The organism is Roseburia intestinalis L1-82, assembly GCF_900537995.1.
In the GTDB taxonomy this organism is placed as follows: domain Bacteria; phylum Bacillota; class Clostridia; order Lachnospirales; family Lachnospiraceae; genus Roseburia; species Roseburia intestinalis.
This window is the reverse complement of the sequence record NZ_LR027880.1, coordinates 205,001-320,343: the sequence shown is the minus strand read 5'-3', so window position 1 is coordinate 320,343 and position 115,343 is coordinate 205,001. Positions and strand designations below refer to the sequence as shown.

Genomic DNA, 115,343 nt, shown 5'->3' with positions numbered 1-115,343 from the left:
CCCTCCATAGGCGCAGACAAGAAATGCCCTCTGTGTCAATACAGACAGTTTATCCCCTACATTCTTTTACTTGACATTCCCTTTTTATTAAGGTGGTGATACTTATGATGAAGTTAAAATACTCCATCTGCTGTGGACTTGATGTCCACAAAAATGTTATCGTTGCAACCATCGTAACTACCAATAAAGACGGAATATCTGAATATAAGCAAAAATCCTTTTCAACTATCAATTCGGATATTCAAAAGTTTCACATCTGGCTTATCGAGAATAATTGCTATCATGTTTGTATGGAATCCACCGGAAAGTATTGGATTCCTATTTTTAATTATCTCGAAAATGACATTGATGTCTGCCTTACACATCCGAAGTATGTCAAAGCCATTAAAGGCAAGAAAACGGACAAAAAGGATTCTAAATGGATTGCTGACCTCTGCAAATTTGATCTTGTCAGATGTTCCTTTATTCCTCCAAAAGATTTTCGTCAGCTTAGGGAACTTTCCAGATACCGTTTCAAGCTGGTCTGCATGAAGTCTTCCGAGAAGAATCGCATCCAGAACTGTATGACCATTTCCAATGTCGGCATTGCCAGTGTTCTTTCTGATCCTTTTGGCAAGACAGCAACTGAAATCATCTCTTATCTATTGGAGCATACTGCCGATTCCATGGATGAAAAAGCTGTTCGCAAACTCATAAAGAAAGGGGCTAAATCCAAGTCTGATGAAATCATCGAAGCCATCAAAGGCTACACTATTGATACAGATCAGGTTAAAAAACTAGAGCTTCTCTTGCCATAATAATAGGCCTCCTATGATTTAGATTTTATCATAGAAGACCTATCAGCTAATACCTATTTACAGAAAAAGTTTCACAGACTCGCAGCATAAGTCAAAATAAATATTCTACAACTTTTCATAATTTTATTTTTCAATGATTATATAAAGCATTCAGTTTATTTATCCATTCATCAATACAAAACTTATTTTCTTCCAAATGATTAGGATAGCTTGTTAACTCTTCAAAATTTATTTTATCCAGATTTTTCCACCATTTAGGCAGACGGCACAAAGCATGTGCAAAATGATAGCATTTACCGCACCATACCCACATACTTCCTTTTTCATCTCCATCTCTATTTCTGTGAAAATATAGATGTCCATCCTTTTCCCCACAAATAGGGCAAACTACTGGAAAGCATCCTTTATTTTGAGTTTCAATACTATCCAAAATCCCCATAATTTTATCATCATTATCTTTCCACATTTATCTTCCTCCCATAATGTAATCTGATAATGCATTACCAGAACTATATGCTGAAGATTCAGGCGCAATGCCACCTCTTATAAAATCACGCGCATGGTTTAATTCATGTGCAATTGTATTTGCAAGTTCTTCTTCACTCACCAAAGCATCTGATCCAATCTCTATAACATATGGATTGGCAGCTGTTGTTCTTCCATATATGCCTGGCCTTAGATCTGCATTATATTTGATAGTTATGCTCTGACCTGATCCTCTCAAATTTATTCCGTATTTTTCTGCTATGGTATTTGCATATGTTTCAGGATCCAATGCCATATCTAAAGTTTTTTCCGTCGCCAAAACTGGTCTTCCTTGTCTATTTCTTACATCTGTACCACCCTTACTACCACTCTTACTATTCTCCGCAGCCGATTTAGTGGTCACACATGAATTAAGGTTCCCCTGATTCTTATGATATTTATACCCACTCGGATCCGCATACATTACCGGATTACTGCTACAGTACGCATACAGATTCAGTCCCTCATTATAGATTACATCTTCCTGCGTGAACCGTCCGATACCTGTATTGTAATATCGCGCACGCAGATAGTAAAGTCCCGTCAAGTCATCCTCGATCTGTGCATTATACCTTAGACGGTTCGGGATGTTTTCCTGTCCTGCGACACATTGACCAAACGCATCATACTGGTAATCATTCTGTACGTTTCCGTCTGCATCCAGTACATATGGCGTTTGAATACTGCCATTCTGAATAAAATCCCGAAACAGATTACCGCTTTTTAGACTTTCTTATAATACCGTTTATCTACCAGATTGCCTTTCTTGTCAGCACCGATGGAATAAGTCTCACGATACACCAGCTTGGCATCTCCCACACGAGCCATAACTTCTTTATTTGTCAGTTCTTCCACTACTGGCTTTTTCATTCCTCGACTGGAAGAATACAGATTCATACCTCTAGGGTAATATTTCAGTCTCTCATCTTTTATAAATTGCTTCGTTACACCATCTACCAATTTTTCCACTGTAGCTGGTTTATCAGTTTTATCTTCATCTTCAGCATTATCATCTTCGTACTCGATGTCACTTAAATGAAAAGTCTAATCCCCCAGCTATGCTGGGGAGAATGGAATAGTTGGAAACGGTGAGGATAAAAAAGAAAAACCTCCTGTGGTATATTGAGAATGGTGTCGCAAGCCATGAAAACCATATTCCCACCCATCATCAGGATACAAATCAGGTGGTTCCATTTCCATCACTTTTTTTCTATCATCTTCGAGCAGCTGATTGATTTTTCTTTCCTTTTCCTTATCTCTGCTTCCAACCATCTGCAGATATACAAGCTTGTCCACGTCGTAATATTCATCTTCATACGTATAAGTCGTTTCCTCAAACTGAAAGGAGAGATCCGAACTTTTCCGCTCCCATCTCACAAAACAGAATATGCAAACTATCACCGACACTGCCATCACTGCGGCTGTTATGCACCAACCCTTCTTCGCTACTTTTTTCATGTCTCTCTCCACAGATAAATTCGATCTCTTTCTGCACCGAATCCACTCTTATATTCTATCAGACCTTTCCCCTTTTCCCAAACAAACCTCTCATAATATCCTGTTTCTGTAAGATCATTATAACTGCGATAGGTACACACTGTTCCCTCTACCATAATCTCCTCGTGCCACCCCTTTTCTTCCTTCAGTGAATCCTCTTTCCCCATCTCCTGACAGACTACCGTCCCTCTTGCGATGAAATCCTCCTCATTTTTTATATTGACTTCCTCCATCTTATTCTCATCTATTCGGTAAATTTTATCTTCCGATACATAAAAATATCCAAGAAAAAATCTATCCCTGCCGTAAAAATATCTGCTGTCATCCTCTGTATCACTCTCTATCATCATTGTATACAAAATACCGTTTTCCCACTGCTCCACCTGTTCCACTTGTATCTGTACTTGTTCATACTCTCCAAAAGGGGTGCTTGCGAACTCCGCCTCAAACGCTACCGTCTCAGTTCCATAATCAAAGAAAAACGATGTCTGATCTATCATCTCACTCTTTTTTTTAGACCATTCCTCGCACAAGATAACTGTAATTAACAGAATAAAAGCTATGGTACTATTAAATATTAGTTTATTCCTTTTCATCAATTGCCTCTTCATCTAACGATACTATTAACAAATTAATATTTCATAGATTTTTCATTCCCCTCTCTGCTATCCGTCTCCAATCAAGCTTATCTCATCCATAAATCCGCCAAAATAAATATTCTTTCCTTTGAATCTCCATACCGTACCAAACTCCTGGTACAATTGTTCCATATACCAACGGTGAATCTCCTCTTTCTCTGCTGCAATCAAACGGAAAAACTCTCTTTCCAGTGCCTGATCCAGCTCCACGAAATCCTTTTCTACATTTCCCAGCAAAGGTTTGACACTAATAAAACCATGCTTTATTTCTTCTACAAAAGGTTCTCCCTTATAGACGCCCACATAAAACTCATGGGTTTCTGTGATGTAACTTGCGCGCAGGTAAGATATCACAATAATCTCCTGCTCTGCCTCTGACGTGATCGCCCCTAGAACACTCTCAAACTGCTTTCGCACATTTCCGACATTGCTTTCAAATTTTTCCCTGATCTCTTTTAACCGTTCCCTTTTCAACCCGTTTATTTTTTCAGACAAAAAATCTTTCATAAGTCCAGACCGCTCCAGTACATTTTGTTCCATCGACCTGCTCTCCCCTGTCATGACATCCACCCTTCCCGTCGTGCAAAGAAAATCCTTCCCCGATCTTCTATGAGCATCATATCATCGTTCAAAAGCGTACATTTTTTCTCCAGCTCCTCATGTCCCCATAGCCGGTGTCTGACCTGCAAGAGCAATGTCTCCTCTTCATCATAATCCTCCATGTTATTGATTTTAATTCCTTCCTCCTCAATCAGTTGTTCGAGATACGGCTGAAGGATTCCCCAATGATTAAACTCCGACAGCGTTATATATTTTATGGCGTAATGTGGGTCTTCAGCTGTCCGTTCCTGCAATACAGGGTTATAAGGATAGCGGGAAGTTGGTTCTCCCTCACGGTAATATTCTCCGGTATACTCCAGTTCATATCCGATAAAGTCTGTGGTAACGAACATCGCTTCTTCTAAAGGCATTCCCGATGTTAATTCCGGAGTCAGCTCCGGAATGATTACCTCTCTTTCAATACGCCATGTCCCAAAAAACGGAATTTTCCTTTCTCCGCCAAATGCTGCCATAAGAATGATACATACGGCTACACATAAGATCAGAACTGCCACCGCCTTTGTGTGTTTTCTTATTTTGCACCTAATCATTTATAAATACCTCCCTCCTAAAAGCCATATTTTAGACTGCTTTTACAACGGTTACGCAACTCTCCGCGCCAAAAGCGTCTTTCCCCAAAATTCTACGAGCATAGTGTCCTCATTCAAAAGTGTAAAGAGTGTTCCCACCGGAATAAAATCATACGTTTCATAAAACACCGTTTCCTCAAAATCTATATGAACCCGTAAATGCAGTTCCATGCCGTCTCTTTGACCGTAATATTTATCATCATGCCAGTCAATCCCCTCTTCCTCCATAAAATCACACACATGTGGCCAAAATCTGCCCCCATCGTTCACAGTAAAAATGTCTTCAAAAAACATACCGTATTCAGGATCCGTGTATGTATTTTCCCCTATCCGGAAATAATCTGCAGTATACTCCAGCTCATATCCGACAAAATCTTCGGAATCATATAAATCCTCTTCCGCCACTCCATCTTTGGTTGTTCCTGTATACATTTCTGAAATGACCGCCACCTTTTCAATGTACCATGTCCCAAAAAATGGTAATTCTGCTGCACCTCTTTCTCTCCCGCATCCTGATATGCCGACCGTACATATGGTCAAAAACGCTATCACCTTTGCATATCTTCTCATCCTACTGATAGCCATTGATAAACACCTCTGCTTCTTTTGCCCTTCGTTCATCATAATCATGTTGTGCAAACACTTCCCGTACTTCTTACAGAGTTAATGAAACAATTTATATGGATACCCATAATCTTCTTTCTGCTGTTTTTTCAAGTCTGTTCCAAATTCCACATGCATGTTTTTTTGACCATTTCCATGCATATAATAAACAATTCCTTTTCCCTTTTCCCAAACCATCAATAAATAATCTTTTGAACCGTAAAAATAATCATTATAATAACGAAAGATCCTTTTTTCTCCATCTGCTTCTACAAATGCATGATATCCGGCATCATCCACTACATCAGCCGTTCCGTTTTCACAGCAGACAATCGTCCACTCTTTTAAAAATAAATCCTCATCTGATTCCAGACCGGAAATTATGATCTCATTTTTCTCCTCCGTATACCCACCAGTGTCTGACGGCATATAATAAATATCCTCAGACGTAACATAGTAATATCCCAGATATTCTCTCCCCAACGCGAATTGATCGAACGGATCTGTCACATTCAGCTGATCCAGTTCTAAAGCATATAAGCTGCCATTTTGAAAGGATTTCAGTTCTTTTATATGCAAACTGATATCCTGCCAAATATCCCGATAGCTATATGGATAAAAATATCCTTCATATTCTACTTCTTTCTGTGTCGGCATATAAAACCATGTATTTTGAGGCTCATGTCTGCTTTCTTCTTTATCATTTTCACTGCACAAAATCACAAGAAGGATCAAAAACAAGCTTACTACAATGGATGAAAGAAAATTTTTTATCATATTATTTTCCTCCCAGGATCTATGCAAAACGCCGTTTAGTCATCAAGGCTTGGATAATACGACGAATTTCTCCACTCCTCTAATGTATACACTTCAAACTCACTGTCTGCCAGTCCTACCATATCCTTCCATAAAACCTTATCAAAATTGACACTCACATAAAACGTGCTCCAGCTCACACTGTGATCCTCCCACATCTCGCTCACATGAACGGAATAATACTCTCCCAAATATTCACTTCCCGCCCCATCTTTGTATACTTCCTCTGTTTCAAGATCATATGTTTGATATAAATACGCCTGCCCATCACTCTTCAGATCTACATAAGCAGCCCAGTCATCAATCTCCGGCACCTGTTCCGAAAGGCAGTCTGATATTTTAACAATCGTATCTTCCCGTGTTTTGGCATTCTGCGTACACTCCTCTGCTTCTCCGAAGGCTAATGCTGTGGAAATTTCACTGTCATCACCCCACACACGGCTGCCACATGCTGTCAGCAGACCTGCCATAGCCAGTACCACAAAACTTATTTTCCTTCCCTCCATAGGATATACTCCTCCCAATCTTTTTCCTCGTCATCCCACATAAAATAATCGTGCATTATAGATGCCGCCGTATCGCCATAGTCACTTCCAGGTCCTATGATAGATACATAAATAAATGGATTGTCCTTATATTCCCATGCTTCCGCATACCTCTCATCCAATAAAATATCTGAATGGTCAACTATACTTTCTTTGTAAGATTCATAACGGCGAGGACCAGGATGAGGAAGTTTCTCACTATATATATTACCACATTTACAAGTACCAAATGAATAGATATTCTTATTAACTTCACAATCGTTGCATGTCATAAGCGGTTTCCCGTTTTCAGCAAGTATTCCATGATCTTCATAAGCATCTAATTTTACATCTTTACTTCCTTTATCACAATGAATAACAGCCTCTCTTGTGACATACTCCTCTTCTTTTACAATACCTACTTTACTTAACTCTTCGTAAAAAGCATAGTGTTTCACCATCATATCACACGCAATATCTTGGTATTGTTTTTTAAAAATTCCTTTCAAAAACTTTCGAAGGCAATTTCCTTCCAGTTCAAAAGTAAAATCTCCTGCTATAATGGCATCTCCATTTTTCTGTACCCTCTCTTCCGGCATAAAACTTTCTCCCTATATAAAAATTCCGTTATATTTCTTCCGTATTTTCAATCAGAATTGCGAACTTGTTTCGCAATTACCTATAAATAGTTTCCACTATTTAACTGCTTTTTTATACTCTTCATTATACAACCACTCACACTCTATATCACTCCATTCCCGTTCCCGAAACACTTCGCCCGTCTCCCTGTTAACAGCATAACTTGTAAGATAATGATAATGAGTAAAAACAGGTTCATAACCATGAGTATAATAGTCTGTATAATCTGCAAAAATATAATATTCCTGATCTTCCGTCATACCTCTACATGAAAAATTTCTTACACAAGGAAACTCCTGATCTTCTGGAAACTGATATACATATACCGACTGTTCCTGTTTATATGTTCTTACAACTATTGAATCATAATCCCCCTCATCCGAATACATATAATAAAAAAGAGCTCTTGCAGCTTGTTCCTCCAGCATCTTTCCATCTGAAACATCCTCATTAAAATATAACTGATTAACCGCCTTTTCATATGCTTCACTATAAAGCAATTTATAACCTGCATCAGTCTCTATCCATTGAGACTCCCGAAGAACTTCGCCTGTCTTCCTATTAACTGCGTAATCCGTGTGATATTCATCATAGAAGCCCTGCGAAAGGGCATCTGTTACATAACGTGTATCGTGTGCAAAGACATAATATTGCCCATCTTCTGTCCTATCTTTGCTCTGTAACATTTCATACTGCAAGTCACTTTTTTCCTGCGTTTGGTATAAATATACCATTTCTCCCTGCTGCATAGTAGAAATAACCTTTGCGTCATAATCATAGTCACAATCTGAATATATGTAATCAAAAACAGCCTTTGCCGCTTCTTCCTCTGTCATTTCAAAATTTTGCATATATCCGCTAAAAAAATATAATAAAATTACCAATCCTATTACAACCAAAGTTGAGCTTATTTTATAAAACACCTTTTTCATATCTTTTTCCCCTTCAAATTAATACTTATCAGGTATAACTCCTATTATTGTGTATTCATTATTTAATTTTCTCTGACTATCTCTTCCGTTTTTACTTTCTTTAAACTCTACATCTGTTGTTACTTGTATGCCTTCTTTTCTTGCATTTTTTTCAAAAGTATCCTTTTCTAATCCTTTAACATATTCTGTATACTTTGCAGCTGCATCATCATAAGCAAATTCACTATATATCTTTCGCACACCAGAATTCCAACTATTATCATCTGCATAAACTCCAGATATGAATGTCTTAGAAATAAATGACAATCGTGGTGTTTCCCAATTTAAATAATGTAAGATATCATCATAATCTTTAATACCTGCACGTCTATTGTCGTATGCTTCAGCCCTTGCTTTGGAAAAGGCTCCATGAAATGTTACATATGCAATAATTTTCCCACCTAATAAATCAACTGCTTTTTCGCAATCGACCTCAAAATTAGCTTCAGGACCATTTCCTCCGTCTCCCGCCTTATTATCAGAACTCGTATTAAAACTGCCCGTCCCCTCTTCTACAATAATAGCCAACAATAGCCGTGGATCAACTTGTACTCCATAATCCTCGTAAAATTCTTCACATTTTTTCCATATTACATTTATTTTATTTTGATTCCATTTCAAATCATCGTTAGGGATACATCCATTCATACTATCAATTCTTTTTTTTAAATTATTTTCTGCCTCCGTTTTCCCTGTCAACTGCAATATATTGGATGGTATCCAAAGAAGTTCTTCTGGCTCTGGTTTTTCCCCCTCTTTTATCCCTATTATCGTTATTTTTCCTCCATATATGCACGTTAAAAAAGCTCCTGAACGTAGTGCCTCAACAAAATTTTCACCCTCTGCTATAAGTAAATTTCCTGTTACCTGTTTCCAATTTCCACATAAAACAGGTATACATTTATACCTTACCTTTCCGTTCCAGAATCACTTCGCCCGTCTCCCTGTTGACAGCATAACTCATGCTATACTGATTGCAAATGAACATCCTCACTGCCTCATCCGAATTTCCAGACAATGTTTCTTTTCCAATAAAATCTTTACCGAAAGCTCGACCGCCTAAAAGGTGGAGGATCGAACCTTGCGCTTGGAAATTCAACATATTTCCTCTTTCCACTTGTAATTTGCTCATATATTATTACATTCCCAAATTAACAACCTCTCCTTCTATCAATACAAACTCTTTTTCAGGCAATAACGCATATGTAGCAATATGCGTCACCTTATCCTCATCAAGTTTTATAATATTCAACAAATAACTATAGTCTGATACATGATAAACCCTAAAAGTATAAATACTATCTTCAAATTCCTTCACCCATAACTGCATCAATCTTATTCCCGGTTCATACTCTTCCATACTCAAATTTTCCATCTTTACAAATACATCCTCTTCCGGATTAAAATAATAAAACCTAATTTTTAAATATTCCGCCGTGCTCATATTAGATGGCTCATATTCCGACTTACTCATATATATCGGTAATCCGCAATTTGCAATATCAGCCATGTAAACAGCTTCTCCTGTCTCTAAAACCTTCTCTGCTTTTTCTTCATCACCATAATATTCATCAACTGTTCCTTTCCCATAATCAAGGTATTGAGCTGTCATAAACTCTGCTCCTGTTTTCTCTAAATAGTCTTCTATACTCTCTCCTATTTCTGACGTCGCATTTGCATTGAAATACAACTGTCTCCGTGTATATTCTTTCGGAAGATATCTTATCAATAAGTTTTGTGTCTCTGGCTGGGAATCTAATTTATGCAATCGTACTCCATCGTACTCTTTCAAATTATAATTACAGGAAAGATATGTATAATAATATGAGTTTTCATATTTTATAACTCTCCCCATTCCCTCGTTTTGTGTTTCAAACTTACTTACCAAAACAAATTCACCATCAATATAATCGTTCACAGAAACACAAACTCCCCCATTCGAACCACCTGTACCATATTCAAAGATATATTGTTCTTGCCCATTTGACCCTGATATACGAAAAATATTAATAAGGTGCTGTGGCACTAAATAAATTTCCGGCAACATTCTATATACATCTTCCAAATTTGCAGGCTGTTCTTCTACATCCAACAATTTTGGAAATAACAGATAAAGTTCTTCGATATTCATGGAATATTTTACCGCCCCAAATGTATTTGCCAACTTTTCATATGCCTTTTCCAGTTCCTCCCTATCACCATTACAAGAATCATGTAAAAGTATTTCTGTCATTGTAACCAATTCTTCTGGAAAATCATTGGTTACGTCTGCACCTGAGATTGTAAATGTTCCTTCACTGCTTGTATATCTGCTCAAATATTCATTCATCCCAAGTTCTAATAATTCGATCCCTCCAACTTCCAGAAACTCTCTATCTAACAAATCTGTGTCCAAAGTCTGATATTTTGAATCAGTAGTATCCTGTTCCGTTTTGTCAATTTCTGTACTTATTATGTTCTCTTTAAATATATTACAGCCATTACACATCAACAATGCACTAATTAATATTAGAAAAAAAATCCTTTTCATCTTCTTTTACTCCTAAAATAATTCAAAAGCCTAATTCATCTCTATGTGGTTTCAACGCCTCATCCGCACCATCAATGAATTTGTACCCTTTAAAAAATAAGTATAATTGATTTATTCTGCGTCTATTCCCCTCATTACCAAATTTTTTTACTGCACCGACTGCCCCTTGCAAATCTTTTCTTAAATAATAATATATAATTTTGTCGGGATTATCTATAGATGAACTGTATGTATAACCGGTATCTGCCGTCGCAGATAATCCTGTATTAAACGAATAATCAAACATTGCTTCTAATTCACGTTGTGAATAAATAACTTCTTCATCTGCTTCATCTCTATACGCCTCAATTGCTCTATTAACATCTGGTATATATATCTCTTGGGCTAATACATTAAGTATCTGTTTTGCATTTTGGAGTGTAATAGCATATTTAGAATCTTCCGAATACTTTACCCCCCTATCATATAAATCTGTAATTATCGTATTTATATCATCTTCCGTCCAACCTAAATACGTCTCTAAGATATCCCAATTTCTTGTAGTACTATCGAAAGTAATTCCCGGTCCCAGTGTAACATTTTTTCTTGATTTAGCTTCATCATTATCCTTCTCATCTATATAGGGATACAATTTGGTTCCCTCTGCTTTTATCAGCCATTCTATATATTCAGTACTTAGTTGTTCTAACAAATTACCTTTATTTTCATCATCCTCATTCCCACTTAGCACATCCACTATTGTAATTATTCCCCCATACTGGCAAACCAAAACTGCATTACTCAATAACACCGAAGCATCTCTATGTGCATTTGCTTCCACCAGTAAATCCTTCTTTACTTGTCTCCAACCATTTTCTTCATCGACAAGTGGAATACAAATATGTGGGAACTCATTATAAATTGCCTTTATTGCTGTTTTTCCATCTACAGTATTTGCCACCGTCATAGGCAGCCGATTACGATAATTTGCTTCCGGACACAGGCATGAACCAAAATTATGTATATTTTCGGGTCTGCAATCCAATGTCGTCAGTAATGGCCATATACCTCTGTATATTCCATAATCTTCAAAGCAATCTAGCTGCACAAATTCAGTTCCATACTGACATCTAAGTTTTGAACCTCTTGGTACATATTGAGGTTCCGCAACTATTCCACGATAATGCTGATACATACTCATCAATTCACATAATTGCTCTTGACGCTTCTTCTCTTCTTCTGCCTCTTCTTCACTGCTTAAAGAACCATCATTTAAATATACAAAATTTCCATACCTATCAAAAACTGACATTTTGCTCTCCTATATTATTTTTTACTATCTCTTGACAAGATTACTGACAACCTGTTTAACAAATTGTTGTATTTCCATATTTTTATTCATTTTATTTTGTTTCTGACTGGAATGCAGATAAGATCCAGTAGTCATCTGCAATTTTACTAGATAATCTTTCTAAAACTTTAAAAAATAGTTTCCAGTCATCCAAAAGAATTCTCTGTTTTAAATATAACAGTTCATACTCTTCTATCCTGATATATTTCTGTTCCAGTTTCTTTCTGACATTTTCCATGTCACTATTTATATTTTCATATATTAAATTCGATTTCCAATATACACAGGACATATACTCGTCCAAATATAGCATGGAATTACTCAATCCCATAGATATTTCATAAGTTCCTGTATAACCACTGGTTCGTAAACGTTGAAAAATAATATATCTTATTTTATCCTGTTCCTTATCATTTTGTTCACCACACCAGTTTTTTATTAATATATCTAAGTTCTCCACGAAAGCCGGAAATAACATACTATAATGCTTGTCTAGATATTCCCATTTAATCTTTCTTCTCTCAGAACAATATTCTTGTATGTACTCTTCAAGCTCTTTACAACGCATCATAGATTTCTCTTCCCCTTTCTCAATGCACCAAATCGCTTATACTGTTAAATCCGTCCATTCAATTTCGTTTTTTATCCTTTCTATCCCATCTTCATCTATATACAAGAATCTTTCGGTTAATTTTTCCCAAATATCTTTCGTCACCTCTACATTGTCAAATACATACTCATCACCTTCGTCATATTCTCCATTAAAATTTTTATCATACTTCGTAAATCCAATACTAAAGGTTTCATTTCCATATGTATCAAAAATATAATAGCGATACTCATCAGACAAAGGTCCCGCCCCAAAATCATGACTAATGAATGCACCATTCTTCAAAGCATAGTAATGCGGATAAGGTGATAGATTTTTATATAACTGCAAAGCACCATTTTTATACTGGAATATGTAATAATATCTTGCTGACTGCACATGAAGTTCCGCCTCTCCATTGCCATCGCAATCAAAAACAGCATATTGGGTATCATACCTCTTATCTGGCTCCCCTTTAGGCGTCGTAATAAAATCAATGTCTATGCCATCACATTCTATTCTTCCTTCTAAAAATTTTTCATACACTAACATTGCCTGTTCTGCGAAATCTTCTGAAGAAATTTTCCCGCCTTCCTCCTCATATATTGAAAAATCTCTCATGCTCATCACAACTATAAAAAATAAGAAAAGTAATAGAACTACCAGATTCCTTTTCATACTGTGGTACCCCTTTTCAACGCATTTATATTCTAATTTATTGCAAATCATTGCCACTCTTTTGTAGACAGCTTTAATAATTTACACCCCATCATAAACTATAAGCTCTATTAATTTATAATTATTAGTTACATTTACACTAGTATACTGTATCATTGAAATTTAGCATATCTGCCACTTTAATTAAAAAGTGACAGATGATAGTGTCGGATACAGTGATATCAGTTTTTCCCGTGCATCCCCTGTTTGGAAATGCCACTGTATCTTAGCTGTATCCCGATTACGTTCCATTTCCCATGCTGATAACTCACATTTAAGTTTGTCAAGGGTGGATATTCGACGCGAAAGACATTGGCGTGTCATTACATTAAGCTCAATTTCTGCCATGTCAAGCCAACTTCCATGTTTAGGCGTATAGTGGATTTCCAGTCGTTTTATGATCCTTCTTGCTTCTGATGGTGGAAATGCTTTATAAAGTGAAGCAGCTTTATGGGTGTTTAGATTGTCCATTACCAGTATGATTTTCTTTGCATCTGGAAACATTTCATCTGACAGCTATTTGATTCCCATTGCCCAGTCAATTGCAGTACGGTGTTCATGGACACTCACATGGTGTCTGCCGCCAAGTGGTTCAACAAAAGCAAATATGCTGCAGGTGCCATTCCTCTTATATTCGGAATCCGTTTTCTGGTTGTCACCCGGACGAACAGGCAGTGGCTGCCTTACATCATCCAAAAGCTGGTATGGCTTTTCATCCATACAGACAACAGGGTACATCGGGTCATATGGGAGTTCATAAACATCAAGGACATCTTCCATGCAGGCTACAAAATCAGCATCTTCTTTTGACGGAATACATCAGTAATCATTCATGTGAGGTCGAAGTTTATTTTTTTTAAAGCCCTGCCGATGGTATCTTTACTGACTGGAACATCAAGTACAATTTTTGCCTGTTCTTCCAGCAGACGGAGTGTCCAGCGGGAATGTCCTTCCGGTGCAGGACTGCACGCAATTTCAATAATACGAGCCTCAGCACGCCCATCAAATTTTCTGCGTGCATTATCAGAATTGACATTCCGGTTCATTGTACGGATACCCTGGATGCCTTTTTCGGAATAAAGCTTTACAGTATTCATGATAGTAGCCATACATACACAATTTGTTTTGGCAGACTGTGCATGGGTAAGAACTTTACCGTGTGCCTCATCTAGATCAATGATAATCTGGCATCTGTTTCGAACAGTTTTGGTTGTTTGCTTTTTACGCATAACAGATTTTAGTTCCTTGAGTTCGTCATCCGTTAATGAAATATTATATTTTTTTGGTCTTGCCATCTAAAATCACCGCCGTTTCTTTTTAGTATATCATGAAACGGTTTGTCAGACCATAAAATTAATTAAATATCAATGATACAGTATACTAGGCGTCAGATTGACTTCATCGAGTGCAATCGGCTTAAGCTGAAATGCTTTTAAGATATCTTCTCCAAGTGTTTCTAAAGCAGCTTCATATGGCGTTTTCCCACCAAGACTCTCTCGTGGAGTGGAATTGATATGATTTACAATGAGATTCACATCCCATTGCGTCAAAAACTCAAAAGAAGTACCTTTAGGCAAAATCATACGAAGCATTGTATGTGCTTGTTCTAAGGCTCCTTTTTGTCCACTGCGCATCAACTACTCTTTTTCAGATGATACAGTCAAAAGTATTCATTTCTGATTGTGGAGAATTCTTTGATACAATCGCAACTTTTATACAGACCATTGCTGGCTGTGTTGTAATGATAGGAAAGACCGTGGCACAGATTAGTAATGGAATATCCAATCCTGTCGTTGCCGAAATTATATACTGGTTGATAAGAATACTGGTTTGTGGTGGATGGCTGGTGGGTGCGGGAATACTTTTGGCATTTATCGGAATAAAGATTGCAGGGGTATATAAGAAGTGCTGTTGGGATATGATTACCCTATTGGTAACAATTATAAGCATGGAAATAGCAATCTACTTTGGAGATTGGATAAAGACAAGAACACCGATTAATCTGCTATTTTTCTTATTATTCGTGCAACTGGTATATGTTGCAATCAGGTGGTATATGAAAGGCTGGCGGGATACAAGGAGTTATTATTAAAATTGCAAACAGATAGATAAAATATATAAATCTATCCATTTGCATATAGAATACTTTTATCTTTTGAACATTGTAAATATGATGCATAAATAGTATATTGTCAGCATAATTGATACAGATAATATAACGAAAAACAACATCATCTCCAAATATTGTATGATTACAGAAAGTAGAAATTAAGAAATTTCCTCTGTTTTCCTCTTTCTGTATTCATTTGGACTCATATGATAATATTGTCTAAACTTCCGGCAGAAATAGCCGGAACTTGTAAATCCGGTTTCTTCTGCAATGGAAGAAACCGATTTTTGAGTGATATAAAGTTGTTCAGCAGCCTGTGCTAGTCTGTATTGAATTAGATATGCTACCGGAGAACAGTGGATGCCAGTTTGAAAAATGTGTAAAGCTCCACTTTTGCTAATAGATGCCGATGCCGCAATCGTCTCCAATGTAATCTCTTCCATGTAGTGATCATGAATATACTGCATCATAGCTTGTAATCTTGCTTGTTTGTGATTTAATCGATGAATACTGTTAGAATCAGAAGTCCAGTCCATATTTTTTTGCAATATGTTCCAAAGCTGAAATAAAAGTTGTATAGTACATAATTCATTATCCGGCTTAGTTTCCTGAATAGTACAAATTTGCGACAAAAGTTGTAGCACCTGTTTTCCAAATGTGTTGGATGGACTGAAAACTTGATATGGAACAGACGAGCTTATCACAGGAAGAATATATTTTTCGTAAATGAGGCTGTTTTCGGGTGCTAATAGGGTTGGCGAAAAAACAATATTAGGTGCAAATGTACTGCTTTGTGCTTCAAAACGATGCAGGACACCGCTATTGATAAATATGCCGCAACCTTTATGTAGTTCTATTTTACTTGTACCTATAAGGCAGAGCGCAGTACCTTCAGCAGTATAAAGAAATTCTAATTCATGATGCCAATGCCAGTCAATGCGATGGAAGTCAAATTTCCAAATATTATCAGGATAGTATGCAAATGGATAACGATTGTTGCCATGCTGGATGGTTTCTCGTAGTGTTTCATCTGTAGTTATCTTAAAAGTCTCCATGCTATATTTCCTCATAAATAATAAAATTTGTTATATTGTACCATAAATATATGATTTTATACAATGACTAGATATAAAGTTTACGATATAATCACATTTATTAGAGGAGGACAAAATGAAAAGCCAATATAATAAGACAATTACAGCCTGTTTTGTAGGTTATATTGTACAAGCTATCGTTAATAATTTTACACCACTGCTTTTTTTGTTTTTTCAGAAATGCTATCATATTCCAATTTCCCAAATTACATTGTTAGTGACTTTTAATTTTGGGATACAACTACTGGTTGATTTTCTTTCTGTCAGATTTGTTGATAAAATAGGATATCGGATATCAATGATTATAGCTCATGTTCTAGCAGCGGCAGGATTATTCCTTCTTACAGTTTTACCAGAGATTTTACCAGTTTCCTTTATTGGAATTTTGATTGCTGTAATGATCTATGCGGTAGGTGGTGGACTTTTGGAAGTCCTAGTCAGTCCAGTTGTTGAGGCTTGCCCATCCGACAATAAGGAAAAAGCAATGAGCCTGTTGCATTCTTTTTATTGCTGGGGACATGCCGGAGTTGTACTCATATCAACAGTGTTCTTTTATGTAGTCGGTATAGATAACTGGAAAATATTAGCCATTATTTGGGCGGTTATTCCAATTGGAAATGCTTTTGTTTTTTCAAAGGTTCCCATTGCACCATTGCTTGAGGATGGAGATACCGGACTTGGATTAAAGGAATTGTTTCGGATGAAAATTTTTTGGATTTTGTTGATTATGATGATATGTGCAGGAGCAAGTGAGCAAGCAGTAAGTCAATGGGCCTCTGCTTTTGCAGAAAAAGGTCTTGGAATTTCAAAGGCAGCCGGCGACTTAGCAGGGCCGATGGCATTTGCGGTTCTAATGGGAATATCAAGATTGTTTTATGGTAAGTATGGTGACCGTATCAATTTGGAACACTTTATGATTTATAGTAGTTTTTTATGTATTTTATCCTATTTAGGGATTTCATTATTCCCGATTCCGCTATTAAATCTGATTGCCTGCGCTGTCTGTGGGCTTTCAGTGGGAATCATGTGGCCTGGAACTTTCAGCAAGGCATCAGCAGCTTTGCCCAAAGGGGGAACAGCCATGTTTGCATTGCTGGCATTAGGTGGAGATATAGGTTGTTCAGGAGGTCCTACATTGGTTGGAATGGTATCAGGAGCTTTTGGGGATAACCTAAAGATGGGAATTTTAGCAGGAATTATTTTTCCAGTGTTGCTACTTATAGGAGTCATTCTTTGCAGAAGACAAAAGAAAATTACTAATTATAATACAGTAAAAAGCAGGCACTAAATATAGCTGCTTATTAAAATAAAAAAGAAAGTGAGAAAAAAGATGGAATTTTTGAAAAACAATCCTAAATGGATACGTCAACCAAAGCAGGTACAAATTAGTGAGGATAAAGTTGTAATTCTTACAGAAAGGGGTACCGACTTATGGGCACGCACTTATTATGGTTTTCAAAATGATAATGCTCCAGTATTTCAAGTTGAAACAACGGACAAGTACTTTTCTTTTATTGTTAAAACAGAATTCGAGAGTACCTGTCGTTTTGACCAGTGTGGTGTGGCTATGTATTTAAATAGTGATAATTGGTTTAAGGCATCTATAGAATATGAGAATGAAAAAATACAGCGATTGGGAAGCGTTGTAACCAATCATGGATATTCTGACTGGGCAACAACAGACATATCCTCTGATATTAAAAGTATGTGGTATCGTTTTTCACGAAGGGACAGTGACTACTGTATTGAATGCAGTGAGGATGGCATAAATTTCAGACAAATGCGTATTTTCCATATGTGGGAAGGTGCAGAAAAAATTACTTATGGAATATATGCATGCAGCCCGACAGAAGGCTCATATAAGGCAACATTTTCAAATATGCAGATTACGGAATGTAAATGGGAATCAGATGCAGACTGGCGTGATTGATGATATGATTTCTAAAGATAAATCTCATATGAGAATCATTATCAGTTAAATTGAATAATAAATATAAGCCAAAAATAATCCCCGAAAAATTTTAGAATTTTTGGGGATTATTTAACATTATAAATAAAGAGTGTCCTCTGCATCCACCCATATTTGCATCGTTCCATCAAGATATAATTTTACATATTCAAGTGGTTCATCAATGGCAAGTGCGTTTAATGAACAGACTGATCCGGGTGTGGTTTATAAATCCTTCTCAGCTTCCCAACAGTCAATACGGAGCATATAGCCAGCACTGGTATACACATCAATGCTGTTGCGTTGTGGATTGTATTCTGCAAATATTGTTCTCATCGTAACTTATCTCTTCTTATCGTTGAATCAATTATTCGTTACAAAAATCAGAAGCATTTCAATCAGTTCACCATGTCACATTTATTTTGTGTTATATAATTTTCTTGCCCTTGTATTTACCCTTATCAGAGTTCGTAAATTCATATGGGAAGATATAACATAAGGGAAAGGCTAAGGGAAAGCTAACATGCGATAAACTTAGTGTTTTCAAGGGTTTGAGAGATATTTGATAACAAAATATAATAGTTATTAAATCCCTTGGAATAGATAAAATCTCAATTCAAGTTTGCCAGATTCATATCTAACAGGTAGAACAGATTTTTTTATAGATAAGATGATGCTGGGGCGAATAAAGTTTTTTATCGTTCTATCATTGATAGTACCTTGAAAAATTGCACAAAGATCGGACTTTTTTTGTGACTTTGGGAGAAAATCAGAAAATCTTAGTATGCCTGTTAATTTAAAAAATTCTGAATAATAACTTTCTCTGCTTCTTCCTCTGTAAGTCCAAGTGTACGAAGTTTCAGAAGCTGTTCATCTATAATGGCTTACCGCCAATGTTTGTTAGTGATTTCCCGCACAGCCATGCTTATCCTCGCCACAATGATGCTCTCCGCATGAATGACCATCCTCATGATCGTGGTGTGTACAGTGAACATCCGGATTGTATGTCAGATTGCCTTCAAGATATGCTTTTACAGCTTCGTCTGCATCACCTGATACTCCACCGAACAGTTTTATTCCCGCAGCAGCAAGTGCAGCCTGTGCTCCTCCACCGATGCCACCACAGATCAGAACATCTATATCTGCTGAATTAAGAAATCCTGCAAGTGCACCATGTCCCTGTCCGTTTGTGTCCACAACCTGTGTGTTAACAATTTTGTTGTCCTCAAGATCGTACACTTTAAACTGCTCTGTGTGTCCGAAATGCTGAAAAATCTGTCCGTTTTCGTATGTCACTGCTATTCTCATTTTATCCTGTCTCCTTTATGATTTCTGTTTTACTGCTTGTTATTATAGTTACATATCACAATCCTATCTGTGATAGTCACATTTCTGGCACTGTTTCATCTCATTTTCCACATCTTCCTTATAGAAAATATCTGACCACCGGCAGATACTCTGCAATATCGGAACAACCGAATTTCCTTTTCCTGTAAGTGAATACTCAACTCTCGGCGGTATCTCATCATATGATTTCCGGTCGACAATACCATCGGCTATGAGATCTTTTAACGTTGCTGCTAAAACTGCGTCTGTGATGTTATACATTTCTTTCCGTATCTCGCTGTAACGCAGTTTTTTGCTGGCGGAAAGCACGCATATAATACGCGATTTCCATTTGCCACCAAAGACCGTATTCAAGCGGACAACGGATATCAGCCTCTAATTTTTTTCTATATTTTGCCATAAAAAACACCATTTTTCGCATATCAAGTTTATGCGTAAGCACAAATCTTGCGTGTGAAAAATGTTATTTTTCACACTAATCACCTTCAGGTTTTTGGTAACTGCTCAAAATCTCTGAGCCAATTACATATATTATAACCTGAAAGTAATCTTTTTTGAAGACCAGCTATGAAAAGTCAACCATAAATTAGCAAAAAATTTCTTTTTCATATCGGTGGTAAAAAAGGGTAACTTTAATAGAGCTCCCTTAGGGTGCTTTTTCAAAATCTATCGATATTGGTATACAGACCTCTTATTCGAGGTTGAATTCTACTTCGCCAGTGAGCATCTTCCAGATGACTCTGACAAGCTTGCCGGCACAGTGCCCAAGTGCATTGTAGTGAGACCGGCCTTCAGCCCTCTTGGCATCATAATAAGCCTTGAAGGTTGCGTTGTTTCTGACAACGTTCCAAGCTGCATTTACAAGGGCATATCGTAAAACACGAGAGCCACGTTTGGACATCCTTGTTGTCTTAGCCTGAAAGTTACCAGACTGATAAACAGAAGGATCCAAACCGGCAAAAGCAAGCAGCTTGTTAGGATTGGAGAAACGGTGAATATCACCTATTTCACCAAGAATCATTCCACCATTGATATAACCGATACCAGGAATGGTCATGATGACAGAATCGTTGAATTTCATGATATCCGTCATCTCAGCTTCAATCTTTTCTAATTGGCTATCCAGTAACTCGATTTGTTGAATGGTTTGAGTTATCTGAATAGATATAGCGCTGTCGTTAGCACCGACAGACTTCTGTGCGAGAACTCTTAATTCTTTGGCCTGTTCTTTGGTAAAGTGTCCGTGTGAGTTCACTTTGAGCAGATTTGCCAGATGAGTCATATGCATGGAAGCAATCTCTTTTGGAGAAGGTGTTTCTTTTAATAAAGCATAGACAGCGTGTTGATGCAGACCGGATTTGAAAAAGTATTGAATCTCCGGAAAGACCTGATCAACATAGGTTGTCAGTTGAATTTTCAATCGGGTACGTTGCTTTATGGTTTTCTGACGGAAACGTCCCAATGCCTTAAGATCCATCATATCGAGATCGAAGAAGCTGACGAATCTGAGGTTGTCCTGCATCATAAGAGTTTTAGCAATCACGTAAGTGTCGACCTTATCTGTCTTAGTTTTGCGAACGTTATTTTTTCGCATTTGACAGGTTTTGATGGGGTTCAACACACACACTTGGTAAAGCTCAGTAACAAGGTATCGAACAAGGTTGTCACCGTAGTGTGCCGTTGACTCAAGACCGATGATGAGGCTGTTCTTATCGAATGATTCGAGTTTAGAGACCAGCAGTTGGAAGCCATCAGCGTCATTTGTGAATTTGAACGGCTCAATGATTATTTCACCGTCGGAAGAAATCGCAGCGGCGAAATGATTAAGTTTGGCAATATCAATGCCTACGTAAATTTTCATGAGGTTGTACCTCCCTTTCCTAAAGTCTGATACCATGATGTCCACCAACGATTATCATCGTAGACTTGATAGAAATAAGTACTCTGAGTGAAAAACACTCCGGCAACATCCAGCTAATAAACAATTCAGATAAATGTAGTGGCAATACACTCCAGTTGAGTAGTCAAGCTACAGAAAACAAATCAAAAGTCCATAGTATCTGAATTGTATTGAACCACGATATTAAAAGAAAGGAAATATGTGATAATTAACTTCCTAATTATCATACAAGTAACTATGAAATTTATTAGCAGGTTTTAAATTTCTTTTTTATTATCTGCTCCCGTTGTTGTTAAATGAAAACCACCCCATTGCGCATTTCCCCTGTCTGTGATACCATAATGAGCAAATTTTCCATCATTTTTTAACCAATACAAAAGACTTTTGCAGGAAGGAATCCCCTATGAAAAAGCACAAAAGCATTACCATCCTTCTGATGTGTATGTTACTTCTCGTGTCTGTCTGCGCAGGCATTTTATTTGGAAGCGTGAATATTGCATTCAAAGATATCTTAAATTGTCTGACCGGGGCAGACCGCAGTTCTACTTCTTATATTTTAATCACTACCGTGCGCATTCCGCGCTTGCTCGGCGGACTTTTTGCCGGGATCGGGCTGTCCTGTTCGGGTGTGATCTTACAGGGCGTAATGAACAATTCGCTGGCAAGCCCAAGCACGATCGGTGTCAATTCCGGCTCCGGTTTTGCGGTCATGCTCGCCATGATCTTTTTCCCGGCAAACTCATTTACACTTCCGGTCTTTGCGTTTTGCGGCGCCCTGATCACCACACTGCTGATCTTTTTTCTGGCTGCGCTCTCAGACAGTTCAAGGACTACGATCATTCTTGCCGGAATTACAGTCTCAAGTTTTTTAAGTGCAGGCATCAATACGATCAAACTTTTAAATACGGATATCACGGTGAATCTGACGTCTTTTCTGATCGGTTCCCTCTCCGGGCTTACCCTAAGCAGGCTGATCCTGCCGTGCCTCTGTATTGCTATTGCATTCTTTGTTTCCTTGTTCTCGCACAGCCATTAAATATGCTCGGGCTTGGGGATGACATCGCGCGCTCCCTCGGACTGCGCGTTTCACTCACCCGCTTTTTGCTTCTGTCCCTCGCAAGCATCCTTGCCGGATGTGTCGTCAGTTTCGCCGGTCTGCTCGGCTTTATCGGACTGATCATCCCGCATATCTGCAGGCGGCTTTTTGGCAATGATGCACGTTTTCTTTTGCCGTGCTCCGCACTTTTGGGCGGCAGTTTTGTACTGTTATGTGACCTGCTCGGACGAATACTCTTCTCTCCGTTTGAGCTGCCCGCCGGGATTATCATGTCGTTCGTCGGCGGACCGTTTTTCCTGTATCTGTTACTGAAAAAGAAAGGAGGGCGCAGAGTCCATGCTTGAATTTCGCAATGTTTCCGTTTCCTGTCAGCACACGCCGATCTTAAACGACATCTCATTAACTTTCCGTGACGGGGAGATCACCACGATCCTTGGCCCGAACGGCTGCGGCAAGACTACCCTGGTCCAGTGCTTAAACGGTGCTTCCACGGTGACCGCCGGACAGATATTCTTAAACGGACAGGATTTTCTTAAAATTTCCCCGAAAGAACGTGCAAGAGAAATTTCCCTGCTCCCACAGGTCCGCACGATCATTCCTGCTATTCCGGTTAAAATGCTTGTGGAACACGGGCGCTTTCCTTATCTTGGATTTTCCCGCCGGAAATCAAAGGAGGACACTGAAATTGTAAACCGTGCCATGGAATTTACCCACATCAGCCAGTATGCGACCAGTATGTCGACACGCTCTCCGGCGGTATCAGACAGCGCGTGTTTTTTGCCATGGTGTTAGCGCAGGATTGTGATTACATCGTGTTGGACGAGCCGACCACCTATCTCGACCTGACCGGGCAGCGCGAATTTTACGCCATGATAAAGGAATTAAAAAACAGGGAAAAACGATTATTCTGATCTTACATGATCTGAGTCAGGCGGTGCGCATCTCAGATACGCTGGTTGTCATGAACCGCGCCGGTTCCAGATCTCTTGATAAAGCAGCGCATGCCGGTACAGACTCTGATGTTAAAGCAACTGATTTTCCCGGCAGCATCGCCATGGTTAGCACGCCCCAGGAGTGTCTGCAGTCGCATGTGATCGAGGATGTGTTTCAGACAAGCTGGAAAAGGTTTACGGATGAAGATGGGAGTATTACTTTTTTGAGTAATACTCTTTTTTGTATGAATTTTTCTTGACATATGGATTAAAATTATGTATTTTTATTTTGCATTTGATTGTGCACAATTTAATTGTTTTAAATCTTTTATTTTGAAAGGAAACTTTTACTATGAATTTTATGATTATGAAGCAGAGGATGCAGGATTTGAGATTTTTACATTATAAATAAAGAGTGTCCTCTGCATCCACCCATATTTGCATCGTTCCATCAAGATATAATTTTACATATTCAAGTGGTTCATCAATGGCAAGTGCGTTTAATGAACAGACTGATCCGGGTGTGGTTTATAAATCCTTCTCAGCTTCCCAACAGTCAATACGGAGCATATAGCCAGCACTGGTATACACATCAATGCTGTTGCGTTGTGGATTGTATTCTGCAAATATTGTTCTCATCGTAACTTATCTCTTCTTATCGTTGAATCAATTATTCGTTACAAAAATCAGAAGCATTTCAATCAGTTCACCATGTCACATTTATTTTGTGTATATAATTTTCTTGCCCTTGTATTTACCCTTATCAGAGTTCGTAAATTCATATGGGAAGATATAACATAGGGAAAGGCTAAGGGAAAGCTAACATGCGATAAACTTAGTGTTTTCAAGGTTTGAGAGATATTTGATAACAAAATATAATAGTTATTAAATCCCTTGGAATAGATAAAATCTCAATTCAAGTTTGCCAGATTCATATCTAACAGGTAGAACAGATTTTTTTATAGATAAGATGATGCTGGGGCGAATAAAGTTTTTTATCGTTCTATCATTGATAGTACCTTGAAAAATTGCACAAAGATCGGACTTTTTTTGTGACTTTGGGAGAAAATCAGAAAATCTTAGTATGCCTGTTAATTTAAAAAATTCTGAATAATAACTTTCTCTGCTTCTTCTCCTCTGTAAGTCCAAGTGTACGAAGTTTCAGAAGCTGTTCATCTATAATGGCTTACCGCCAATGTTTGTTAGTGATTTCCCGCACAGCCATGCTTATCCTCGCCACAATGATGCTCTCCGCATGAATGACCATCCTCATGATCGTGGTGTGTACAGTGAACATCCGGATTGTATGTCAGATTGCCTTCAAGATATGCTTTTACAGCTTCGTCTGCATCACCTGATACTCCACCGAACAGTTTTATTCCCGCAGCAGCAAGTGCAGCCTGTGCTCCTCCACCGATGCCACCACAGATCAGAACATCTATATCTGCTGAATTAAGAAATCCTGCAAGTGCACCATGTCCCTGTCCGTTTGTGTCCACAACCTGTGTGTTAACAATTTTGTTGTCCTCAAGATCGTACACTTTAAACTGCTCTGTGTGTCCGAAATGCTGAAAAATCTGTCCGTTTTCGTATGTCACTGCTATTCTCATTTTATCCTGTCTCCTTTATGATTTCTGTTTTACTGCTTGTTATTATAGTTACATATCACAATCCTATCTGTGATAGTCACATTTCTGGCACTGTTTCATCTCATTTTCCACATCTTCCTTATAGAAAATATCTGACCACCGGCAGATACTCTGCAATATCGGAACAACCGAATTTCCTTTTCCTGTAAGTGAATACTCAACTCTCGGCGGTATCTCATCATATGATTTCCGGTCGACAATACCATCGGCTATGAGATCTTTTAACGTTGCTGCTAAAACTGCGTCTGTGATGTTATACATTTCTTTCCGTATCTCGCTGTAACGCAGTTTTTTTGCTGGCGGAAAGCACGCATATAATACGCGATTTCCATTTGCCACCAAAGACCGTATTCAAGCGGACAACGGATATCAGCCTCTAATTTTTTTCTATATTTTGCCATAAAAAACACCATTTTTCGCATATCAAGTTTATGCGTAAGCACAAATCTTGCGTGTGAAAATGTTATTTTTCACACTAATCACCTTCAGGTTTTTGGTAACTGCTCAAAATCTCTGAGCCAATTACATATATTATAACCTGAAAGTAATCTTTTTTGAAGACCAGCTATGAAAAGTCAACCATAAATTAGCAAAAAATTTCTTTTTCATATCGGTGGTAAAAAAGGGTAACTTTAATAGAGCTCCCTTAGGGTGCTTTTTCAAAATCTATCGATATTGGTATACAGACCTCTTATTCGAGGTTGAATTCTACTTCGCCAGTGAGCATCTTCCAGATGACTCTGACAAGCTTGCCGGCACAGTGCCCAAGTGCATTGTAGTGAGACCGGCCTTCAGCCCTCTTGGCATCATAATAAGCCTTGAAGGTTGCGTTGTTTCTGACAACGTTCCAAGCTGCATTTACAAGGGCATATCGTAAAACACGAGAGCCACGTTTGGACATCCTTGTTGTCTTAGCCTGAAAGTTACCAGACTGATAAACAGAAGGATCCAAACCGGCAAAAGCAAGCAGCTTGTTAGGATTGGAGAAACGGTGAATATCACCTATTTCACCAAGAATCATTCCACCATTGATATAACCGATACCAGGAATGGTCATGATGACAGAATCGTTGAATTTCATGATATCCGTCATCTCAGCTTCAATCTTTTCTAATTGGCTATCCAGTAACTCGATTTGTTGAATGGTTTGAGTTATCTGAATAGATATAGCGCTGTCGTTAGCACCGACAGACTTCTGTGCGAGAACTCTTAATTCTTTGGCCTGTTCTTTGGTAAAGTGTCCGTGTGAGTTCACTTTGAGCAGATTTGCCAGATGAGTCATATGCATGGAAGCAATCTCTTTTGGAGAAGGTGTTTCTTTTAATAAAGCATAGACAGCGTGTTGATGCAGACCGGATTTGAAAAAGTATTGAATCTCCGGAAAGACCTGATCAACATAGGTTGTCAGTTGAATTTTCAATCGGGTACGTTGCTTTATGGTTTTCTGACGGAAACGTCCCAATGCCTTAAGATCCATCATATCGAGATCGAAGAAGCTGACGAATCTGAGGTTGTCCTGCATCATAAGAGTTTTAGCAATCACGTAAGTGTCGACCTTATCTGTCTTAGTTTTGCGAACGTTATTTTTTCGCATTTGACAGGTTTTGATGGGGTTCAACACACACACTTGGTAAAGCTCAGTAACAAGGTATCGAACAAGGTTGTCACCGTAGTGTGCCGTTGACTCAAGACCGATGATGAGGCTGTTCTTATCGAATGATTCGAGTTTAGAGACCAGCAGTTGGAAGCCATCAGCGTCATTTGTGAATTTGAACGGCTCAATGATTATTTCACCGTCGGAAGAAATCGCAGCGGCGAAATGATTAAGTTTGGCAATATCAATGCCTACGTAAATTTTCATGAGGTTGTACCTCCCTTTCCTAAAGTCTGATACCATGATGTCCACCAACGATTATCATCGTAGACTTGATAGAAATAAGTACTCTGAGTGAAAAACACTCCGGCAACATCCAGCTAATAAACAATTCAGATAAATGTAGTGGCAATACACTCCAGTTGAGTAGTCAAGCTACAGAAAACAAATCAAAAGTCCATAGTATCTGAATTGTATTGAACCACGATATTAAAAGAAAGGAAATATGTGATAATTAACTTCCTAATTATCATACAAGTAACTATGAAATTTATTAGCAGGTTTTAAATTTCTTTTTTATTATCTGCTCCGTTGTTGTTAAATGAAAACCACCCCATTGCGCATTTCCCCTGTCTGTGATACCATAATGAGCAAATTTTCCATCATTTTTTAACCAATACAAAAGACTTTTGCAGGAAGGAATCCCCTATGAAAAAGCACAAAAGCATTACCATCCTTCTGATGTGTATGTTACTTCTCGTGTCTGTCTGCGCAGGCATTTTATTTGGAAGCGTGAATATTGCATTCAAAGATATCTTAAATTGTCTGACCGGGGCAGACCGCAGTTCTACTTCTTATATTTTAATCACTACCGTGCGCATTCCGCGCTTGCTCGGCGGACTTTTTGCCGGGATCGGGCTGTCCTGTTCGGGTGTGATCTTACAGGGCGTAATGAACAATTCGCTGGCAAGCCCAAGCACGATCGGTGTCAATTCCGGCTCCGGTTTTGCGGTCATGCTCGCCATGATCTTTTTCCCGGCAAACTCATTTACACTTCCGGTCTTTGCGTTTTGCGGCGCCCTGATCACCACACTGCTGATCTTTTTTCTGGCTGCGCTCTCAGACAGTTCAAGGACTACGATCATTCTTGCCGGAATTACAGTCTCAAGTTTTTTAAGTGCAGGCATCAATACGATCAAACTTTTAAATACGGATATCACGGTGAATCTGACGTCTTTTCTGATCGGTTCCCTCTCCGGGCTTACCCTAAGCAGGCTGATCCTGCCGTGCCTCTGTATTGCTATTGCATTCTTTGTTTCCTTGTTTCTCGCACAGCCATTAAATATGCTCGGGCTTGGGGATGACATCGCGCGCTCCCTCGGACTGCGCGTTTCACTCACCCGCTTTTTGCTTCTGTCCCTCGCAAGCATCCTTGCCGGATGTGTCGTCAGTTTCGCCGGTCTGCTCGGCTTTATCGGACTGATCATCCCGCATATCTGCAGGCGGCTTTTTGGCAATGATGCACGTTTTCTTTTGCCGTGCTCCGCACTTTTGGGCGGCAGTTTTGTACTGTTATGTGACCTGCTCGGACGAATACTCTTCTCTCCGTTTGAGCTGCCCGCCGGGATTATCATGTCGTTCGTCGGCGGACCGTTTTTCCTGTATCTGTTACTGAAAAAGAAAGGAGGGCGCAGAGTCCATGCTTGAATTTCGCAATGTTTCCGTTTCCTGTCAGCACACGCCGATCTTAAACGACATCTCATTAACTTTCCGTGACGGGGAGATCACCACGATCCTTGGCCCGAACGGCTGCGGCAAGACTACCCTGGTCCAGTGCTTAAACGGTGCTTCCACGGTGACCGCCGGACAGATATTCTTAAACGGACAGGATTTTCTTAAAATTTCCCCGAAAGAACGTGCAAGAGAAATTTCCCTGCTCCCACAGGTCCGCACGATCATTCCTGCTATTCCGGTTAAAATGCTTGTGGAACACGGGCGCTTTCCTTATCTTGGATTTTCCCGCCGGAAATCAAAGGAGGACACTGAAATTGTAAACCGTGCCATGGAATTTACCCACATCAGCCAGTATGCCGACCAGTATGTCGACACGCTCTCCGGCGGTATCAGACAGCGCGTGTTTTTTGCCATGGTGTTAGCGCAGGATTGTGATTACATCGTGTTGGACGAGCCGACCACCTATCTCGACCTGACCGGGCAGCGCGAATTTTACGCCATGATAAAGGAATTAAAAAAACAGGGAAAAACGATTATTCTGATCTTACATGATCTGAGTCAGGCGGTGCGCATCTCAGATACGCTGGTTGTCATGAACCGCGCCGGTTCCAGATCTCTTGATAAAGCAGCGCATGCCGGTACAGACTCTGATGTTAAAGCAACTGATTTTCCCGGCAGCATCGCCATGGTTAGCACGCCCCAGGAGTGTCTGCAGTCGCATGTGATCGAGGATGTGTTTCAGACAAGCTGGAAAAGGTTTACGGATGAAGATGGGGAGTATTACTTTTTTGAGTAATACTCTTTTTTGTATGAATTTTTCTTGACATATGGATTAAAATTATGTATTTTTATTTTGCATTTGATTGTGCACAATTTAATTGTTTTAAATCTTTTATTTTGAAAGGAAACTTTTACTATGAATTTTTATGATTATGAAGCAGAGGATGCAGGATTTGAGATTCTTGATTTCCCATGTAATCAGTTTGGAAACCAGGCACTTGGAACAACCGAGGAGATCGCATCTTTCTGCGACGCAAAATTTGGAATTACCTTTAAACTTTTTTCCAAAATTGAAGTAAATGGAGAAAATACGCATCCGCTGTACAAATATCTGAAAGAACAAAAAGGTTTCGGAGGATTTGATCCAAACCACCCTCTCACCCCGCTGCTCGAAAGCGGATTATACCGCACCCAGCCGGATTTCCGTAACACCCCTGATATCAAGTGGAACTTTACGAAGTTTCTGATCGACCGGGATGGAAATGTGGTAGAACGGTTTGAGCCTACCACCTTTTAGCATTTCTATCCATGTATCATCTGAAATCAATTCTGCTTTATAGGATGTTTTGAGCACTTCACGCGGCGAACCCGCAATAAAACCCGTCATTGCATAATATTCTACCAGTATATCCTTCATAACTTTCCATGCCAGATCAAATGTGATGCTAAATTTTGCACTGGTTCCACTCAATACAAAAGAATCCGAAAGATCCCGCTGTTTTGCTTCTGCAAGTGCATCAAAATCCTTCACACCGGACACGGCAACATCAATGTCACTTCTCTCCAGTGCTGTTCCTTTCGCTCTAGAGCCAAATAAGATCACCTCCACCGCCGAAAAATGTCTGCAAAGTTCTGCAACCGCCTGTATTACTTCTTCTGCCCTCACAAATACTACCTGCCTTTTTCACATATTGAAATCATTTTAGCAGACGTTGCCGGTAATAGCAACGATTGCCTTTGACGTGTATTTATGTTTTAATATGAACACTTAAAGAATTTTCGCCAGCAGAACGGAGCGTACAGGTCTTTATTGACAGTTATTTTCTGAATGAAACAGGTCTGATCAGTGTGCATCCAAATGAAAATACGGCTACCGTATTGTTAAAAACAAAAGATTTGTTACAGATCATAAAAGAACACGGAAACGCCGTTGATGTTGTTTCCATCTAATCAGATAATATACAAAAAGGAAGCACACTCTGCTTTAAATGTGATCCATTCACTGCAGTATGCTTCCTCTTTTTTTTAATTACAACTCCATCTCTGCCGTCTCCCCGATCACAATAACCGCCGGAGACTGCATCCCGGATTCTTTTACTTTTTCTGCAATATCAAAAAGTGTTCCTCGCACACTTACCGTTTTTCCATCAAAATTTCCCTGCACCACTGCTGCCGGTGTTTCCGGAGATTTTCCATACTCCATCAGCCGTCCGGCCAGTTTTGAAAGCTGGTGCATTCCCATCAGAAATACAAGCGTGCCCTCCACTGCCACAAGTTCTTTTAGTCCTTCCGGCAGACTGTCCGCAGTGCCTTTCGTATGTGCCGTCACCACATGAAAACTGCGGCTTTTTCCACGGTGTGTTACCGGGATTCCTGCTGCCGCCGGAACCGCAATGGCAGATGTGATTCCCGGCACTTCTGTCACCGGGATTTCTTTCGCCTTTAACGCTTCCATTTCCTCACTGCCTCTGCCGAAAACAAACGGATCTCCGCCTTTTAAGCGCACCACGCGTTTGCCTTTCTTCGCATGTTCGATCAGGATCGCATTGATTTCTTCCTGTTCCCTGCTATGTACACCGATCCGTTTCCCGACATAAATTTTTTCACAGCTCTCCGAAGCGTGATCTAACAGACGCGCATCGATCAGATCGTCATAGACAAGCACCTCGGCTCTCCGTATTGCATTTAAACCGCGCAGTGTGATCAGGTCATATGCACCGCAGCCCGCACCGACGAGCGTTACCATGCCTGTACTGACGATTTTCCCTAATCCAGTCTGTTCCGCACTCTGGCAATAATCTCTGATCCGCTGCCTCGTCTCTTCCTCATCCGGCACGCGGTTTTCATCCATGCAAAGCTGTGCTGTCTCTTTCAAAAATCTGGCTCTGATCCTGTCATCTGCAATCATTTTTTTTGCAGGTTCCCGGATTGATTCTAAATAATCAAGGATCTCTTCCATCTGATTTGGAAGTTCCCTCGCCATGCGGCTTCTTAATTCTGCCGCGATCTGCGGACTGGCTCCTGCGGTGGAGATTCCCGCGGTCAGTTTTCCTTCTTTCACAAGAGACGGAAATAGAAAACCGCAGTAATCTTTGTCATCCACCACATTGACTAAAATTCCTTTTTCCTGACACAGTGCGCTGATCCTGTGGTTTAATTCCCTATCATCGGTTGCCGCAATGACAAATGCACAGCCCTCGATATCCTCCGGCACAAAGGGACGCTCCTCACACATAAATGCCGGATCCTGTTTTAATTTGTCCATAATATCCGGTGCTATTATGGTAATCTTTGCACCGAACGGCTTCACCTTTTCTGCCTTGTGTGCTGCAATCCTGCCGCCACCCACGATCAGGCCTTTTTTATTTTCTATATCAATAAAAAACGGAAAATATGCCATTTTCAAACCAAACCTTTCTCACTCCGCCTCCGGGTACAGAATATCTGCCAGCTGCTTATAAGCCTCTCCCCATTTTGCATTCGGTTTTAAGTTGAATAAGCGCTTATCAAGGATATAATAATGATCATTTTTCACAGCGGTCAGGGATGCCCATGCCGGGTTTGATGTCAGAAGATCTTCCACATTTTTCATGGCGGCATCGCTGTCATTTCCCTGAATCGTCACAAAAATATACTGTGGATCAGCCGCAATGATCGCCTCCATGCTGAGGTCATCTAACAGGCTCTCGTCGCTGTCTGCGATATTCACACATCCAAGGTCTGCCAACATTTCCCCGCAGACATTTCCGTCACTGCCCTTGGCCTTTACATTGCTTGATGCTGCCCGAAGGAATAATACAGTCGGATTACTGCCGTCCGCTCTCTGCTTCATTGCCTCTACTTCTTTCTGCACATCAAGACCATTTTTCTGATAGAGATCATCTCTGCCGGTGATCTGTGTACAGATGGAAAGCATATTTAAATAATCATCAAAATTTGCAACGTCAAAATAGGCAACGGTAATTCCTGCCTGTGTCAGTGTTTCCTCCATTGCAACGTCTGCATCCGTATTTGCACTCGCGATCACAAAATCAGGCTCCGCTGCAATGAGCTGCTCGACATCCGGCTCCAAAATGCTGCCAAGATTTACCACGCTCTCATCAAGGTCTAAACCAAGGCTCTCCCAGGAATCATTTGCTGCTGCAACAACATTTCCGCCTGCTAACATCCATACATCCGTAAAACTTCCGATCAGCGTTGCCACACGATCAGCAGATTTCACTGTCACCTCACGTCCGAGATCATCGGTAAAAGTATAACCCTGTGTCTGTGTTTCGGTATTTGTTTCCAATGTCTCAGTCCCGGCTTCTGATGATCCAGCGTCTACTTCCAGTGTCTCAGACAGTTCCATATCTGCTTTACTGTCCGTTTTCTGCTCAGCCACAGCCGGCACATTCCCTGCTGTTTCATCTGCAGAAGTCTCCTTTGCTCCCCCGCAGCCTGCAGAAAGAAGCAGCGCTGCAAGCACGCCTGTCAGTGCCAGTTTCTGATAAATTTTTTTCATGTTTTTCATCCTCCGTAAGTTGTTTCTACATTTTTGACATTATATTTTTTGTTGCTTTTTTTGTCAACTATACAGGTCTCGCAGAGGGATTAAAATTTCAAGGCATAAATTTGACTTTTTCGTCATTAATTGCTATAGTGGGAAACGTTCCATACAAATGCTAGGGGTGCTGTTTATACCATATGGTATTGACAACGTGCTGAGAGATGATTTCATCGACCCTTATTACTTGACCCGGATAATACCGGCGTAAGGAAGCGTTTTCTTTTACTTTATTCTGGTAAGAAACAATCCCCCGTGTTTGTAGACAATAAAATGTACGCTCCGCGAACATTCTATTATCATGAATTAGGATTCTGGTGTCAAAAGGTGGCTCACAACTTAGCGATTGTCAAATTGCACAAAGTTGGGACTCGTTTTGTGACTTTGGGAGAAAATTAGAAAATCTTAGTATGCCTGTTAATGCATAGTGTTTTGCTGCCATGGATGGCAGCAAAAGTCTTAACGTCCCATGGACGGGACGTTTAAGACGTACACGTCACTCCTGGAAAATCTAAATCAGGCATACTTAGTTTTTCTTATTTTCGGACAGCGGAACAAAATAGATCCGACTTTGTGCAACTTGACAGTCAAAAATTGAAAACCACCTTTTGATACCAGAATCAAATCAGGAAAACAAGGAGGAAAATCCTCTGCTCCTGCAATGGCAGTCGCATTTTCCTTCGGAAAACAAGGAGGATTTATGAATAACTTTTTTGCTACACCGGAAGGAGCCTGGGGAGACGGCTCCGTACATCTTACGATCACGGGAATCGTGATCGTCGTCGTTATCATCGCATTACTGCTCATCGTAGCAGCTTTTGTGCGTCAGAAGAATGCAAGCCGCAAGGCAGCACTGACCACCAAACAGCTCGTCTACTCTGCAGTTGCCATCGCACTTGCCGTGGTATGTTCCATGATCAAATTGTTTGAGATGCCGATGGGTGGTTCCGTCACATTACTTTCCATGCTTTTTATTGTTTTAATCGCATACTGGTATGGCCCTTATGTCGGCATCATGACAGCTGTTGCATATGGTCTGGTTCAGTTTGTAACAGAACCGATTTTCTACACGATCCCACAGATGCTGCTTGACTATCCGCTCGCATTCGGTGCACTCGGTCTTGCCGGATTTTTCAATAAGAAAAAATGGGGACTTCAGATTGGATATGTAATCGGCGTTTTCGGACGTTTCATCTTTTCCACGATCTCTGGCATTGTATTTTTCGCATCCTATGCACCGGAAGGCATGAACCCGATCCTTTATTCTTTAGGATATCAGGCCTCCTATCTGGTACCGGAAGCAGTCATTACACTGATCATTATCAGCATACCGCCGGTTGCCAAAGCACTGGCACACGTAAAACAGAATGCAGTAGAAGCATAAAATCAAAAAAACAGCCATACCGTTTTTATTTCAAAGCGGTACGACTGTTTTTTTAGTTTTTTTAGTTTTTTTAGTTCTTTTATGTATTAATCCAACAGCATCTGTACGCATCCATACATTCCGGCATCATTTCCAAGTCCTGCAGGCACAAACTTTGTGTTGCGGCAGGCATGGAAGGATGTCTCCACAAAATGCTTCTGGATGCTCTCGATCAGGATACTTCCTGCTTTGGAAACACCACCACCGATGACAACAACTTCCGGGTCAACCACACATGCAATATTAGATAAGGTAGATCCTAAGATTCCGCAGACTTCATCCACTAAACCAAGTGCCACTGCATCTCCGCTCTTTGCCTCATCAAACACATCTTTTGCGGTCAGTTCCGGGAAGTTTCTAAGGCTTGTCTCATCGTTGGTCTTAGCAAGTTTTCTCTTTGCCACACGAACGATACCGGTTGCGGAAGTGTACTGCTCTAAGCATCCGTACTGTCCACAGTTACATGCCTCGATCTCATCATGATTTACGGTAATATGTCCGATCTCACCGCCTGCTCCGTTAAATCCTGCAACGACCTTTCCATCTACGATGATACCGCCGCCGACACCGGTTCCAAGTGTTACCATGATAACGTCTTTACAGCCTTTTGCTGCCCCCTGCCACATCTCTCCGAGAGCTGCAACGTTGGCATCATTTCCTGCTTTGACCTTAAGACCTGTCAGATTTCCGAGTTCTTCCTCTACATTCACGATTCCCCAGCCTAAGTTTACACAGCGGTTTACAACACCGTTGCTCTTAACTGGACCTGGAACACCGATTCCAACACCCTGTACATCATCTTTGCTGATGCCTTCCTGTGCCAGTTTATTATCAACTGCCTGTGCGATATCAGACAGGATTGCTGCTCCGTTATTTTCCGTGTTGGTCTTGATCTCCCATTTATCGATCAACTTGCCGTTTGTTTCAAAAAAACCGATCTTACAGGTAGTTCCCCCGACATCAATTCCAAATGCATACTTTTTCATTTTCGATCCTCCAGTATTCTTCGCAGCAACATACCTGCCACGCGTTTTTTTGCTCATATTAAGGTAATGATAACGTTTCCAAATTTGTATGTCAAGCCTTCATCAGTGCTTTCTGCATTCCAAATCTGCTCTGTTGTTTCTGTGTTCTGCTGCTCACTGCTGTCGTTCGCCTTGTTGTTATTGCTGCGGTTAGTCTTACTGCTGTTGGTCTTGTTGCTGTTGGTCCTGCTGCTGATCTTGTTGCTGTTGTTGTTCCTGCTGTTGTTGCTGTTGCTGCTCCTGCTGCTGATCTTGTTGCTGTTGTTGGTCCTGCTGTTGATCTTGTTGCTGTTGTTGGTCCTGCTGTTGTTGCTGTTGCTGTTGGTCCTGCTGCTGATCTTGTTGCTGTTGTTGTTCCTGCTGTTGTTGCTGTTGCTGCTCCTGCTGCTGATCTTGTTGCTGTTGGTCCTGCTGCTGATCTTGTTGCTGTTGGTCCTGCTGCTGATCTTGTTGCTGTTGTTGGTCCTGCTGTTGTTGCTGTTGCTGCTCCTGCTGCTGTTGCTGCTGTTCCTGTGGTTGCTGCTGATCCTGTTGCTGCTGGTTCTGTGGTTGCTGCTGATCCTGTTGCTGCTGATTCTGATCCTGCTGCCCGGCATTTTCATCCGCATTCTGATCCGGATTCTCCTCCGTATCTTCCTGATGGAATGTATGAACCTCATCCGATACCTGCGCATACGGTAAAAATTCCATCGGAGAACGTCCTTCATGTGCCTTTAACATAAACTTCTGCCAGATCGTGCCCGGATAAGTAGATCCCATCAGTTTATCCATTTTTTTCGGCATATCATAACCAACCCAGACACTCGTCGTGTAATATCTCGTATATCCCACAAACCATCCGTCCTTCTGGTCGTTGGATGTACCTGTCTTTCCGGCTGCAGGCATACTGCCAAGACCAAGTCCGTGTGCCGTTCCGCTCGTGATAACACCTTTTAAAATATCTGTCATCATACGCGCCGCATTCTGCTTATACACAGCCTCTTCCGTCTGTGCAGATGCATAGATTTCATTGCCATCCGCATCTAATATCTTAACAATACAGGTCGGTGCCCGGTAATTTCCATCGTTTTCGATCGCTGCATACCCGGACGCCATCTCAAGCGCAGACACACCGTTTGTAAAACCTCCAAGTGCCGTTGCCGGTCTGTAGTCATTGGCATCCAGTTTTGCAAAATTCATTTTTTCAAGATAAGAAAGACCGACTTCCGGAGTCAGCTCCTCATATAATTTCCATGCGATCGTATTGACAGACTTCTCCACAGCCGTCCGGACTGTGATCTGACCGGAATAGGAACCATTTGCATTCCTTGGTCCATCCTCGATCGGCTCGTCTGTCACCACAGAGTCCGGCGTATAATTGCGCTCAAAAGATGGTGTATATACGATCAGCGGCTTAATGGCACTGCCCGGCTGACGGTAACTCTGAAATGCACGGTTTAACGTATAACCGGAGAAATCCTGGCTTCTTCCGCCCACGATCGCCCTGACATAGCCATTGTCATTGTCAATACAGACTGCTGCCGACTGCAAGGCATACACGCCCTCATCATTGACCTCCGTGTAACCGGCGAGTGCCTCGTTTACCGTATCCTGCAGTTCCTGCTGTAAGTTCAGGTCAAATGACGTATAGATCCGGTAGCCCGCAGTATACAGCTTTTTCTGACACTCACTGTACAGCGTCTCATAAGCTTCGTCATATTTGTTTTTTTCATCTTCCGAGGAAAACTGATATTTAAACTGGAAATCCTCCGTTTCCATCAATGCCCTGGCTGCACAATAATAGGTATAGGTCTCCACATAATCATTTTTTGCCAGTGTTTCCGGCCGGTCTAACGCCATCACCTCACCCAGTGCATTTTCGTATGCTGTTTTGGAAATTTTCCCATCATCGAGCATATTTTTCAAAATACGGTTTCTTCTCTTGTATGTGTTCGTGATATTCGTAAGTGGATCATAGAGCGTCGGATTATTTGGTATCGCACACAAAAATGCCTGCTCCGACAGATCAAGATCCTGCACATCCCGGTTAAAATACCCACGGCTTGCCGACTGGATCCCATAGTATCCGTTTCCAAAATAAATATTATTAAGATAGAATTCAAGAATCTCATCTTTGGTGTACTTCTTTTCGAGTTCCCGCGCGATATACATTTCCTCAACCTTTCTCTGCCATGTCTTTTCCTGGCTCAAAAAAATATTTCGCGCAAGCTGCATTGTGATCGTACTGCCGCCCTGTGTTGCCTCTCCATTTTCAATCATTGCCTTTACCGCACGCAAAAGCGCCCGGTAGTCAATTCCGTTATGCCGGAAAAACTTTTTATCCTCTATACTGACGATAGCACACTCTACATTACTCGGCATATCTGTAATCGAAAGATAATAAGAATCTTTTCCGCCTTTTAATGTGGAGATTACACTTTCATCCGAAGCATAGACGATACTGGTCTGATTTGCCTTAAATGTTTCCTTGCTGGAATGGCGCACCAGCTCTATTGCCTGCGTCTTTAAGTCTTTTACTTCTTCCGCGTAACCGCCAAAATAATACCAGCATGCCCCTGCAATGACTGCAAGCAGCAGCACCAGCTGCATCTTTGCGAAAAACCAGAACATACGGTATTTCTTTTTTTTCTTTTTTCTGGCTGCCATGATTGCATCTCCTCTATTCCAAAACAATTTTATGATATGTAATCCCTGACTGTTCAAGTAATTCCATCTCACGCTTCTGGCAGGTAAAGATCAGTATCTGTCTTCCCTGCTCTTTTCTGATCTGACAATCAAGTGCACGAAGTGTCTGCATCAGACGTTTTTCATCATACATACCGAATGCCTCATCAAAAATAACCGGCATGGGTTCTTCTTTTGTCACAATCTCTCCGACCGCAAGACGGAATGCCAGATAGATCTGTTCTAACGTTCCATGACTCAGTGCCTCAGGAAGAATCTCTTTTCCATCTGCCAAAATCAAAAGCTTTCCGTCTTCCTTTACAATCGCATGATCATATTTCCCTGCAGTAAGCTGTGACATCCACTTTGAAACGGCACTCCCAAGTCCATCTAAACTGTCCTCATAATACTCTTTTGCAAGACGGTCGATCTCTGCCGCTGCAAGTTCTAATGCACGGATATCTTCTAACAGTTCTTTTTCCTGTCCTCCCGGCTGTTTTGCAGCCTCAAGATCCTGCATGATATTGTAACGTCTGGTCTCTTTTTCAGACAGCGACTCTTTTAAACTGAGAAGCATCCGTTCCGCCTGCCGCAGTCCTGCATCCGCATAAGTTTCCTGTGTCACTGCCTTCATCTCATTCTTTTGTGCTGATAAATAAGCTTCCTTTTTTGCCTTCTCTATCACATGGCTGATCCCCACATAAAGTCCGCATAGAATCATCCCTGCAAAAAAGACTGCCTGCAAAATAAAAAACAGGCGTGACGGATACGAAGTGACGTGGTGTACCGCTGTATTGACAAGCAGCGCAGAAGCACAAAGTCCGATCCCCGCCATGCGGTCAGGCTGTTCTTTTTCCCATTCTGATTTTCCGGCTTTCTCTGCCCCTGTTCTCTCCGGCGCAGCATCCTGCCTCTCCATACGGACTGTCTGATGTCTTTCCTGTTCGGATAATCTCTTTCGTTTTTCACCGATCTCTTCCACACGCACACGCTTTAACTGGTCGATCTCTCTCCCGGCATCCGCAATATTGGCATGTAATCCACGACTGTCACGTTCTAAGAGATCTTTTTCCACAATCAGCTGGCGGATATCCTCATTTTTCCGTTCATGAATCGTCTTTACTTCCTGCGTCAGTTCCCGCTTTCTTGCTGCAAGTGCTGCTTTTGCCCTCTGAACCTGGATATTTGCGCCACCGCCCTCCGCAGCATTTGAGAGATATTCAGCCAGGATATCTGCAAGTTCTTTTCCTGTCACTGCCCCGGTCTGCGGTATATCATAAGTGTTTCCAAACGTTTCTTTATCTATTCCACCGAGCAGCATGGCCAGATCGCCGTAAGCAACCGACAGTTCTTCCCCGTCTGCCTCGTTCTTTAAAATATCTTTTTTGTCTTTATAGTAAAAATTACGCTCTAAATAAAATGGTTTTCCATCCACCAAAAATCGCACGGCACCACTGTAATAGGAAGGTGCATGCCAAGGCTCATGCTTTTGGTACATGCTGTTTAGCGTGCCTCTTCCACGCCCCTTTTCCATTCCGAAAAACATTCCCGGCAAAAAGTCATGCAGCGTTGTTTTTCCCGCCTCATTCTCCCCATAAATCACGTTGATCCCAGGTTCAAATGAGATGTTCCTGTTCTGCAATTTTCCAAACTGACCAATGATTGCTTCTTTTATCTGCATATTTTATATCCTAATAACGCATTGACTCCATATTCCAATGCCTTTTTTGTGACCACATCCTGCGGCCGCCTTTCCATTTCCTCTATGTAATTCCCAAGAAGGGTATCTTTATAGTTTTCTTTTAATTTTTCGTAGTCATAATCCGGCGAAAGCTGTTCCGTCACATCGACAACCCTGTCAAATTCCTCTAACTTTGCCGTATCAAATCCGGTATCCGGCGAAACTTTCCCCCGCAGAAACAGACGGAAATACTGATACCCCGGTCTTTCTGCCAGCAGTGTTTTTGCCCACTCACATAGTTCGAAATTTGTCGTTTTCCCTGTAACCGGATAAACTTCATGACAGTATTCGCATTTTTTGACCGGATGAAAATGAATATCGGTATGCTCTTTATCGATCGTTCCCAGCCAGTATCCATGTGATCCGACATCATTTTTATCCGTCGGCTCTAAACTTCCCGCCATCACTGCACGCCCCGGTATCTGCTGTCCGCCTTTGTGAATATGTCCGGCAGCAATATAATCAAACCCATTTTCCAGAATATGCTTCGGATGGTATGGAATATGCTGCAGATCTCCGCCATGTACCAAAAGAATGTTGATCTTCGACCGATCCTCCGGAATGATTGAATCGTAAACCGGTTCTCCAATCTCCCTGTGCCAGTAACTTAACCCGTAAATACTGACATTTTCCTCCTCAAAATCAAAATGTCCCGGCTCCTCCTGACGGAAAAAATAAACATTCTCCTCCCACTCCATCGTCAGATAATACGATTTTGTACGAAGATAATCGTGATTGCCCGCCATCAGGATAATTTTCGTCTGGGGTATTCTGCTGAAAAGATAATTGACTTCCCGAAGTTCTTTTTTTAACGGCTGCGCATGAAACAAATCCCCCGATATCAGCAAAAAATCCGGTTTTAACTCCACTGCCGCCCCGATCACTTCTGCAAAAGAATCCCAGATATCCTGCGCTCTTTTTTCACTCCAGGGTTTTCCCTCATCCGGTTTTATTCCAAGATGTACATCCGAAACATGTATGAATTTCATAAGCTGCTCCATTTCTGTCTCATTTACAGTGTCTATTGTATATGATTTTTTTTGTTTTTCCAATAGTATATTAAAAGCGGGAAAATCTTTGCTTTTTTGATTTTCCCGCCTCTTCTCATCTCTGAGTTTATTTTACTGTTCCATCTGCCGTCCCAAAAATGATGCTGCCGCCGCAGCAAGTTTTCCTTCGGTATCATTCATTTTCTTTTTCTCATCCTTATTGCAGATGATCACTGCACCGATCGCATCTCCCTCACAGATGATCGTGCTGAATGCCTGTTCTGTATATTCCCCGGCATCATCTAACGTCACTTTCATAAATTCCGCATCTCCCGCGGATGCCTGATAGTTCTTTCTTTCACTGATTGCTTCCTCTAACTGTCTGCTGACCGGTTTTTCCTCAAATTCTTTTTTCCCGCTTCCGGATGCTGCGATCACATGGTCACAGTCTGTCACAAGAACAAGATATCCCGTAGTCTGTGCCAGGCTTTCAGCATATTCCCCGGCAAATTGTCCAAGTTCACCGATTGGCGAATATTTTTTCAGGATGATCTCCCCCTCGCGGTCTGTAAATATCTCAAGCGGGTCGCCCTCGCGGATCCTTAAAGTTCTTCTGATCTCTTTTGGTACCACGATGCGTCCTAAGTCATCTATCCGGCGAACAATTCCTGTTGCTTTCACGTTGTTATCCTCCAATGCTATATTTTGATAAAGCAGCTCTTTCTTATATATCAGCTTTGGAGTTAGTATGTGGAAAATATTGAGATTTATTCTTGTATCCTCTCATTTGCTTATGATTCCGGCAGCAGACAATATGCTATATCATAAATTTCCCGTGAAAAGTCCTGATGATTAATCAGTTATCACCTGATAGAATTTATACTTTTTTATCATTTTCTGCGCATCCAGTCTGCATACCAGAACACGATCTCTGCAATATGATGCAGATCGCCTTCTTTGCTGGTGGCTCTCCAGTTTTCTTTATAAGCCATAAACCAGCATTCTAACTTTTCTGCCAGTTCCAGACCTTTCTGCATATCAAAACTTCCCGTTTTTTCCATGCTTTCTGTCAGGAGTCCTACGGCATTCCAGATACCGATCCCCTGCAATGTCACGGATAAAAGCTGCATCTGTTTTTTCGTTTCCGGCATCGCCTGCGTGCTCTCCAAAAGTTTTTTGTATATATCACGCAGGGCATCTGCTGCAGCATCTACACCCGCCTGATCCACACCGCGGAACAGATCTTCGCCCTCTTCGAGTTCATGCTTTAAGCACCGGTTCTCATAATACATGACAGCTTCTCTCCACTGAAATACCGACTGTCCGCAGATTTCTGCCAGATGGGAAACATAATTTCCGGTAGTATCCCCATACTCGATCCGTGAGATCATACGGTTTAACTCTGCAAATGGTATCTTCTCCCCATTCCAGGAAAATACAGCACCGTAGATCATCCCCGGAACAGAAAATGCCGGATCATTAACGTGTCCAAAATCTCCCCAGTCTGTGTTCAACACACCGATGCCATGATATTTTGCCGCATAACCGCACATTCTTGTAATATTTTTATAAGAATTTTCTATTAAGTTTGCCCACTGGTTCCAGCCGCATACACCCGGACACAGATACTGCACTGCACCCGTCTGTGCGATCGCCCTCGTCTCATCTTCCCTCTGTTCCGGTGCGTATCCCCAGTTCAGGCAGATCATGCTCTCCGGCAGTTCCTTCATCAGTTCCGGCGAATTCCAGATGATATCGCCCCAGAACATCGGGATTTTTCCATTTTCCACCAGAAATTGTGCAAGCTCTTTGACATAGTCAATATAAAGCCGATGGACGCCACGCTCTTCGGCAAGTTTTTTCGATTTATATTTGCCAAGGCAGAATGTCTCATCCGCACAGATATTAAATTTGTTGGAAGAAAACAACTGCATATATTCTGCGATCATCTTTTTGATCAGAGGAAGGGAACGCTCATCGGAGACATTGATCGTATGATACCGCATCCGGTTCCAGAAGGAAAACGGCTCCTTCCAGGAATCCTCCATCTCGCAGAGATCCCCATATGTTTTTGTGGAGAGCAGTGTGCACAGATGTCCAAAACTTGCCAGCGACGGAACCAGTTCAATATGACGTTCCCGGCAATAACTGTCAAGTTCTAAGATTTCCTCTGCCGTAAGCGGAGTCTGATCCCTCCACATTTCCGAAAAGTCACGGAACAGATAGGTATGTTCCACATAAAGCTGAAGCTGGTTTAATTTATAGCGGCACATCCTGTCTGCAATTTTTTTGAGTTCTTCCAGTTTTAACACACGTCCCCTTGTCTGGTCAAAATAATAACCACGGTTTGGCATATCTGGGGCATCCTGAATCTGTACACAGGGCAGTATCCCGCCACACTGCTGTACGATCTGGCAGAAGGTCTCCACACCATAAAGCACGCCAGCCCCGTCGCCGCCTGAAATCTGTCCGCCTTTTTCGTCGATCGTGATCTCATATGTCTGCTCTGGTAATGTTTTTGCGATCCCAAGAGAGAGATCCCCCTCCCTTACTTCCCCTACGGAAAACGGCAGGATAAGCCCCGTTTCCTGCCTGATCGCCTCCTGCAGTCTTTTTGCTGCATGCATCTCTGTCTCTGCCACCTCTTTTGTCATCACAATATGTGTGCTGTGGCAAAGCAGCATCTGTCCGTCCTGTTCTTTAATTGTTTTTGGCTTTGGTAATAAATACATAATTTTCTTGTATGATAATTAGGAAGTTAATTATCACATATTTCCTTTCTTTTAATATCGTGGTTCAATACAATTCAGATACTATGGACTTTTGATTTGTTTTCTGTAGCTTGACTACTCAACTGGAGTGTATTGCCACTACATTTATCTGAATTGTTTATTAGCTGGATGTTGCCGGAGTGTTTTTCACTCAGAGTACTTATTTCTATCAAGTCTACGATGATAATCGTTGGTGGACATCATGGTATCAGACTTTAGGAAAGGGAGGTACAACCTCATGAAAATTTACGTAGGCATTGATATTGCCAAACTTAATCATTTCGCCGCTGCGATTTCTTCCGACGGTGAAATAATCATTGAGCCGTTCAAATTCACAAATGACGCTGATGGCTTCCAACTGCTGGTCTCTAAACTCGAATCATTCGATAAGAACAGCCTCATCATCGGTCTTGAGTCAACGGCACACTACGGTGACAACCTTGTTCGATACCTTGTTACTGAGCTTTACCAAGTGTGTGTGTTGAACCCCATCAAAACCTGTCAAATGCGAAAAAATAACGTTCGCAAAACTAAGACAGATAAGGTCGACACTTACGTGATTGCTAAAACTCTTATGATGCAGGACAACCTCAGATTCGTCAGCTTCTTCGATCTCGATATGATGGATCTTAAGGCATTGGGACGTTTCCGTCAGAAAACCATAAAGCAACGTACCCGATTGAAAATTCAACTGACAACCTATGTTGATCAGGTCTTTCCGGAGATTCAATACTTTTTCAAATCCGGTCTGCATCAACACGCTGTCTATGCTTTATTAAAAGAAACACCTTCTCCAAAAGAGATTGCTTCCATGCATATGACTCATCTGGCAAATCTGCTCAAAGTGAACTCACACGGACACTTTACCAAAGAACAGGCCAAAGAATTAAGAGTTCTCGCACAGAAGTCTGTCGGTGCTAACGACAGCGCTATATCTATTCAGATAACTCAAACCATTCAACAAATCGAGTTACTGGATAGCCAATTAGAAAAGATTGAAGCTGAGATGACGGATATCATGAAATTCAACGATTCTGTCATCATGACCATTCCTGGTATCGGTTATATCAATGGTGGAATGATTCTTGGTGAAATAGGTGATATTCACCGTTTCTCCAATCCTAACAAGCTGCTTGCTTTTGCCGGTTTGGATCCTTCTGTTTATCAGTCTGGTAACTTTCAGGCTAAGACAACAAGGATGTCCAAACGTGGCTCTCGTGTTTTACGATATGCCCTTGTAAATGCAGCTTGGAACGTTGTCAGAAACAACGCAACCTTCAAGGCTTATTATGATGCCAAGAGGGCTGAAGGCCGGTCTCACTACAATGCACTTGGGCACTGTGCCGGCAAGCTTGTCAGAGTCATCTGGAAGATGCTCACTGGCGAAGTAGAATTCAACCTCGAATAAGAGGTCTGTATACCAATATCGATAGATTTTGAAAAAGCACCCTAAGGGAGCTCTATTAAAGTTACCCTTTTTTACCACCGATATGAAAAAGAAATTTTTTGCTAATTTATGGTTGACTTTTCATAGCTGGTCTCCTCCTGCTGTCAGAATTTCTTCCTATTCTTCAAAAATTATTTTTCCACTATCCATTAAAAGTATTTTACTCTTATAAATCTTTGCACCACTCTCATTAAAATACCGGAATTTATCCGCATCCATAGCGATTTCAAATGCCTTCTGACTTCCTTTTTCCACTTTTATTCTGGAAAATGCAACCAGTTCCCGCTCTCTTGGCACAAGCTCACCGGACAACACTTTCCGGTAGCATTGCAGCACTGCCGTATCATCTATATTTCCTTTATTCTTTACAATTCCTGAAATAATCCACACATCCTGCTGCTTTTTAAGACAGATATCCACATACTCCATGTGGGAATATCCCATTCCTTCCCCAAATGTATACAAAACTCCCTGTTCCATATCACAATAGTGCATTGCCGGATAGGACACCGTATGGTTATAGTACACCGGAAGCTGTCCGCAGTTTCGCGGAAGGGACACCGGCAGCCTGCCGGACGGTGCATATTTTCCAGACAACAACTCCGCGATTGCTTTTCCTCCCATCGGTCCCGGATAAAAAACATATAACAGTGCATCTGAATCCTGTGCAATTTCAGGGATTGCATAAGGCCGCCCGGCAATGACTACGGAGATCACCGGTTTTTTCAGCGCACAGACAGCCGTAAACAGTTCATTCTGGTTCCCGGGGAGCTGTAATCTGGCGGTATCCATGCCCTCCCCACAGTCCATCTCAAGTACTCCCTGTACTTTTGCCGCACCGTTTTCATCGAACAGCGCCCCTTTAAAACGACTCGATGATCCGCCTAATGCCAGCACGATAATATCCGCATTTTCCGCAAGAGAAACAGCCGTCCCGACCTCATGTCCATTATAACAGCGAACCCGGTCTGCACCAAATTCTTTTTCCATGCCGCTCTTTAACGTCTCATATCCTGCCCTGTCCATTGGAGGTGAATAATCACCGATCTGCCGGTAAATATCATCCGCATTTGGACCGATCAGAGCTATTTTTTCTGCTCTCCCAATCGGCAGTACATTTTCATTCTTCAACAACACTACCGACTCGCGCGCCAGTTTTTCCGACTCCTGATATGCCTCTGTCGGAAATGAAACAGCACCATTTTCGCTGTAAGAGGCGGTACGGTTCCCGTTTTCATCAATATAAGGTTTATCCATCAGTCCCTGCTCAAATTTCAAAGTGAGCACTCGAAGGACCGCCTGATCGAGTTCCTTTTCCGTGATAAATCCCTGTTTTAACGCCTCCTCTAACTTTGTATAACCTTCATCCCACAGACTGATATCCACACCTGCTTTCAGTGCAAGTGCTGCCGACCTGATATTATCCCCCGTCATAATGTCTAACTGGTCGATGGCGATGCCATCCGCCATCACGACCCCGTCAAACCCCAATTGTTCCCGCAGAATATCCTGCAGCAGATGTCTGTTGGCATGGCAGAATTTTCCATCGATCTCGTTGTATGCAGCCATAATGCCTTTTACGCCCGCCTCACAACATGCCTTCGCCGCCTGTAAATGGATCTCCCACAGTTCCCTCTCTCCGATCCGCGCTGCGCTGGCATTGACCCCTCCGGTCGTCTCCCCCTGTGCACAAAAGTGTTTTGCAACCACTGCAACGCCCTCTTTCTGGATTCCTGTTACGATCGCCCGCGCGAGCTCTGCCGATAAATATGGATCCTCCCCATAACACTCCTCACTGCGCCCCCATCTTGGGTCTCTTAAAATATCCAGTGCCGAAACCAGTGCAAAATCCACGCCCATCTGCTTTAACTGCCTGCCGCACACCTGCCCTGCCCGCTCATACAATGCCGGGTCAAACGATGCACCTACTGCCAGATTGACCGGGAGCAGATATCCGTCTAACGCCTGATGTCCATGTGGACATTCACTGCTCAGTAAAAATGGAATTCCAAGGCGGCTGTGTTCGATCACATATTTCTGTAACTGATTATATGCCTGCATGGAAAGTCCCCCGGCAAGCCCTGTCTCATAATTTTTTTCCGACCATGGATCTGCACGGTAAAGACCATAGATCGTGCCGATCCCGCCCCACTTTTTTACTTCATCCTTTAATTCCTGCGTAAAAATAATTTTTCCATCTTCTACATGGTAGATCCGAAAACCATATAAATGCTGGTTTAACTGTCCCACTTTTTCTGTTGCGGTCATCTGCGCAAGCAGCGCCTCTGCCCGCTTTCTGCTATCTCTCTCCATATCTGTCCTGTCATTTCTCCTTTATTTTTCGGCTGTATAATGCACTTGCAATAATTCCGAATGCAGACAAAATAAACACCATCTGTATGTTATCTACCGGAATGTTTAAAATCCTGATATCCTTTGCTAATGCCACAAATGTCGAGCCGAGCATGGATGAAAAAAATCCTACAAACCCAACCATTGTTGAGCAGAAGCTGACATAGCTGACACGGTGTTCTAACGGTGCAAAGGCAAACTGCATCCGAAAAGTCGCAATATTGATGCCGCCCCAGGCAACCCCGCTCACAGCCTGTACGACCGGAAGCCAGTAGATACAGTTTTCTTTCGTCAGCAGTCCCCAGCCGATATATGCAACTCCCAGCATAAAAATGGACCCCAGCGTGACAAGCCTCCACGAATAACTGTCTGCTGCCTTCCCCCACAGATTTGCAGCCGCGATCCGCGCCACCGATGCAACCATATTCATGACGGTGATATAAAAATAGGACAGCCCCAGATTCTCTAACATATAAATAGAAAAAAACGGACTGGCAAAATTAGACGCCACACTCCACAGCAGGAAGAAAATCAATATATTGCGGTAATTCTGGTCTGTGAGCGGCATCTGTATTGCTTTCCTTATGTTCAGTGGCTCCACATGTTTCACATTTTCCGGTTCCCGGATCAGCGTGAGACAGGTAATGTCGACCACGCAGATACCGATACATAAAATGCCGATGATCCGGAATCCCAGAATCTCCTGATCCGCGAAACGGTAGGCATCTAAAATTTTACTTAAGATCAGGGAACCGCCTGTGGACGCAACTAAAGTCATTGAATCCTTCAGTCCGAGATATCTTCCCAACCGTTCTTTTTTCACCAGGCTGATCAGCCAGTTATTTGCCCCGGTGTTGATAAATGCCCCACAGAAATGTGCACAGGAATACAGCACCGCGATCACTGCCACCGAGATTCTCGCTCCTAACATCAATGTCGGAACAAACAGCATCATGAGCAGGCATAAGCGCTGGATGAGTGCAAACTCTACCGTGATCCGTTTGCTGCCTGCGCGGTTCTCATAGACGACAGAGGAAAAAATCTGGATGGTATTCATCAGCGTCGGCAGTGCAGCTATGATCCCGGTCAGTGCCGTCCCCGCACCCACAAGATAGGCAAGTCCCGATAAAAATGCGCCGGAAGTAACCGTAAAAATCTGTGTGGAAGCGCATCCATCGAGGATAAAAAGTGCCCTGCTGGTCCGATACTGTTTTTCCGTAATATGATCGGAACACTCAAAAATATGGCTTAATTTATTGGTCATAACGTAAATCTCCCTATAAAAAGAGAGGCATCCCACCGAACTCTCTTCGGAATCTGAATGCCTCTATATGATTTTAAACGAGTTTTACAGTAACAACTTCATACGGTTTCAGTTGTACACAAACCACTCCGTCTTTCAACTCTAATTCTGCTTCTTCCTCCTCGAGCAGATTGCAGACAAACGCTTTGTTGTAGTTCCCCTCAACTACAAGATTTGTCTTTGTGAGTGCATTTTCGCTCTCATACATACGGATAATGATGCCATGACCGGACTCTGCACACTTGATCGTCTCTAATACAACGTTGGACCTGTCCACAGATGCTTTTGACAACAGGCTTCCCGGCTTTCCTCCTGCCACTGCAATAGCCGGCTGGTTCAGGTCATATGCCTGCTCCACGGTCTTTGCTTCCTGCCATTTTTCCGCATGCGGATAGATTGCATAGGTAAAATAGTGCTCTTCCTGATCTGCCACCGGATTCGGTTCGATGCCGGATTTAATCAGTGTCAGTGCCATATCAGAATCCTTCACGGAATGTCCATATTTGCAGTCATTTAACATGCTGACTCCGTAGTGACCTTCCGAGAGATCGATCCATTTCTGTCCGCAGCTCTCAAAACGTGCTTTATCCCAGCTCGTATTGGTATGCACTTTGCGTGTCAGATTACCAAACTGTACATCAAATGTTGCTTCATCGGTATGTACATTGACCGGGAAATGTACCTTTAACAATGTCTGATGCTCTTTCCAGTCCACATAAGTCTCAAATTCGATCCTTCTGCTGTCTGCATAGAAATGGATCTTCTGGTGGATCACAGAATTGCTTTCTTTCCGCTCCATCTCTAACGTTGCACGCACCGGACCGCACTCTGTCCATTCCATAGAAATCACATCATTGACATCCCAGTACTTTTCGGTATAGTAAATATCCACATCCCAGTTATCAAAGCACATCGGCTTATCCTCGTACATGCGGAACTGATTGCCTTTTTTGCCATCCTGCAGTACTTCCCTGTCGTTTTCCTTATCGTAGATGCGGTCAAAACGTCCCTCCGCATCCAGATGGATCGTATAAAACGGTGTCTCAAGCGTATGGTCATCCACAAGGACAAACGGTGTTTTCTGCTCAATTTCACTGGATACAGCTGCAAATGTCTTATATCCTTTTGACGGCAGATGCTCTACATAGACCACTGCACCTTCTGCAGTCTTCTGTACCGGATAGATCACGCCCTCTGCATCCTTTAACGCTTCCGCATGGATCTCCCCAAGTTCTACGATATCACTGCGGTCGTGTCCGGTTGTATTGAAAATAGTGATGCCTTCGTCATCTCCCACGAGTGCATGGAGACGTTCCTCTTCCAGTGCTTTGATCTCTTTCTGAAGTGCAGCGTATTCTTCCTTTGTCACCTCATATACTTCATGGATCGCAGATCCAGGCAGAATATCATGGAACTGGTTGATCAGGACTTTTTTCCACATGCGGTCGAGTTCTTCTGCCGGATACGCTGCCTGTGCCTGTGCTAAAACGGACAACAGTTCCAGATCCATCAGACCAAGTTCTGCCTTACGGTTGCTACGTTTATTTCTCGCCATGGAGGTATAAGTTCCGCGATGGTACTCAAAGTAAAATTCACCTTCCCATACCGGCAGGCGTCTGTCACCTTTCACGCGCTCCTCAAGTTCTTCAAAATAGGTGCGTGAAAATTCCTGGCGTACTTTCGGAATCCCTTTGATTCCCTTTTCCATGCGGATCGAAGTCTCAAGCATTTCCCTGGTCGGACCGCCGCCGCCATCGCCGTAACCGTAGGAGACTAAGATATCGTTATTGATGTCCTTATTCTGGTAACGCATCCATCCTCCCATGATCGCATCCGGGTGCAGCATGCCATTATAGGTCGTAAAGTAATCTTTGATCGGCTGGCTCACGCCAAGGGTCGTGATCAGGTGTGTCAGCACCTCTGTTCCATCGATTCCGCGCCACATCATCGTATCGTAAGGTACTTTATTGAACTGGTTCCATGCCAGTTTGGTTGTCATAAAATAATCGATTCCGCATTTTTTCATGATCTGCGGCAGTGCCCCGGAATAACCGAACACATCCGGCAGCCAGAGGATACGGTTGTCCACGCCAAATTCCTCTTTAAAAAAGCGTTTGCCATGCATAAACTGACGGACGAGGGATTCTCCCGATGTCAGGTTGCAATCTGCCTCGACCCACATACCGCCTTCCGGCTCCCAGCGTTTCTCTTTGATGCGCTGTTTTGCTTTCTCGTACAATTCCGGATAGCGCTCCTTTAAAAATGCATATAACTGCGGCTGGCTGGACATGAACTTATAATTCGGGTACTCGTCCATCAGCTTTAACACAGTTGCAAAGCTGCGTCCGACTTTTTCCCTGGTCTGTGCCACAGTCCACCACCACGCAACATCGATATGCGTATGTCCGATACAGGTTGCGATCACATCCTCATACCCTGCCATATCCTCATAAAGTGCTTTCTGGATATAAGCAGATGCTTCCCGCACACTCCGGTAAAAGCCTTCGGAATACGGGGTCCTTAGATCCAGCAGATTGATCGTCTCATTGAGCACATACTCAATATCCTTGCGGTTTTTATCATCTGCTTCCATACGGGAAAATGCTGCAAGCGGAACCCACAGGTCATAATAGAGTTTTTCGATCTCTGCATCGATCTCCTCGATCTGTGTGCGGAGCGCAAATTCCTCATGCATGATCCCGGTATATGCCTGCAGATCGATGGTCAGTGTCTCTCCTGCCTTTCCGCTTCTTGTGATCAGGCACTCCCTGTGGTTCATATCGATTCCCTGATAAACCTCCCCGTTCACAAACACGATAAACTGCGGATTTCTTCCGTCATCCCACTCGTCGATCTGGGAGGAAACGCGGATCCATATGCTTTTGCCATCCAGCTCCTCCGGAACGGTATAGGTCGTGCGAAACCAGTAATGACGGTCCTTGCCATACCAGTGCATGGTCTTGCAGTCAAAGTTTTCCCAGGCTGCCTCGTCCTTTAATGCATCCTCCGGGTGAATAAAGTTTCCTTCCTTGTACTCCCACTGTGTCAGTGGAAATACCTGTTTTACTTTTAATTTCTTAAGTTCGTTGCAAATTACACCGACTCTTTTGTCTAAGAAATCCATATTTTCCTCCTTGTCTTGTTTTCTTTCTATATTAAGATCGTTTCCAATCTTTATATAAGTTCCATGATGCAGCCCATTAAATTATCTGGCAGCTGCATTAGCATCATGATTCATACTTTAATTTCCCTGTAATATGTACTTTTTCGTTGTTGCTTCTGTAGGATAACAAAACCGTTCTGCTTTTCTCATCCCATACAGACTGCAGTTCCATGTTTTTCCCGCTTTCTGTATGTGCACATAAATCTTCCGGTTTCCCTGGCAGGCGGATCCTCATATTCACCTGAATGTGATCAATTGCCTTCGCCTCAATACTAAGCTGTCCGTTTTCACATGCCATATTTTCAATACGCGCTGCCGTTGCGATAATCCTTACATCTTCTTTTATCTTTTCAAGATCAAACAGCAGCTTTTCCTGCCCGGGTTCTACCAAAACCCGCTCCACGACCGGATATTTATCTTCATACAGATCCACAAACAGACCCTCTTTTGTATAAACCGATCCCGTATCCGATTCCTGCATGGACGCTATCACAATATACGGATCCCTTCTTACCGACAGATAATTGCACATATTCCAGTGATATCCGCCCATCTTAAGTCCTTCCCGGATCCAGTTGCGGTATTTATCTGCGATCGCTTCATTCACGCTTAACAGCGCAGGAACTTCATTCCATACGAGAACATTTCCCTCTCCGATCCGGTAACATCCATTGGCTGGTTCCTTATCCATTCCAAACTCTGCAAAAAGATGTTGTGCAGGCGTGTCGCAGGAAAATTTCTGCCACCATTCCTGTAAATAATTATATGGATCAAAGTCTTTTCCAATATAAAAAAGTGTGCCTCCCTGTTTTACCCATTCCACCAGTTTGTGATGAAATTCTTCACTTTCCGGTTTCATAAATTCATAACTTAAGATCAGATACCGATATTTTCTCAGATATTCCTCATAGCGGACCATGTGATCAAAATAGACCGGCTGTATCGGTAAACCATATTTTAATAATGGCAGTGTCAGACCAAACCAGTCCGGGAATGCGCAGCATTCTTTATACGCATATTCCATTTTTTCCATGGATAAAAGAAGCTGACGTTCTTCTTCCTTTTGAAAAATAAGACGGTTCATCCAATCTTCCATCCCCGACAGATTGATCTTCTGCCCATGATGTTCCACTTGATCCGGGTATGTCCGCTGGTACATACAGCTATCTGCTAAAAATACACCAACCGCATCTTTTTCTGTTTCGCTCTCCTCTTTGGTCATATCTCCCAGTGTCTGTATCATACCTGCCAGAAATGTCGCGTAGGTATCCGGGATATTTTTTGCACCTTCCATATCCTCCGTCGGGATCATTCCCTCCGCAAGACCGACTTTTCTGGGATATCTTCCTTTAAACACCCTGTTTGGCCACGGACACACCTCGTAGTGATCCACATCCGGCCAGAATAAAGCTGCTGTCAGGGTCTTTTTGTATTTATCTGCATACTCTTCCCAGCCATGTTCCGGGTTATCTTCCACCGGATCCTGTAAAAACCATACTTCCTTATCTGTCCCTTTAACCAGTTCCTGCATGATGCCATACTCTAAATACGCCGTCTCAAATGTTCTGCTCTTATAATGGCCCTCATATACGTTTCCTGTGCCGCTCGTCCCCGTCCATACCTGTGCGATAAAACCATCCACCTCATCAACATCCAAAAGACGGCTTTCCGGACTCATGATCTTCCATTGTGCATAATTTACCAGACTGTGCGTCGCCACATAAAAATGGATCTCTTTCCCCGTTTTTCTTCCATACTCTTTGATATTTCTGCTGAGATGTCTGACAAGCCTTCCATATAAATATGCTTTTAATCTGGAACTGCGGTACTTCGCATTGATATTTGTATGGGGCGGCTCCCAATCCACGCCATAATATGCCAGATATTCTTTTTTAAATGCCTCCGAATATCCTCCCGCTTCCCAGAATTCGGGTTCTTCCATATAAATTTCTGTGATCCCTTTATCTATGAGAGCGCATAAGTGTTCCGTCAGATATTGGATAAAGGACCGTGTCGGCACCATATATGGCGTATCGACCCCGTGCAGGATCGGGTTTCCGTTCCGGTCTGTCTGACATTCATCCCAGTGTTCCTTTCCGTCCCACCTGCCGCACAGATATTCTTTATAATTTCCCCAGGCGCACCCAAGCATTAAATGTACCTTATAACCCCGCTCTCTATATTGCTGCATCCGGGATTCTAAAGATTCATTCAGACCATAGACCATTACAAAATCCGTCTGAAGGTCAATCTCTGATGACCACGGTTCTATCTCCTGAAACCCCGTTTTGATTTCTTCTTTTTCTCTTATAAAAGCCATACTTTCACCTGCTCTTTATTCACGCTCGATCCATACCGCGGAATGTGGCAATAACACGGTATCATTCACTGGATTTGTAAATTTCCGGTTTCCTTTTAAATTTCCAATCTCATACGGTGTTGACCGATGATTTACCAAAACCATTCCCGTCTCAAACACACCTGCTTCAATGCCTCTTTCACAGATTCCTGAAACAGGTTTTCCACATACCCCTAACAGATCTTCCAACAATGTACTTCTTGCCTGAATGATCGGATACATTTCTTTATTTCTCTGTTCATATGGTACATGTGGTATATTCTTTGCCACATAAGAAGCACCTAACTGTACTCCGCAGGAAATAACCTTTCCTTTTTCAATTTCCTGCATAACAATACATTTGCCCGCATCGTCTGCATATGCACTAATACATCTGCCTGTCTCATATCTCTGAAATTCACAGCCCTGTGGAATGACAGGCTTTTGATATATGTACGGTGTTTTTTCACATGGGATGCCCTGGATGCCAAAACAGTTTTTACTTAAACCACAGTCTGGTCCATGTAGCACAACTCCTCCATTTGTCACCCATTCCCGGATCATTTTTTCCATGTCTGTGTGTTCTTCTGCAAAATAACAGTCATTGGATGGAACAATCAGCATTTTATAGTCGTTTAATTTATTCTCTAAAATGTCATGATAGCTGATGACATCGGTCTGATACCCAAGATCACAGCATATTTCATACCACCCCAGCATATCCAGCCGGCGGATCTCATTATTTTCCACATCAAACGGTTCATAATCTGACATCTCGGATGGAAAAAGGATTGCGATCTCTTTAAATTTACTTTTTCCCCTTTTTGGAATCACTTCTGCACACCAGGTATTTCCCCTTCTCAGTGAATCTAAAAAGTCATCTTCCATGCGATTTAGCACACCGCCATCATCAAGTCCGTTCATCCCATAGGAAGTGTAGCCATCTACCCCGCACGCGGTCATGGTACCCACAATTTCTTCCGGTGTTAAAAATGCATACAGATCCCGGTAAATATAACGTCCCCAATAGATACCGCCGATACATTCTTTTCCTTCATTCATCACGCGCATCATACTGTGCTGGCAGGAAGTGACATAGGCATCCGGACTCGCATCCGGTCTTGCCGGAACTGTTATGAAATGGCAGGAATCCACATATGGACTGATCGCATACATATCGATCCCCCGCATTGCAGTATCCCACAATTCACTGTAATCCGGATTGTCACTGTCACATTGTTTCTGGCTGTACACATTTAAAAAATATCCCCACTGCGACAGATCCGGACAAAGGAATAATTCCGGGTGGTCTTTTTTGAGGCGTGTCTGCATATCTTTAAAGTACAGCCGCAGTTCTTCTATTTTCCAGGACATGTTATCTTTCCATATCCAGAACTTCTTTGTTCTTTTTCTGATATCCTCTCCGGTATAACAGCTTCCCTCTCCATAAATCACAGAATACCAGTAATCCTCTGGTTTTAACTGCTTAAAATCATCGATATCCAGATCGTACCTCTCATTGAATAACGATATATTGTTTTTATATTTCTCTTTTAAAAATTTCTGATAGCGTTCTATTCCATCCTGGTCAAAACTTGGCGCTGCAATCGGATCCCACATCGTACATGTTGGAAGGACCTGTTTTTGTCCCAACCGGCAGGTGGTACAGCCCTCCCCGTACATTTGAAGGATCTGGTCTACATGCTCTGCCATCGTTTCTCTCGCAGTATCTGACCAGTACTTGTACCATTTTCCACCTTTTTGATCTATTGTCACGACCTCTTCCCCAAATACAGGTGGACTGAAACGGATATGCGGGTACAAATTATCGCCATTTAAATATAACACCAGGAAATTATACGTTAATCCATGTTTCAATGCAGACTGCCCCATATATTCCTGCATTTTTACATATTGGCTCCGTTCTCCGGTTTTATAGCGTTCCCTGAAATCTTCCCAGTCTTTTGTGTCAAACATAACGCTGTTATAACCAAGATTTTTGATCAGTTCCATCGTCTCATCCACAAAATCCGGATCGTCATATCCCGGACTGTAAAAATTTCCAAATATTACATTCATATATGGTTTTCCCGAATTTTTCTCTATCATTCTTTTCTTGTATGATAATTAGGAAGTTAATTATCACATATTTCCTTTCTTTTAATATCGTGGTTCAATACAATTCAGATACTATGGACTTTTGATTTGTTTTCTGTAGCTTGACTACTCAACTGGAGTGTATTGCCACTACCTTTATCTGAATTGTTTATTAGCTGGATGTTGCCGGAGTGTTTTTCACTCAGAGTACTTATTTCTATCAAGTCTACGATGATAATCGTTGGTGGACATCATGGTATCAGACTTTAGGAAAGGGAGGTACAACCTCATGAAAATTTACGTAGGCATTGATATTGCCAAACTTAATCATTTCGCCGCTGCGATTTCTTCCGACGGTGAAATAATCATTGAGCCGTTCAAATTCTCAAATGACGCTGATGGCTTCCAACTGCTGGTCTCTAAACTCGAATCATTCGATAAGAACAGCCTCATCATCGGTCTTGAGTCAACGGCACACTACGGTGACAACCTTGTTCGATACCTTGTTACTGAGCTTTACCAAGTGTGTGTGTTGAACCCCATCAAAACCTGTCAAATGCGAAAAAATAACGTTCGCAAAACTAAGACAGATAAGGTCGACACTTACGTGATTGCTAAAACTCTTATGATGCAGGACAACCTCAGATTCGTCAGCTTCTTCGATCTCGATATGATGGATCTTAAGGCATTGGGACGTTTCCGTCAGAAAACCATAAAGCAACGTACCCGATTGAAAATTCAACTGACAACCTATGTTGATCAGGTCTTTCCGGAGATTCAATACTTTTTCAAATCCGGTCTGCATCAACACGCTGTCTATGCTTTATTAAAAGAAGCACCTTCTCCAAAAGAGATTGCTTCCATGCATATGACTCATCTGGCTAATCTGCTCAAAGTGAACTCACACGGACACTTTACCAAAGAACAGGCCAAAGAATTAAGAGTTCTCGCACAGAAGTCTGTCGGTGCTAACGACAGCGCTATATCTATTCAGATAACTCAAACCATTCAACAAATCGAGTTACTGGATAGCCAATTAGAAAAGATTGAAGCTGAGATGACGGATATCATGAAATTCAACGATTCTGTCATCATGACCATTCCTGGTATCGGTTATATCAATGGTGGAATGATTCTTGGTGAAATAGGTGATATTCACCGTTTCTCCAATCCTAACAAGCTGCTTGCTTTTGCCGGTTTGGATCCTTCTGTTTATCAGTCTGGTAACTTTCAGGCTAAGACAACAAGGATGTCCAAACGTGGCTCTCGTGTTTTACGATATGCCCTTGTAAATGCAGCTTGGAACGTTGTCAGAAACAACGCAACCTTCAAGGCTTATTATGATGCCAAGAGGGCTGAAGGCCGGTCTCACTACAATGCACTTGGGCACTGTGCCGGCAAGCTTGTCAGAGTCATCTGGAAGATGCTCACTGGCGAAGTAGAATTCAACCTCGAATAAGAGGCCTGTATACCAATATCGATAGATTTTGAAAAAGCACCCTAAGGGAGCTCTATTAAAGTTACCCTTTTTTACCACCGATATGAAAAAGAAATTTTTTGCTAATTTATGGTTGACTTTTCATAGCTGGTCTCCCACTGTTGTTTCCAGAAATTTTTTGCAAAAACAGAGCTGTCACAAATAATATTATTATTATTTTGTAACAACTCCGTTTTTTATTACATACTTTCCATGCTTTCCATTAATTCATTTACTGTCGTAAACGCAAGTCCTGTAACTGTATCTGCACAGCCATAGTAAATTGCAATTCTTCCTGTTTCTGCGTCCGTAAGCGCAGCACACGGAAATACGACATTCGGAACATCTCCCATACACTCATAAATTTCATGTGGTGCCAGAATATAATTTTTTGTCCGCTTTAAGACTTTCCATGGTTGTTCGAGATCTAACAGTGCACAGCCCATACGGTATACAAAACCGTTACAGGTGTTGATAACACCGTGGTAGATCACAAGCCATCCTTCTTCTGTCTCGATCGGGATACAGCCTGCACCAATTTTGGTTGACTGCCATGCTGACTCGTCCCCTTTGATGGTTCCCATCACATATCTGTGAACCCCCCAGTGTTTCATGTCAGGACTTTCACTGACGAAGATATCTCCAAACGGCGTATGCCCATTATCACTTGGACGGCTTAGCATATAGTAGTTTCCATTGATCTTTCTCGGAAAAAGAACTCCATTTCTGTTAAATGGCAAAAATGCATTTTCCAACTGATAAAATGTTTTAAAATCAAATGTATAACCTACGCCGATCGTTGGATATCCATGATATCCATTACACCAGGTGATATAATAGCGGTCCTCTATAAAACATACTCTCGGATCATATCTGTAATCTCTTTTTCCAATCTCTTCATCATCACAGTGGAATACGATCGGATCATCCGAAATATCCCAATGGATCCCGTCTTTACTAAACCCTGCAAAGATATCCATACTGATCGATCTGCTGTCGCAGCGGAATATTCCTGCATATCCATCTTCAAACGGAACGACCGCACTGTTAAAAATGCTGTTTGAATTTCTGGTCGCAAAGCGATCAATGATTGGATTTGCTTTATATCTCCATACAGGAAGTTTATCGTTTTCGTCCTTGTCTTGCCATGGCATATCCGGCAATGCTTTTCCTACTATTTTACTCATATTTACTGTTCTTCCTACTGTTTATTTGCTAAAAATTCATCAATCTGTGACTGTGCCTCATCTAAGACATCCTGGAATCCTGCATTCATTAATTCCTCTTTGATCTCCGGAACTGCTTCCTTCGGATCTCTTACACCTGTGAGGACTTCACTCTTGTAACGTAACCATACTTCTGTACAGTTTGATAACTGATCCTCAACGTTTGATGTATCAAATGTAAATCCTAACAGAACAGATGGTACTGCATTTTCATTTAACTCTTTCACTTCATCCCACTGATTTACAGTGTCTGTATCCTGCTGTGTAACGGTAAAGAATGTTCCCTGTGTATAACCTGCCATTGTCCAGTCTTCATTGAGTTTGTGAACTTTATTGTCATCTGTGTACTCAAAGTTTACTCCCTCTTCTCCATAGTAGAACATATCCCTAAGAGTCGTATCTGTATTTACAAGATCTAAGAACTGTAAACATTTCTCAGGATATTTTGTATTTGCAGAGATCATGTTAATAGAACCGCGAACTGTATCATTCGATAAGATCGTATCGCCAATTTTTGCAACCTCAACATCTTTTCCCATCTGTGGACCCCAGGATGTCTGTGCTGCGGTAGACCATCCCTGTGCCACTCTCCAGACATTATATACACGGCCTTCGGAAAGTGTAGATGCATCCGGATTGATAATACCGTCCTGATACCACTCATGAATGGTCTCTAACTCTGAATAAATATCATCCTGTTCCAGTGTATAGCATACTTTCGCATCTTTATCATTGTACTTTACACCAAGTGCCTGGCATCCGGCACCTAACTGATCATAAGTATCAAAGATATAATACAGACCATCATTCTTTACATAGACCGGATAATCATTGGTATCACTTTTGATCTGCTTAAAGGTATCTGTCAGGGAAGATATGTCTGTCATAGATTCAATATCAAGATTATACTTGTCTACGATCTCCTTATCCCAGATCGCATAATTGGATAATGAGCTGTCTTTGTAGGTGGGAACTGCATAAATCTTTCCATCGATCGCTACTGCATCCCAATAGTCACTTGGCATAAGTTCCTTCAAGCCCGGCATGTTATCATCGATCAGATCTGTAATGTCATAATAAGCTCCGAGTTTTGTATCAGATGTATAAACATTTCCGTTGCCGAAAATAATGTCATAATCTTCATTGGTACTGATAATGATATTTCTACGGTTATCCCAGTCTCCCCAGGCAACTACTTCCATATCAATATTTACACCTATTTTTTCGCCGACATAATCATTCACTTTCTTTACCCAGGAATCATAGTTATCCGGCATTCCACTTCCAATTGTGACCCACTTCAAAGTAACGATATCATCGCTTTTACTGCCTGAAGCGGTGGAGTCCCCCTGGCTTTCAGAACTATTTCCACACCCTGCGAATAATCCTGCGGTCATCATTGCTGCAAGCCCCAATGACACAATTCTCTTTTTCATCATAAAATTTTCCTCCTAAATCTGATATCTCTTATTTTGTTTACACGGTATCATCCTTTTACAGAGCCGATGGTCAGACCTGAAATAAAATACTTCTGGAAAAATGGATATACACATGCAATAGGAACCACGATAATAATAGCGATCGCCATTCTCACACTCTCTGTCGGCATACTTGCTTTATACTGCTGCAATGAAAGCCCGCCATATGGATTGTTCGCTATATACTCAATATTGTTCTGGATATTATTCAGCATAGACTGTAATGTCTGTAAATTCTTGTCTGAAATATATAAGGATGCCTGAAACCAGTCATTCCAATATCCAAATGCCGCGAACAGTGCGATTGTTGCAATGATCGGCTTTGAAATCGGTAAAATGATCTGTGCAAAAATTCGAAGCTGTCCTGCGCCATCAATTTTTGCCGATTCCACGATGGAATCAGGAATCGTCGTTTTAAAAAAGGTTTTACAGATTACAATATTAAATGGCGATACCGCAAGCGGCAGGATCAATGCCCAGATAGAATTTCTCAAATGCAGGATATTTGTATTAACAACGTATCCGGCGAGCATACCACCGTTGAAAATCATCGGGATAAAAATCACCCAGGTATAAAAACTTTTCAGTTTATAAGTATTTCTTGAAACAACATATCCCATCGTCGTTGTCAGCAGTACTGACAAAATAATACCAAGCGCGGTAACCAGAATGGAAATGAATGTTGCATGTAAAATAGTTCCTCTTTCATTCCACAGAAACTGATATGCCGCTGCCGAAAGTTCCTGTGGTATTAACTGATATCCATTTTTCTGTATTGATGTCTCACTCGAAATAGAGATAGAAAACACAAATACGATTGGAAAAATACACAACGCTGATAATATAATAAAAATGATATTAAAAAACACATTCGTGCTTTTTTTAATCTGATTAAGTTCTTTTTCTTTTCTTAATTTGTTGCGTGCCATATTGCTATCCCCCTATATAATCGCGCTGTCTTCATCAACTTTTTTTACCAGCCAGTTTGTAAGCAAAATAGTTGCACAACAGCATACAGACTGGAAGAATGAAGCCGCTGCTGTCTTTCCAATTGGTGCGCTCGACTGGATTGCTTTGTAAATATATGTATCAAATGTAGATGCAACGTTGTACAGGGACGCCGGTATTCCACCCGTTGCCTGATAAAACAGACCAAAATCAGAATAAAAGATTTTTCCTGCATCCAGGATCAGCATCATGATCAGAACGGGTTTGATGCATGGCATTGTGATATGTTTTGTCTGCTGCCATTTGGTTGCACCGTCCATAACTGCCGCTTCATACAGAGACGGATCAATTCCGGTGATCGTTGCCAGGTAGATGACCATTCCATATCCCATGCCTTTCCAGATCCTTAAAAAGGTAAGGATAAACGGCCAGTATTTCGGTTCCTGATACCACATGATCTTTGTTCCACCAAGTGCAACAATGATATTATTTAAATAACCTTTTTCCGGCGTTAATACTGCATAAACAATATAACTGATCACAACCCATGACATAAAATACGGGAAAAACATCATCGTCTGATATGCTTTTGATGCCAATTTATTCCGCAAATTGCTCAGCATCAGCGCAAATCCTACTGCAACGGCCGCTCCCAGTGCAATAAACACAAGATTGTAAACGATCGTATTTCTCAATAACATCCAAAAGGCATTTGATTTAAAGAAATATGTGAAATTAGACCAGCCCACCCAGTCACTGTGAAGCAGATTATAGATAAATCCATGCCCCGGGCTCAATTTATAATCTTTAAATGCAATGATAATTCCAAACATTGGAAGGTAAGAAAACAATACAAACCATATAAAAGTTGGAAGAGAAATCAGTGTTAAATCCGTATCATCTCTTGTCCAACGTCTTTTTCCCTTCTTTTTCTTTATCTCTTTCATCAGTCTCCTCCTTTACTTTTGTTTCCCTGTTTATGAACAAATATTAACTTTTATTTTATATTTTGTCAATAATTTTATTAACTTTTTTATCCATTTGTCGTCACTTTTGTTGTTCTTAATATATTTTTATATAGCATTTTGTGCATTTCAACTATTTTTCAGTTGTTTTTTATTAATCGAACCGCCTCTTGTTAACATTTGTTAATTTTTTTGTTGCAAACATCATCTCTTTAATGCTATACTGTACTTATAATTTCAAACTACATACCTGTCTTTTATTGACTGCAACTACACATTTTTCTATTTGTACTATAAATCTAAAAAGGAGTATTTCTACTATGAGTAAAGTAACTATGCAAGACATTGCAGATGAATTGGGGATCTCACGCGTTACGGTATGGAAAGTATTTAACAATCATTCAGGCGTTTCAGAAGCAGTTCGTGAAAGCGTACTTCAAAAGGCAAAAGAATTAGGATATTCCAAATTCATGCAGGAGCCCGCCGCAATCCCTAACGACCCGCAAGAGGATAAAACAGTCTCTTTAATCGTATCCCGCCCGGACTCCTCTACATTCTGGACAAACATTATCCATAGATTAGCGCAGGAACTGGCAACCCATAATATTAACCTTCTTTATACTTATGTGCCATCCTCCTATACACCTTCTTACTCCTTTCCCTCTGCCCTGACCAACGGAACTGTCTCTGGGGCAATTATTCTGAATGTATATGACACGAAAATGGTTGAATTAATTAATAACACTTTAAACATCCCTAAAGTGTTCCTTGATACGGTACCCGAAGTCGGCAACCGTGCTTTACATGGCGACCTGCTGCTGATCGAGGGCTATAATACCATGTATGAAATCACACAATCCATACTGGAAAGAGGCATTACGAACATAGGCTTTATTGGCGATATCCATTACGCGATCACGAACAAAGACCGGTATATTGGTTTCTGCCATTGCCTGAAAGATCATAATATTCCCTTAAATCCAGCCATCTGTCACACGGATCCCATTGGTATTTTCTCATATCATAATGATCTGTATGCCTTTTTGGATTCTATCCCGGAACTTCCACAGGCTTTCATTTGCGCAAGTGACTATATTGCCCATTTTCTTCACCTGTACCTGACAGAACATCCGGAGCGTATTCCAAACGGTATTATCCTCACCGGATTTGACGGAAGCAATGAATATACGAACATCAACGGACTTCTCACAACCGCTTACGTTCACACCAGCCTTCTGGGAAAAAGACTTTCTTTACAGATCATCTATCGAATGGATCATCCTGATGCGCCCTTCGAGCTGACATATATCAGCCCTGAAATTGTGTACCGGGATTCTATCGTAGACTGACCTTTCAAATTCTGTTCATCATCTTTCATAGCAATGTTATCAAAAGTTAACAGAGTTGTTTGTTATGTTTAAATAAATTAAGCAGATAGCTCAAAAATTTAAACTTATATTTGTGAACTATAGAGAAAAAGCACAAAATACAACATAAAAAGTTGACATTGATAACAAAAACGGATAACTTTATGATAACATATTATTAACAAATGATAAGGCGAGTTAAAAAATATGTTTAAGAAGTAACACTATGAAAAGACGGTGGGAGAAAAAAGAAAGGAAATGTTTTATGAAAAACAAAGTTTTAGGAAGAAGATGCATTGCCATTTCTCTGGCAGCAGCATTATCTGCAGGCTTAACAGCCTGTGGCAGCACAGGGGGTGACACACAAGCTGCCACGACGGAAACAACTCAAATAACAGAAACAGCTCAGACGGCGGAGAGAATTTATTCTCTTACGGAAGAGAATGAAAATCAGGAGCTTACGATGGCGCGTCAGCCGGAATCCTCTTACTGGTTTCCATCTGAACTTTTAAGCTGGGATGCAAAAACAGATGAAGATTTGCGTTTCAATGTAAGTACCGTCCCCCTTTCAGAGCGCGCCGCAAGAGAACATTTGCAGACAGTAAACTCAACTCAGAACAAAGAAACAAATATCATGGCAATTTCCATTATGAACAGCAGTACCAGTGGAAACCCGCCTCATGGTCTGAATAAAGTGAATGCAAATACTTTCACCTACTGGCAGTATGTGGATACGCTGGTTTACTGGGGTGGTTCTTCCGGAGAAGGTCTCATTGTACCGCCAAGCCCTGACGTTGTAGATGCAGCACATAAAAATGGCGTAAGAGTTCTTGGAACTGTTTTCATGCCTCAGACCGCACATGGCGGTAAAATGGAGTGGTTAGAAGACCTGCTTGTAAAAAATGAAGATGGCTCTTATCCGGTAGCAGACAAACTCATTGAAGTTGCGCAGACTTATGGTTTTGAGGGCTGGTTCATGAACCAGGAAACCGAAGGAACCGATGAAGAACCGCTGACTGCAGACCATGCGGCGCGCATGCAGCAATTTATCCAATATTTCAAAGAGCAGGCACCGGACCTGGATCTGGTCTACTATGATTCCATGACCGTGGACGGCAAAATGGATTGGCAGAATGCATTGACAGAAGAAAACCTGGCTTATCTTGTGTCTGAAGACGGAGACCCCGTCGCCGATGCAATGTTTTTAAATTTCTGGTGGACTTCAGACACCCTTGCCGATCAGGAACTTCTGAAGAAGTCTGCCGCGCTTGCTTCCGAAAACGGTATTAACCCTTATGATCTCTATGCGGGTGTAGATATCCAGAGCGAGGGCTATAATACGGAAATTAAATGGGATTTATTCGAAAATGAAGAAGGCGGGACCTATACTTCACTGGGACTTTACTGTCCAAGCTGGGCTTATACTTCTGCTGATACGATCCAGAATTTCTGGAAACAGGAAAATAAACTCTGGGTCAACTCCATGGGTGATCCATCCGCAGATGTCAAAAAACTCAGTAACACACAGTGGAAAGGCATTTCTTCTTATATAGTAGAGCGTACACCTTTGACATCTCTTCCGTTTGTAACAAATTTCTCTACAGGGAATGGTTACAGTTTCTTTAAGAACGGCAGCCAGATAAGCTTACTTGACTGGAACAACCGCAGCATCGCAGATATTATGCCAACCTACCGTTATATTATTGAAAACGGTAACGGCAATAAATTAAGTGCTGATCTGGATGTAGCAGATGCTTACTATGGTGGAACAAGCCTCATTTTAAGAGGCAATATGGCAAAGGATACCTCTTCCACAATTAAGTTATATGCTGCAGAACTTACCGCTGCAGACAATATGATCTATACGACTGCTGCAAAGGCAAAGGGAACAGAAATTACTTTAAATGCGGTACTTGAATTAGAAGATGGTTCTGTTGTGACATTAGAGGGTGACCAGAACGTCGGTGAGGAATGGACCGTTGTCTCTTATGATACTTCTTCTATCATAGGAAAGACGATCAAATCCATCTCTTATGAGATAACTTCTGCTGAAGATGTGAGCGGACTGCAGTTACGTTTCGGTAACATCACAATGATGGAGGCAGATTCCGAAGAAAATGCAGCCGTAAGCAATCTGGAAGTATTAGATTCCGAGTTTGATGAAGATGGAATGTATGCAGGTGTACGTCTTGCGTGGAGTTCAGATATAGCTGCTGATTATTATGAAGTTTACCGTGTGAATCAGGATAATTCCAGATCCCTGCTTGGCGTATCCAACACAACCAGTTTCTATATCAACACACTTCCCCGTACAGATGATACCAACAAGTCTGCCTTTGAGGTCGTTCCAGTCAATGCAGCCTTAGAAGAGGGAAACAGTGCACAGGTCGTTATGGATTGGCCAGACAACAGTCTGCCGAAAGCAGATTTTGCAGCAGATGTAACACTGGCTGCACCAGGTACGAAGATTACTTTTGAAAGTTTATGCTCTGCAAATACAGAAACCGTAAACTGGACATTTGCAGGAGCAGATATCGAAACAGCAGAAGGCGAGAGCGTATCGGTATCTTATCCAGAAGAGGGCATCTACAGTGTTAAGGTAACAGCGGTGAATAAGGCTGGAAGCATTGAGAAAGAAAAAGAAGGCTATATTGTTATCACCTCAGATGCAGCAGATGGTCTTGTACTTCTTTCCCAGGGAGCAGGAACCGAAGCAGACGCATATGTAAATGAAAACGAAGCGCCGGAGTTTGCGGTAGATGGCGATGTTTCGACGAAATGGTGTGCAACAGGAGCTGCACCTCATGAAATTACCCTTGATTTAGGCGAAGTGAATACCGTAAGTGCAGTTGACATTTTCCATGCAGAAGCAGGTGGCGAGAGTGCAGACATGAACACGAAATCTTATACCATTCTTGTCAGCCAGGATGGAAATAGTTTTGAAGAAGTATACAGCGTGACAAAAAATACAAATGGCACGACGCACAATGCATTTACACCAAAAGACGCACGGTATGTGAAACTCGTAGTAAATAAACCTACACAGGGAAGCGACAGTGCTGCGCGTATTTATGAGATTGAAGTTTATGGAATAAAATAATTTAAACTCTGTAAACACAAAAGGACTGGCATTGCTGAATTTTTATCAGCTTACTGCCAGTCCTTTTTTGTGCGTCATCTCTGTTTATGCTCTCCATCCGATCGTCCGGATCTCATGTTTTCCTAATACGATTTCATTCTCTTCTTTCTGTAGCTGGTCTTTTTCCAACAGATCATAGGTATAAACTTCAGGCTGTGAGACAGAAACCGTCGTCTCTTCATCCGAAAGATTGCAGAAGCGCAAAATCACATCCCCGGTCAGCATACTGTGTTTTAATGCTGTCGGAACTGCCTGTAAATGTTTCATTTCTACAAACCGGTAAGTCTGTGGCAGGGTTCCCGCCTGTCTTTCCATTCCCGCGGTCTGCCAGTCTGTCTGGAACTGGTATGCCTCCTCGTAGGAATGATAAAGTTCCTCCCCTGCGCCATGCGGGATGATCTCATATTCCGTGGTCTTTTCGCCCAGGCACTGTGCTTCCGGTGTTAAAAATACACCCCAGTCTCCCAGCTCGCGCACACCACGGTGAAGTGTTACTGCGATCGTATTTTTTCCGTCACGCAAAATCTCATACTCTGCAAGACCTTTATTGGCGATGGTGAGTCCATATGCATCCTCATGCACATTGACAAAGCACTGCTGATGCTGGGCATTGCAAGGATTTTCCCACGTATCTGCCGGTACGTTCGGGCGCTTTGCCACCTCAAATACAGAATCTGCGTAATGGAAATCTGTATGTAATCCCGTCTCAAAAAGGACGCGCAGACGGTGGTCTTTGATCTGGTTATTGAAAGTGGTCTTTACTTTCAGTGCTTTTCCGTGCTTCTCTAAGGTATACTCTGTCACGATCTCAAATGGAACCAGATGACTGCCGCGGGATGCCTTGCGGTGTTTAAACTCTACAAGATCCTCGATCTCTCCTGCCAGCGTCTCATCGGCTGCATCCGGGAGCATCATCGTATGTTTCACACTGACCACGGCGCGGCATGCGTTATCTTCTGCCACTGTGATCTCTGCTTTCGTCCCTTTTGTCGTCACCGGTACGTCATTTACCGGGGCAAAGAAAATATATTCGTTTCCGATATCCCCGCAGTCCTCAAAGATACCAAGTCCCCTGTATACATGGTCTGTCTTTTTATCGGTCAGTTCCACAGAACCGTCCGGTTCAAAGTGTGCCTTTAAAAACTCATTTTCCAGTGTATTTTCTGCTGTGATCAATGACTCCACAGTATTGATACATTCTGCACTTGCATGTTCTGCACTCTGATGTCCCGCTGCCTCTGCCAGCACATAAGTGTCCCATCCAAATGCCGGCACATCGGCTGCTTCCATGGTGATCTTTACGCGTTTTGCAATATATGGCTGGCGGAATTTATCTTTTGGCAGGTCATAATTAAAATGATTTGCAATTTCAGTGACAACCGCCGGGATCTCTCTCCCGTCTTTGTCAAGTACGCGGTATTCCGGGAGTTTCTTTTCATGCATGCGTGCTATCACTTCGGCTAACGGTGCCTCACTGAAATACATGCGATCGGTTTCTAACTCCATCTCCACAACACCTGTGCGGTCCCAGCCGGTCGTATTGACCACGACAAATGGAATGTTTCCTTCCTTCACTGCACTGGTATTGATCTTTCCTTTCAGATAGTCCATACACATGGAAATAATGTGCAGTGCCACCTGTTCTGTCTTTTCAAAACGGGTTATCATCTCACGATGTACATCATCCACGCTGCATCCGCAGATACTGTCGTGCGGATGATTCTGCATCAGAAGTTTCCATCCATAAGTAAACAGATCCTGCGGATATTCCATCCCCTCTTTTGCCGCAATCGCAGCGAGCGGTTCTGCCACTTTCTCAAACAGCATCTCACAGCGGACATTCCACTGTTTGATATAAATGCGGGAGGATGCTGTGTTCGCTAACGTATACCATCCATCCGTCTTCTGGCTGCGCAGTTCGCCCGTGATCATGTTCAGATCGTCCGGCAGTTCCTTTTTTATCTGCTCCACATAACCGGTGAAATCAGAATGTACGAAATCCACATCCGGGTACAGCGCATTTGCCGTGCGGATGGCAGCTGACAGATCCGTCTGTACCGGCTGATGATCACAGCCATTCATGAATAAAAGCTGGTCCGTACCGGCATAACGCACAGCATCTGCAAGTTTTTTATCCCAGTACACTTTTGACTTTTCTTCTTCCACCGGCACTTCTGCGCCGTTGTTGTACCAGTTTGCAAATAAAATGCCAAGCACCGCAGAACCGTCTGCTGACTGCCAGTTCATCTCAGAATAGGCAGACTCATAGGCGTCGGCCGTCTGATTATTAAATCCGGTCGGTTTTACACCTCTTCCGAATACTGCCGTGTCAATGCCCGCCTTCTTTAAAAGCTGCGGTGCCTGCCCCACATTTCCAAAGGAATCCGGAAAGTATCCTGTTTTTGTCCACTTTCCGCCAAATTCCTGTGCAAGTTTATAACCCATCTGTAAGTTTCTGACATTCGACTCACTGCTTGTCAGAAATTCATCCTGCAATACATACCATGGACCAATTGCAATCCTGCCATCCCCGATCAATTTCTGCAGACGTGCACGGTTTTCGGGGCGTACCTGAAGATAATCTTCCAGCATGATGGTCTGTCCATCCAGATGAAAATATTTATATTCTTGATCTTTCTCCATAGTATCGATCAGTGTATCCATCATTTCAATATAAAGCATATGATGTTTTTCATATGGAAGATACCATTCTCTGTCCCAGTGTGTATGAGAAATAATATGCGCCTTTTTCATAGTGCTCTCCATTCCTGCCCATTTAGGACATTATAAAAATCTCTGCTTCTGCCTGTTTCCATTGATATCCCATATTTATGCACAGGCACAGATATCTTTTTAAATCAAAGGGTTACTTTCTGTCCGCAATAGTCCAGTATCAGTTCACAAAATACGGAATTTGCCCATGAAAACCACGGACGTGTAAATTCTTCCGGGTGATCCACATGAAATGACTCATGTACCAGATTGGTCTCCGCATCACAGTCTGCGATCATCTCAAGCATTTTTAATTTTTCCTCCTTGGAATCAGAGGTAAGTCCCTGCATTGCCAGTGCCATTGGCCAGATGAAACGCGTGTATGTGTGTGGGCTTCCGATTCCCTCCGCGCACTCTCCGCTGAAATAATATGGGTTCTGGTCACTTAAGATCACTTTTCTGGTGTTCTGGTATCTCTCATTTTTATTGTCGCAATAGCCATAGTATGGCATCGCAAGAAGGCTTGGCAGATTTGCATCATCCATTACAAGATACTGGCCGAAACCATCTACCTCATATGCGTAGTATTCCGTTTTCTGTGCCGGAAGGATAGCAAGTGTCTCGATCGCACTTCTCACTTCCTTTGAAAAAGCATCTGCCTCTTCTGCCAGTTTCTCATCATGGTAGATTTCACGGGCAATCTCTGCTATATTTCCAAGGATGACGGAAGCTAACATATTTGACGGGATCAGATATCCATATACACAGGCATCATCACTCGGACGGAACCCCGACCAGATCAGTCCGACGTTGCTTTTTACCAGAGCACCTTTTCCGTCCCTTGAGAGAGTATCGGTAAAACTGCAGTTTTCTCTTTCAAATGTATATGGGGAAGCATTTTCATGATCCTGTTCCGTTCGGAATACGCGGATCACGGCTTTTGCGGCTTCTAACCATTCTCCGGTAAACTGCTCCGTACATCCTGTATTCTTCCAGAGCAGATAGGAAAGCTGTACCGGATAGCATAAGGAATCGATCTCATATTTCCGTTCCCACAGCTCCGGTTTCATATCCGTCTTGTCATGATCCCAGCACTGTCCGTCGCCATTTTCATTAAATGCATTGGCATATGGATCTAAAAGAATGCACTGCATTTGTTTTTTGATCAGCCCGCATACCAGTTCCACAAGTTCCGGTTCTTCCTTTGCAAACAATAAAAACGGGCGGAGCTGACATGCCGAATCACGCAGCCACATAGCAGGAATATCCCCCGTGATCACAAATACTGTATCATTTTCTTTTATTTTAATCGTTGTCTGAAGCGTATTCGAAATGCACTTTTCAAACATGACCGCGATCTTGCTGTCTGCACCAAATTTTTCTTTTACAAGAGCAACCGTACGCTCGATCGCTGCATAATTCTCTTTTATTTTCATCTTAATCTCCCTTCTTGTACTGTCTTTTTCACACGAATCTCCTGCTTTATAGAATCCCCGATATCTGATAGGGAATTATAATATCCTCGTTCTGTTTCTTTCCGGTTGTAATTTCCTCCAAAAGTGTGACTGCCTGCTGTCCCATCGCAAATTCATTCTGCCGCACATGGATAAAATCATCCTGCTCATAGATCTCATCAATGCCATCAAATACAGCAATCTTTTTTGAAATCCCATGCTCTTTTAAATATTTCGAAAAAAGCACCCCGATCCGGTATTCAGCGGCAATATATGCCGTACATTCCCTGTTTTTTTCCAGGATCTCTGCAATCTGCGCATAATCAAATTCCCGACATTCTTTTTCAATATCCTCTGGAATGTGGTTATATTTTTCAAGTTTTGCAAATGTCCCATTGGCATCTTCATATTTGAGCATACAATGAGCAAATCCTTCGTAGCGCTCATGGATCGTTGTCGTCGTAACGGACGCATGCGTCAGAAAACAGATTTTTTTATGCCCCATTGCGATAAGTATTTTGGTAACTTCGTTCGCCGCTTCATAATTATCTGTTCTGACACACGGGATTGAAATGCCCTGCATCCTCCGGTCCATAAGCACCAGCGGATACCCGTTCAGTGCCAGTTCTAACACCTTACTGTTATAATTATCCCCCTGTGCGCAAAGAAGCAGAATACCTTTTACTCCCGCACGGATTGCTGCGTCGATCGCCTGTTTTTCCTTTTCGATACTTCCATAAGTACACTTAAACAAAAGATCTGACTGTCTCCTGTCACATTCGCTCTCAATCCCCTGCAAAAGCCGTGTGCCAAAATCGCTTCCAAACCCATCGAATATTACACCGATCCGCTGATTGGCAGTCCCCCGGCTCTCCTTTTTCATCTCCACAGCAGCAGCCGGACTGCACACAAAAGAACCTCTTCCCGGCTCTCTGCTGATCTTTTTTTCCTTTGCCAGCATATCCATCGCCTTTTTCGCTGTAATACGGCTTACCCCATAAAGCTCTGCTGACTCTTTCTCCGATGGCAGCCGGTCTCCCGGCTGGTAATCTCCATTCTGTATTTTTGCAAGCAGATCCGCATAGATCCGCTCATACATAATTGTTTTTCCCATTGCCGCCTCCGTTAATCTTTCTGTGACACTGCGCATTGCAATTTTACACTACCAGATTTGCTGCTCCAATGATCCCAGCATCATTTCCAAGTGCAGAGGTCACGATGTCGGCAATATATCCATGACTGCCACCGAAACACATATCTTTCACCAGATCCTTAAGCGGTGCGGTCAGATTTTCTTTCTGCGCAGCAACTCCTCCGCCAAGGATCACCTTTTCCGGCCGGAACGTATTGATCACATTTGCAATTCCGCATGCGAGGTAACCCTCATATTCTTTTATAACTTCCATGCCAGCTTCATCTCCGGCTTTTGCGGCGTCAAACGGAATCTTACCATTCATCTGTTCCAGGTCATTTTTACACATCTCATTCATGACAGATTCCGGGTGCTCTGCTGCCTTTTCCCGTGCGATCCGAAGAAGTGCAGACGCAGAGGCATATGCTTCCAGGCAGCCTTTTCTTCCACAGGTACAGCGAACGCCATCATGGTGTATAGACAAATGTCCTAACTCACAGCCTCCCGGCATCCCACCGCGAAAAATCTTTTTATCCAGGATCACTCCACTGCCCACACCCGTTCCAAGTGTCAGAAGAACTGCATTTTCTGCACCTTCTGCCGCACCGGCATATACTTCTCCCAGTGCCGCAGCGTCCGCATCATTGGCAATTTCAATTCCCACATCCAGATGTTTTTTCAGTTCTTCTACGATTGGTACATTTTCCCAGCCAAAATTATTAGAATACAGGATTACTCCCCGCTTTGCGTCGATCGTTCCCGGACTTCCAATTCCGATCCCCTCACACTGTTCCAATGTCATGCCTGCATTTTCAAGCATCTGTTGTACGGCATCTGCCATGCGTTCCACCAGCATCTGATACGGCACCGTCAGATCGGTTGGAATTGTGATTCTCCCAATAATCTCATTTTCCTCATTTACCAGCCCCATTTTGATGGACATACCGCCCATATCGATCCCCAGTTTCATTTTTTCCTCCTTTTTATATGTCATTTATATATCATTTACATATTATTTATATTTATTAATATATCATATCCAAATCGAATATATCATTTTGTTGTGTATTTGTAAAGACAAGACTTACACGCAACGGAAAATTACTGCTCACCATGTTCCCAACGAAAAAAAACATCTGCTTTCTCCGTTTGATGCGGAAAAATCAGATGCACTTCTGTCAGAAGCAGGTACTATTTCCCTGCCTCTTCCAATATCTGTTTCTGTACTTTTTTGCTGAAACCGTGCAGTACGGTATCATACGCAAAATCTATCATATTATAAAGTTCCTTCTCCGGGAAATCATCCAGATAGATCGTATTCCAGTAAGGTTTCTGAACCTTCGAACAATGATATCCTTCCATGATCTTATCCGGGTAGACCATCCGGTAAAACTGTGCTGTATCCGCTGTACATTTCATTTGCTTATGATTCCTGCAGCAGCCAATCTCAAAGGCCGATCTCGTTACCTTAAAAACAATTAATAACGAGAGCGGCCGCATATTTTAGTGTATTTGTAAACCCTTTTATAAAAAAAATGATATGACTATATTTTACGTTTCTTGCACAGTTGTTTATTTTCGTACATATAAACATCCGCCTTATCCAATAACATCTGCATGGTATACGCACCATCTTCGTCCGGGAATGCCCAGCCGCATGCATAGTCGATCTGTATTTGATTTTCATTACTATTTAATCTGTCTTTCTCTCTGTATAAACTTTTTAACAGTTCCTCAACTTCTGTTTTGCTTGTGTGATAAATAACTGCCATAAACTCATCTCCGCCATATCTTCCAACAAAATTTTTTTCCGGTATCACACTGCGTAAAAGCTGGGCGAAATCCATGATCAAACGGTCTCCTGCCGAATGTCCCATTGTATCATTCACAATCTTCAGATTATTTAGATCAAACATCATGCAGGCTGTAGACTCTTTCACTTTCTCTGGGGTATTAAGAAGCAGCTCGCAGGCATCTTTATTAGGTAATCCGGTATGGGCATCCGTATATGCCTTCTGTTCTAACAGTTTATTATTCATTGCCATTTTCATTGCTGTCAGCGTCTGCATAATGATCAAAATCACCAGACAAAACATATCAAGTGCGGACAGAAACTCTATCGTGCGGATCTTTATAGCAATCTTTTCTGAATAATTTTCTGCAGCAAATACCGTTTCATCTGCCATCTCAAAATAGATTTCACTCATATTTACAATATCTGTATTTTGGTAGCCTTTACTTCTCACTTCCCCAATTTCTGTTTTTAATTTTTCCCAATATTCACTCTGAATCCGCAGCTTATCCTGATATTCTTTGTCATGGATCTTTACCAGATCATATTGTCCTTCCTGATATCTTAAGCCACTCAGAATATTATCCAGATATTTTATCAATTCATCCTTCTGGTTTCCTGTGATTTCTAATTTTACCTCACGCTGTGTCGCTCCACGTACCAGACCCGCATAATTTATTACACGTGCAGTCCCTTGTAACCTGTTAATCTGTATTATCATAAAAACAATGAGAAATATTAATATCAATATCAGACAGCTTTGTATGATGCCTATTATATTTTTTATTCTCTTATCCGACCGTATTTCTTTGTTCATCACCATCCCTCTCGTATTTACCCATAATAACATTTTTTCAAAAGAAAGTCTATCTGATATATTCCGAACTTCTGAATCATAAGTATTTACAATATTCCATACCCACTCTGATCCGTTTATCCTCTCCATCCGATCGTACGTATCTCATGTTTTCCTAACACGATTTCATTCTCTTCTTTCTGTAACCGGTCTTTTTCTAACAGATCATAGGTAAAAATCTCAGGCTGAGAGACAGTCACCGTCGTCTCTTCATCTGAAAGGTTGCAGAAACGTAGAATGACATCCCCCGTAAGCATACTGTGTTTCAGTGCGGTCGGAACTGTCAGAAGCAGTTACTATTTCCCTGCCTCTTCCAATATCTGTTTCTGTACTTTTTTGCTGAAACCGTGCAGTACGGTATCATACGCAAAATCTATCATATTATAAAGTTCCTTCTCCGGGAAATCATCCAGATAGATCGTGTTCCAGTAAGGTTTCTGAACCTTCGAACAATGATATCCTTCCATGATCTTATCCGGGTAGACCATCCGGTAAAACTGTGCGGCATCCGCTGTGCATTTTAATGTAATTTTATAGTTTCCCTCATCCGGATATAACTGCGCAAATATTTTATCATTCAGTTTGTAGCAGACCGGCACTTTCCCAAACGGGTATGCTTCACATGCCTTATGCTTACTGAGACAATATGCTTTGATATCTTCTGCCGTCATGATTTTCGCCTCTTACTTCTGTTTTTCTCTTATCTTTCATTACTTGAGATATTCGATCAATTCCTCACAGCGTGTCATGGTAAGTTCTGCTGACTTATCATAATAAGCTGCTGTTCCAGCACTTCCATCCCCATACTCATCCGAAGCAGCCTTTGCTTTTGCTTCTTTATCTGCGATCCAGGTCCGCTGTTCTTCAAGTATTTTCTGATACGCGTTCTCATCCGTATCATTCTTTATGAGATTCCAGATATAATTCAGACACTCATCCATGACCTCATATCTTTTTTGGGAATCATCGTTTATCTCACTCTGTGACTCCGCTTTATCGATCTCATCCGTCCAGTATTCATAACTTGACGTATAACTCTCAAAAGTTGTCTGTGCATCCTCTAATGGGGACAGTTTCTTATAAGAATAGATTCCCTCTTCCTGTCCCTCATTTACAAGTGCCACCATCGTAAGCTCTGTATCACTTTTGTTTGCCATGGAAAGCCAGGAATATGCCTCTTCCGAAATTTCGCTGACCGGTGTCCCCTCCAGGTAAACCAGAAAAGTATCTGTACCGGTCAGACCATATGCATCTGAATAAACGTACTTTGTTCCATCTTTGATCTCTTCCCTGCCAAATTCATTTTCCTGATAGGAAATATCCGCAAGTGTCATCCGGTAACAATGGTCGTTTACCTGTGTCAGATCTTTAAAATGTCCATTGAATACGCTTGTATACACGGTTCCGTTTTCATAATCGTCCCCGGCATCTCCAAAATCTGAATCACGATACTCACCGCTGAAATGCCCGTCGGAATCAATGGTAAAATCCGTAGACCATCCACCTGCACCACTGCAAAACTTGAACTGATATTCTGCAAGATCCGCAAATGTAAGCCCCTCGGTGTTTTCTGTTCCTGTGCCGTTTTGGGCACTCTCCTCTGTGTCTGTATTACTGTCTGCATTATTCTCTGTGGATGCATCTTCCGTATCTGCATTTTCCTCTGTAGCTGATGTTTTCCGGGTACTGTTTTCCGCAGCGTCAGACTGCTGTAATGCACTGTTTTCATTCGATGCCGCTGCACCTGAACTGTTTATATTTCCATTTCCACATGCTGCCACACCGATCAGAAATGCTGCAGTTATAATAGATAATGCCGCTTTTCTCTTCAACTGAATTGCCCCTTTATCTACTTTTCTTTTCTAATTCCCATTGTAATTCCTGCTTACATATTCTTTGATCGGCTCGCTATCCTCCGGCATTCTGCACCCAACGATGAATTCACCTTCATTGTTGGAGCTTCGGATCACGCAGCCGGTCAGCGGCTTATTTCCAATTACTGCAAAATCTTTCACATCCAGCTGGACATTTCTGCCTGTCTGGCTTGCAAAAACATTGTCACGCACAGAAAATGCAAAACCGTTTGCACTGATATTTACCATTTTTCCGGAATATGTTTTATCTGTTCCCTCTAAGCGGATGGTACATGCATTAGAGATCGGCATACGAGGATATTTTCTTCGGTTATATACCTTCGGATTGGATTCAATATGCAGTTTATACTGACCTTTTTCACCCTGTCTGACCGGATGGATCTCAATGTCATCCCAGTAATACAAGACATTGTCAACTACAATATGCAGTTTACATAACTCATGTTTATTCTTCTTGTCAACAAAGTCTTTCACTCCACTTTCTGCGGTTACAAAGAGATCTTTGCCACTGCAGTCCGCAACTTCGCCTGCATACTCTTTTTTACTGCTGTCATCATTTAATGCAATCGTGATCTTCATGCCAGGTTTTACATCCTGTACCCCCATGAATCCGCCGACGCCCAGCTCCTCCATAAGTTTGCCGACAACACTCTCAATATCCAGTGCACTCTTGGCACTTGCCTCGTATTTGCTCAGCATCGTCCTGGTTGTCAGTTCCGCACCATTGATGCTCTGTGTCATGACTTCCATGACTTCGCCGACCTGCTGCATATTGTCCGTCAGTGTCTGGTTGGATGTCTCCACTTCTTTGACTGCGCTGTCTACGACCTTGATGTTTTCGCCAAGGCTTGTCGCATCGTTTGTAATATTTGTCACACTCTGGTTGACATTCGATACTTTTTCAATATTGACCTGGATCAGTTCCACGGTCTCTGAGATGGACTTCATCATCTTCTCGGAAATTGCTTCGAGTCTTGACAATGCTTCCATAATACTGTTGGAGGAAGCCTGTGTTCCACTGCTCAGCTCGCGAATCTCATTGGCAACTACCGCAAATCCCTTGCCGGCTTCTCCGGCTCTCGCTGCCTCGATGGATGCATTTAAAGCAAGTAAATTTGTCTTTGAAGTGATACCTTCAATCGTACTGGTCTCTTCTTTTACATTCTTAAACTCAGCCTTAAAGTCCTCAAGCACCTGCTCTACTTCTTTGGAAAGTGTCGCCATCTTATTGGTGATCTCCACCACCTCAACCAGCTCTTCCGCGCTGATATTGGCATGATCCACCGATGCCCCGATGAGCTGTACCACCTGCTCCATGAGACCGGCAACATTTTTTACCTGCGTATCGATCACATTGGTCATCTCAACAGAGGAAAGTGTTTTATCATTGAGCACTCCATTGTTATCCGCAAGATTTTTCATATCATTCATGACATCATTAGCGCCGGTGCGGTTCTCATCTGCAAGTTCCCTCACAACCGTTACACCGTCCACGATCTCATTGCTCGCCTCTTTGACCTGCTCCACAGTCTGTACGACGCGCGCCAGATTAGATTTGATAGAAGCCGTCAATGCACCATCCGATTGTACCAGATGGGCGATTGCCATATTGGTACATCCATAACAGCAGATCACAATTGCAAACTGCAGGACACATTCCTCGCTTGCGACGAAATCCATCATTCCTTTTGCCAGACCTTTATACAGATTACTCGAAATCAGTACAAATAACGTGATACCCATCATTGTCCGGATAAACTTCGGATCTTTATAAAGGATCAGAATGCATACTAACGGTAAAATAAATACATAAGAAACTTCATCTAAAGATGTCCACGCAATTACCGCATAAAATATCAGGTAGCCAAGTCCTACCACCCATTTATACCGCAGACTGTCAGCATGCTTAAATCTCAGTAAGATCCTGCCGCCAAGATACGACAGCCAGCCTGCAACAAAAAAGCCTGCAAAATACGCTTCCTTTAACTGTCCCCTGCCGACTTTTATTCCGTAAAACACGGACGCTATCAGCAAAAGTACAAACCACGTGATACTCGCCCTCTTGTTTGCTTTCGCAATAAAAAAACTCTCATCATAATCCTGCATAGCTTTTTATCCTCTCTGTAAAAATTCACGATACACTCTTGTTCCAGTGTATCACAAATAAAGGGGAATAGCTAGAAATTATGCTGGAAATCTGTCCAGATCAATTTTAACAACACTTCAACCCGGCTTTCTTACACGCATCATAAAAAATAAACAGCTCTGTCTTTTCAAAATCCAAATGAGCCTCATACTCCTGCTGCGTGGTCTCAAATTCAAGATTACTCCTGCCATGACATTTTATTTTCATCCTGTAACAGCCTTTTTTATCATGCATACGATCAATGACCATCATTTTACGGACTTCCGTGATCTCATCATGCTTTACGATATAGTCCTTCCCATTCGCTGAGATTTTAACAGAATCCTCCCGAAAGCTGATCCCCAGTTTCATAACACCATTGGTTCGTTTTTCTCTGATAAAATAATACATGCATGTCACAAAAACCGTAACCGCCAAAGCAATTTCCGGCATATATTCTTCCATGTCATGGTTATGGATTATTCCCATATGGTCAAACAGACTATACACCACAAACTGCAGCGCAAAACAGCCTGTAAACAGGATTACCGCATGCAGTTCCCAGCGCTTTGTACGAAAGACACTGTCGTTTACTGTGATATGATATTCGTTTTCCATCATTTTGTACTTCTCCGTATATTCCCCTCTCTGCTCCTGCTCATATCAATAAAGATATGCAGCACCTCCTGCTCCCTGCCATCATCAAATATGATTTTCTGCCGGGTTACATTCAGCCAGGGATATTTATGCTCAAACTTTTTTATATAATAGGGAGCTTCATCAAAAGCCAGACACTCTATGCCGGCTATCCCCTGATCAGCAAAATCTCCGCCCGCTCCATTCTCTATATAATCGCTATATTTCTTCCACGCCTCTAAAGATTTATATAAATTTCCAAATACAAGCATAAATGATAACGGTTCATGTCTTGTATTGTTTCCCATGATTTTTCCCATATGGTCTTTAAACACAGCTTTTGACGTATTATCATTCAATACAAATGCTTCCCCTATTTCATGTTGTCCTTCATCATAATAAAATGTTAAATCAATCTCTGATGGTGAAAAAACACCGCCATACTCATATCCAGTGTTTCCCATTTTCTGCTGGTCATGGACACATATTTTTATGTTGTCCCCAAATAAATGATTAAATATTTCCCGGAATAATATTGTTACATTGTCCTCATACAATTTATATTTTACATTTTTTTGATCCAAACTATTTTTAGAATCTGGTTTGTCATCTTTCAGACCTTTTTCATCATTTTTAATGATATGTACTAATTGTGGTCCAAAATTATATAGAACATCACAGGTCGTTAATACGGCATCAACCAATAATGTTTGTCCTGGTTTTTCTATTTCCGTAATTCCTTTTGCCAGGTAATACGAGCCTGCCTTTTTTTCAAATGTCTGTGCCCAGAACACCCGGATTGCATCTGAAATATCCTGATAATCATGATTCAAACGCATCCCGGATGTTATCTGTTCCACCTTACTTTGATCCGTATCCATAACCTCATCCACAGACATTGCCAACTCATATTTACTTTTATTGGAATAAAATGAAAGAAGATAATCTTCCCCCATACGTTTCTTTTGCCGGACGACAAACCATACATAATTTTCCCGCTGCTTTTGCCCCCAGCATTGGATTTTTTCATCTTCTATGATTCTGCAGACCCACTCAAACTGATGATTCACATATTCTATATGTTCTTTTTCCCCCTCTTCACCAGAAGATAATTCCCTGTCCAAAAGATACAGGTAATTTAAATAAACTGATGCAAACTGCTCATCTTTATCCTTTGACTCTATCATGCTCCTCCAGATCTGATCTGCTTTCGTAAAATCCTTATATCCCTCGATTTCTGTATAAACGATTGCCTGAAAAAATTTATTATTCCCCTTGTATGATAATTAGGAAGTTAATTATCACATATTTCCTTTCTTTTAATATCGTGGTTCAATACAATTCAGATACTATGGACTTTTGATTTGTTTTCTGTAGCTTGACTACTCAACTGGAGTGTATTGCCACTACCTTTATCTGAATTGTTTATTAGCTGGATGTTGCCGGAGTGTTTTTCACTCAGAGTACTTATTTCTATCAAGTCTACGATGATAATCGTTGGTGGACATCATGGTATCAGACTTTAGGAAAGGGAGGTACAACCTCATGAAAATTTACGTAGGCATTGATATTGCCAAACTTAATCATTTCGCCGCTGCGATTTCTTCCGACGGTGAAATAATCATTGAGCCGTTCAAATTCACAAATGACGCTGATGGCTTCCAACTGCTGGTCTCTAAACTCGAATCATTCGATAAGAACAGCCTCATCATCGGTCTTGAGTCAACGGCACACTACGGTGACAACCTTGTTCGATACCTTGTTACTGAGCTTTACCAAGTGTGTGTGTTGAACCCCATCAAAACCTGTCAAATGCGAAAAAATAACGTTCGCAAAACTAAGACAGATAAGGTCGACACTTACGTGATTGCTAAAACTCTTATGATGCAGGACAACCTCAGATTCGTCAGCTTCTTCGATCTCGATATGATGGATCTTAAGGCATTGGGACGTTTCCGTCAGAAAACCATAAAGCAACGTACCCGATTGAAAATTCAACTGACAACCTATGTTGATCAGGTCTTTCCGGAGATTCAATACTTTTTCAAATCCGGTCTGCATCAACACGCTGTCTATGCTTTATTAAAAGAAGCACCTTCTCCAAAAGAGATTGCTTCCATGCATATGACTCATCTGGCAAATCTGCTCAAAGTGAACTCACACGGACACTTTACCAAAGAACAGGCCAAAGAATTAAGAGTTCTCGCACAGAAGTCTGTCGGTGCTAACGACAGCGCTATATCTATTCAGATAACTCAAACCATTCAACAAATCGAGTTACTGGATAGCCAATTAGAAAAGATTGAAGCTGAGATGACGGATATCATGAAATTCAACGATTCTGTCATCATGACCATTCCTGGTATCGGTTATATCAATGGTGGAATGATTCTTGGTGAAATAGGTGATATTCACCGTTTCTCCAATCCTAACAAGCTGCTTGCTTTTGCCGGTTTGGATCCTTCTGTTTATCAGTCTGGTAACTTTCAGGCTAAGACAACAAGGATGTCCAAACGTGGCTCTCGTGTTTTACGATATGCCCTTGTAAATGCAGCTTGGAACGTTGTCAGAAACAACGCAACCTTCAAGGCTTATTATGATGCCAAGAGGGCTGAAGGCCGGTCTCACTACAATGCACTTGGGCACTGTGCCGGCAAGCTTGTCAGAGTCATCTGGAAGATGCTCACTGGCGAAGTAGAATTCAACCTCGAATAAGAGGTCTGTATACCAATATCGATAGATTTTGAAAAAGCACCCTAAGGGAGCTCTATTAAAGTTACCCTTTTTTACCACCGATATGAAAAAGAAATTTTTTGCTAATTTATGGTTGACTTTTCATAGCTGGTCTCCAGAATCGACTTATACTCGCCACGGATGTACTTTAATCTCCATTTCTGATGTAATGCATATCTTACAACATCACTTTTTTCCGGCAGATTATTTTTCTTCCATCCGGCTAATTTCTTTTCTATAAGGTCTTGTACTGCTGGATATAAACTGGCTATTTTGTTATCTAAAACAATATCGATTGCTCTTTCATCATGAAAAACATTCAGGGAATCTATTGCAGCTTTTTCATTGATCTTATCTATCAGTTTCGTTTTAAATTCCTCATCTGCCGCTGCTTCAAAATAGACTAATAAATCCGGGATGTCTCTCTCTAACAGTTGTTCCATTATATACTTTTCTGAGTTATTTGTACTTGACAACGTTTTTATACATTTCGCTATTATATCCTCGGCGGAATATATCTGCATATATGAATACTCAAAGTACGCTCTGTTCTTTTTGCCTTCCGCTGCCTGCTCCTTCAACAATGCCTGCTCTAAAACCTCAATGAAAACTGACTTGACGACCTCATCTTTTTCTTCCTGCATGTCCAGGATATTATAGAGAATTTCCAGCAATTTTTTGAAATAATAATATGGTATCGTATCTTCTGCATTATCCAGATCAATTCTTGCAAAAAGCCGCTTCCTTTTCTCAGAACTGTTATTTTTTTGAATATACTTTTCGTATAAACTATTACATATCTCCGGCTCCAAATAGGATACATCCAAAAATTTTATATGTTCTCCCCTGTTAAATACAATCTGATATCCCTCCCAGACCACTTCGAGAAAATCATCAAAGTAACCACATTCCTGACGATCTGGCTTCATGTAGAACCATCTTTTGATACAAATCAGGATCAGATGGTATGCGTTTACCCACTCCACAGTATTTTCCAGCTTAAAAAGTTCCTGAAAATAGGAATGCATATCTTTCCATATAACCTCAAAATAAGTCTTCGTCCCAACAAGATCAATGATTTTTACCAATAAAGAATCCTCATGATATTTCTTCTGCGTCTTTATGTACATTAAGTCCAGCAGACACATTCCTATTTGCTGACCATTTAAAAAGTTTTTTCTTTTGCAGCCCTCCTCAAATATTTTTTGTACGATTTCAACTACCGTATGCTCAAAAATCTCCTCACTTAACAAAGAATTCCTCTGACAGCGGACCAGTTCCCGGAATGCCATATAAAAAGTCCCTTTTGTAACAAACATTTCATATAATAAAGACGGACTATAATGATAAAACATATAAAACTGACAAATTTCATCATACTTTTCGAGTTGACCACAAAAACTTTTGCTGTCGCCATCTGTTCCCCATTCCATATATAAAAGCATTGGATACAGGATCAGCATGCTGTCATATTCATGTACATCCTCGTTTCTATAGTATTCGAATCCATATTGATTATAATTCTTCCGATCCAGTACACGGTTGCCACACCATAACCCTACATGGTTATATTTATCTGGATTTTTTAAATATCCGGCTGATTCAAACAGTCTTTTTTTTCTATAAAATTCATTTGTCTGTTCCCAGTTCGGAATATCCATCTTATAGAAAAATTCATCTTGTATATAAAGAAATAAATTCCTTCTCTCCCCGTAGTCCAAATATTTGAAAATGTCATATGTTCCATGTAATGCCCTCGCAAGTTTCATCCATTCTGCAGACTTTTCCTCTTTCCACTCCAGCCATAACCCAGCTAATGCCTGATCTATCTCATTCCAATATGTGTATGCACGATACGCATAATAATTATTGTTTTCCATCACTAAATAATGCTGCTGCACAAACCAGTCCACATCCGGCAGGTCACGGTATAATCCTCTCCACTTTTCCAGCTTATTTTCCGGATCGGAAATTTTTATATTATATTTCTTTCTGGCTTTTTTCCCAAGCCACACAAGAAAACGGATAATTTTCTCGTCTTTATATTCATTGTCAATTACGATTTTTTCCCAAATTGACAAACTTTTTAAAGATGAACTCCACCGATCATACATTACAAGAATCCAGCCATCCTGTTGTAACTGTTCAACGGTAATACCGATATGTTCCTGTTTCTCATTGTATTCATCATAAAGAAGTTTCAGATTTTCCTTAGAGTAAAAGTCCCCACATATTTCTGCATCTCTATAAAAATCTTTTAATATATCTGGCAGCGGAAAATCAGTTGTTTTCTTCCTCTCTATTTTCTGCCCCTTTTCCAATGTACATAATGAAATCTTATCTAATATATGCTCACTATCCCATATTGATAATTTATCCATGGTTTTATCCCCCAACGCTTTGTGGCCCCTCAAATATTCCTTATTATACACTCTTTTCACACTTTCATGAGCCACTTTTTCTATGATTTTACATTTTTATGTGGGACTTTTTCATTATTTATCACATTTTTATGAGCCACTTTCTCTGGCTAAAGCATTATTTTTAATTAAATCACATCACTTTCTGCACGATCTGCTCATCCTCATTTTGAATTTCATTTGTATTATCTGCCTTCCCATGCTTGATAAATAATGTCCGAAATATCAGTATAAATATATAAAGGAGATTTAGGCTTGACAGAATAGGAAGGAATATCAAATGGAATACACAACATTAAATAACGGCGTAAAAATGCCAATGTTAGGTTACGGAGTTTATCAGACACCGCCGGAAGATACGGAGCGCTGCGTCTTAGATGCGATCTCGATTGGCTACCGCAGCATTGATACGGCACAGGCATACGGCAACGAGGAAGGTGTCGGCAATGCGCTCGAGAAATGCGGGTTGCCGCGCGAAGAGCTTTTTATCACGACAAAAATATGGATCAGCAATGCCGGCTATGAGAAGGCAAAAGCATCCATCGAGGAATCCTTAAAGAAGTTAAAAACAGACTATGTCGATCTTCTGCTGATCCACCAGCCATTTGGCGATTATTATGGAACTTACCGTGCGATGGAAGAGGCATATAAAGCAGGGAACCTTACATGGAACGATGTGAAGATATCCGTCACACGATAGGCGTGAAAGAATTATATGACCAACGGAAAGAAACGATAGAACGGATATTTGGAACAGCAAAAGAGAACCATGGATTTCGTTATACGCAGATGAAAGGAAAAGCTCGAATGGAATTAAAAGTCGGGCTTACATTTACGTGCATGAATCTGAAAAAGCTGGCAGAAATGCTCCACAAGAGAGCACTCAAAAAACACTGTTTTTGCATACTTTTCAAAAATATGTGTGATAACAGGACAAGTTACAGAAAAGCAGCACTCGAGTGTTAAATCAAGTGCTGCTTTGTCTACAGTCTGAAAAGAGTCGCTTGCGACTCTTTCGCGCTCGAGCGGTGCTGTTTACAGCAAACTTCTTCTCCGCGAGGTGCGCATCCCGCCCGGAGGGCTTTTTCATTCATAGGACGTAATTTCCTATGAAGATTCGGGTGTCAAAAGGTGGCTCACAACTTAGCGGCTGGCAAATTGCACAAAGCCGAGGCTGTTTTTGTGACTTTGGGAGAAAAAATGAAAAAAAGCATGTCTGCCCCAGAATATTTATTCTGAAACAAACATGCTTTTTATTCATAAGATTCAAATGTCCGCCAAGCGTCCATCCTTTGATTGAACCAAATCTACAAACTATTTTGATTTAATGAAACGATCAGTCCGAAATCCGGTTCAGCGTGAAATCATCCACTGTTCCCCAGCTGCCCACGTTACACTGGAACCGTACCCCAATCTTAACCGTTCCATCCGTAACCTTAATCTCCTTAATCGTCGGATTCTGCCAGTCATTGTAGGTGGTCAGCATAAACGGAGCCGTCTGCCCGCCATCTGCTGTCACTGCATACAGTTCCATGGACGCATCCGATGACATATCACCGCCCTGTGAAAATACAGACAACTGATACGTCCCATTCTCCAGACCGGTCACTTCCTGCTCAATGGAAAATTCCATATCCGAATCCCCGGACCAGAAGTGAAATGCGGTCTCACCGGAATGTGCATCATCCGCTTTTACCTGATAATCAGTCGGATCGGCTTCCCCTTCATAAGAGACTTTCCACATTGAACGGTTTTTATCTTCAAAACCTGGATTGACCGCATAATTTACCATTTCCACTTCCACATGCGCGGTAACAGTGGTTCCCTCTTCCAATGCCCCTTCGATCTCATAACTGCCGGCTTTCGTGGTATCGATTGCCTTCATCTGTGTCTCATTCCAGCTTACAGATTGTTTTTTATTCTGTGAACGGTCATTGTATACAACATCAATACTCTCCGGCAGAACCAGATCTTCGCCTACATTGCAGGAGACGTAAACATCCGGGATATAGTCAACTGCAAGCGGCGCTGTTGCGCCATATTTTAAATACTTAAATACATTCAAAGAAGCCAGTGGGTGTCCGGTAAAATCAAACATTGCCTGATTGTCCCAGGAACAGCCTCCATAGTATAACCCTGCATCATCCGGGTCATACTCAGCCGAATAACTGCTTGCCCAACCGCTTCCGTATTTCTCCCACAGAGCGGAATTATCCGCATCGGCTGATCCGACAGGGATCCATGTGCCTTCCCAGTAAAAGACACCTTCCACTCCGGCCTCATTTGCGGCTGCACAGATATCACGGATCACTGTTGCCTGACTCTGTACCGTTGCACCGTAACCGTCTGTCAGGTCATCGGTTCCTTTCAGGCTGTTGCTAAAACCGTCTCCATCCTCAGATGTATAACAGTAAGAAGTCTCTGCAATATATACTTCTTTTCCGTACTTATCCTCGATCAGTTTTGCTACGTTCTGCATATTTTCATTGGTTCCGTCCCAGAACGGATAAAAGGAAAGACCAAACATATCATAGTCCACACCGGCATCTTTTAAATTTGCTGCCATCGTATCGATCTGGTCATTATCCTCAATGTTCGTATAATGTACGGCAACTTTAATGTCTTTTCCATAAGACTCTGCCACTTCTCTCACTGCCTTACTTCCGGAATTTAAAAGCTGCATCACGGCATCCACATCTGTTTCCCCGGACATACCGTTATTGATCTCATTTCCGATCTGCACCATCCCGACATCCACACCGGCATCTAACAGCTTTCCAAGGCTCTCTGTCGTATAATCATAGAGTGCATCACTCTTTTCATCGACTGTCATACCTTCCCATGCCTTCGGTGCATGCTGTCTTTTCGGATCTGCCCAGAAATCTGAATAGTGAAAATCAATGCAGACCTTCATTCCGTATCTGGCTGCACGCACGCCAAGTTTCATGGCAGTCGTCAGATCATTGTTTCCGCCGCCATAGCCATTACCGTTCTCGTCATACGGATCATTCCATACACGCAGGCGGATATAATTGACTCCGGACTGTGCAAGTGTCTCAAACACATCCTGCTCTTTTCCATCGTAGCCATAATACACAGCCCCGCTGTTTTCCACAGAAAGAACTGCGGATGCATCCATGCCTCGGATAAAGTCATCCGAAATATCAGCAACCGGTTGCACAAAAATATCAGACTCCTCCGGTCCGTCCGGCAGCGTGAATGTTGTAACTTCTCCCACCGGCTCAATCACATCTTCCGATGTATCGTTCTCCTGTACTTCTGTCTGTGTTTCTGATTCCTGCTGTGCCTCTGATACATCCGCTGTCCGGGCTTCATTCTGTGCTTCTGTTGTTAAAGAAACGTCTTCTGTCTTTGTCCCTGTCGTTCCGGCAGAATCCCCACATCCTGCCAGAAGAACAGTTCCAAGACTTACGCTGACACATGCCGCCAGTAGTTTTCTGTAAACCTGTTTTTTCATAATGTTCACCTTTTCTGTGTGTGAAAAAATTTTTTCACACTCCCCTCCATTAATTTGCTCTTTTTTCCACGATTTCTCTATATTCTTAAGGTACCTGCGGCTGACTGCTTCAGCAACATTCTTTCTCTCCAATATAGCGCAATCGGTTGCGCTTTTTATTTTATAACTTTGCTGTCTTAACGTCAACCTGAGCATGAATTTTTGTGACATTTTTCCCATATTATGGTATAATTTTTGTTCGGCTAAATTACTTTTAATCTGATTACAGGGGAATGAAATTATGAATCTGCAACCAAAAATATTATCCAACGCTTTTTTGATCAACGGGTACACTCCCGCTGTAGATATGATTCTCGTGATCTTATGTATATTACTTTTACTGCTTCTCCGGGAGACATTTATCCGCCGCAGCAGACTTTTTCTGCTTTTTCGCACCTGCATCGCGCTTTTGCTGATTGCAGCCTTCAGCAATTCCTGCTTTTACTATACTGTACTGTATTTCGACAGTGATACCACTTTATGTATTCTGCGTGCAATATATCATTCAAGCCTGCTGCTCATTTTTTGTCTGTATGCGGCTTATTTAAAGATTTTGATTGGTATTCCGGGAAAAACAGGACATATCATGAATATTTTCCTATATTCCTTATATATCATTTTTGCCGTTGTGGATGCACTGTCACCTGTATTGGGTTACAGTTTCTACCGGGACAGCTCAGGTGCATGGCATGATAACCTTTATTTAAAACCGTTTACGATTGCTTACGGGATTTATATGGCGTTTATTTTTTTCCTGTTACTTTACTATCATAAACGCATTCCAACAAGTTTATTCCATATGCTCGTGATCGTACAGTTCATCTGTGTTTTTCTCGTCTGTGCAGAAAACTATTTTGGCAGCAATACCTTCCTTGCCATCACCTTTCTCCTGCCGATCATGGTAATCCTTTATATGGTACATGGAAGTTCTTACAGTATCAAGACAGGGGCCCTGAATGCAGATTCCCTAAACGAATATTTAAACCAGCAGGCGTCAATTCAAAATTCTACTTATTATATGTGTCTCCGTTTCGACACTGATTCCGAATATGTGATGCCGGATGAGCTTGGCAAACTTTTTTTCAACTTCTGGAACGGCTACTTTAAAAACGGACTCCTCTTCCACCCATCTACAGATTTTTTTGTTCTTGCAATTGATGTCAGTGACATCCGGAATGCAGATAAAATCGCGCAGGATATGATCCAGAATGACTTTAAACGCCATTTTGAAACTTATAAACTGCCTTATAAGATCGTTATGTTCAATCATCTGGATTTCTGTGAAAACTTAGAGCAGTTTTACGAACTTTTTAACTTCTTTGCAGAACCGATGGAACTAAATAATTTCCGCTCCTGCGACACCGCCGATTATAAAAGTTTTCATGATATGAAATATCTCTCGGCGCAGTTAAAAGATATTGCAGAAAACGGTTCCCTTGATGACAAAAGAGTTCTTGTATACTGCCAGCCGGTCCGCAACGTAAATGCCGGCAATTATGACACCGCAGAAGCACTGATGCGTCTGAACCTAAAGGACACCGGCATGGTATATCCAAACCGGTTTATTCCGCTCGCTGAAAAGAATGGCTATATCCATAAATTAAGCATGATCATTTTAAATAAGACCTGCCGTGCGATCCGGGAATTTCAGGATGAAGGTTACCAGCTCTCCCGTGTTTCCGTAAATTTTTCCATTTCAGAGCTCTCCAACAAAAATTTTATGGAAGAGTTCCGGCAGATCGTAGAAAGAAACGGTGTTGATTTTCATACCATCGCAGTGGAACTGACCGAGAGCCGCAACGATACCGAATACGAACTCGTTCTTGACCGTGTAATGCAGTTTAAATCCCTCGGTGTATGTACTTACCTCGACGATTTTGGAACCGGATATTCTAATTTTGACCGGATTCTTAGCTTAAAACTGGATGTTGTAAAATTTGACCGCAGCCTTCTTCTGATGGCAAATAAGGATGAAAATTCCCAGTTTATCCTGAACTACTTTTCCACTGCTTTTAAAAAACTCGGGTACAAAGTACTCTATGAGGGTGTAGAAACCGATGAGCAGGAGACCATCTGTGTGAACAGTCACGCGGACTATCTGCAGGGATTCAAATTTTCAAAACCAATCCCGATTGAAGAACTGAAAAACTTTCTTTCTCCGATACAGGAATAACTTCATTTCTCCTGTATAGCAAGGTTGTTACCGTATTTTTTTACAAACCAAAATGTTTTCTTTGCAAATCACTTGACATCATTATCTGATAAAAGTATAATCTTTTCTAAATCATATCAGAATAGTATGAATTAAGAAAACAAGATGGAGATTATGAAAAAAGGAAAGGGACAAGTTTTATGAAGAAAAAAGTGATTTCAATTTTACTGACAGCCGTTTTAGCAACAGGAATGGCAGCATGCGGTTCTAACAGCAATACAGCAAGTAATTCTGCAAATAATACAGCTGACAATGCACAGAACACAGCTGAAACTTCAACAGAATCCACAGGTTCTGCTGATTCTGCTGAAAAACCTGTATTAACTGTCGGCATGGAGGGAACTTATGCTCCATACACCTACCACGATGAAAATGGTACTTTAACCGGTTTTGAGGTTGATATGGCAAATGCAATCGGTGAAAAGATGGGCTATGATGTCCAGTTTGTTGAGACAGAGTGGGATTCCATCACTGCTGCACTTGATGCCGGCAACTTTGACGTTGTCATGAACCAGGTTACGATCACAGATGAGAGAAAAGAAAAATTCGATTTTTCCACCCCTTACATTTATTCCAAACCAGTGCTGATCGTAGCTGCTGACAATACTGATATCAATTCCTTCGAAGACATCAATGGTAAAAAAGCTGCAGAAGGTCTTACCTCAAACTTCAGCGATATTGCAAGAAGCTACGGCGCAGAGATCGTCGGACAGGATAAATTTGCACTTGCCATGGAATGTGTATTAAGTGGGGAAGCCGATTGTGCGATCAACGACGAATTAACTTACGCATACTGGAAACAGCAGAAAGGCGGCGAGGACTCCACCAAGATCGTTGCTGAATCTGATAATGTCAATTCCAGTGCCATTATGGTGAAAAAAGGCAATGACGAGCTGATTGAAAAACTCAATTCTGCCATTGATGAATTATTAGCGGACGGAACCGTCAAAGAAATTTCCGAAAAATATTTTGGCATGGACGTATCACAGCCATAATTTTGTTACAGGAGAAAAATCATGGGATCATATGCATACCTGACAGCGGGTATTATTACAGCAAGACAAGCGGAACTGATGAAAAATGCATTCTGGTCAATGCTAAGACAGGGCCTGCTTTACACGATTCCCCTGACGCTCGTATCCTTTGCGATCGGCGTCATCATTGCCGTGCTGTGTGCGCTTTTCATTATCAACAAAATACCGGTATTAAAACAGATCGCCGGAATCTATATCTGGGTATTCCGCGGAACCCCTCTGCTGGTACAGTTATTTATCATGTACTGGGGTATCTGTAATCCCCTTGGCATCAACAAGTGGGTTGCCTGTATCTCGGCACTCTCCTTAAATGTAGGTGCCTACTCCGCAGAGACGATCCGCGCGGCAATCCTTTCCATCAATAAAGGTCAGTGGGAGGCAGGCTATTCCCTCGGAATGAGTTATCAGCAGACATTCCGCCGTATCATCATTCCGCAGGCTGCTACCGTATCCATACCACCGCTTTTTAACACCTTTATCGGTCTTGTCAAGGATACTTCCCTTGCATCTACGATCATGATCGGTGAGATGTTCCGTAAAGCACAGGAAGCCGCAGCAAGCTCACTCGAATACCTTTGGATCTATATCGAAGTTGCACTCATTTACCTTCTTTTCTGTACGCTGTTGACCGGACTGCAGAAATGGATTGAGAAAAAACTGCGTGTCGGAAAGTAGAGGTATCATATGTATTCTTTAGATAACATTTATAAATCATTTGACAATAATCAGGTCTTAAAAGGTGTCTCCTTAGAGATTCCGAAAAATAAAACCACCGTCCTGATCGGGCCATCCGGTTCCGGCAAGACAACATTGCTGCGCTGTATTAATCTGCTTGAGATCCCGGATAGCGGAACCGTTACTTTAAACGGTTCTTCCATGTCCTTTCAAGAGGGACAGAAAGTAAAGTACAGCGGCAGCGAGATCCGGAATATCCGCATGAAAACCGGTATGGTATTCCAGAACTTTCAGCTTTTTCCTCACAAAACGGTGCTGGAAAATATTATGGAAGGTCCTATCACCGTCTTAAAGAAAGACCGAAGTGAATGCGAAAAAGAAGCGTTATCTCTTTTAGAGAAAGTCGGTTTATCCGATAAGCGCGACGCTTATCCGGGACAGCTCTCCGGCGGCCAGCAGCAGAGAATCGCCATCGCAAGGGCACTCGCCATGAAACCGGAACTACTTCTTTTTGATGAGCCTACCAGCGCCTTAGACCCGGAACTTGAAGTGGAAGTTTTAAATATCATCCGCAGACTGGTTGACGAGAAACAGACCATCGTGATCATTACACACAAGATGTCTTTCGCAAGAGAAGTGGCAGATAAAGTTGTTTTCTTCGATGAGGGAAAAATCTTAAAAGAGGGAACTTACACCGAACTAGAGCAGAGTAACATTCCAAGGATCACACAGTTCTTAAATATGTTGAACTAAACAATAGACCGCCTCACAGGAAACCTGTTGTCATGAATAAGTAAAAAATCCGTGCAGGATCAGTTTTGATCCGCACGGATTTTTTGCTGTCAGCCTTATCTACGCTCCAGATAATCATTATTATGATAAATCTTTTTATTTTCCACAGCGCACTGCATTTGAAGCAGTTCCTTTCACCGATGTTTTTCCGGCATTTTTTACGGCTCTTACTTTATAGTAATATGTTTTTCCTTTCTTCGCTTTACCGTCTGTGTAAGAAACAATAGTGCCCTTTTTCAGCGTCTTTATCTTTTGATATTTTCCTTTTTTGGATGTTGCACGGTAGATCTCGTATCCATCTGCACCTTTTACCTTCTTCCAGGTTAATTTTACCTTGGACTTCACACGTTTTGCCTTAACCGCAGTCACCTTCTGCGGGCTGGTCGCAGCCTTGATCACATTGGAGTACTTTCCGGTTACCGTCTTTTTACCGCTTTTCCTGTATGCACGCACTTTATACTGATAAACCGTTGCTGTTTTGAGCTTTTTATCCGTATAGGTATTAGTTTTTACCGTTGCAACCTTCTGATATTTTTTCGTTGATTTGTTATAACGGTATACCTGATAACCATCTGCTTTCTTTACTTTTTTCCATGTTAAGCGGATGGAAGTCTCCGTTGCCCTGGACTGTTTGAAGCCGGAAACCTTTGCAACTGTCGTTTTATCTGTATTACCCGGTTTCTCTGTATCTCCCGGTTTCTCTGTATTTCCCGGTTTTTCTGTATCTCCCGGTTTCTCTGTATCTCCCGGTTTCTCTGTATCTCCCGGTTTCTCCGTATCTCCCGGTTTCTGTCCTCCGGACACGAGTGACTGATCTGTCAGTACATATCCACCTTCTGTCACATTTAACTTTGATTCATCCACATTTACAAAGCGGATATCATCAAAAACAATTTTCGACTGGATATCAACCCCATTTCCGTCTTCTGAAATGCTGTTACACCAGATTGCAAACTTCGTAACATTCTTTGGATCAAAAGTTCCATTCTGTTTACCCTTTAATTTGTTAAATGGGATCGTAACATATTTTGCCTCTGTCGTCTTTACAAAGTCAGTCAGAAATACTTCGAAATCCTCTCCGCCGGAAACAAGCTGAACTACCAGTTTCTGTCCTTTTCCATCCGGTTTTACCCACATGCTGACCGCATTGTATTCGCTGTAATCGTTTGTGCTTAAACCTTTCATACGTCCGGTCCATACTTCCGGTCCGCCCGTCTTAAGCTGATAAGTAAATGCACCTCCGTAAACACCTTCTGCTTTATGATCCTTATCTAATACAAAGGAAGAACTGCAGTTTGCTGCTGAATTTTCTGTAAAAGTTCCATTCAGGTAGTCATTGTCATCATAGTATAATTCAAAATTTTCAATGACATTCTTTGCAAGTGTTTCCTTTTCTTTTCCAAAACTGATATAGGAAACAGTCACAAGTGTTTTGCCATCTGCCACAAGGCTGATCTTACCGGTATCCGTTGTTCCAAGTGCACTCAGAATATCCGCAGACAGCACACCTTCGTAAGCACCGGATTCTTCCGTTTTCTCTGCCGTGATCGTTTTTTCTGTATTTGTATCCGGGTTTGTCAGCACAAAACTTACACTCTGTGCATTTCTCACATTTGCTTTTAAAGTAAATGCACTTGTGATTGCCATCTTAGAGAAAACATTGGCAAAATAACCTGCTGCATTTCCCTGATTTACATTTCTTACTTCTTTCTGGTCTGCATTTCCGTAAAAGTTTGTTCCATTCGCAAAAACAGAAGATTTTTCATTGTAGAATTCAATAAACTCGTTGATCAGTTCCTGTCCGTGGGTATCATCATATTTATATGGGACATAAAAGTTGGTGTCTCCAAAATTTGCCCACAGTAAGAAGTACGGCATTCCGGTGTCAACTGCCACCTGATTAACCTGTTTGTACCAGTTGTGTCCTGCGATCGGATTTCCTTTTACTAAAATTCCTTCATTATCCGATCCATCGGCCTTCATCACCCTTACACCGGTTTCGGAAATTGCAGCTACTTTTCCTTTTGCGTCTGCAATATTCTTTACCACCTGACAGGTTTTCTTTAAATTGTCCACAAACTCGCCGGAATATTCTGCCGGATAAGTATTGTAATCATCATAGTAATCAAATGCAACGATATCCACACAGTCATCGCCCGGATAGCGGTCCATATACTCTTCCTCTGAAGTTAACGGACCATTTGGGGAATATACATAAATAAAGTTGTGTACTCCCTTTGATGCCAGATAATCCTGTGTGTACTGGAACAGCGCACGGTATGTCTCTTTATCGGTTGTCGCAGCACCCCACCAGAACCATCCGCCTGTATTTTCATGGAATGGACGGAATAAAACAGGAATATCGCCAAGTCCGTTTGCGTAATCTGCAATGATATCAAGATAGGTTGTAAACTGCGCATTGTATTTTCCACCCGGAAGTACTTCTGCGGAGCAGTTATTGCTCAGGTCTTTTGCCTCCGAAAAATCACACTGTGAAAAATCATATTTTCTCGCCGCATCCGGTGTTGCAATGATTTTTTCATTGCTCATATTCGGCATATGGGTGGATAATGTAATGATTGCACCCTCTGCAGCTGCTGCCTTGCTGATCTCGATAGATTTCTGAACTGCATCATCTACGTTATCAATTCCAAGTTCCACGCCTGTCAGTGCCAGCGAATCGATTCCGACCAGACCACTAATACTTCCGGTCACGTCCTTTGTATCCGAATAGACACCGTCTCTGGTTGAAACATGCTTGCTTGTGTCATTCTGATGTCCGAATAATACCTGGTCAGCAGCATCCAGTCCTTTTAAATATGCATATAACGCTTTTGCTGAACCTGATGCATTCACATCCGAAAGTGTTACTTCTTCCGGCATACTGGACGTATCTGCAAGCACAGCCTCTCCTGCCGTCTCTGTGATCTCCGTATAATCGCCCGCTGCATTATACTGGGATAAAGTCAGGTTATCCAGATATACGCTTCCCAAAAAGGCAGTGCTCACACCAACTGTTCCAATCATCAGATCCGTGATCTTTGCAGTGTTTGGTGAGAATTTGACAGTGACCACTGCTTTCTTATATCCGTCACCGAGATCTGACGTTTCGATCTTTGCTTCTTTGTTGATGATCTCCACATCATCTGCTCCGTTTTTTGCAAAAATCTTTGCCTTAAAAGAACCGTCAAAAGCTTCCGGATAGATCATTTCATAGCTTAAAACATTATAAGCCGATACATCGAGTCCTTCTGCAAACGACTTTTTAATCTTTGCCTCACTCCATGTAAAACCTTCACAACCGGTATAATCGAGATCTGCCTTTAACATTTTGCTTCCCTGAAATTCAGCTACACTGATTCCTACCGCATTGTCGTACTGCCAGCCGCCTTCCTGCTCCCAGCCTGCACTGCTTCCTGTCTCTGCAGATTCAAAATCATCGATCACACTCGGATCTTTTGCAGGCAGTTCCGGCTGCGCTTCTGCCACACCGCTTAATGTAACATTGGAAAATGTACATGTTCCTGAAAAGCCCTGACCAATCAGTCGGAAATATACACCTTTTAAATCATCTGCATCCTTATCCTCAAACTTGATCGTAATCGTTGTTTTATGTGTATCTTCTGAAAAACTGCTCTGCTGTAAATACGGGATATCCTGACTGTCTGTCCATGTCCACTCACTTCCCAGCTTCACGATACCCTGAACCTTTAAGTAACTTTCCCCGGTACCCAATGATGCGTACGCCTCATCATCCAGTGTAATATCTGCCTTCATTGTGAAATCTTTCGTTGTCACACAATCTGCAATACTTTCATCATAAGTGATCATTGGCGGATTATCCCAATCCTCTGTTGCAAGATCCAGTTTGTCTTTTGTTACTGTGTTTGTCCCGGTATAAAACACACTCGCTTCTGCCGCATAGACATACTCGTATCCCCCTGCAAAATTGCCGCTTGAAAACGCAACTGCAGCCGCTAAAAGAGCGGCTGCAAGTCGTTTTCCCATAAAACGTTTTCTCATAAACTTACCTCCAATACATTTATTAGCTTTATGCACTTTGTCTTTTAATTATATGTTACTTTAAAAAACATTGTCAATTAAGATTATATTAGTTTGTAAATTTTCAGAGTTTTTACTTAATTTTTGCTTTTTTAAGTTGTTTTATGAGATTAAAATTGTATACTTTTACTTTATAAATTCAGATAATAAATTTTACTCTAACTCAATCCAGTCCAACTTCAGTTCCGATGTCACATACTCTGCTTTCAGTTCATAATACCCCGGCATAAATTTCACACGACACATCCGCTGTGTCAGGAAACGCTCTCCGGTTCCACCTGTCTGGACGGTTGCCATCAGTTCTCCATTCAGATACAGATTGGCAGCTCCCTGTGCTAATCCTTCCACCGGGAAACAGAAATGTGCATTAACGTTTAAAATGCTTTCTTTTTCCACATAAAGGACTGTGTTTTCAAACTTTCCTGCCTCGATCCGGTTTCCGCTCTGCAGTGCACAGACCTGCTTTTCGTCTGTATTTACTGCTTCTTTTGCAGTAACTGTAAGCAGTGGATCAAAATCTTTTAACGGACGTTTCATCACAGGTGTTCCAAGCAGGAAACGGCAGATGTTTTTCGCACAGCGCTGTAACTCTCCAACAGTGAGTTTTCCCGCCTCCAACGCTTCTACGGTATCATCGCCCGCTGCGTTGATGGCAGCACCATTATTGTTGACTACCATGTATAAGTCATTCTGTGCACGAACCATGAATGAGGTGTATCTGCGGTCTGCCTCCCCGCCGTTTACAACGTCATTCATCTTTGCCCACCAGTCTGTCATAACAATTCCCTGATATCCCCACTCGCCACGCAGGATCGTCGTATTTAAGTCATAATTGGATGCCGTCCAGTGTCCGTTGACCGGGTTGTAAGAGGTCATGATCGAATTTGCATTTCCCTCTTTCACGGCAATCTCAAAGCCTTTCAGATAGATTTCACGGAGTGCCCGCTCAGATACAACGGAGTTTACATTATGTCTTTCCGTCTCCTGATTATTCGCTGCAAAATGTTTCACGGTCGCAGAAGAACCGGCACTTCGGATTCCCCTTGTCATTGCCGCCGCAAACTGTCCTGTCACAAGCGGATCTTCACTGAAATACTCAAAGTTACGTCCATTTAATGGATAGCGGTGGATATTGATTCCCGGTCCAAGCAGGGTGTCGATCTCGTTTCCAACTAATTCCCTGCCTTCCATCTGATATAATTCTTCCATCATTGGAATATTAAAGGAACATGCAAGGAGTGTTCCGATCGGGAGCTGTGTTGCCTTTAATCCGCTCTCCATACGGATGCCGGACGGGCCATCGGATGCGCAGGCAATCGGGATGCCATAACCATGCAGGCTGTCGCTGACACCGCCAAATGCGGATGCTGTACCCGGTGTTACCTTCGGGCTGCTCATTCCCTCGCCGCGGACGATCACGGCTAACTCCTCGTTGGTAAACTGTGCTACAAATGCGTCCAATTCTTCTTCCACACTGCTGCCATTTTTGATATTCTCTGCAACCGCCTGTAAGGTAATTCCTTTATTTCCGGTCTGTGGCAGTTCTTTTGGCAGACGGCTTTTGATCCGCTCTGCCAGATCAACCATCTGCTGTGGTGCTTTTTCATATGCACGGGCAAACACCCCGTCCTCCTTTTGTCTGCCTGTCTTAAGACGCAAAAATTCTTTTGTCGGCGCAAGCGCCTCCTCCAACTCCTCTGTGACGATACAGGAAGAAACCTCATAACCGCCTTTTCCGTCCACATTGGCTTTTTCTGTGCATCTGACGCTGTTTCCAACATAGATCTTATACAGACCTTCCTCTAAGACATAGCAGGACTTATGACCAGTCACACCGCTGTCGTCATAGGAAGCAAACCGGCTTACCGGAATGGTAAGTTCAAGTACTTCCTCCTCGCCCGGAGCAAGCAGTTTTGTCTTTGCAAATCCGCACAATACCCTTGCCGGTTTTCCAAGCTGTCCCTGTGGGGCGGACACATAAACCTGTGCAGCCTCTTTTCCGGCTGCTGCCCCGGTATTTTTCACACGGATACTGAGTGCGATCTTTGCATCTTTTCCATTTCCTGTACTCTCCGCTTTTACCATCTCCATGGAAAATTCCGTATAAGATAAACCGAAACCAAACTCATACATTACTTTTTCCGGTGCGAATGTCTCAAAATAACGGTAGCCGACATAGATATCTTCCGCATAAATATTTTCTGTCTTACTTCCAAAATGGTCTGCTGCCGGGTAATCAGAAAGTTTCTCCGCGATCGTATCCGTCAGTTTTCCGGATGGTGTCACTCTGCCCGATAACAGATCTGCAACGGCGTTCGCGCCTTCCATACCACCCTGCCAGATGTAAAGAATCGCTTTGATGTGATCCTGATATGCCGCATCTTTCGTCCAGCTCATATCAATGATGTTAGACACATTTAAAAGCACTGCCACTTCGTTAAAATATTTTGTTACAACACGAAGATTTTCTTTCTCCCGTTTTGTCAGAAGATAACTGCCTTCCGTGTCCTCGTAATCTTTATCCTCACCGGCAGTTCTTCCGATCAGAAAAATTGCTTTTTCAGACTTTTCTGCTGCGCGGCGTGCGATCTCGTCGGTGATCTCCATCTCTTCCTGATGCCACGGCTCTGCCGCCCATCCACCGCCTCCATTGTCAAACGGATGCTCCTTTAACCATTCTTTATAGGTTTCTACCAGATCCTCATTTACAGGAAAAGCATTATTTTCTTTGATTCCGTCTAAAATATTTTTGACATACGGCACATTGACCGCTCCACCTGAACCGGTTCCGCTCCGGTAATATTCGATCTGGCTTCTTCCGAAAATAGAAACTGTCTCATCCTTTTTGATCGGAAGCATATGCCCCTCATTCTTTAAAAGCACGGCTCCCTCTGCCGCTGCCTCTCTGCAGTATGCTGCCAGTTCCGGCAGCGGAACACCGATTCCACTGTTACCCATGATAATCCTCCATTTTAATCTCCATTCTTGCGCTGTCTTTCAATGAAAACAACGTTTTCATTTGCATCTCAAGTTTGTGCGTAAGCACAAATCTTGCGTGTGAAAAATCTTATTTTTCACACTATATATCTGTTGTTATCTTTTTAGCCTGTCATTATTTTTGTCTATGATTGTTTTTCGTCTGATCTCAGTCGATTTTCAGTATTAATCCTAAAATACGCTTTGCGCAGATCTCCATCTCTTCTCTTGTCAGCACTCCTGCTTCTTTTGCACGGAGCAGACTCTCCGGAAATCCACATGCCATCTTGATGTCATTTCCCGCTTTTACTTCTTTATAATGCTCACCGCTTGTCCACCAGTCGGTCGTGACCATTCCCTGATAATTCCACTCACCTCTTAAGATGTCCTCTAAAAGTTCACGGTTTTCAGAAGTTCTGTGTCCGTTTACGATATTGTAAGATGACATAATGCACCACGGATCTGCCTCTTTTACGATAATCTCAAACGCCTTTAAATAAATCTCCCTTGCTGCCCGCTCGGACACTCTGGAATCGCTTTCCTTACGGTTTGTCTCCTTATTGTTGCATGCAAAATGTTTGACCGTCGCGGCAATATGTTTTGACTGGATTCCCTTTACCATTGCAGATGCCATTTTCCCGGTCAGATACGGGTCTTCGGAATAATACTCGAAGTTTCTTCCGCAAAGCGGACTTCTGTGGATATTGACCGCAGGCGTCAGCCAGACGGCAATGTTATTTTCCTTCACCTCAGCGGCACCTGCTGCACCAACCTGATATAACATATCCGGGTTCCAGGTACATGCTAAAAGTGTCGCACACGGCCACGCCGTCGTAACTACGCCGCATTTTTTCTCAATGCGGAGTCCGGCAGGTCCGTCCGCCGTCATAATATTCGGGATTCCATACTCCGGCATATTTCCAAATCCAAATGTATTTGCCACACCGGTATTCGGCTGTCCGCCTAAAATATGCGCAAGTTCCTCATCCGTCATCTGTGTCACAAATTCATCCAGCGTGATCTTTCCTTCTGCAACTTCCATAAAAATATGTGCGTCTTTCTTATACGGCTGTGACCAGATCTGATGTCCCGGCAGTGCGCGGACAGCCGGTGAAAATCCATCGCTTTCCTCCCTCGGAACACGTTTGATTGCGGAGTAATCCGGATCATTCGGTTCGGACTGCGGCAGTTTTTCAAAACTTCCATCGGAGAGCATGCGCTCCGCAAGTAAAGTCGGAACCAGTTTTGCGGTAAGCTGCTCTGTTACGGTATCCTCTGGCATCGTAAAACAAAATACCTGCTCTGTTTCCCGCACGGACGTGCCAAGATAAAACTGATACTTACCTTTTTCCAGCACATAGGCAGATTTCTGAATTTTTCCCAGATCATCATAGGATGCAAGCTGTGCCACCGGTGCCTCTAACGTCAGAAGCTGCGTTTCTCCCTGTGCTAACAGTCGTGTTTTTTCAAATGCTGCAAGGACTCTCTTTGCCTTTCCAAGTACGCCCTGCGGTGCCTGCGCATATAACTGCATGACTTCTTTTCCCGGATATTTTCCGGTGTTGGTCACATTGACACGCACGCGGATCACACCCTGTTTTTCTTCCGCAGATACTAACGCACGCTCGAAAGTCGTGTAGGAAAGACCGTAGCCAAACGGATAATTGACGGCTTTATCAGCCCCCGGTATTGTCTCAAAATAGCGGTAGCCGACGTAGATATCTTCTTTATAATCGACATATTTTACCGATTCATGGAATGTCTCCGATGACGGATAGTCTTCCAGTTTCTTTGCAAATGTGTCGGAAAGTTTTCCGGATGGACTGCCGACGCCGCACAGAAGCTCTGCTGCTGCGCTTCCGCCTTCCATACCCCCCTGCCATGCCATCAGCACCGCCTGAATTTTTTCATTTTCTGCAAACCAGTCCGTATCGACCATGCCGCCGACATTCATAACGACTGCCACCTTCGGGAACAACTGCTGCACCTGTTCCACCATCGCGCTCTCTTCCTTCGTCAGGTAAAAGTCTCCGTCCGGAAAAATGCGCTCTGCCTTTTCCAGCAGCGGATCTGTCTGTACCGACTCATCCATCTCCTTATCATAAGAACTCTTTCTGTCCCAGCCTTCCCCGGAAAAACGGCTGATGCAGATCACTGCCGTGTCCGTGTACGCTCTCGCTTTTTTTGCAGTTTCTTCCGGAAACGCAGGCTCTACTGTCATTCCCGGTTCTGCTCCTGCCTCGTACTGTTTTTCTACCTCTTTACGGTAATAATCAGAGAGTGCCTCATACACTTCTACTTTTTCCGGCAGCTTCTTGAATCCCTCATACAAATTTGTCGTATAAGCAACGGTTACATCTCCGCTTCCGCCACCACCCTTGACATAGTCAAAACTGCCTTTTCCAAACAGGGCGAGTTTGGTGCCTGCCTGAAATGGGAGAAGGCTTTCATTGTTCTTTAGAAGAACCATGCCTTCTTTGGCGGCTTCTTTTGACAGGGTGATGTGTGCTTTTGAGGCGGTGACTTTGGTGCCGTCAGCTCCGAGAGGGAGGTTGGGTTGATAAAGTGATCTTTGCCATTTTTCCATGATTGTGGGCTCCTTTTTGAAATATTTGGTGGGTGGGCGTTGGAGGCAAAACTCTTCCGAAGGCTGTGAGCGTTGGGGCAAAACTCCTCTTTAGGCTGTGAGCGTTGGAGGCAAAACTCCTCTTTAGGCTGTGAATGTTGTGAGGCATACACAGATTTAACGAAGGCACGCTCTCGCTGCGTGTCGCTCGTAGCGGTACTAAGCGACCAAAATACGGTCGCTAAGGACCGACGGCTCCCCAGCACCTTCTTTTAAATCTGCGTCCCCCTCGCAACAGATGCAGGTTGTTGGGGAGTTTTGCATGCAGCGCTTTCAGCGTATTGATGCGTTTTGTCGGCAACGGCTTCTTGGTTTCGATGCATTTTTGCCTGCAACGGCTTCTTGGTTTTGATACGTTTTGTCGGCAGCGGCTTCTTGGTTTTGATGCGTTTTGTCGGCAACGGCTTCTTGGTTTCGATGCGTTTTTGCCTGCAACGGCTTCTTGGTATTGACGCGTTTTGTCGGCAACTCTCTTACGTTTCTTATATTCTTTATATTCCTATCATACTTACCTTACACTTTTATTTCAAGGCAGATAATGACTTGTATTTCGGTCGATATTGACTTATTATGAGCTTAACAACAAAGTTGGCAGAATCAGTCCTATCGTATTTTACAAGGACTGCCGCACATATTTTCCGGAAGGCTTTCCAACATGCCCTGCGGTCTGTACGGCGCCGGGGTGTCCGGGTAAGGTGGAGCCGTCTTACCGCTTTTTGTGTGTTCCTTAGCGGGCACATGAACAAAAAGTCATGCTGCGGACAGTTGTCCGAGCTCAATGCACTTTTGGCTTTCCATAAACGAAAAAGCGAGTTCTGGGAGCAGCATGAAATCGCCACTTTGTTCAGGTGCCCGCTTAGGAACACGAAAAAGCGGTAACCGGCTCAGCCTTACCCGGACACTCCGGCGCCATACAGACCGCAGGAAGGCTCGCCAAAACCCCCGCATGCCACAAATCAATTTCCCCCAGAAGAAAGGAATCCCCACCACCATGACCACCCACGAAATCATCACCTCCAAACCCAAACTCCCCGTCTACTTCGACATCTACCAGTCCGACAACCAGCTCGTGCCCAGCCACTGGCACGCACACGTTGAGATTTTATACATCTCCTCCGGTTCCATGCATGTCATCTGCCGCGAGGAATCCTTCCTGCTGCACACAGGCGATATCTTTCTGGTGAATTCCGGTGACATCCATTACACCCGCACGATCGGCAGAACGGAAACCTACCTGCTGCAGATCCCGTTTGACTTCTTTAACCAGATGCTTCCCGGTTTTGCCTCCATCCGTTTTCAGGAATACTTTTCTGCGGAAAAATATAAAAATGACCCCGTATTCTGCGAAATGCGGGATCACTTACTGACCATGGGTTACTTATATAAAAATGAAAAAAATGGCTACCAGTTTTTATTTGGCAGCCACCTTCATCATTTTCTTTATATACTTTATACTTCTTACGTCCTGCCACAGTCACAGAGTACCGTCTCGCAGGATACCAAAACGCTCACAAGGCTGAAAGATATCATAACTTATGTGGAAAGGCATTATATGGAACCGCTCTCCCTCTCGGATATCTCAGACCGTTTTGCACTCAATCCGGAATACTTCTGCCGTTTCTTTAAGAAAAACATGGGATTCACCTTCTTAGAATACGTCAACATGGTACGGCTTTCCCATATTTATTCTGACCTCATGCAGACCGGCGACAGCATTACACAGATCATGGAACGCCACGGTTTTATCAACTATAAGGTATTCAACCGTATGTTCAAAGAAGTATACGGCTGTCTGCCCTCGAAAGTCCGCCATCAGTAACCAACCGGCTGTCTGCCTTCAGATGCCCGTCATTAATAACCGATCGGCTGATCCTTGCTTCCCACCTTAAGACGTGCCATAGCACGCGCTAATGAGGCTTTGGAGCGATGATACTCTTCAATGCTCTGTTTCTGGCGGAGCTGTTCTTCCGCACGCTCTTTTGCTTCCTGCGCACGTCTTACATCGATCTCCTCCGGTGATTCACAGGTGTCTACAATGACTGTTGCACGGTTGTTGATGATCTGCGCAAACCCGGTTCCCGTAACACCGTAGATCGTGTTTCCGTTTTCCTCTAAGATACGGATCTCTCCGACCTCCACGGCAAACACCATATTTTCATGGTGCGCCTGGATCGCCTTTAAACCATCATGGAGCGGCAGGACTACCTGTGCACATCTTCCATCGTAAAATACCTTATCACAGGCAATTACTTTTAAGCTAAATGTATTCATGTTCCTCCCTCCTAGCTGGCGGAACCGGTATTACCCATTGTCTTTGCCCGCTCAATGACATCCTCGATCGTTCCTACGTTAAAGAAAGCAGCTTCCGGATATTCATCCATCTCACCGTCAACGATCGCCTTAAATCCGCGTACGGTGTCTTTTAACGGCACATATTTGCCCGGTACACCGGTAAAGTTCTCTGCAACGTGGAACGGCTGGGATAAGAACTTCTGGATCTTTCTTGCACGGTAAACAACAAGTTTATCCTCCTCGGAAAGCTCTTCCATACCAAGAATTGCAATGATATCCTGTAACTCTGTGTATTTCTGAAGGATCTCCTGAACACGTCTTGCTGTCTCATAATGCTCTTTTCCGACAACATCCTCCTCGAGGATACGGGAGTTTGACTCCAACGGATCAACTGCCGGATAAATACCCTGCTCTACGATCTTTCTGGAAAGAACGGTCGTTGCATCCAGATGTGCGAATGTCGTTGCAGGCGCCGGGTCAGTTAAGTCGTCTGCAGGCACATAGACTGCCTGTACGGAAGTAACGGAACCGTTTTTGGTTGATGCGATACGTTCCTGTAATTCACCCATCTCAGTTGCTAAAGTCGGCTGATAACCAACGGCTGACGGCATACGTCCTAACAGAGCGGATACCTCAGAACCAGCCTGTGTAAAACGGAAAATATTATCAATGAATAAAAGCACGTTCTGATGCTCCTCATCACGGAAATATTCTGCCATGGTAAGTCCTGTCTCAGCAACACGCATACGTGCTCCTGGCGGCTCGTTCATCTGACCAAACACTAAGGCTGTCTTTTCGAGTACGCCGGATTCTTTCATCTCGGACCAGAGGTCATTACCCTCTCTTGAACGCTCTCCGACACCGGTAAAAATGGAATATCCGCCGTGCTCGGTTGCAATGTTACGGATCAGCTCCTGGATCAATACCGTTTTACCAACGCCGGCACCACCGAACAGACCGATCTTACCACCTTTTGCATACGGTGCTAAAAGGTCGATGACCTTGATTCCTGTTTCAAGTACCTCAACGACCGGACTCTGATCCTCGAAAGATGGCGGATCTCTGTGGATACACCAGTGTTTCTCTCCCTCTAAAGTCTTGCCGCCGTCTAAGGTATCTCCTAATACATTGAACAGACGCCCCAATGTGCCCTGTCCGACCGGAACCGTAATACCGCTTCCCGTAGCAACAACTTCCATGTCCTTGTGAAGTCCCTCACTGGCAGCTAACATAATACAACGTACTGTGTTATTGCCGATGTGCTGTGCAACTTCCATGACACAGCGTTTTCCGCCGTTGTCTACTTCAAGCGCATCTTTGATAAACGGAAGGTCATTATCTTCAAATTCAACGTCTACTACAGGTCCCATGACCTGCACGATTTTTCCTGTTTTCATTCCGCTTTCACATCCCCTTCCTATTTTTTCTTCTTTTTCTTCTGTGCCTTCGCACCGCCGATTACCTCTGTGATCTGCTGGGTAATCGCAGCCTGACGCACACGATTGTATTCAATGGACAAAGTCTGCAGCATCTCTTTTGCACTGTCTGTTGCCGCCTGCATCGCCATCATTCGTGAATTGTGCTCACTGGCAAATGACTCCACGAGTGCACCGTAAATAAATCCGTTGACATAGTTCGGCACCACATGCTCTAAAATATCCTGCATGGTCGTATCTGCCTTGATCTCCTCCTGATAAATATCAACAGGAGCTTTCCCCATGAAATCCTCTTTTACCAGTGGAAGCAGTTTCATCATTTCCGCTTCCATGGAAAATGAATTCTCCATTTTCGTATAAATGATGTATACCTCATCCAATTCGTTGTTATTGTATAACTCCAGAATACGTTCTGTGATAACTCTGGCTCTGTGCAGGGAAGGATTTTGCACCGTATATTTAAACTCGGTATCTACCTCTAACCCTTCCTTGGTAAAATACTGTCTTCCAAGCTCTCCGACGACGAACAGTTTGTTGTTTTCACCCTGCTCAAACAGTTCATGCGCCATTTTAATGACGTTATGGTTGTACGCACCTGCCAGTCCCTTATCTGCAGTGATCACAATGTATCCCCTGCGTTTTTTGTCGTCCGGAATCTCCTCGTGCTGGTCAAAATACCGGCTCTTAGCATCCGGAATATGACGGAGCAGTCGTGAGATTGCAGACTGTAACGCATAGAAATACGGCTCTGTATTTTCGAGCTTCTGCTTTGCACTTCTTAACTTTGCAGAGGAAATCATATACATGGCACTCGTAATCTTCATCGTATCCTGAATACTTTTCATTCGTTTCTGAATTTCCTTGGTATTTGCCATGCTCTATCACCTGCTCTTAAATTCTTTGACTGCCTCTACGATCTTTTCTGTAATCCCATCATCCAGCACTTTTTTCTCGTTGATGGCATCAACGACATCTTTATGCTCGATTTTAAAGAAATCCAGTAATCTTCCCTGGAACTCTTTCATCTGTTTGATATCCACATCCAAAAGCAGACGTTTGTTTGCTGCAACCAGTGTAATTACCTGATCTGCGAGGCTCATCGGATGGCAGAGCGGCTGTTTTAAGAGCTCCATCAGTCCTTTACCATACTGTAACTGCTCTTTCGTCATATCATCCAGATCGGAGCTGAACTGTGTAAACACTTCCATCTCACGGTACTGCGCCAGATCGATACGGATCGTACCGGATGCTTTTTTCATTGCCTTTGTCTGTGCCGCACCACCTACACGGGATACGGAAAGACCTACGTTGACCGCCGGTCTCATACCGGAGTTGAACAGATCACTCTCTAAGAAAATCTGACCATCTGTAATGGAAATAACGTTCGTAGGAATATAAGCGGAAACATCGCCTGCCTGTGTCTCGATGATCGGCAGTGCGGTAATGGAACCTCCGCCTAACTCGTCGTTTAACTTACTGGAACGCTCTAATAATCTTGAATGTAAATAGAATACGTCTCCCGGATATGCCTCTCGTCCCGGTGAACGCTCTAAAAGTAATGACAGTGCACGGTATGCCACTGCATGTTTGGAGAGATCATCATATACGATCAGGACATCTTTTCCTTTGTACATGAAGTACTCTGCAAGTGCTGTTCCTGCATACGGAGCGATGTACTGTAAGGATGCAGATTCACTCGCTGTCGAGGAAAGCACGATGGAATAATCCATGGCACCGTTCTTTGTCAGTGTATTCACCAATTTTGCAACCGTAGATGCCTTCTGACCGATTGCAACGTAAATGCAGACAACATCTTTGCCTTTCTGGTTTAAGATGGTATCTACTGCGATCGATGTTTTACCGGTCTGACGGTCACCGATGATCAGCTCACGCTGTCCACGTCCGATTGGGAACATGGAGTCGATCGCAAGGATACCTGTCTCCATTGGCTGTTTTACGGACTGTCTGTCTACGATACCCGGTGCTTCCTGCTCGATGGCACGGTAATCATCTGCTTTGATCTCACCTTTTCCATCGATCGGGGCTCCAAGGGCATTGATAATTCTTCCAAGGTAAGCATCACCTACCGGAATACCTGCTTTTTTCTTAGTTCTGGTTACTTTCGTTCCCTCTTTGATCTCTGTGTCTTTACCAAAAATAATACAGCCTACCTGATCACGTTTGATATCCTGTACCATTCCGCGGACACCGTTCTCAAAGATAACGATCTCACCATACATCGCATGCTCAATACCATAAATCGTTGCGATACCATCACCGACCCAGATGACAGTTCCGACTTCCTGGTCTTTGCTTACCATGTCATAGTTCTCTATTTCTGTTTTCAGGATAGATATAATCTCTTCTGAACTGATAGAACCCACGTTATCACCTCCACGCTAATCTTCTCTCTAACCGATTTAAGCGCCCTTTCATGCTGTAATCTTCTTCTATATCTCCTACCCGCAGTACAAATCCACCGATCAGTTCCGGCTTCTTTTCCAATGCAAGCGCAACTTTATCTTTCTGATATTTCTTTGCAAGATATGCCTTCATCTGTGCCACTTCATCCTCTGTCGGCTCTAAGACATACTCCAGTTTTGCCTGAAGGATACCATTTTTCTCCGCTTCCACTACATCATATGCGGCAAAAATTTCCTCAAGGAGATCTGCCTCACCGTAATCGCAAACCACCTTCAGAAAATTTTTCATTGATTCCGGAAAAATCCGGTCGATCAGCTTATGTTTGTCCTGTTTTGACACAACCGGGCTTTTTAAACTCTTCGGCAGATCCTGGGTCAGAGAAAGAATCTCTTTTGTCTCATCAACAGCTTCTCTTGTCACACCAAGTTCTAAGAGAACCGTTGCATAATTATTTGCTGTCTGCGTCATTCACACCACCTGCTTTTGTCAAAAACTGTTGATACAGTAACCGGTTATTCTCGTTCGTACTTGCCTCACCAAGTACTTTTCCTGCTGCTGCCACTGCAAGAACTGCAATCTGTGACTGAAGATCCTGCACAGTTTTGTCACGTTCGAGTTCCACGGTCTTATGGGCATTCTCGATGATCTTTTCTGCTTCCGCATCCGCCACATTGATTCTGTTCTCATACTCTGCCTGTGCACTCTTACGAGTTTTCTCAAGCAGTTCTGCAGATTCCTCATGCGCCTGTGCAAGCATTCCCTCATACTGTTTCTTTAAGTCTCCCGCTTCTGCCTTTAATTTGTTGGCATCTGCGATCTGACCTTCGATCATCTGCTTACGCTGCTCCATAACATTCGTGACAGGACCAATTAAAAACTTACGAAGTCCCAGATACAGAACGATCAGGTTAATGATGGTAAAGACGACGTTCCAATCTATTCTTAATAATTGCATTCTCTACCAGACCCTTTCCTTAACCTAAGAATAAGATAATTAAAATTGCAACAACCATACCGAAAATTGCAGTACCTTCGGCAAGTGCACAACCAAGTAATAATGCTTTTGTAATCTTTCCGTCTGCTTCCGGCTGTCTTGCGATAGCGTCTGTTGCCTTAGATGTTGCAAGACCGATACCGATACCTGCTCCAATACCTGTTAATGCTGCGATTCCTGCTCCAATTGCGATTAATGATGTCATGATAAATTTCTCCTTTTTTGTTTTTACTTTTTTTACTCGATGCTTTCCTTAATAAATAAGGATGTTAAAAATACAAATACATACGCCTGAATGAATCCATCAAACAAGTCAAAATAAAGACTGAGTGGAACCGGTACTAAAAGCGGTGCCACGATCTTGATCAGCTCCATAATGACGAATGCCCCTAAAATGTTACCAAAAAGTCGCATACACAATGATAATGGACGGATAAATATCTCCAATATATTCATTGGTAACATAATTGGAATCGGTTCGGCGAAACTCTTCAGAAAACCTTTCATTCCTTTTGCACGTACTCCCGAATACTCGATCAGTACAATGCTCATCAATGCAAGCGCACCGGTAACACCGACATCCTTTGTCGGGGATTTCAGTCCAAACAGTCCGATCATATTAGCGATTGCAATGTAAACTCCTACTGTCATTAAATAAGGAATATAACATTTTCCTTCCTCTCCAAGCAGATCGTAAAAGAAGTTATGCAATCCGCCAACGACGGTTTCCACTGCCAGCTGACGTTTTCCTGCGTTCTCTACACGCAGATTTCTTCCTAAGAAAAATGCCGCTGCCAAAAGAACTGCCATAATGATCCATGTCACTACTACCGATTCGGCAACCGGAATACCTCCAAATACCGGAATCGTGAATGCTGTCTCACAATTTAGTTCTTCCATCAGCGCTTTCGATAATTCCTCCGTATTCTCACTTCCCTTCTTTCCTACGCTTTGCAGTATTTTATTGAAATTTTTTCCACTTGTCAATTTTTTGTCAGAGTCAGATTCTCCATTCCTGTTTTGGTAATTTTATACAATTTCTTTTTATATTTTTTGTGAGTTTTTTTATATTTTTGGAATTGAATATTTCATTTGTTTATAGTTATTTTATTTTTACCTTGAATTGATTCCAAAATATAGTCCAAAATACCTAAAAAAGTTTACATTTCTTATGCAATATCTTTTACGATTCTTTAATAAATTACATATTGCGCTGCATTCCGCTATATCCCTCTCCCCAATCACTCAAAGATTTTTCTGATCATTTATCTCAACAACTTCTCTATTGATTCTCAACCGACTATTGTCACTCGTAATTTATACTCGCACATTGATTCATCACATCATATACTAAAATAAATAGCTTACTGTACTGGAGACTTTCAATGAACACAGAGACCAGAGGAACACTTTCCCGGCGGGGTAATATTTCACAGATCACAAATGCTTTCGTGGAGGAGGTCAATGCCGTTTTCTCTTCTGCAATGACACGGAGCATCCCTCCACAGGCAAATGCATTTCTGATCATGGTACAGAAGCGGCGCCCTCAAATTGAAATTGCAACCTCGATCGGCAGGATTGCAAGTATCGACGCCGCAAATGGCTTTTTGTACACCGGCAATCCAAACGACATCAACAGCCAGGTCCGCTACGTCGTCTCAAATTCCACCTTCTCCGATCCATCCGGCCGCCCGATCACACTTTCATCCCTCCGCCCCAGCCAGCGCGTCCGCATTACACATGCAACCACACAGACCGCAAGCATCCCACCTCAGACAATAGCGTTTCATGTGCAGTTATTGTAACCGAATCTTTACCAGGACTTCACACTTTTTTCAAAAATTTACCACAATTCCATCATGAACTTCGTTTACTATAAATAATGTCAAAAGGAAATAAACCTTTTTCACATAAAACAGTTTCTTTTTTTTCATAACAAAGCCAGTAAAACATCCCCCGTTTTACTGGCTCCTCCTTTTTTATTCACTGAACAAGAAGCAATCCATAAAGGGTATGGTAAATGTTCAAAATGTTTTTAAACCACTTCAAAAATTACAAAAAAATAGCGGAAAGCCTTAGTTCTACTGGCTTTTCGCTGTATTTTAGTTAATGAGACATCAGGGATTCGAACCTAAGTCTCGATGTTCAAATACTGATAGAAAGGGCATTTGCAACACATCATCTACTTAGTGTAATCATTCTGTCAAATGCTTGCTTTCCACAAAGAAAGTTTGCTTGCTAACACTTGACGGAATCACATATTCTATATAATGAATTCAGAGGTTGTTAGACACATTTGTTCTAACAACCTCTTGTTTAATCTCATCCTATTTCTTTATGAATACTTGCTTTACATATGAATTCTGTCCAAATACATATGTACCATCATTGTAAACTGTATATGGACACACCTTAACATAATATCTTTTTCCCTTTGCTAATTTTTTTATTGTATAAGTTGTCGTTGGTGAATATACAGTTTTTACTCCCTTTTTAAATTTGTAATTTGTAGAATATTGGATTCTATAACCAATCGCATTTACTGCTGATTTACACTTAACTGTCATTTGACCCTTTTTGTTATTTTTTAAAGAGCTAATAGTTCCTTTAGATAATTTAATCTGTTTTTCTGCTTGGATTTTGAAAGAATATACTGTACTTATTTCTGTACCACCTTTTGTAATATCTAAATAGTATATTCCTTTCGGCAAAGTCCTGCTCTGACTAGTTTTGAATTTTCCTGTCGCTACATTACTTTCATATTGCAAATCATTACCATTCAGTACAATTTTTCCATCTGAATTATATATACACATCCCATAATTTGTAGTGGAATCTACTGTTGCACTTAAAGTAACATGTGACTTTTTAGAAATACTAAATTTGTAATATCTGTGTGTAGTATACCATGGTGAAGGACTTGTTATTGTTCCATTATAAACTTCCTCCAACTCATAATCTTCTGCCTCATCCGTCATTGCTGCATTTACTTTTATGCTTTTAAACATAAACATACAGCAAACGCATAAAAGTATCATTAACAAACTTTTTGTCCATTTTTTATTCATGGCAAACTCCTCCTTTTTTATTTCTATTTTACCATATTTTTTTAATCATTCAACTTTATGGAATAATATTTTTATCCCCATCTATAATATAACATATCAATTACGATATCCCGATAGCAACTATCTGTTTCCTAATAGGGAAAATACTTCACCTATCACAAATAGAGCTGTCTATCTTGTTTATCAAGGTATTTGTCAAAAATTAGGTATAAAAAGCGAAAAAGGTATCATTAAAGATCCTCATTCCTTTAGAAGAAATGTTTCCACCTCCCTTGTTAATTCAAAAGGTGGTAATCTTCTAATTGCATCTGCATTATTAGGACATAGTCCAACCGTCGCAGAAAAGAATTACTTAACGGGAATCGACTTGAATCAAGCTCAAGCTGTAGCCAACCAAAGATACTTGCTAAATTAAACAAAGTGTAATCAATTTTTTTAATGTACAAAAATAAGAAGTGTTGATTTTTCAACACTTCCAATCTTTTAGCTAATGAGACATCGGGGATTCGAACCCCGGACAACTTGATTAAAAGTCAAGTGCTCTACCAACTGAGCTAATATCCCATATTTTCTTTGAATGCCCAGTTCCGGAATCGAACCAGAGACACGAGGATTTTCAGTCCTCTGCTCTACCAACTGAGCTAACTGGGCAAATACGATATTAAAATTCGAGTTGCGGGAATAGGATTTGAACCTATGACCTTCGGGTTATGAGCCCGACGAGCTTCCAGACTGCTCCATCCCGCGATAATAATTAATCTCTTAAAAAGAGAATGGGCAGAGGTGGATTCGAACCACCGAAGCAAATTGCAGCAGATTTACAGTCTGTCCCCTTTGGCCACTCGGGAATCTGCCCATTTAAAACGTTCAATATGAAATTGACTCATTTTAATTCTCAAAATAAATTGAGAAAAGCCGATGATCGGACTCGAACCGATAACCTGCTGATTACAAATCAGCTGCTCTGCCAATTGAGCCACATCGGCGTATCAAATGGGACCTATAGGGCTCGAACCTATGACCCTCTGCTTGTAAGGCAGATGCTCTCCCAGCTGAGCTAAGATCCCATATTGAACGACCCAAGCGGGACTCGAACCCGCGACCTCCGCCGTGACAGGGCGGCGCTCTAACCAACTGAGCCATTAGGCCATTGAAGTTGATACCTTCAAAACTTCATACAGAACACCGTCAACCAACTGTGAAGTTGCAAAGCAACTTCCAATGCGAACATCGTTCGCTATTTGGTCAAGCCCTCGATCGATTAGTAACAGTCAGCTCCACACGTTACCGTGCTTCCACCTCTGCCCTATCTACCTTGTACTCTTCAAGGGATCTTACTCACTTATGTGAGGGATATCTCATCTTGAGGGGGGCTTCACGCTTAGATGCCTTCAGCGTTTATCCCTTCCGGACTTGGCTACTCTGCCATGCCGTTGGTCGACAGCAGATACACCAGTGGTCCGTCCATCCCGGTCCTCTCGTACTAAGGACAGCTCCTCTCAAATATCCTCCGCCCGCGCCGGATAGGGACCGAACTGTCTCACGACGTTCTGAACCCAGCTCGCGTACCGCTTTAATGGGCGAACAGCCCAACCCTTGGGACCTGCTACAGCCCCAGGATGCGATGAGCCGACATCGAGGTGCCAAACCACTCCGTCGATGTGAACTCTTGGGAGTGATAAGCCTGTTATCCCCAGGGTAGCTTTTATCCGTTGAGCGATGGCAATCCCACTTTATGCCACCGGATCACTAAGTCCTACTTTCGTACCTGCTCCACCCGTCGGTGTCGCAGTCAAGCTCCCTTCTGCCTTTGCACTCTTAAAATGGTTTCCGACCATTCTGAGGGAACCTTTGAGCGCCTCCGATACCCTTTCGGAGGCGACCGCCCCAGTCAAACTCCCCGCCTGGCATTGTCCCACCGCTGGATCACAGCGGCTGGTTAGAAACCCAATACTGCAGGGGTGGTATCCCAACAGTGACTCCATTGAAACTGGCGTTCCAATTTCTCAGTCTCCCACCTATCCTGTACATGCAGTACCGAATCCCAGTACCAAACTGGAGTAAAGCTCCATGGGGTCTTTCCGTCCTGGCGCGGGTAACCAGCATCTTCACTGGTACTTCAATTTCACCGGATGCATTGTCGAGACAGTGCTCAAATCATTACGCCTTTCGTGCGGGTCGGAACTTACCCGACAAGGAATTTCGCTACCTTAGGACCGTTATAGTTACGGCCGCCGTTTACTGGGGCTTAAATTCAAAGCTTCATCTTGCGACTAACCTCTCCTCTTAACCTTCCAGCACCGGGCAGGCG

Annotated in this window: 97 protein-coding genes, 7 tRNA genes, 1 rRNA gene, 9 pseudogenes and 1 riboswitch (1 of these 115 cut by a window edge); of the genes and pseudogenes, 25 read left to right on the top strand and 89 right to left on the bottom strand. The window is 42.2% G+C overall.

Features of this window, described 5'->3' with window-relative positions:
• The first annotated feature begins 104 nt into the window (after nt 1-104).
• The gene (locus RIL182_RS01530) at nt 105-797 is read left to right on the top strand and encodes an IS110 family transposase (RefSeq protein WP_006859519.1); all 693 of its coding nucleotides are present in this window, start codon (nt 105-107) and stop codon (nt 795-797) included.
• A 130-nt stretch (nt 798-927) separates the two neighbouring features.
• On the opposite strand, the gene RIL182_RS01525 is transcribed toward RIL182_RS01530, so the two are convergent.
• The 23 genes and pseudogenes from RIL182_RS01525 to RIL182_RS01425 form a co-directional block, all read right to left on the bottom strand.
• Complete coding sequence (locus RIL182_RS01525; protein WP_006859520.1) at nt 928-1,263, bottom strand: hypothetical protein; 336 nt, start codon at nt 1,261-1,263, stop codon at nt 928-930.
• The gene (locus RIL182_RS21530; protein WP_243128721.1) at nt 1,264-1,578 is read right to left on the bottom strand and encodes a hypothetical protein; all 315 of its coding nucleotides are present in this window, start codon (nt 1,576-1,578) and stop codon (nt 1,264-1,266) included.
• A gap of 159 nt (nt 1,579-1,737) precedes the next feature.
• A pseudogene (locus RIL182_RS22120) lies at nt 1,738-1,986 on the bottom strand (RHS repeat-associated core domain-containing protein); the annotation flags it as partial.
• A 59-nt stretch (nt 1,987-2,045) separates the two neighbouring features.
• Nucleotides 2,046-2,291 (bottom strand): hypothetical protein, encoded by a 246-nt coding sequence (locus tag RIL182_RS21065; RefSeq protein WP_006859522.1) that lies wholly within the window; start codon nt 2,289-2,291, stop codon nt 2,046-2,048.
• An 87-nt stretch (nt 2,292-2,378) separates the two neighbouring features.
• Nucleotides 2,379-2,780, bottom strand: coding sequence for a hypothetical protein (locus tag RIL182_RS21060; RefSeq protein ID WP_006859523.1), 402 nt, complete (start codon nt 2,778-2,780; stop codon nt 2,379-2,381).
• Nucleotides 2,777-3,319, bottom strand: a complete 543-nt coding sequence (locus RIL182_RS01510; protein ID WP_049938262.1) for a hypothetical protein — start codon at nt 3,317-3,319, stop codon at nt 2,777-2,779. The genes RIL182_RS21060 and RIL182_RS01510 overlap by 4 nt, the downstream gene beginning before the upstream one ends.
• Nucleotides 3,320-3,484: 165 nt before the next feature.
• A complete protein-coding gene (locus RIL182_RS01505; RefSeq protein ID WP_134522987.1) occupies nt 3,485-3,997 on the bottom strand; it encodes a hypothetical protein in 513 nt (170 codons plus the stop codon).
• A gap of 17 nt (nt 3,998-4,014) precedes the next feature.
• Entirely contained in the window at nt 4,015-4,608 is a 594-nt protein-coding gene (locus RIL182_RS01500; RefSeq protein WP_006859526.1) for a hypothetical protein, read from the bottom strand.
• A 51-nt stretch (nt 4,609-4,659) separates the two neighbouring features.
• Nucleotides 4,660-5,232: a hypothetical protein gene (locus RIL182_RS01495; protein WP_044999661.1), complete on the bottom strand. Its 573-nt coding sequence runs from the start codon at nt 5,230-5,232 to the stop codon at nt 4,660-4,662.
• A gap of 78 nt (nt 5,233-5,310) precedes the next feature.
• Complete coding sequence (locus RIL182_RS01490) at nt 5,311-6,027, bottom strand: hypothetical protein (protein WP_006859528.1); 717 nt, start codon at nt 6,025-6,027, stop codon at nt 5,311-5,313.
• A 35-nt stretch (nt 6,028-6,062) separates the two neighbouring features.
• The gene (locus tag RIL182_RS01485; protein WP_006859529.1) at nt 6,063-6,572 is read right to left on the bottom strand and encodes a hypothetical protein; all 510 of its coding nucleotides are present in this window, start codon (nt 6,570-6,572) and stop codon (nt 6,063-6,065) included.
• Nucleotides 6,554-7,189, bottom strand: coding sequence for a PAAR-like protein (locus RIL182_RS01480; protein WP_006859530.1), 636 nt, complete (start codon nt 7,187-7,189; stop codon nt 6,554-6,556). The genes RIL182_RS01485 and RIL182_RS01480 overlap by 19 nt, the downstream gene beginning before the upstream one ends.
• A 96-nt stretch (nt 7,190-7,285) precedes the next feature.
• Entirely contained in the window at nt 7,286-8,161 is an 876-nt protein-coding gene (locus RIL182_RS01475; protein ID WP_006859531.1) for a hypothetical protein, read from the bottom strand.
• An 18-nt stretch (nt 8,162-8,179) separates the two neighbouring features.
• On the bottom strand, nt 8,180-8,899 hold the full coding sequence (locus RIL182_RS01470) for a hypothetical protein (RefSeq protein WP_172606691.1): 720 nt from the start codon (nt 8,897-8,899) through the stop codon (nt 8,180-8,182).
• A gap of 202 nt (nt 8,900-9,101) precedes the next feature.
• Nucleotides 9,102-9,332 carry a hypothetical protein gene (locus RIL182_RS01465; RefSeq protein ID WP_006859533.1) on the bottom strand — a complete coding sequence of 77 codons (231 nt, stop codon included), beginning with the start codon at nt 9,330-9,332 and terminating at the stop codon, nt 9,102-9,104.
• A gap of 6 nt (nt 9,333-9,338) precedes the next feature.
• Nucleotides 9,339-10,730: a hypothetical protein gene (locus tag RIL182_RS01460; protein WP_006859534.1), complete on the bottom strand. Its 1,392-nt coding sequence runs from the start codon at nt 10,728-10,730 to the stop codon at nt 9,339-9,341.
• A 22-nt stretch (nt 10,731-10,752) separates the two neighbouring features.
• A complete protein-coding gene (locus RIL182_RS01455; RefSeq protein ID WP_006859535.1) occupies nt 10,753-12,021 on the bottom strand; it encodes a PAAR-like protein in 1,269 nt (422 codons plus the stop codon).
• Between the two features lie 91 nt (nt 12,022-12,112).
• On the bottom strand, nt 12,113-12,631 hold the full coding sequence (locus RIL182_RS01450) for a hypothetical protein (protein WP_006859536.1): 519 nt from the start codon (nt 12,629-12,631) through the stop codon (nt 12,113-12,115).
• Nucleotides 12,632-12,667: 36 nt separating this feature from the next.
• A complete protein-coding gene (locus tag RIL182_RS01445) occupies nt 12,668-13,327 on the bottom strand; it encodes a hypothetical protein (protein ID WP_242655662.1) in 660 nt (219 codons plus the stop codon).
• A 183-nt stretch (nt 13,328-13,510) separates the two neighbouring features.
• Nucleotides 13,511-13,870, bottom strand: coding sequence for a transposase (locus RIL182_RS22250; RefSeq protein ID WP_006859011.1), 360 nt, complete (start codon nt 13,868-13,870; stop codon nt 13,511-13,513).
• A 12-nt stretch (nt 13,871-13,882) separates the two neighbouring features.
• The gene (locus RIL182_RS22020; protein ID WP_006859010.1) at nt 13,883-14,146 is read right to left on the bottom strand and encodes a transposase; all 264 of its coding nucleotides are present in this window, start codon (nt 14,144-14,146) and stop codon (nt 13,883-13,885) included.
• A gap of 50 nt (nt 14,147-14,196) precedes the next feature.
• Nucleotides 14,197-14,661: a helix-turn-helix domain-containing protein gene (locus tag RIL182_RS01430; RefSeq protein WP_006855331.1), complete on the bottom strand. Its 465-nt coding sequence runs from the start codon at nt 14,659-14,661 to the stop codon at nt 14,197-14,199.
• A gap of 69 nt (nt 14,662-14,730) precedes the next feature.
• Nucleotides 14,731-15,000: pseudogene (locus RIL182_RS01425) on the bottom strand (IS30 family transposase); the annotation flags it as partial.
• Between RIL182_RS01425 and RIL182_RS01420 the strand changes: the two are divergent.
• Nucleotides 14,964-15,458, top strand: coding sequence for a DUF6040 family protein (locus RIL182_RS01420; RefSeq protein ID WP_242655548.1), 495 nt, complete (start codon nt 14,964-14,966; stop codon nt 15,456-15,458). The pseudogene RIL182_RS01425 and the gene RIL182_RS01420 sit on opposite strands and share 37 nt — an antisense overlap.
• 176 nt (nt 15,459-15,634) lie before the next feature.
• Here RIL182_RS01420 and RIL182_RS01415 read toward each other — a convergent pair whose 3' ends face one another.
• On the bottom strand, nt 15,635-16,531 hold the full coding sequence (locus tag RIL182_RS01415) for an AraC family transcriptional regulator (RefSeq protein WP_242655547.1): 897 nt from the start codon (nt 16,529-16,531) through the stop codon (nt 15,635-15,637).
• Nucleotides 16,532-16,646: 115 nt separating this feature from the next.
• Here RIL182_RS01415 and RIL182_RS01410 point away from each other — a divergent pair, with 115 nt between their 5' ends.
• Both RIL182_RS01410 and RIL182_RS01405 read left to right on the top strand, forming a co-directional pair.
• Entirely contained in the window at nt 16,647-17,858 is a 1,212-nt protein-coding gene (locus RIL182_RS01410; protein WP_006856815.1) for an MFS transporter, read from the top strand.
• Between the two features lie 42 nt (nt 17,859-17,900).
• Entirely contained in the window at nt 17,901-18,500 is a 600-nt protein-coding gene (locus RIL182_RS01405; protein WP_006856814.1) for a DUF1349 domain-containing protein, read from the top strand.
• Between the two features lie 117 nt (nt 18,501-18,617).
• On the opposite strand, the pseudogene RIL182_RS01400 reads toward RIL182_RS01405, so the two are convergent.
• The 5 genes and pseudogenes from RIL182_RS01400 to RIL182_RS01380 form a co-directional block, all read right to left on the bottom strand.
• A pseudogene (locus RIL182_RS01400) lies at nt 18,618-18,854 on the bottom strand (DUF6061 family protein).
• Nucleotides 18,855-19,418: 564 nt separating this feature from the next.
• A pseudogene (locus tag RIL182_RS01390) lies at nt 19,419-19,826 on the bottom strand (NifB/NifX family molybdenum-iron cluster-binding protein); the annotation flags it as partial.
• Nucleotides 19,827-19,889: 63 nt separating this feature from the next.
• Entirely contained in the window at nt 19,890-20,174 is a 285-nt protein-coding gene (locus RIL182_RS01385; RefSeq protein WP_330368943.1) for a winged helix-turn-helix transcriptional regulator, read from the bottom strand.
• Nucleotides 20,119-20,265 carry a hypothetical protein gene (locus RIL182_RS22015; protein WP_330368944.1) on the bottom strand — a complete coding sequence of 49 codons (147 nt, stop codon included), beginning with the start codon at nt 20,263-20,265 and terminating at the stop codon, nt 20,119-20,121. The genes RIL182_RS01385 and RIL182_RS22015 overlap by 56 nt, the downstream gene beginning before the upstream one ends.
• A 291-nt stretch (nt 20,266-20,556) precedes the next feature.
• Entirely contained in the window at nt 20,557-21,726 is a 1,170-nt protein-coding gene (locus tag RIL182_RS01380; protein ID WP_134522982.1) for an IS110 family RNA-guided transposase, read from the bottom strand.
• A gap of 442 nt (nt 21,727-22,168) precedes the next feature.
• Between RIL182_RS01380 and RIL182_RS22245 the strand changes: the two are divergent.
• The 3 genes and pseudogenes from RIL182_RS22245 (at nt 22,169) to RIL182_RS21915 (ending at nt 23,733) form a co-directional block, all read left to right on the top strand.
• Nucleotides 22,169-23,166 (top strand): annotated as a pseudogene (locus RIL182_RS22245) (FecCD family ABC transporter permease).
• The gene (locus RIL182_RS21510; RefSeq protein ID WP_243128718.1) at nt 23,159-23,614 is read left to right on the top strand and encodes an ABC transporter ATP-binding protein; all 456 of its coding nucleotides are present in this window, start codon (nt 23,159-23,161) and stop codon (nt 23,612-23,614) included. The pseudogene RIL182_RS22245 and the gene RIL182_RS21510 overlap by 8 nt, the downstream one beginning before the upstream one ends.
• The gene (locus tag RIL182_RS21915; RefSeq protein WP_276469543.1) at nt 23,593-23,733 is read left to right on the top strand and encodes a hypothetical protein; all 141 of its coding nucleotides are present in this window, start codon (nt 23,593-23,595) and stop codon (nt 23,731-23,733) included. Before RIL182_RS21510 ends, RIL182_RS21915 begins: the two co-directional genes overlap by 22 nt.
• A 16-nt stretch (nt 23,734-23,749) precedes the next feature.
• On the opposite strand, the gene RIL182_RS21910 is transcribed toward RIL182_RS21915, so the two are convergent.
• From RIL182_RS21910 to RIL182_RS01350, 6 genes and pseudogenes are all read right to left on the bottom strand, one after another.
• The gene (locus tag RIL182_RS21910; protein ID WP_276469542.1) at nt 23,750-23,878 is read right to left on the bottom strand and encodes a hypothetical protein; all 129 of its coding nucleotides are present in this window, start codon (nt 23,876-23,878) and stop codon (nt 23,750-23,752) included.
• Between the two features lie 278 nt (nt 23,879-24,156).
• Nucleotides 24,157-24,393 (bottom strand): annotated as a pseudogene (locus RIL182_RS01365) (DUF6061 family protein).
• Nucleotides 24,394-24,956: 563 nt separating this feature from the next.
• Nucleotides 24,957-25,364: pseudogene (locus RIL182_RS01360) on the bottom strand (NifB/NifX family molybdenum-iron cluster-binding protein); the annotation flags it as partial.
• A gap of 63 nt (nt 25,365-25,427) precedes the next feature.
• On the bottom strand, nt 25,428-25,664 hold the full coding sequence (locus RIL182_RS22010; RefSeq protein WP_006856812.1) for a winged helix-turn-helix transcriptional regulator: 237 nt from the start codon (nt 25,662-25,664) through the stop codon (nt 25,428-25,430).
• A complete protein-coding gene (locus RIL182_RS22005; protein WP_330573301.1) occupies nt 25,637-25,804 on the bottom strand; it encodes a hypothetical protein in 168 nt (55 codons plus the stop codon). Before RIL182_RS22005 ends, RIL182_RS22010 begins: the two co-directional genes overlap by 28 nt.
• Nucleotides 25,805-26,094: 290 nt before the next feature.
• Nucleotides 26,095-27,264, bottom strand: coding sequence for an IS110 family RNA-guided transposase (locus RIL182_RS01350; protein ID WP_134522982.1), 1,170 nt, complete (start codon nt 27,262-27,264; stop codon nt 26,095-26,097).
• 441 nt (nt 27,265-27,705) lie between these two features.
• Here RIL182_RS01350 and RIL182_RS01345 point away from each other — a divergent pair, with 441 nt between their 5' ends.
• The 3 genes from RIL182_RS01345 to RIL182_RS01335 all read left to right on the top strand — a co-directional run bounded on the left by RIL182_RS01345 (nt 27,706) and on the right by RIL182_RS01335 (nt 30,028).
• Nucleotides 27,706-28,704 carry a FecCD family ABC transporter permease gene (locus RIL182_RS01345; protein ID WP_006856809.1) on the top strand — a complete coding sequence of 333 codons (999 nt, stop codon included), beginning with the start codon at nt 27,706-27,708 and terminating at the stop codon, nt 28,702-28,704.
• Nucleotides 28,697-29,527 (top strand): ABC transporter ATP-binding protein, encoded by an 831-nt coding sequence (locus RIL182_RS01340; protein ID WP_006856808.1) that lies wholly within the window; start codon nt 28,697-28,699, stop codon nt 29,525-29,527. Before RIL182_RS01345 ends, RIL182_RS01340 begins: the two co-directional genes overlap by 8 nt.
• 120 nt (nt 29,528-29,647) lie before the next feature.
• Nucleotides 29,648-30,028, top strand: a complete 381-nt coding sequence (locus RIL182_RS01335) for a glutathione peroxidase (protein WP_006856807.1) — start codon at nt 29,648-29,650, stop codon at nt 30,026-30,028.
• Here the strand turns inward: RIL182_RS01335 and RIL182_RS01330 are convergent.
• The 3 genes from RIL182_RS01330 to RIL182_RS01320 form a co-directional block, all read right to left on the bottom strand.
• Complete coding sequence (locus RIL182_RS01330; RefSeq protein ID WP_006856806.1) at nt 29,912-30,397, bottom strand: nucleotidyltransferase substrate binding protein; 486 nt, start codon at nt 30,395-30,397, stop codon at nt 29,912-29,914. The two genes, RIL182_RS01335 and RIL182_RS01330, sit on opposite strands and share 117 nt — an antisense overlap.
• A gap of 363 nt (nt 30,398-30,760) precedes the next feature.
• Nucleotides 30,761-32,131 (bottom strand): siroheme synthase CysG, encoded by a 1,371-nt coding sequence (gene cysG / locus RIL182_RS01325; RefSeq protein WP_006856889.1) that lies wholly within the window; start codon nt 32,129-32,131, stop codon nt 30,761-30,763.
• Nucleotides 32,132-32,149: 18 nt separating this feature from the next.
• Nucleotides 32,150-33,235 carry an ABC transporter substrate-binding protein gene (locus RIL182_RS01320; RefSeq protein ID WP_022112300.1) on the bottom strand — a complete coding sequence of 362 codons (1,086 nt, stop codon included), beginning with the start codon at nt 33,233-33,235 and terminating at the stop codon, nt 32,150-32,152.
• 152 nt (nt 33,236-33,387) lie between these two features.
• Nucleotides 33,388-33,508, top strand: a riboswitch (TPP riboswitch).
• A gap of 469 nt (nt 33,509-33,977) precedes the next feature.
• On the opposite strand from RIL182_RS01320, the gene thiT reads away from it, so the two are divergent.
• Complete coding sequence (gene thiT / locus RIL182_RS01315) at nt 33,978-34,661, top strand: energy-coupled thiamine transporter ThiT (protein WP_118590721.1); 684 nt, start codon at nt 33,978-33,980, stop codon at nt 34,659-34,661.
• Between the two features lie 86 nt (nt 34,662-34,747).
• On the opposite strand, the gene RIL182_RS01310 is transcribed toward thiT, so the two are convergent.
• The 6 genes from RIL182_RS01310 to RIL182_RS01285 all read right to left on the bottom strand — a co-directional run bounded on the left by RIL182_RS01310 (nt 34,748) and on the right by RIL182_RS01285 (nt 43,851).
• The gene (locus tag RIL182_RS01310) at nt 34,748-35,686 is read right to left on the bottom strand and encodes an ROK family glucokinase (protein ID WP_015559390.1); all 939 of its coding nucleotides are present in this window, start codon (nt 35,684-35,686) and stop codon (nt 34,748-34,750) included.
• Nucleotides 35,687-35,881: 195 nt separating this feature from the next.
• A complete protein-coding gene (locus RIL182_RS01305; protein ID WP_134522984.1) occupies nt 35,882-38,371 on the bottom strand; it encodes a transglycosylase domain-containing protein in 2,490 nt (829 codons plus the stop codon).
• Nucleotides 38,372-38,384: 13 nt separating this feature from the next.
• Nucleotides 38,385-40,070 carry an ATP-binding protein gene (locus tag RIL182_RS01300; protein ID WP_006856803.1) on the bottom strand — a complete coding sequence of 562 codons (1,686 nt, stop codon included), beginning with the start codon at nt 40,068-40,070 and terminating at the stop codon, nt 38,385-38,387.
• Entirely contained in the window at nt 40,061-41,119 is a 1,059-nt protein-coding gene (locus tag RIL182_RS01295; protein ID WP_049938247.1) for a metallophosphoesterase family protein, read from the bottom strand. The genes RIL182_RS01300 and RIL182_RS01295 overlap by 10 nt, the downstream gene beginning before the upstream one ends.
• A gap of 132 nt (nt 41,120-41,251) precedes the next feature.
• Nucleotides 41,252-41,800 carry a stage V sporulation protein T gene (gene spoVT, locus RIL182_RS01290; protein ID WP_044998907.1) on the bottom strand — a complete coding sequence of 183 codons (549 nt, stop codon included), beginning with the start codon at nt 41,798-41,800 and terminating at the stop codon, nt 41,252-41,254.
• A 209-nt stretch (nt 41,801-42,009) separates the two neighbouring features.
• The gene (locus RIL182_RS01285; RefSeq protein WP_006856801.1) at nt 42,010-43,851 is read right to left on the bottom strand and encodes a glycoside hydrolase family 20 zincin-like fold domain-containing protein; all 1,842 of its coding nucleotides are present in this window, start codon (nt 43,849-43,851) and stop codon (nt 42,010-42,012) included.
• 277 nt (nt 43,852-44,128) lie between these two features.
• Here RIL182_RS01285 and RIL182_RS01280 point away from each other — a divergent pair, with 277 nt between their 5' ends.
• The gene (locus tag RIL182_RS01280; protein ID WP_134522982.1) at nt 44,129-45,298 is read left to right on the top strand and encodes an IS110 family RNA-guided transposase; all 1,170 of its coding nucleotides are present in this window, start codon (nt 44,129-44,131) and stop codon (nt 45,296-45,298) included.
• Nucleotides 45,299-45,454: 156 nt separating this feature from the next.
• Here the strand turns inward: RIL182_RS01280 and RIL182_RS01275 are convergent, their stop codons facing one another.
• The 5 genes from RIL182_RS01275 to RIL182_RS01255 all read right to left on the bottom strand — a co-directional run bounded on the left by RIL182_RS01275 (nt 45,455) and on the right by RIL182_RS01255 (nt 56,572).
• Nucleotides 45,455-47,650: a glycoside hydrolase family 3 protein gene (locus RIL182_RS01275; protein WP_006856877.1), complete on the bottom strand. Its 2,196-nt coding sequence runs from the start codon at nt 47,648-47,650 to the stop codon at nt 45,455-45,457.
• Between the two features lie 10 nt (nt 47,651-47,660).
• Nucleotides 47,661-48,953: an MFS transporter gene (locus RIL182_RS01270; protein ID WP_006856876.1), complete on the bottom strand. Its 1,293-nt coding sequence runs from the start codon at nt 48,951-48,953 to the stop codon at nt 47,661-47,663.
• Nucleotides 48,954-49,026: 73 nt separating this feature from the next.
• Complete coding sequence (locus RIL182_RS01265; protein ID WP_006856875.1) at nt 49,027-52,116, bottom strand: alpha-mannosidase; 3,090 nt, start codon at nt 52,114-52,116, stop codon at nt 49,027-49,029.
• Between the two features lie 103 nt (nt 52,117-52,219).
• Entirely contained in the window at nt 52,220-54,475 is a 2,256-nt protein-coding gene (locus tag RIL182_RS01260) for a hypothetical protein (protein ID WP_006856874.1), read from the bottom strand.
• A 15-nt stretch (nt 54,476-54,490) separates the two neighbouring features.
• On the bottom strand, nt 54,491-56,572 hold the full coding sequence (locus tag RIL182_RS01255) for a type 1 glutamine amidotransferase family protein (protein WP_242655552.1): 2,082 nt from the start codon (nt 56,570-56,572) through the stop codon (nt 54,491-54,493).
• A 307-nt stretch (nt 56,573-56,879) separates the two neighbouring features.
• On the opposite strand from RIL182_RS01255, the gene RIL182_RS01250 reads away from it, so the two are divergent.
• The gene (locus tag RIL182_RS01250) at nt 56,880-58,049 is read left to right on the top strand and encodes an IS110 family RNA-guided transposase (protein WP_134522979.1); all 1,170 of its coding nucleotides are present in this window, start codon (nt 56,880-56,882) and stop codon (nt 58,047-58,049) included.
• Between the two features lie 218 nt (nt 58,050-58,267).
• On the opposite strand, the gene RIL182_RS01245 is transcribed toward RIL182_RS01250, so the two are convergent.
• The 4 genes from RIL182_RS01245 to RIL182_RS01230 are packed head-to-tail and all read right to left on the bottom strand — an operon-like array spanning nt 58,268 to nt 62,666.
• The gene (locus RIL182_RS01245) at nt 58,268-59,254 is read right to left on the bottom strand and encodes a glycoside hydrolase family 130 protein (protein ID WP_006856800.1); all 987 of its coding nucleotides are present in this window, start codon (nt 59,252-59,254) and stop codon (nt 58,268-58,270) included.
• A gap of 14 nt (nt 59,255-59,268) precedes the next feature.
• On the bottom strand, nt 59,269-60,732 hold the full coding sequence (locus tag RIL182_RS01240; protein WP_006856799.1) for an ABC transporter substrate-binding protein: 1,464 nt from the start codon (nt 60,730-60,732) through the stop codon (nt 59,269-59,271).
• 47 nt (nt 60,733-60,779) lie between these two features.
• Entirely contained in the window at nt 60,780-61,700 is a 921-nt protein-coding gene (locus RIL182_RS01235; protein ID WP_006856798.1) for a carbohydrate ABC transporter permease, read from the bottom strand.
• Nucleotides 61,701-61,712: 12 nt separating this feature from the next.
• On the bottom strand, nt 61,713-62,666 hold the full coding sequence (locus RIL182_RS01230; protein WP_006856797.1) for an ABC transporter permease: 954 nt from the start codon (nt 62,664-62,666) through the stop codon (nt 61,713-61,715).
• A gap of 338 nt (nt 62,667-63,004) precedes the next feature.
• Between RIL182_RS01230 and RIL182_RS01225 the strand changes: the two genes are divergently transcribed.
• Nucleotides 63,005-64,033 (top strand): LacI family DNA-binding transcriptional regulator, encoded by a 1,029-nt coding sequence (locus RIL182_RS01225; RefSeq protein WP_006856796.1) that lies wholly within the window; start codon nt 63,005-63,007, stop codon nt 64,031-64,033.
• A gap of 283 nt (nt 64,034-64,316) precedes the next feature.
• Nucleotides 64,317-67,151 (top strand): endo-beta-N-acetylglucosaminidase, encoded by a 2,835-nt coding sequence (locus RIL182_RS01220; protein WP_022112292.1) that lies wholly within the window; start codon nt 64,317-64,319, stop codon nt 67,149-67,151.
• An 84-nt stretch (nt 67,152-67,235) separates the two neighbouring features.
• Here the strand turns inward: RIL182_RS01220 and RIL182_RS01215 are convergent, their stop codons facing one another.
• From RIL182_RS01215 to RIL182_RS01160, 12 genes are all read right to left on the bottom strand, one after another.
• A complete protein-coding gene (locus RIL182_RS01215; RefSeq protein ID WP_022112291.1) occupies nt 67,236-69,944 on the bottom strand; it encodes an alpha-mannosidase in 2,709 nt (902 codons plus the stop codon).
• A gap of 104 nt (nt 69,945-70,048) precedes the next feature.
• The gene (locus RIL182_RS01210; RefSeq protein WP_006856794.1) at nt 70,049-71,338 is read right to left on the bottom strand and encodes a glycoside hydrolase family 125 protein; all 1,290 of its coding nucleotides are present in this window, start codon (nt 71,336-71,338) and stop codon (nt 70,049-70,051) included.
• A 46-nt stretch (nt 71,339-71,384) separates the two neighbouring features.
• A complete protein-coding gene (locus RIL182_RS01205; RefSeq protein ID WP_044998942.1) occupies nt 71,385-72,470 on the bottom strand; it encodes a GntR family transcriptional regulator in 1,086 nt (361 codons plus the stop codon).
• 43 nt (nt 72,471-72,513) lie between these two features.
• The gene (locus RIL182_RS01200) at nt 72,514-73,458 is read right to left on the bottom strand and encodes an ROK family protein (protein WP_044998904.1); all 945 of its coding nucleotides are present in this window, start codon (nt 73,456-73,458) and stop codon (nt 72,514-72,516) included.
• Between the two features lie 221 nt (nt 73,459-73,679).
• Nucleotides 73,680-73,988 (bottom strand): MmcQ/YjbR family DNA-binding protein, encoded by a 309-nt coding sequence (locus RIL182_RS01195; RefSeq protein ID WP_006856880.1) that lies wholly within the window; start codon nt 73,986-73,988, stop codon nt 73,680-73,682.
• A gap of 44 nt (nt 73,989-74,032) precedes the next feature.
• Nucleotides 74,033-75,226: a GGDEF domain-containing protein gene (locus tag RIL182_RS01190; RefSeq protein WP_006856793.1), complete on the bottom strand. Its 1,194-nt coding sequence runs from the start codon at nt 75,224-75,226 to the stop codon at nt 74,033-74,035.
• Complete coding sequence (locus RIL182_RS01185; RefSeq protein ID WP_260048025.1) at nt 75,214-75,405, bottom strand: glycosyl hydrolase-related protein; 192 nt, start codon at nt 75,403-75,405, stop codon at nt 75,214-75,216. The genes RIL182_RS01190 and RIL182_RS01185 overlap by 13 nt, the downstream gene beginning before the upstream one ends.
• 27 nt (nt 75,406-75,432) lie before the next feature.
• Nucleotides 75,433-75,807 carry an MmcQ/YjbR family DNA-binding protein gene (locus RIL182_RS01180; protein ID WP_006856791.1) on the bottom strand — a complete coding sequence of 125 codons (375 nt, stop codon included), beginning with the start codon at nt 75,805-75,807 and terminating at the stop codon, nt 75,433-75,435.
• A 39-nt stretch (nt 75,808-75,846) separates the two neighbouring features.
• Nucleotides 75,847-76,968: a lysozyme inhibitor LprI family protein gene (locus tag RIL182_RS01175; RefSeq protein ID WP_006856790.1), complete on the bottom strand. Its 1,122-nt coding sequence runs from the start codon at nt 76,966-76,968 to the stop codon at nt 75,847-75,849.
• A gap of 30 nt (nt 76,969-76,998) precedes the next feature.
• Nucleotides 76,999-79,116, bottom strand: a complete 2,118-nt coding sequence (locus tag RIL182_RS01170) for a methyl-accepting chemotaxis protein (protein WP_006856789.1) — start codon at nt 79,114-79,116, stop codon at nt 76,999-77,001.
• A 106-nt stretch (nt 79,117-79,222) separates the two neighbouring features.
• Complete coding sequence (locus tag RIL182_RS01165) at nt 79,223-79,756, bottom strand: hypothetical protein (RefSeq protein WP_006856788.1); 534 nt, start codon at nt 79,754-79,756, stop codon at nt 79,223-79,225.
• Nucleotides 79,753-80,958 (bottom strand): hypothetical protein, encoded by a 1,206-nt coding sequence (locus tag RIL182_RS01160; RefSeq protein WP_006856787.1) that lies wholly within the window; start codon nt 80,956-80,958, stop codon nt 79,753-79,755. Before RIL182_RS01160 ends, RIL182_RS01165 begins: the two co-directional genes overlap by 4 nt.
• 358 nt (nt 80,959-81,316) lie before the next feature.
• Here RIL182_RS01160 and RIL182_RS01155 point away from each other — a divergent pair, with 358 nt between their 5' ends.
• The gene (locus RIL182_RS01155; RefSeq protein ID WP_118592507.1) at nt 81,317-82,486 is read left to right on the top strand and encodes an IS110 family RNA-guided transposase; all 1,170 of its coding nucleotides are present in this window, start codon (nt 81,317-81,319) and stop codon (nt 82,484-82,486) included.
• 101 nt (nt 82,487-82,587) lie between these two features.
• Here RIL182_RS01155 and RIL182_RS01150 read toward each other — a convergent pair whose 3' ends face one another.
• Entirely contained in the window at nt 82,588-84,885 is a 2,298-nt protein-coding gene (locus RIL182_RS01150; protein ID WP_044999182.1) for a hypothetical protein, read from the bottom strand.
• Between the two features lie 319 nt (nt 84,886-85,204).
• On the opposite strand from RIL182_RS01150, the pseudogene RIL182_RS01145 reads away from it, so the two are divergent.
• Nucleotides 85,205-85,588: pseudogene (locus tag RIL182_RS01145) on the top strand (aldo/keto reductase); the annotation flags it as partial.
• Nucleotides 85,582-85,800: pseudogene (locus tag RIL182_RS01140) on the top strand (transposase); the annotation flags it as partial. The pseudogenes RIL182_RS01145 and RIL182_RS01140, both read left to right, overlap by 7 nt.
• A gap of 460 nt (nt 85,801-86,260) precedes the next feature.
• On the opposite strand, the gene RIL182_RS01135 reads toward RIL182_RS01140, so the two are convergent.
• The gene (locus tag RIL182_RS01135; RefSeq protein ID WP_044999204.1) at nt 86,261-88,402 is read right to left on the bottom strand and encodes a glycosyl hydrolase 53 family protein; all 2,142 of its coding nucleotides are present in this window, start codon (nt 88,400-88,402) and stop codon (nt 86,261-86,263) included.
• A 280-nt stretch (nt 88,403-88,682) separates the two neighbouring features.
• Here RIL182_RS01135 and RIL182_RS01130 point away from each other — a divergent pair, with 280 nt between their 5' ends.
• The 4 genes from RIL182_RS01130 to RIL182_RS01115 all read left to right on the top strand — a co-directional run bounded on the left by RIL182_RS01130 (nt 88,683) and on the right by RIL182_RS01115 (nt 93,115).
• Nucleotides 88,683-90,614 carry an EAL domain-containing protein gene (locus RIL182_RS01130; protein ID WP_006857762.1) on the top strand — a complete coding sequence of 644 codons (1,932 nt, stop codon included), beginning with the start codon at nt 88,683-88,685 and terminating at the stop codon, nt 90,612-90,614.
• Between the two features lie 179 nt (nt 90,615-90,793).
• A complete protein-coding gene (locus RIL182_RS01125; RefSeq protein ID WP_006857763.1) occupies nt 90,794-91,648 on the top strand; it encodes an amino acid ABC transporter substrate-binding protein in 855 nt (284 codons plus the stop codon).
• 21 nt (nt 91,649-91,669) lie between these two features.
• A complete protein-coding gene (locus RIL182_RS01120) occupies nt 91,670-92,362 on the top strand; it encodes an amino acid ABC transporter permease (RefSeq protein ID WP_006857764.1) in 693 nt (230 codons plus the stop codon).
• Between the two features lie 9 nt (nt 92,363-92,371).
• Nucleotides 92,372-93,115 (top strand): amino acid ABC transporter ATP-binding protein, encoded by a 744-nt coding sequence (locus tag RIL182_RS01115; protein ID WP_006857765.1) that lies wholly within the window; start codon nt 92,372-92,374, stop codon nt 93,113-93,115.
• Nucleotides 93,116-93,250: 135 nt separating this feature from the next.
• Here RIL182_RS01115 and RIL182_RS01110 read toward each other — a convergent pair whose 3' ends face one another.
• From RIL182_RS01110 to RIL182_RS21050, 5 genes are all read right to left on the bottom strand, one after another.
• Complete coding sequence (locus tag RIL182_RS01110; RefSeq protein ID WP_044999186.1) at nt 93,251-97,177, bottom strand: glycosyl hydrolase; 3,927 nt, start codon at nt 97,175-97,177, stop codon at nt 93,251-93,253.
• A gap of 192 nt (nt 97,178-97,369) precedes the next feature.
• Nucleotides 97,370-100,174 carry a glycoside hydrolase family 3 protein gene (locus tag RIL182_RS01105; RefSeq protein ID WP_006857766.1) on the bottom strand — a complete coding sequence of 935 codons (2,805 nt, stop codon included), beginning with the start codon at nt 100,172-100,174 and terminating at the stop codon, nt 97,370-97,372.
• A gap of 187 nt (nt 100,175-100,361) precedes the next feature.
• Nucleotides 100,362-102,779 carry a glycoside hydrolase family 3 protein gene (locus tag RIL182_RS01100; protein ID WP_006857767.1) on the bottom strand — a complete coding sequence of 806 codons (2,418 nt, stop codon included), beginning with the start codon at nt 102,777-102,779 and terminating at the stop codon, nt 100,362-100,364.
• A 312-nt stretch (nt 102,780-103,091) separates the two neighbouring features.
• Complete coding sequence (locus RIL182_RS21055) at nt 103,092-103,286, bottom strand: hypothetical protein (RefSeq protein ID WP_172606689.1); 195 nt, start codon at nt 103,284-103,286, stop codon at nt 103,092-103,094.
• 388 nt (nt 103,287-103,674) lie between these two features.
• Complete coding sequence (locus tag RIL182_RS21050) at nt 103,675-103,899, bottom strand: hypothetical protein (RefSeq protein WP_006857803.1); 225 nt, start codon at nt 103,897-103,899, stop codon at nt 103,675-103,677.
• Between RIL182_RS21050 and RIL182_RS01095 the strand changes: the two genes are divergently transcribed.
• A complete protein-coding gene (locus RIL182_RS01095) occupies nt 103,810-104,637 on the top strand; it encodes a helix-turn-helix transcriptional regulator (RefSeq protein WP_015559370.1) in 828 nt (275 codons plus the stop codon). The two genes, RIL182_RS21050 and RIL182_RS01095, sit on opposite strands and share 90 nt — an antisense overlap.
• Before the next feature lie 32 nt (nt 104,638-104,669).
• On the opposite strand, the gene atpC is transcribed toward RIL182_RS01095, so the two are convergent.
• The 8 genes from atpC to RIL182_RS01055 are packed head-to-tail and all read right to left on the bottom strand — an operon-like array spanning nt 104,670 to nt 110,864.
• Nucleotides 104,670-105,089: an ATP synthase F1 subunit epsilon gene (gene atpC, locus RIL182_RS01090; protein ID WP_006857770.1), complete on the bottom strand. Its 420-nt coding sequence runs from the start codon at nt 105,087-105,089 to the stop codon at nt 104,670-104,672.
• Between the two features lie 11 nt (nt 105,090-105,100).
• Nucleotides 105,101-106,507, bottom strand: a complete 1,407-nt coding sequence (gene atpD, locus RIL182_RS01085; RefSeq protein ID WP_006857771.1) for a F0F1 ATP synthase subunit beta — start codon at nt 106,505-106,507, stop codon at nt 105,101-105,103.
• A gap of 20 nt (nt 106,508-106,527) precedes the next feature.
• Nucleotides 106,528-107,421 carry an ATP synthase F1 subunit gamma gene (gene atpG, locus RIL182_RS01080; RefSeq protein WP_006857772.1) on the bottom strand — a complete coding sequence of 298 codons (894 nt, stop codon included), beginning with the start codon at nt 107,419-107,421 and terminating at the stop codon, nt 106,528-106,530.
• Nucleotides 107,422-107,427: 6 nt separating this feature from the next.
• Nucleotides 107,428-108,930 (bottom strand): F0F1 ATP synthase subunit alpha, encoded by a 1,503-nt coding sequence (atpA, locus tag RIL182_RS01075; protein ID WP_006857773.1) that lies wholly within the window; start codon nt 108,928-108,930, stop codon nt 107,428-107,430.
• 4 nt (nt 108,931-108,934) lie between these two features.
• Entirely contained in the window at nt 108,935-109,438 is a 504-nt protein-coding gene (atpH, locus tag RIL182_RS01070; protein ID WP_006857774.1) for an ATP synthase F1 subunit delta, read from the bottom strand.
• Complete coding sequence (gene atpF, locus RIL182_RS01065) at nt 109,419-109,925, bottom strand: F0F1 ATP synthase subunit B (RefSeq protein WP_006857775.1); 507 nt, start codon at nt 109,923-109,925, stop codon at nt 109,419-109,421. The genes atpH and atpF overlap by 20 nt, the downstream gene beginning before the upstream one ends.
• A 19-nt stretch (nt 109,926-109,944) precedes the next feature.
• Nucleotides 109,945-110,169 carry an ATP synthase F0 subunit C gene (gene atpE / locus RIL182_RS01060; protein WP_006857776.1) on the bottom strand — a complete coding sequence of 75 codons (225 nt, stop codon included), beginning with the start codon at nt 110,167-110,169 and terminating at the stop codon, nt 109,945-109,947.
• A gap of 32 nt (nt 110,170-110,201) precedes the next feature.
• Nucleotides 110,202-110,864, bottom strand: coding sequence for a F0F1 ATP synthase subunit A (locus RIL182_RS01055; RefSeq protein WP_044999206.1), 663 nt, complete (start codon nt 110,862-110,864; stop codon nt 110,202-110,204).
• A gap of 485 nt (nt 110,865-111,349) precedes the next feature.
• On the opposite strand from RIL182_RS01055, the gene RIL182_RS01050 reads away from it, so the two are divergent.
• The gene (locus RIL182_RS01050; RefSeq protein ID WP_006857778.1) at nt 111,350-111,769 is read left to right on the top strand and encodes a hypothetical protein; all 420 of its coding nucleotides are present in this window, start codon (nt 111,350-111,352) and stop codon (nt 111,767-111,769) included.
• Between the two features lie 522 nt (nt 111,770-112,291).
• Here RIL182_RS01050 and RIL182_RS01045 read toward each other — a convergent pair.
• Nucleotides 112,292-113,032 carry a fibronectin type III domain-containing protein gene (locus RIL182_RS01045; RefSeq protein WP_006857779.1) on the bottom strand — a complete coding sequence of 247 codons (741 nt, stop codon included), beginning with the start codon at nt 113,030-113,032 and terminating at the stop codon, nt 112,292-112,294.
• Between RIL182_RS01045 and RIL182_RS01040 the strand changes: the two genes are divergently transcribed.
• Nucleotides 113,031-113,447, top strand: coding sequence for a tyrosine-type recombinase/integrase (locus RIL182_RS01040; protein WP_006857805.1), 417 nt, complete (start codon nt 113,031-113,033; stop codon nt 113,445-113,447). The two genes, RIL182_RS01045 and RIL182_RS01040, sit on opposite strands and share 2 nt — an antisense overlap.
• Before the next feature lie 76 nt (nt 113,448-113,523).
• Here the strand turns inward: RIL182_RS01040 and RIL182_RS01035 are convergent.
• From RIL182_RS01035 to RIL182_RS01000, 8 genes are all read right to left on the bottom strand, one after another.
• Nucleotides 113,524-113,596: transfer RNA gene (locus RIL182_RS01035), tRNA-Lys, on the bottom strand.
• A 14-nt stretch (nt 113,597-113,610) separates the two neighbouring features.
• Nucleotides 113,611-113,683: transfer RNA gene (locus RIL182_RS01030), tRNA-Phe, on the bottom strand.
• Nucleotides 113,684-113,705: 22 nt separating this feature from the next.
• Nucleotides 113,706-113,779, bottom strand: a tRNA-Met gene (locus tag RIL182_RS01025).
• Nucleotides 113,780-113,806: 27 nt separating this feature from the next.
• Nucleotides 113,807-113,888: transfer RNA gene (locus tag RIL182_RS01020), tRNA-Tyr, on the bottom strand.
• Between the two features lie 57 nt (nt 113,889-113,945).
• Nucleotides 113,946-114,018 (bottom strand) — tRNA-Thr (locus tag RIL182_RS01015).
• 8 nt (nt 114,019-114,026) lie between these two features.
• Nucleotides 114,027-114,099, bottom strand: a tRNA-Val gene (locus tag RIL182_RS01010).
• Between the two features lie 8 nt (nt 114,100-114,107).
• Nucleotides 114,108-114,181, bottom strand: a tRNA-Asp gene (locus tag RIL182_RS01005).
• 92 nt (nt 114,182-114,273) lie between these two features.
• Nucleotides 114,274-115,343, bottom strand: a 23S ribosomal RNA gene (locus RIL182_RS01000); it runs 1,823 nt beyond the window's last position.

Excerpts from the sequence above, each read along its gene's own strand:
- RIL182_RS01530 (WP_006859519.1), top strand. The coding sequence starts at position 105 with ATGATGAAGTTAAAATACTCCATCTGCTGTGGACTTGATGTCCACAAA.
- RIL182_RS01525 (WP_006859520.1), bottom strand. The coding sequence starts at position 1,263 with ATGTGGAAAGATAATGATGATAAAATTATGGGGATTTTGGATAGTATT.
- RIL182_RS21530 (WP_243128721.1), bottom strand. The coding sequence starts at position 1,578 with ATGGCATTGGATCCTGAAACATATGCAAATACCATAGCAGAAAAATAC.
- RIL182_RS21060 (WP_006859523.1), bottom strand. The coding sequence starts at position 2,780 with ATGAAAAAAGTAGCGAAGAAGGGTTGGTGCATAACAGCCGCAGTGATG.
- RIL182_RS01510 (WP_049938262.1), bottom strand. The coding sequence starts at position 3,319 with ATGATAGATCAGACATCGTTTTTCTTTGATTATGGAACTGAGACGGTA.
- RIL182_RS01505 (WP_134522987.1), bottom strand. The coding sequence starts at position 3,997 with ATGGAACAAAATGTACTGGAGCGGTCTGGACTTATGAAAGATTTTTTG.
- RIL182_RS01500 (WP_006859526.1), bottom strand. The coding sequence starts at position 4,608 with ATGATTAGGTGCAAAATAAGAAAACACACAAAGGCGGTGGCAGTTCTG.
- RIL182_RS01495 (WP_044999661.1), bottom strand. The coding sequence starts at position 5,232 with ATGGCTATCAGTAGGATGAGAAGATATGCAAAGGTGATAGCGTTTTTG.
- RIL182_RS01490 (WP_006859528.1), bottom strand. The coding sequence starts at position 6,027 with ATGATAAAAAATTTTCTTTCATCCATTGTAGTAAGCTTGTTTTTGATC.
- RIL182_RS01485 (WP_006859529.1), bottom strand. The coding sequence starts at position 6,572 with ATGGAGGGAAGGAAAATAAGTTTTGTGGTACTGGCTATGGCAGGTCTG.
- RIL182_RS01480 (WP_006859530.1), bottom strand. The coding sequence starts at position 7,189 with ATGCCGGAAGAGAGGGTACAGAAAAATGGAGATGCCATTATAGCAGGA.
- RIL182_RS01475 (WP_006859531.1), bottom strand. The coding sequence starts at position 8,161 with ATGAAAAAGGTGTTTTATAAAATAAGCTCAACTTTGGTTGTAATAGGA.
- RIL182_RS01465 (WP_006859533.1), bottom strand. The coding sequence starts at position 9,332 with ATGAGCAAATTACAAGTGGAAAGAGGAAATATGTTGAATTTCCAAGCG.
- RIL182_RS01460 (WP_006859534.1), bottom strand. The coding sequence starts at position 10,730 with ATGAAAAGGATTTTTTTTCTAATATTAATTAGTGCATTGTTGATGTGT.
- RIL182_RS01455 (WP_006859535.1), bottom strand. The coding sequence starts at position 12,021 with ATGTCAGTTTTTGATAGGTATGGAAATTTTGTATATTTAAATGATGGT.
- RIL182_RS01450 (WP_006859536.1), bottom strand. The coding sequence starts at position 12,631 with ATGATGCGTTGTAAAGAGCTTGAAGAGTACATACAAGAATATTGTTCT.
- RIL182_RS01445 (WP_242655662.1), bottom strand. The coding sequence starts at position 13,327 with ATGAAAAGGAATCTGGTAGTTCTATTACTTTTCTTATTTTTTATAGTT.
- RIL182_RS22250 (WP_006859011.1), bottom strand. The coding sequence starts at position 13,870 with ATGTTTCCAGATGCAAAGAAAATCATACTGGTAATGGACAATCTAAAC.
- RIL182_RS22020 (WP_006859010.1), bottom strand. The coding sequence starts at position 14,146 with ATGGAAGATGTCCTTGATGTTTATGAACTCCCATATGACCCGATGTAC.
- RIL182_RS01430 (WP_006855331.1), bottom strand. The coding sequence starts at position 14,661 with ATGGCAAGACCAAAAAAATATAATATTTCATTAACGGATGACGAACTC.
- RIL182_RS01415 (WP_242655547.1), bottom strand. The coding sequence starts at position 16,531 with ATGGAGACTTTTAAGATAACTACAGATGAAACACTACGAGAAACCATC.
- RIL182_RS01410 (WP_006856815.1), top strand. The coding sequence starts at position 16,647 with ATGAAAAGCCAATATAATAAGACAATTACAGCCTGTTTTGTAGGTTAT.
- RIL182_RS01405 (WP_006856814.1), top strand. The coding sequence starts at position 17,901 with ATGGAATTTTTGAAAAACAATCCTAAATGGATACGTCAACCAAAGCAG.
- RIL182_RS22015 (WP_330368944.1), bottom strand. The coding sequence starts at position 20,265 with ATGGCAAAATATAGAAAAAAATTAGAGGCTGATATCCGTTGTCCGCTT.
- RIL182_RS01380 (WP_134522982.1), bottom strand. The coding sequence starts at position 21,726 with ATGAAAATTTACGTAGGCATTGATATTGCCAAACTTAATCATTTCGCC.
- RIL182_RS21510 (WP_243128718.1), top strand. The coding sequence starts at position 23,159 with ATGCTTGAATTTCGCAATGTTTCCGTTTCCTGTCAGCACACGCCGATC.
- RIL182_RS21910 (WP_276469542.1), bottom strand. The coding sequence starts at position 23,878 with ATGGCGATGCTGCCGGGAAAATCAGTTGCTTTAACATCAGAGTCTGTA.
- RIL182_RS22010 (WP_006856812.1), bottom strand. The coding sequence starts at position 25,664 with ATGTATAACATCACAGACGCAGTTTTAGCAGCAACGTTAAAAGATCTC.
- RIL182_RS22005 (WP_330573301.1), bottom strand. The coding sequence starts at position 25,804 with ATGGCAAAATATAGAAAAAAATTAGAGGCTGATATCCGTTGTCCGCTT.
- RIL182_RS01350 (WP_134522982.1), bottom strand. The coding sequence starts at position 27,264 with ATGAAAATTTACGTAGGCATTGATATTGCCAAACTTAATCATTTCGCC.
- RIL182_RS01345 (WP_006856809.1), top strand. The coding sequence starts at position 27,706 with ATGAAAAAGCACAAAAGCATTACCATCCTTCTGATGTGTATGTTACTT.
- RIL182_RS01340 (WP_006856808.1), top strand. The coding sequence starts at position 28,697 with ATGCTTGAATTTCGCAATGTTTCCGTTTCCTGTCAGCACACGCCGATC.
- RIL182_RS01335 (WP_006856807.1), top strand. The coding sequence starts at position 29,648 with ATGAATTTTTATGATTATGAAGCAGAGGATGCAGGATTTGAGATTCTT.
- cysG (WP_006856889.1), bottom strand. The coding sequence starts at position 32,131 with ATGGCATATTTTCCGTTTTTTATTGATATAGAAAATAAAAAAGGCCTG.
- RIL182_RS01320 (WP_022112300.1), bottom strand. The coding sequence starts at position 33,235 with ATGAAAAAAATTTATCAGAAACTGGCACTGACAGGCGTGCTTGCAGCG.
- thiT (WP_118590721.1), top strand. The coding sequence starts at position 33,978 with ATGAATAACTTTTTTGCTACACCGGAAGGAGCCTGGGGAGACGGCTCC.
- RIL182_RS01310 (WP_015559390.1), bottom strand. The coding sequence starts at position 35,686 with ATGAAAAAGTATGCATTTGGAATTGATGTCGGGGGAACTACCTGTAAG.
- RIL182_RS01305 (WP_134522984.1), bottom strand. The coding sequence starts at position 38,371 with ATGGCAGCCAGAAAAAAGAAAAAAAAGAAATACCGTATGTTCTGGTTT.
- RIL182_RS01300 (WP_006856803.1), bottom strand. The coding sequence starts at position 40,070 with ATGCAGATAAAAGAAGCAATCATTGGTCAGTTTGGAAAATTGCAGAAC.
- RIL182_RS01295 (WP_049938247.1), bottom strand. The coding sequence starts at position 41,119 with ATGAAATTCATACATGTTTCGGATGTACATCTTGGAATAAAACCGGAT.
- RIL182_RS01285 (WP_006856801.1), bottom strand. The coding sequence starts at position 43,851 with ATGTATTTATTACCAAAGCCAAAAACAATTAAAGAACAGGACGGACAG.
- RIL182_RS01280 (WP_134522982.1), top strand. The coding sequence starts at position 44,129 with ATGAAAATTTACGTAGGCATTGATATTGCCAAACTTAATCATTTCGCC.
- RIL182_RS01275 (WP_006856877.1), bottom strand. The coding sequence starts at position 47,650 with ATGGAGAGAGATAGCAGAAAGCGGGCAGAGGCGCTGCTTGCGCAGATG.
- RIL182_RS01270 (WP_006856876.1), bottom strand. The coding sequence starts at position 48,953 with ATGACCAATAAATTAAGCCATATTTTTGAGTGTTCCGATCATATTACG.
- RIL182_RS01265 (WP_006856875.1), bottom strand. The coding sequence starts at position 52,116 with ATGGATTTCTTAGACAAAAGAGTCGGTGTAATTTGCAACGAACTTAAG.
- RIL182_RS01260 (WP_006856874.1), bottom strand. The coding sequence starts at position 54,475 with ATGGCTTTTATAAGAGAAAAAGAAGAAATCAAAACGGGGTTTCAGGAG.
- RIL182_RS01255 (WP_242655552.1), bottom strand. The coding sequence starts at position 56,572 with ATGAATGTAATATTTGGAAATTTTTACAGTCCGGGATATGACGATCCG.
- RIL182_RS01250 (WP_134522979.1), top strand. The coding sequence starts at position 56,880 with ATGAAAATTTACGTAGGCATTGATATTGCCAAACTTAATCATTTCGCC.
- RIL182_RS01245 (WP_006856800.1), bottom strand. The coding sequence starts at position 59,254 with ATGAGTAAAATAGTAGGAAAAGCATTGCCGGATATGCCATGGCAAGAC.
- RIL182_RS01240 (WP_006856799.1), bottom strand. The coding sequence starts at position 60,732 with ATGATGAAAAAGAGAATTGTGTCATTGGGGCTTGCAGCAATGATGACC.
- RIL182_RS01235 (WP_006856798.1), bottom strand. The coding sequence starts at position 61,700 with ATGGCACGCAACAAATTAAGAAAAGAAAAAGAACTTAATCAGATTAAA.
- RIL182_RS01230 (WP_006856797.1), bottom strand. The coding sequence starts at position 62,666 with ATGAAAGAGATAAAGAAAAAGAAGGGAAAAAGACGTTGGACAAGAGAT.
- RIL182_RS01225 (WP_006856796.1), top strand. The coding sequence starts at position 63,005 with ATGAGTAAAGTAACTATGCAAGACATTGCAGATGAATTGGGGATCTCA.
- RIL182_RS01220 (WP_022112292.1), top strand. The coding sequence starts at position 64,317 with ATGAAAAACAAAGTTTTAGGAAGAAGATGCATTGCCATTTCTCTGGCA.
- RIL182_RS01215 (WP_022112291.1), bottom strand. The coding sequence starts at position 69,944 with ATGAAAAAGGCGCATATTATTTCTCATACACACTGGGACAGAGAATGG.
- RIL182_RS01210 (WP_006856794.1), bottom strand. The coding sequence starts at position 71,338 with ATGAAAATAAAAGAGAATTATGCAGCGATCGAGCGTACGGTTGCTCTT.
- RIL182_RS01205 (WP_044998942.1), bottom strand. The coding sequence starts at position 72,470 with ATGGGAAAAACAATTATGTATGAGCGGATCTATGCGGATCTGCTTGCA.
- RIL182_RS01200 (WP_044998904.1), bottom strand. The coding sequence starts at position 73,458 with ATGAAACTGGGGATCGATATGGGCGGTATGTCCATCAAAATGGGGCTG.
- RIL182_RS01195 (WP_006856880.1), bottom strand. The coding sequence starts at position 73,988 with ATGCGGCCGCTCTCGTTATTAATTGTTTTTAAGGTAACGAGATCGGCC.
- RIL182_RS01190 (WP_006856793.1), bottom strand. The coding sequence starts at position 75,226 with ATGGAGAGGATAAACGGATCAGAGTGGGTATGGAATATTGTAAATACT.
- RIL182_RS01180 (WP_006856791.1), bottom strand. The coding sequence starts at position 75,807 with ATGACGGCAGAAGATATCAAAGCATATTGTCTCAGTAAGCATAAGGCA.
- RIL182_RS01170 (WP_006856789.1), bottom strand. The coding sequence starts at position 79,116 with ATGCAGGATTATGATGAGAGTTTTTTTATTGCGAAAGCAAACAAGAGG.
- RIL182_RS01165 (WP_006856788.1), bottom strand. The coding sequence starts at position 79,756 with ATGATGGAAAACGAATATCATATCACAGTAAACGACAGTGTCTTTCGT.
- RIL182_RS01160 (WP_006856787.1), bottom strand. The coding sequence starts at position 80,958 with ATGATAGAGTCAAAGGATAAAGATGAGCAGTTTGCATCAGTTTATTTA.
- RIL182_RS01155 (WP_118592507.1), top strand. The coding sequence starts at position 81,317 with ATGAAAATTTACGTAGGCATTGATATTGCCAAACTTAATCATTTCGCC.
- RIL182_RS01150 (WP_044999182.1), bottom strand. The coding sequence starts at position 84,885 with ATGGATAAATTATCAATATGGGATAGTGAGCATATATTAGATAAGATT.
- RIL182_RS01135 (WP_044999204.1), bottom strand. The coding sequence starts at position 88,402 with ATGAAAAAACAGGTTTACAGAAAACTACTGGCGGCATGTGTCAGCGTA.
- RIL182_RS01130 (WP_006857762.1), top strand. The coding sequence starts at position 88,683 with ATGAATCTGCAACCAAAAATATTATCCAACGCTTTTTTGATCAACGGG.
- RIL182_RS01125 (WP_006857763.1), top strand. The coding sequence starts at position 90,794 with ATGAAGAAAAAAGTGATTTCAATTTTACTGACAGCCGTTTTAGCAACA.
- RIL182_RS01120 (WP_006857764.1), top strand. The coding sequence starts at position 91,670 with ATGGGATCATATGCATACCTGACAGCGGGTATTATTACAGCAAGACAA.
- RIL182_RS01115 (WP_006857765.1), top strand. The coding sequence starts at position 92,372 with ATGTATTCTTTAGATAACATTTATAAATCATTTGACAATAATCAGGTC.
- RIL182_RS01110 (WP_044999186.1), bottom strand. The coding sequence starts at position 97,177 with ATGAGAAAACGTTTTATGGGAAAACGACTTGCAGCCGCTCTTTTAGCG.
- RIL182_RS01105 (WP_006857766.1), bottom strand. The coding sequence starts at position 100,174 with ATGGGTAACAGTGGAATCGGTGTTCCGCTGCCGGAACTGGCAGCATAC.
- RIL182_RS01100 (WP_006857767.1), bottom strand. The coding sequence starts at position 102,779 with ATGGAAAAATGGCAAAGATCACTTTATCAACCCAACCTCCCTCTCGGA.
- RIL182_RS01095 (WP_015559370.1), top strand. The coding sequence starts at position 103,810 with ATGACCACCCACGAAATCATCACCTCCAAACCCAAACTCCCCGTCTAC.
- atpC (WP_006857770.1), bottom strand. The coding sequence starts at position 105,089 with ATGAATACATTTAGCTTAAAAGTAATTGCCTGTGATAAGGTATTTTAC.
- atpD (WP_006857771.1), bottom strand. The coding sequence starts at position 106,507 with ATGAAAACAGGAAAAATCGTGCAGGTCATGGGACCTGTAGTAGACGTT.
- atpG (WP_006857772.1), bottom strand. The coding sequence starts at position 107,421 with ATGGCAAATACCAAGGAAATTCAGAAACGAATGAAAAGTATTCAGGAT.
- atpH (WP_006857774.1), bottom strand. The coding sequence starts at position 109,438 with ATGACGCAGACAGCAAATAATTATGCAACGGTTCTCTTAGAACTTGGT.
- atpF (WP_006857775.1), bottom strand. The coding sequence starts at position 109,925 with ATGCAATTATTAAGAATAGATTGGAACGTCGTCTTTACCATCATTAAC.
- atpE (WP_006857776.1), bottom strand. The coding sequence starts at position 110,169 with ATGACATCATTAATCGCAATTGGAGCAGGAATCGCAGCATTAACAGGT.
- RIL182_RS01055 (WP_044999206.1), bottom strand. The coding sequence starts at position 110,864 with ATGGAAGAACTAAATTGTGAGACAGCATTCACGATTCCGGTATTTGGA.
- RIL182_RS01050 (WP_006857778.1), top strand. The coding sequence starts at position 111,350 with ATGAACACAGAGACCAGAGGAACACTTTCCCGGCGGGGTAATATTTCA.
- RIL182_RS01040 (WP_006857805.1), top strand. The coding sequence starts at position 113,031 with ATGGCAAACTCCTCCTTTTTTATTTCTATTTTACCATATTTTTTTAAT.
- RIL182_RS01045 (WP_006857779.1), bottom strand. The coding sequence starts at position 113,032 with ATGAATAAAAAATGGACAAAAAGTTTGTTAATGATACTTTTATGCGTT.